General features: G+C 64.0%; 109 protein-coding genes and 1 tRNA gene (2 of these 110 running past the window's edge). 67 read left to right on the forward strand and 43 right to left on the reverse strand.

The features are described from left to right. Positions 1–747: the 5' portion of a valine--tRNA ligase gene (locus A7A77_RS06940; RefSeq protein WP_082835968.1), read on the reverse strand. 1,989 nt of this gene lie to the left of the window's left edge; 747 of the gene's 2,736 nt are visible here — the first part of the coding sequence; it begins with the start codon at positions 745–747; its stop codon lies beyond the left edge, outside the window. 138 nt (positions 748–885) lie between these two features. Between A7A77_RS06940 and A7A77_RS06945 the strand changes: the two genes are divergently transcribed. Genes A7A77_RS06945 through A7A77_RS06960 form a run of 4 tightly spaced genes read left to right on the forward strand, consistent with a single transcriptional unit; the run spans position 886 to position 4,478 of the window. Beyond that, entirely contained in the window at positions 886–1,992 is a 1,107-nt protein-coding gene (locus A7A77_RS06945) for an ABC transporter permease (protein WP_066555679.1), read from the forward strand. Continuing rightward, positions 1,992–2,885: an ABC transporter ATP-binding protein gene (locus tag A7A77_RS06950; protein WP_082835969.1), complete on the forward strand. Its 894-nt coding sequence runs from the start codon at positions 1,992–1,994 to the stop codon at positions 2,883–2,885. Before A7A77_RS06945 ends, A7A77_RS06950 begins: the two co-directional genes overlap by 1 nt. 22 nt (positions 2,886–2,907) lie before the next feature. Then, a complete protein-coding gene (locus A7A77_RS06955; RefSeq protein ID WP_066555681.1) occupies positions 2,908–3,849 on the forward strand; it encodes an MlaD family protein in 942 nt (313 codons plus the stop codon). Then, positions 3,846–4,478 carry an ABC-type transport auxiliary lipoprotein family protein gene (locus tag A7A77_RS06960; RefSeq protein ID WP_245638417.1) on the forward strand — a complete coding sequence of 211 codons (633 nt, stop codon included), beginning with the start codon at positions 3,846–3,848 and terminating at the stop codon, positions 4,476–4,478. The genes A7A77_RS06955 and A7A77_RS06960 overlap by 4 nt, the downstream gene beginning before the upstream one ends. Positions 4,479–4,494: 16 nt before the next feature. Here the strand turns inward: A7A77_RS06960 and A7A77_RS06965 are convergent, their stop codons facing one another. The 5 genes from A7A77_RS06965 to crcB are packed head-to-tail and all read right to left on the reverse strand — an operon-like array spanning position 4,495 to position 7,750. Then, a complete protein-coding gene (locus A7A77_RS06965) occupies positions 4,495–5,190 on the reverse strand; it encodes an ATP12 family chaperone protein (protein WP_066555685.1) in 696 nt (231 codons plus the stop codon). Further along, positions 5,187–5,411 carry a hypothetical protein gene (locus tag A7A77_RS06970; protein ID WP_066555687.1) on the reverse strand — a complete coding sequence of 75 codons (225 nt, stop codon included), beginning with the start codon at positions 5,409–5,411 and terminating at the stop codon, positions 5,187–5,189. Before A7A77_RS06970 ends, A7A77_RS06965 begins: the two co-directional genes overlap by 4 nt. Further along, on the reverse strand, positions 5,408–6,067 hold the full coding sequence (locus A7A77_RS06975) for an HAD-IA family hydrolase (protein ID WP_066555689.1): 660 nt from the start codon (positions 6,065–6,067) through the stop codon (positions 5,408–5,410). Before A7A77_RS06975 ends, A7A77_RS06970 begins: the two co-directional genes overlap by 4 nt. A 19-nt stretch (positions 6,068–6,086) precedes the next feature. Further along, the gene (locus A7A77_RS06980) at positions 6,087–7,337 is read right to left on the reverse strand and encodes an RluA family pseudouridine synthase (RefSeq protein ID WP_066555691.1); all 1,251 of its coding nucleotides are present in this window, start codon (positions 7,335–7,337) and stop codon (positions 6,087–6,089) included. Further along, complete coding sequence (crcB, locus tag A7A77_RS06985) at positions 7,334–7,750, reverse strand: fluoride efflux transporter CrcB (protein WP_066555693.1); 417 nt, start codon at positions 7,748–7,750, stop codon at positions 7,334–7,336. The genes A7A77_RS06980 and crcB overlap by 4 nt, the downstream gene beginning before the upstream one ends. A 253-nt stretch (positions 7,751–8,003) precedes the next feature. Between crcB and rpsU the strand changes: the two genes are divergently transcribed. The 6 genes from rpsU to gatB all read left to right on the forward strand — a co-directional run bounded on the left by rpsU (position 8,004) and on the right by gatB (position 12,488). After that, positions 8,004–8,210: a 30S ribosomal protein S21 gene (gene rpsU, locus A7A77_RS06990; protein ID WP_066555695.1), complete on the forward strand. Its 207-nt coding sequence runs from the start codon at positions 8,004–8,006 to the stop codon at positions 8,208–8,210. A 151-nt stretch (positions 8,211–8,361) separates the two neighbouring features. After that, positions 8,362–8,898, forward strand: coding sequence for an FKBP-type peptidyl-prolyl cis-trans isomerase (locus A7A77_RS06995; RefSeq protein WP_066555697.1), 537 nt, complete (start codon positions 8,362–8,364; stop codon positions 8,896–8,898). Positions 8,899–8,970: 72 nt separating this feature from the next. After that, complete coding sequence (gatC, locus tag A7A77_RS07000; protein ID WP_066555698.1) at positions 8,971–9,273, forward strand: Asp-tRNA(Asn)/Glu-tRNA(Gln) amidotransferase subunit GatC; 303 nt, start codon at positions 8,971–8,973, stop codon at positions 9,271–9,273. Between the two features lies 1 nt (position 9,274). Further along, complete coding sequence (gatA, locus tag A7A77_RS07005) at positions 9,275–10,759, forward strand: Asp-tRNA(Asn)/Glu-tRNA(Gln) amidotransferase subunit GatA (protein WP_066555700.1); 1,485 nt, start codon at positions 9,275–9,277, stop codon at positions 10,757–10,759. Beyond that, positions 10,750–11,001 carry a hypothetical protein gene (locus A7A77_RS07010; protein WP_066555702.1) on the forward strand — a complete coding sequence of 84 codons (252 nt, stop codon included), beginning with the start codon at positions 10,750–10,752 and terminating at the stop codon, positions 10,999–11,001. The genes gatA and A7A77_RS07010 overlap by 10 nt, the downstream gene beginning before the upstream one ends. Continuing rightward, positions 10,998–12,488, forward strand: a complete 1,491-nt coding sequence (gatB, locus tag A7A77_RS07015; protein WP_066555704.1) for an Asp-tRNA(Asn)/Glu-tRNA(Gln) amidotransferase subunit GatB — start codon at positions 10,998–11,000, stop codon at positions 12,486–12,488. Before A7A77_RS07010 ends, gatB begins: the two co-directional genes overlap by 4 nt. Positions 12,489–12,572: 84 nt before the next feature. On the opposite strand, the gene A7A77_RS07020 is transcribed toward gatB, so the two are convergent. Further along, entirely contained in the window at positions 12,573–12,875 is a 303-nt protein-coding gene (locus tag A7A77_RS07020; RefSeq protein ID WP_066556048.1) for a hypothetical protein, read from the reverse strand. Between the two features lie 196 nt (positions 12,876–13,071). On the opposite strand from A7A77_RS07020, the gene clpB reads away from it, so the two are divergent. After that, entirely contained in the window at positions 13,072–15,651 is a 2,580-nt protein-coding gene (gene clpB / locus A7A77_RS07025; RefSeq protein ID WP_066555705.1) for an ATP-dependent chaperone ClpB, read from the forward strand. Positions 15,652–15,727: 76 nt separating this feature from the next. On the opposite strand, the gene A7A77_RS07030 is transcribed toward clpB, so the two are convergent. Beyond that, positions 15,728–18,961 (reverse strand): TonB-dependent receptor, encoded by a 3,234-nt coding sequence (locus A7A77_RS07030; RefSeq protein WP_066555706.1) that lies wholly within the window; start codon positions 18,959–18,961, stop codon positions 15,728–15,730. Positions 18,962–19,434: 473 nt separating this feature from the next. On the opposite strand from A7A77_RS07030, the gene A7A77_RS07035 reads away from it, so the two are divergent. After that, positions 19,435–19,887, forward strand: a complete 453-nt coding sequence (locus tag A7A77_RS07035) for a MarR family winged helix-turn-helix transcriptional regulator (RefSeq protein ID WP_066555708.1) — start codon at positions 19,435–19,437, stop codon at positions 19,885–19,887. 101 nt (positions 19,888–19,988) lie between these two features. On the opposite strand, the gene A7A77_RS07040 is transcribed toward A7A77_RS07035, so the two are convergent. From A7A77_RS07040 to A7A77_RS07070, 7 genes are all read right to left on the reverse strand, one after another. Then, on the reverse strand, positions 19,989–20,990 hold the full coding sequence (locus A7A77_RS07040) for a type II secretion system F family protein (protein WP_066555711.1): 1,002 nt from the start codon (positions 20,988–20,990) through the stop codon (positions 19,989–19,991). Positions 20,991–21,009: 19 nt separating this feature from the next. After that, positions 21,010–21,981 (reverse strand): type II secretion system F family protein, encoded by a 972-nt coding sequence (locus A7A77_RS07045; protein WP_066555713.1) that lies wholly within the window; start codon positions 21,979–21,981, stop codon positions 21,010–21,012. Between the two features lie 65 nt (positions 21,982–22,046). After that, entirely contained in the window at positions 22,047–23,324 is a 1,278-nt protein-coding gene (locus A7A77_RS07050; RefSeq protein WP_066556050.1) for a pilus assembly protein CpaE, read from the reverse strand. 15 nt (positions 23,325–23,339) lie between these two features. Next, positions 23,340–24,002: a CpaD family pilus assembly protein gene (locus A7A77_RS07055; protein WP_066555715.1), complete on the reverse strand. Its 663-nt coding sequence runs from the start codon at positions 24,000–24,002 to the stop codon at positions 23,340–23,342. A 26-nt stretch (positions 24,003–24,028) separates the two neighbouring features. Next, the gene (locus A7A77_RS07060) at positions 24,029–25,573 is read right to left on the reverse strand and encodes a type II and III secretion system protein family protein (protein ID WP_082836000.1); all 1,545 of its coding nucleotides are present in this window, start codon (positions 25,571–25,573) and stop codon (positions 24,029–24,031) included. 62 nt (positions 25,574–25,635) lie between these two features. Further along, positions 25,636–26,637: a Flp pilus assembly protein CpaB gene (gene cpaB / locus A7A77_RS07065; RefSeq protein WP_066555720.1), complete on the reverse strand. Its 1,002-nt coding sequence runs from the start codon at positions 26,635–26,637 to the stop codon at positions 25,636–25,638. 121 nt (positions 26,638–26,758) lie between these two features. Beyond that, positions 26,759–27,274, reverse strand: coding sequence for an A24 family peptidase (locus tag A7A77_RS07070; RefSeq protein ID WP_066555722.1), 516 nt, complete (start codon positions 27,272–27,274; stop codon positions 26,759–26,761). Between the two features lie 85 nt (positions 27,275–27,359). On the opposite strand from A7A77_RS07070, the gene A7A77_RS07075 reads away from it, so the two are divergent. The 3 genes from A7A77_RS07075 (at position 27,360) to A7A77_RS07085 (ending at position 29,702) form a co-directional block, all read left to right on the forward strand. Next, entirely contained in the window at positions 27,360–28,361 is a 1,002-nt protein-coding gene (locus A7A77_RS07075; RefSeq protein WP_066555724.1) for an alpha/beta fold hydrolase, read from the forward strand. Then, positions 28,358–29,449 carry an NAD(P)/FAD-dependent oxidoreductase gene (locus tag A7A77_RS07080; protein WP_066555726.1) on the forward strand — a complete coding sequence of 364 codons (1,092 nt, stop codon included), beginning with the start codon at positions 28,358–28,360 and terminating at the stop codon, positions 29,447–29,449. The genes A7A77_RS07075 and A7A77_RS07080 overlap by 4 nt, the downstream gene beginning before the upstream one ends. Before the next feature lie 70 nt (positions 29,450–29,519). Beyond that, positions 29,520–29,702: a YegP family protein gene (locus tag A7A77_RS07085; protein ID WP_066555728.1), complete on the forward strand. Its 183-nt coding sequence runs from the start codon at positions 29,520–29,522 to the stop codon at positions 29,700–29,702. Positions 29,703–29,708: 6 nt separating this feature from the next. On the opposite strand, the gene rnhA is transcribed toward A7A77_RS07085, so the two are convergent. From rnhA to ispH, 3 genes are read right to left on the reverse strand one after another with little or no spacing between them, the layout of a single operon-like run. Next, positions 29,709–30,149 carry a ribonuclease HI gene (gene rnhA / locus A7A77_RS07090; protein ID WP_066555732.1) on the reverse strand — a complete coding sequence of 147 codons (441 nt, stop codon included), beginning with the start codon at positions 30,147–30,149 and terminating at the stop codon, positions 29,709–29,711. Then, positions 30,146–31,114: a homoserine kinase gene (gene thrB / locus A7A77_RS07095; protein ID WP_066555733.1), complete on the reverse strand. Its 969-nt coding sequence runs from the start codon at positions 31,112–31,114 to the stop codon at positions 30,146–30,148. Before thrB ends, rnhA begins: the two co-directional genes overlap by 4 nt. Positions 31,115–31,121: 7 nt before the next feature. After that, positions 31,122–32,093, reverse strand: a complete 972-nt coding sequence (gene ispH / locus A7A77_RS07100) for a 4-hydroxy-3-methylbut-2-enyl diphosphate reductase (RefSeq protein ID WP_066555735.1) — start codon at positions 32,091–32,093, stop codon at positions 31,122–31,124. A gap of 193 nt (positions 32,094–32,286) precedes the next feature. Between ispH and A7A77_RS07105 the strand changes: the two genes are divergently transcribed. From A7A77_RS07105 to tatC, 9 genes are all read left to right on the forward strand, one after another. Further along, entirely contained in the window at positions 32,287–32,943 is a 657-nt protein-coding gene (locus A7A77_RS07105; protein ID WP_066555737.1) for a hypothetical protein, read from the forward strand. A 199-nt stretch (positions 32,944–33,142) separates the two neighbouring features. Further along, a complete protein-coding gene (gene argS / locus A7A77_RS07110; RefSeq protein WP_066555742.1) occupies positions 33,143–34,888 on the forward strand; it encodes an arginine--tRNA ligase in 1,746 nt (581 codons plus the stop codon). Positions 34,889–34,913: 25 nt separating this feature from the next. Then, positions 34,914–35,576 (forward strand): SPOR domain-containing protein, encoded by a 663-nt coding sequence (locus tag A7A77_RS07115; RefSeq protein WP_082835970.1) that lies wholly within the window; start codon positions 34,914–34,916, stop codon positions 35,574–35,576. A gap of 217 nt (positions 35,577–35,793) precedes the next feature. Further along, positions 35,794–36,822, forward strand: a complete 1,029-nt coding sequence (gene nagZ / locus A7A77_RS07120) for a beta-N-acetylhexosaminidase (RefSeq protein WP_066555744.1) — start codon at positions 35,794–35,796, stop codon at positions 36,820–36,822. Then, a complete protein-coding gene (locus A7A77_RS07125) occupies positions 36,819–37,649 on the forward strand; it encodes a segregation and condensation protein A (RefSeq protein ID WP_066555746.1) in 831 nt (276 codons plus the stop codon). Before nagZ ends, A7A77_RS07125 begins: the two co-directional genes overlap by 4 nt. Continuing rightward, positions 37,646–38,320 carry an SMC-Scp complex subunit ScpB gene (gene scpB, locus A7A77_RS07130; protein ID WP_082835971.1) on the forward strand — a complete coding sequence of 225 codons (675 nt, stop codon included), beginning with the start codon at positions 37,646–37,648 and terminating at the stop codon, positions 38,318–38,320. Before A7A77_RS07125 ends, scpB begins: the two co-directional genes overlap by 4 nt. Before the next feature lie 29 nt (positions 38,321–38,349). Continuing rightward, positions 38,350–38,580, forward strand: coding sequence for a twin-arginine translocase TatA/TatE family subunit (gene tatA / locus A7A77_RS07135; protein WP_066555748.1), 231 nt, complete (start codon positions 38,350–38,352; stop codon positions 38,578–38,580). Positions 38,581–38,638: 58 nt separating this feature from the next. Further along, positions 38,639–39,088, forward strand: coding sequence for a Sec-independent protein translocase protein TatB (tatB, locus tag A7A77_RS07140; protein WP_066555753.1), 450 nt, complete (start codon positions 38,639–38,641; stop codon positions 39,086–39,088). Positions 39,089–39,091: 3 nt separating this feature from the next. Further along, complete coding sequence (tatC, locus tag A7A77_RS07145) at positions 39,092–39,928, forward strand: twin-arginine translocase subunit TatC (RefSeq protein ID WP_066555755.1); 837 nt, start codon at positions 39,092–39,094, stop codon at positions 39,926–39,928. On the opposite strand, the gene A7A77_RS07150 is transcribed toward tatC, so the two are convergent. Next, positions 39,925–41,637, reverse strand: a complete 1,713-nt coding sequence (locus tag A7A77_RS07150) for an amidohydrolase (protein ID WP_082835972.1) — start codon at positions 41,635–41,637, stop codon at positions 39,925–39,927. The two genes, tatC and A7A77_RS07150, sit on opposite strands and share 4 nt — an antisense overlap. 58 nt (positions 41,638–41,695) lie before the next feature. Here A7A77_RS07150 and A7A77_RS07155 point away from each other — a divergent pair, with 58 nt between their 5' ends. The 4 genes from A7A77_RS07155 to A7A77_RS07170 all read left to right on the forward strand — a co-directional run bounded on the left by A7A77_RS07155 (position 41,696) and on the right by A7A77_RS07170 (position 50,463). Further along, on the forward strand, positions 41,696–42,958 hold the full coding sequence (locus A7A77_RS07155) for a threonine ammonia-lyase (RefSeq protein ID WP_066555757.1): 1,263 nt from the start codon (positions 41,696–41,698) through the stop codon (positions 42,956–42,958). Between the two features lie 215 nt (positions 42,959–43,173). Beyond that, positions 43,174–44,079, forward strand: coding sequence for an arginyltransferase (locus A7A77_RS07160; protein ID WP_066555759.1), 906 nt, complete (start codon positions 43,174–43,176; stop codon positions 44,077–44,079). 34 nt (positions 44,080–44,113) lie between these two features. After that, a complete protein-coding gene (locus A7A77_RS07165) occupies positions 44,114–46,276 on the forward strand; it encodes an autotransporter assembly complex protein TamA (protein ID WP_066555762.1) in 2,163 nt (720 codons plus the stop codon). Next, entirely contained in the window at positions 46,276–50,463 is a 4,188-nt protein-coding gene (locus tag A7A77_RS07170) for a translocation/assembly module TamB domain-containing protein (RefSeq protein WP_066555764.1), read from the forward strand. Before A7A77_RS07165 ends, A7A77_RS07170 begins: the two co-directional genes overlap by 1 nt. 64 nt (positions 50,464–50,527) lie before the next feature. On the opposite strand, the gene A7A77_RS07175 is transcribed toward A7A77_RS07170, so the two are convergent. The 7 genes from A7A77_RS07175 to A7A77_RS07205 all read right to left on the reverse strand — a co-directional run bounded on the left by A7A77_RS07175 (position 50,528) and on the right by A7A77_RS07205 (position 56,978). Continuing rightward, positions 50,528–51,082 (reverse strand): fasciclin domain-containing protein, encoded by a 555-nt coding sequence (locus A7A77_RS07175; protein ID WP_172799858.1) that lies wholly within the window; start codon positions 51,080–51,082, stop codon positions 50,528–50,530. 14 nt (positions 51,083–51,096) lie between these two features. After that, a complete protein-coding gene (locus A7A77_RS07180; RefSeq protein ID WP_066556057.1) occupies positions 51,097–52,134 on the reverse strand; it encodes a hypothetical protein in 1,038 nt (345 codons plus the stop codon). 144 nt (positions 52,135–52,278) lie between these two features. Then, positions 52,279–53,406: a patatin-like phospholipase family protein gene (locus A7A77_RS07185; protein WP_066555769.1), complete on the reverse strand. Its 1,128-nt coding sequence runs from the start codon at positions 53,404–53,406 to the stop codon at positions 52,279–52,281. 115 nt (positions 53,407–53,521) lie between these two features. Continuing rightward, complete coding sequence (glnA, locus tag A7A77_RS07190; RefSeq protein WP_066555772.1) at positions 53,522–54,931, reverse strand: type I glutamate--ammonia ligase; 1,410 nt, start codon at positions 54,929–54,931, stop codon at positions 53,522–53,524. A gap of 85 nt (positions 54,932–55,016) precedes the next feature. Then, positions 55,017–55,355, reverse strand: a complete 339-nt coding sequence (locus A7A77_RS07195) for a P-II family nitrogen regulator (protein WP_066555774.1) — start codon at positions 55,353–55,355, stop codon at positions 55,017–55,019. Between the two features lie 352 nt (positions 55,356–55,707). Continuing rightward, the gene (gene argC, locus A7A77_RS07200) at positions 55,708–56,637 is read right to left on the reverse strand and encodes an N-acetyl-gamma-glutamyl-phosphate reductase (RefSeq protein ID WP_066555775.1); all 930 of its coding nucleotides are present in this window, start codon (positions 56,635–56,637) and stop codon (positions 55,708–55,710) included. Then, positions 56,637–56,978 (reverse strand): SH3 domain-containing protein, encoded by a 342-nt coding sequence (locus A7A77_RS07205; protein WP_245638418.1) that lies wholly within the window; start codon positions 56,976–56,978, stop codon positions 56,637–56,639. Before A7A77_RS07205 ends, argC begins: the two co-directional genes overlap by 1 nt. Before the next feature lie 119 nt (positions 56,979–57,097). Here A7A77_RS07205 and A7A77_RS07210 point away from each other — a divergent pair, with 119 nt between their 5' ends. Further along, a complete protein-coding gene (locus A7A77_RS07210; RefSeq protein ID WP_066555777.1) occupies positions 57,098–57,568 on the forward strand; it encodes an MEKHLA domain-containing protein in 471 nt (156 codons plus the stop codon). An 85-nt stretch (positions 57,569–57,653) separates the two neighbouring features. Here A7A77_RS07210 and A7A77_RS07215 read toward each other — a convergent pair whose 3' ends face one another. The 3 genes from A7A77_RS07215 to A7A77_RS07225 form a co-directional block, all read right to left on the reverse strand. Next, a complete protein-coding gene (locus tag A7A77_RS07215) occupies positions 57,654–58,040 on the reverse strand; it encodes a hypothetical protein (RefSeq protein WP_066555783.1) in 387 nt (128 codons plus the stop codon). Between the two features lie 47 nt (positions 58,041–58,087). Further along, positions 58,088–59,437 (reverse strand): hypothetical protein, encoded by a 1,350-nt coding sequence (locus A7A77_RS07220; RefSeq protein WP_066555784.1) that lies wholly within the window; start codon positions 59,435–59,437, stop codon positions 58,088–58,090. A gap of 218 nt (positions 59,438–59,655) precedes the next feature. Continuing rightward, positions 59,656–61,056 carry a leucyl aminopeptidase family protein gene (locus tag A7A77_RS07225; protein ID WP_066555787.1) on the reverse strand — a complete coding sequence of 467 codons (1,401 nt, stop codon included), beginning with the start codon at positions 61,054–61,056 and terminating at the stop codon, positions 59,656–59,658. Positions 61,057–61,087: 31 nt separating this feature from the next. Between A7A77_RS07225 and A7A77_RS07230 the strand changes: the two genes are divergently transcribed. Together A7A77_RS07230 and map are read left to right on the forward strand one after the other, a co-directional pair. Continuing rightward, entirely contained in the window at positions 61,088–61,936 is an 849-nt protein-coding gene (locus A7A77_RS07230; protein ID WP_066555789.1) for a PdaC/SigV domain-containing protein, read from the forward strand. Between the two features lie 52 nt (positions 61,937–61,988). Then, entirely contained in the window at positions 61,989–62,816 is an 828-nt protein-coding gene (gene map, locus A7A77_RS07235) for a type I methionyl aminopeptidase (protein ID WP_066555794.1), read from the forward strand. 136 nt (positions 62,817–62,952) lie between these two features. On the opposite strand, the gene A7A77_RS07240 is transcribed toward map, so the two are convergent. Further along, positions 62,953–63,270 carry a 2Fe-2S iron-sulfur cluster-binding protein gene (locus A7A77_RS07240; RefSeq protein ID WP_066555795.1) on the reverse strand — a complete coding sequence of 106 codons (318 nt, stop codon included), beginning with the start codon at positions 63,268–63,270 and terminating at the stop codon, positions 62,953–62,955. A 125-nt stretch (positions 63,271–63,395) separates the two neighbouring features. Here A7A77_RS07240 and A7A77_RS07245 point away from each other — a divergent pair, with 125 nt between their 5' ends. After that, positions 63,396–64,022 (forward strand): DNA-3-methyladenine glycosylase family protein, encoded by a 627-nt coding sequence (locus A7A77_RS07245; protein WP_425388547.1) that lies wholly within the window; start codon positions 63,396–63,398, stop codon positions 64,020–64,022. 127 nt (positions 64,023–64,149) lie between these two features. On the opposite strand, the gene A7A77_RS07250 is transcribed toward A7A77_RS07245, so the two are convergent. Further along, a complete protein-coding gene (locus A7A77_RS07250) occupies positions 64,150–64,575 on the reverse strand; it encodes a lyase (RefSeq protein WP_245638419.1) in 426 nt (141 codons plus the stop codon). A 139-nt stretch (positions 64,576–64,714) separates the two neighbouring features. Next, the gene (locus tag A7A77_RS07255) at positions 64,715–65,005 is read right to left on the reverse strand and encodes a 4a-hydroxytetrahydrobiopterin dehydratase (protein ID WP_066555797.1); all 291 of its coding nucleotides are present in this window, start codon (positions 65,003–65,005) and stop codon (positions 64,715–64,717) included. Positions 65,006–65,061: 56 nt separating this feature from the next. On the opposite strand from A7A77_RS07255, the gene ccmA reads away from it, so the two are divergent. The 19 genes from ccmA (at position 65,062) to ftsA (ending at position 84,826) form a co-directional block, all read left to right on the forward strand. After that, a complete protein-coding gene (gene ccmA / locus A7A77_RS07260) occupies positions 65,062–65,658 on the forward strand; it encodes a heme ABC exporter ATP-binding protein CcmA (RefSeq protein WP_066555798.1) in 597 nt (198 codons plus the stop codon). A 10-nt stretch (positions 65,659–65,668) separates the two neighbouring features. After that, a complete protein-coding gene (gene ccmB, locus A7A77_RS07265; RefSeq protein ID WP_066555799.1) occupies positions 65,669–66,319 on the forward strand; it encodes a heme exporter protein CcmB in 651 nt (216 codons plus the stop codon). A gap of 83 nt (positions 66,320–66,402) precedes the next feature. Continuing rightward, a complete protein-coding gene (locus A7A77_RS07270; protein WP_066555800.1) occupies positions 66,403–67,410 on the forward strand; it encodes a cysteine synthase A in 1,008 nt (335 codons plus the stop codon). A gap of 2 nt (positions 67,411–67,412) precedes the next feature. After that, positions 67,413–67,757, forward strand: coding sequence for a hypothetical protein (locus A7A77_RS07275; RefSeq protein WP_066555802.1), 345 nt, complete (start codon positions 67,413–67,415; stop codon positions 67,755–67,757). A gap of 8 nt (positions 67,758–67,765) precedes the next feature. Next, entirely contained in the window at positions 67,766–68,521 is a 756-nt protein-coding gene (locus A7A77_RS07280; protein WP_156500465.1) for a Gldg family protein, read from the forward strand. A 369-nt stretch (positions 68,522–68,890) separates the two neighbouring features. After that, positions 68,891–69,394: a division/cell wall cluster transcriptional repressor MraZ gene (locus tag A7A77_RS07285; protein ID WP_066555806.1), complete on the forward strand. Its 504-nt coding sequence runs from the start codon at positions 68,891–68,893 to the stop codon at positions 69,392–69,394. Continuing rightward, a complete protein-coding gene (gene rsmH / locus A7A77_RS07290; protein WP_066555808.1) occupies positions 69,391–70,362 on the forward strand; it encodes a 16S rRNA (cytosine(1402)-N(4))-methyltransferase RsmH in 972 nt (323 codons plus the stop codon). Before A7A77_RS07285 ends, rsmH begins: the two co-directional genes overlap by 4 nt. Next, positions 70,359–70,970: a hypothetical protein gene (locus tag A7A77_RS07295; RefSeq protein ID WP_066555810.1), complete on the forward strand. Its 612-nt coding sequence runs from the start codon at positions 70,359–70,361 to the stop codon at positions 70,968–70,970. Before rsmH ends, A7A77_RS07295 begins: the two co-directional genes overlap by 4 nt. Next, positions 70,970–72,754, forward strand: coding sequence for a peptidoglycan D,D-transpeptidase FtsI family protein (locus A7A77_RS07300; RefSeq protein WP_066555812.1), 1,785 nt, complete (start codon positions 70,970–70,972; stop codon positions 72,752–72,754). The genes A7A77_RS07295 and A7A77_RS07300 overlap by 1 nt, the downstream gene beginning before the upstream one ends. After that, a complete protein-coding gene (locus A7A77_RS07305; RefSeq protein WP_066555815.1) occupies positions 72,754–74,247 on the forward strand; it encodes a UDP-N-acetylmuramoyl-L-alanyl-D-glutamate--2,6-diaminopimelate ligase in 1,494 nt (497 codons plus the stop codon). Before A7A77_RS07300 ends, A7A77_RS07305 begins: the two co-directional genes overlap by 1 nt. Then, on the forward strand, positions 74,244–75,209 hold the full coding sequence (locus tag A7A77_RS07310; protein ID WP_156500466.1) for a hypothetical protein: 966 nt from the start codon (positions 74,244–74,246) through the stop codon (positions 75,207–75,209). The genes A7A77_RS07305 and A7A77_RS07310 overlap by 4 nt, the downstream gene beginning before the upstream one ends. A 175-nt stretch (positions 75,210–75,384) precedes the next feature. Beyond that, a complete protein-coding gene (mraY, locus tag A7A77_RS07315) occupies positions 75,385–76,446 on the forward strand; it encodes a phospho-N-acetylmuramoyl-pentapeptide-transferase (protein WP_066555820.1) in 1,062 nt (353 codons plus the stop codon). A gap of 17 nt (positions 76,447–76,463) precedes the next feature. Beyond that, entirely contained in the window at positions 76,464–77,804 is a 1,341-nt protein-coding gene (murD, locus tag A7A77_RS07320; RefSeq protein WP_066556063.1) for a UDP-N-acetylmuramoyl-L-alanine--D-glutamate ligase, read from the forward strand. After that, positions 77,801–79,027, forward strand: coding sequence for an FtsW/RodA/SpoVE family cell cycle protein (locus tag A7A77_RS07325; protein ID WP_082835975.1), 1,227 nt, complete (start codon positions 77,801–77,803; stop codon positions 79,025–79,027). Before murD ends, A7A77_RS07325 begins: the two co-directional genes overlap by 4 nt. Before the next feature lie 10 nt (positions 79,028–79,037). Further along, positions 79,038–80,210 (forward strand): undecaprenyldiphospho-muramoylpentapeptide beta-N-acetylglucosaminyltransferase, encoded by a 1,173-nt coding sequence (murG, locus tag A7A77_RS07330; protein WP_066555824.1) that lies wholly within the window; start codon positions 79,038–79,040, stop codon positions 80,208–80,210. Next, positions 80,207–81,643: a UDP-N-acetylmuramate--L-alanine ligase gene (gene murC, locus A7A77_RS07335; RefSeq protein ID WP_066555826.1), complete on the forward strand. Its 1,437-nt coding sequence runs from the start codon at positions 80,207–80,209 to the stop codon at positions 81,641–81,643. Before murG ends, murC begins: the two co-directional genes overlap by 4 nt. Before the next feature lie 26 nt (positions 81,644–81,669). Beyond that, complete coding sequence (gene murB / locus A7A77_RS07340) at positions 81,670–82,611, forward strand: UDP-N-acetylmuramate dehydrogenase (RefSeq protein ID WP_172799859.1); 942 nt, start codon at positions 81,670–81,672, stop codon at positions 82,609–82,611. Beyond that, complete coding sequence (locus A7A77_RS07345; RefSeq protein WP_066555827.1) at positions 82,608–83,570, forward strand: cell division protein FtsQ/DivIB; 963 nt, start codon at positions 82,608–82,610, stop codon at positions 83,568–83,570. The genes murB and A7A77_RS07345 overlap by 4 nt, the downstream gene beginning before the upstream one ends. Further along, positions 83,570–84,826, forward strand: coding sequence for a cell division protein FtsA (gene ftsA, locus A7A77_RS07350; RefSeq protein ID WP_066555828.1), 1,257 nt, complete (start codon positions 83,570–83,572; stop codon positions 84,824–84,826). Before A7A77_RS07345 ends, ftsA begins: the two co-directional genes overlap by 1 nt. A gap of 650 nt (positions 84,827–85,476) precedes the next feature. Here the strand turns inward: ftsA and A7A77_RS07360 are convergent. Continuing rightward, positions 85,477–86,142 carry a hypothetical protein gene (locus tag A7A77_RS07360; RefSeq protein WP_066555831.1) on the reverse strand — a complete coding sequence of 222 codons (666 nt, stop codon included), beginning with the start codon at positions 86,140–86,142 and terminating at the stop codon, positions 85,477–85,479. 383 nt (positions 86,143–86,525) lie between these two features. Here A7A77_RS07360 and ftsZ point away from each other — a divergent pair, with 383 nt between their 5' ends. The 14 genes from ftsZ to A7A77_RS07430 all read left to right on the forward strand — a co-directional run bounded on the left by ftsZ (position 86,526) and on the right by A7A77_RS07430 (position 99,338). Continuing rightward, positions 86,526–87,995 (forward strand): cell division protein FtsZ, encoded by a 1,470-nt coding sequence (gene ftsZ / locus A7A77_RS07365; protein ID WP_066555832.1) that lies wholly within the window; start codon positions 86,526–86,528, stop codon positions 87,993–87,995. Between the two features lie 97 nt (positions 87,996–88,092). Next, positions 88,093–88,932 carry a tetratricopeptide repeat protein gene (locus A7A77_RS07370; protein ID WP_066555833.1) on the forward strand — a complete coding sequence of 280 codons (840 nt, stop codon included), beginning with the start codon at positions 88,093–88,095 and terminating at the stop codon, positions 88,930–88,932. Between the two features lie 162 nt (positions 88,933–89,094). Next, the gene (locus tag A7A77_RS07375) at positions 89,095–89,601 is read left to right on the forward strand and encodes a type III secretion system chaperone family protein (protein ID WP_066555835.1); all 507 of its coding nucleotides are present in this window, start codon (positions 89,095–89,097) and stop codon (positions 89,599–89,601) included. Positions 89,602–89,604: 3 nt separating this feature from the next. Further along, positions 89,605–90,414 carry a pyrroline-5-carboxylate reductase family protein gene (locus A7A77_RS07380; protein ID WP_066555837.1) on the forward strand — a complete coding sequence of 270 codons (810 nt, stop codon included), beginning with the start codon at positions 89,605–89,607 and terminating at the stop codon, positions 90,412–90,414. A gap of 159 nt (positions 90,415–90,573) precedes the next feature. Further along, entirely contained in the window at positions 90,574–91,320 is a 747-nt protein-coding gene (locus A7A77_RS07385) for a Bax inhibitor-1/YccA family protein (RefSeq protein WP_066555838.1), read from the forward strand. A gap of 287 nt (positions 91,321–91,607) precedes the next feature. Next, the gene (locus A7A77_RS07390) at positions 91,608–92,393 is read left to right on the forward strand and encodes a hypothetical protein (protein ID WP_156500468.1); all 786 of its coding nucleotides are present in this window, start codon (positions 91,608–91,610) and stop codon (positions 92,391–92,393) included. 95 nt (positions 92,394–92,488) lie between these two features. After that, positions 92,489–92,564, forward strand: a tRNA-Ala gene (locus A7A77_RS07395). Positions 92,565–92,840: 276 nt separating this feature from the next. Further along, a complete protein-coding gene (locus tag A7A77_RS07400; protein WP_172799860.1) occupies positions 92,841–95,153 on the forward strand; it encodes a TonB-dependent receptor in 2,313 nt (770 codons plus the stop codon). A 69-nt stretch (positions 95,154–95,222) separates the two neighbouring features. Continuing rightward, positions 95,223–95,978: an SDR family NAD(P)-dependent oxidoreductase gene (locus A7A77_RS07405; RefSeq protein ID WP_066556069.1), complete on the forward strand. Its 756-nt coding sequence runs from the start codon at positions 95,223–95,225 to the stop codon at positions 95,976–95,978. A 40-nt stretch (positions 95,979–96,018) separates the two neighbouring features. Beyond that, entirely contained in the window at positions 96,019–96,402 is a 384-nt protein-coding gene (locus A7A77_RS07410) for a nuclear transport factor 2 family protein (protein WP_066555845.1), read from the forward strand. A 43-nt stretch (positions 96,403–96,445) separates the two neighbouring features. Beyond that, on the forward strand, positions 96,446–96,814 hold the full coding sequence (locus tag A7A77_RS07415) for a nuclear transport factor 2 family protein (protein ID WP_216635558.1): 369 nt from the start codon (positions 96,446–96,448) through the stop codon (positions 96,812–96,814). Positions 96,815–96,871: 57 nt separating this feature from the next. After that, entirely contained in the window at positions 96,872–97,768 is an 897-nt protein-coding gene (locus tag A7A77_RS07420; protein ID WP_066555849.1) for a phytanoyl-CoA dioxygenase family protein, read from the forward strand. A gap of 40 nt (positions 97,769–97,808) precedes the next feature. Beyond that, positions 97,809–98,192, forward strand: coding sequence for a nuclear transport factor 2 family protein (locus tag A7A77_RS07425; RefSeq protein WP_066555851.1), 384 nt, complete (start codon positions 97,809–97,811; stop codon positions 98,190–98,192). Positions 98,193–98,402: 210 nt separating this feature from the next. After that, a complete protein-coding gene (locus A7A77_RS07430; protein WP_066555853.1) occupies positions 98,403–99,338 on the forward strand; it encodes a LysR family transcriptional regulator in 936 nt (311 codons plus the stop codon). A gap of 15 nt (positions 99,339–99,353) precedes the next feature. On the opposite strand, the gene A7A77_RS07435 is transcribed toward A7A77_RS07430, so the two are convergent. Next, complete coding sequence (locus A7A77_RS07435; RefSeq protein ID WP_066555855.1) at positions 99,354–100,400, reverse strand: aromatic ring-hydroxylating dioxygenase subunit alpha; 1,047 nt, start codon at positions 100,398–100,400, stop codon at positions 99,354–99,356. Positions 100,401–100,466: 66 nt separating this feature from the next. Here A7A77_RS07435 and A7A77_RS07440 point away from each other — a divergent pair, with 66 nt between their 5' ends. Then, positions 100,467–101,033 (forward strand): TetR family transcriptional regulator, encoded by a 567-nt coding sequence (locus A7A77_RS07440; protein ID WP_172799861.1) that lies wholly within the window; start codon positions 100,467–100,469, stop codon positions 101,031–101,033. 49 nt (positions 101,034–101,082) lie between these two features. Here the strand turns inward: A7A77_RS07440 and A7A77_RS07445 are convergent, their stop codons facing one another. The 9 genes from A7A77_RS07445 to A7A77_RS07485 all read right to left on the reverse strand — a co-directional run bounded on the left by A7A77_RS07445 (position 101,083) and on the right by A7A77_RS07485 (position 110,742). Beyond that, positions 101,083–102,096 (reverse strand): fumarylacetoacetate hydrolase family protein, encoded by a 1,014-nt coding sequence (locus A7A77_RS07445; protein ID WP_066555859.1) that lies wholly within the window; start codon positions 102,094–102,096, stop codon positions 101,083–101,085. 209 nt (positions 102,097–102,305) lie between these two features. Beyond that, the gene (locus A7A77_RS07450) at positions 102,306–103,376 is read right to left on the reverse strand and encodes an aromatic ring-hydroxylating oxygenase subunit alpha (protein WP_066555862.1); all 1,071 of its coding nucleotides are present in this window, start codon (positions 103,374–103,376) and stop codon (positions 102,306–102,308) included. Further along, the gene (locus tag A7A77_RS07455; RefSeq protein WP_245638421.1) at positions 103,373–104,614 is read right to left on the reverse strand and encodes a cytochrome P450; all 1,242 of its coding nucleotides are present in this window, start codon (positions 104,612–104,614) and stop codon (positions 103,373–103,375) included. Before A7A77_RS07455 ends, A7A77_RS07450 begins: the two co-directional genes overlap by 4 nt. 3 nt (positions 104,615–104,617) lie before the next feature. Continuing rightward, on the reverse strand, positions 104,618–105,469 hold the full coding sequence (gene purU, locus A7A77_RS07460; protein ID WP_066555863.1) for a formyltetrahydrofolate deformylase: 852 nt from the start codon (positions 105,467–105,469) through the stop codon (positions 104,618–104,620). Further along, the gene (locus A7A77_RS07465) at positions 105,466–106,839 is read right to left on the reverse strand and encodes an aminomethyltransferase family protein (RefSeq protein ID WP_066555865.1); all 1,374 of its coding nucleotides are present in this window, start codon (positions 106,837–106,839) and stop codon (positions 105,466–105,468) included. Before A7A77_RS07465 ends, purU begins: the two co-directional genes overlap by 4 nt. 20 nt (positions 106,840–106,859) lie before the next feature. Next, on the reverse strand, positions 106,860–107,996 hold the full coding sequence (locus tag A7A77_RS07470; protein WP_066555867.1) for an aromatic ring-hydroxylating oxygenase subunit alpha: 1,137 nt from the start codon (positions 107,994–107,996) through the stop codon (positions 106,860–106,862). 47 nt (positions 107,997–108,043) lie between these two features. Then, a complete protein-coding gene (locus A7A77_RS07475) occupies positions 108,044–109,330 on the reverse strand; it encodes an NADH:flavin oxidoreductase (RefSeq protein WP_066555869.1) in 1,287 nt (428 codons plus the stop codon). Between the two features lie 90 nt (positions 109,331–109,420). Then, positions 109,421–110,221, reverse strand: coding sequence for an SDR family NAD(P)-dependent oxidoreductase (locus A7A77_RS07480; protein WP_066555870.1), 801 nt, complete (start codon positions 110,219–110,221; stop codon positions 109,421–109,423). 35 nt (positions 110,222–110,256) lie between these two features. Then, on the reverse strand, positions 110,257–110,742 hold the full coding sequence (locus A7A77_RS07485; RefSeq protein WP_066555871.1) for a hypothetical protein: 486 nt from the start codon (positions 110,740–110,742) through the stop codon (positions 110,257–110,259). Between the two features lie 356 nt (positions 110,743–111,098). Between A7A77_RS07485 and A7A77_RS07495 the strand changes: the two genes are divergently transcribed. Then, positions 111,099–113,173, forward strand: partial view of a TonB-dependent receptor gene (locus A7A77_RS07495; protein ID WP_082835979.1) — the 5' portion only. 319 nt of this gene lie beyond the right edge of the window; 2,075 of the gene's 2,394 nt are visible here — the first part of the coding sequence; it begins with the start codon at positions 111,099–111,101; its stop codon lies beyond the right edge, outside the window.

Consider the following 113,173-nt stretch of genomic DNA (forward strand, 5'->3'; position numbering starts at 1 on the left):
GACGGCCACGGCCATGTCGGCCAGCATCGTTTCGGGGCGCGTGGTGGCGACCTCGATGTAGTCCTGACCGTTATCCAGCTTAACGCCGTCCGCCAGCGGATAGCGGAAGTGCCAGAAGCCGCCCTGAACCTCGCGGGTCTCGACCTCAAGGTCGGAAATCGCGGTCTTCAAGGCAGGGTCCCAGTTCACCAGTCGCTTGTCGCGGTAGATCAGGCCCTTGTTGTATAGGTCGACGAAGACCTTGAGCACGGCCTTCGTGAAGTGCGGGTCCATCGTGAACTGCTCGCGGCTCCAGTCCATCGAACAGCCAAGGCGCCGCAGCTGGCGCGTGATCGTGCCGCCCGACTGGCCCTTCCATTCCCAGACATGGTCGAGAAACTGCTCGCGCGTCATGTCGGTGCGCTTGATCCCTTGCGAGTTCAGGTTGCGCTCCACCACCATCTGCGTCGCGATGCCCGCATGGTCGGTGCCCACGACCCACAGCGCGTCCTTGCCGCGCATGCGTTCATAGCGGATCACGATGTCTTGAAGCGTGTTGTCGAGCGCGTGGCCGATGTGCAGGCTGCCGGTGACGTTCGGCGGCGGGTTCACGATCGTGAAGGGGGCCGCGTCGGGGCGTTCGGGGCGGAACAGCCCTTCGCTTTCCCAGTGGGCAAACCACTTCGCCTCGATCCCGGCCGGGTCGAAGGTCTTGGCCATCTGCGTTTCGGTGCCCTGATCGGCGCTCGTATTGCTGGTCTCGCTCATGGCTCGGCCTTTGCCAGTGCCACAGGGGATGGGCAAGAGGGCGCGGGGCCGCATTTGCGCACGCCGATTGGCCAAGGGCGGGACAGGCGTGATTACAGGCGCTTGTCGCCACGCATATTTTCGCCCATGAGGCCTGTCATGCGCGAATGGGCGGATTTTGAAACGGTTGAGGGGGAAGGCGGCCCGGTCCTGCGGGTCAGCGGGCCTCTCACCGTTGCGGGTATCGCCCCGCTTGACCGGCGCTTGCGCGAAATCGACGCGCTGGCCGCGATCGACATTTCCGCCGTGACGCAGATCGATACCGTGGGTGCATGGACGGTCTGGCGCGCTTCGGGCGAACTGGATGCCCGCATCGACGGCGCGAGCGAGAAAGCGACGCGCCTGATCCAGGCGGTGCAGAAGGCGGAGAATACCGCCGCCATCACGCCCCACCGCGCAAGGCTGTTGGAACGCGTGCCCGAAGCGGTGGGCGAAAGGGTCGCCGAAATGGGCACCGGCGTGAAGGACATGGTCGGCTTCCTCGGCACGACGATCGCCGCCTTCGGTTCGCTGATCCGCCATCCCCGCCGTTTTCCGCACCTTGCCCTTGTCCACCAGATCGAACTGGTCGGCGTGTCGTCGCTGGGCATCATCGGGTTGATGAGCTTCCTGATCGGCATCGTGGTGGCACAGCAGGGCGCTGTGCAGCTGCAGCAGTTCGGCGCGGAAATCTACACGATCAACCTTACCGGTCGCCTCACCTTGCGCGAACTGGGCGTGTTGATGACGGCGATCATGGTCGCGGGCCGTTCGGGCAGTGCCTTTGCCGCGCAGATCGGCACGATGAAGCTGACCGAGGAAGTCGACGCGATGCGCACGATCGGCGTTTCGCCGATGGAGCGGCTGGTCGTGCCGCGCATTCTTGCCGCCGTGCTGATGATGCCGGTCCTCGGCTTCTATTCCTCCGTCATCGCGATCATCGGCGGTGCGTTCATCGCCAATTTCGCGCTCGATATCCCGTTCTGGACTTTCCTTTCGCGCATTCGCGAAGTTGTGCCGATGACGGACCTTTGGGTCGGGCTGGTCAAGGCGCCGGTCTTCGGCCTGATCGTGGCGATGAGCGGGTGCTATCAGGGCATGCAGGTTTCCGGCAATGCCGAGGAAGTGGGCCTGCGCACGACGCTGGCCGTGGTGCAGGCGATCTTCATGGTCATCGTGCTCGATGCCTTCTTCGCCGTCTTCTTCACCGAAATCGGGTGGGACTGATGGGCAGCGAGAGAGCAGGCGAACTGATCCGCGAAGCGCAGGGGGAGGCGCACAAGGGCGCGCCCGAATTCCACGGCGAATATCCCATCGTGGTCGAACACATCACCAACCGCTTTGGCCAGCAGGTCGTGCACGAGGACTTGTCGCTGAAAGTAAAGCGGGGCGAGATTCTCGGCGTCGTCGGCGGATCGGGTACGGGCAAGTCGGTGCTGATGCGTTCGATCATCGGCCTGCAGATCCCGGCAGAGGGCGAGATCGAGGTGTTGGGCCAGTCGATCACCGATGCCGAGGAAGACGAGGATATCGACATCCGCAGCCGCTGGGGCGTGCTGTTTCAGGGCGGCGCGCTGTTCTCCACGCTGACGGTCGCCGAAAACGTCGAGGTTCCGCTGAAGCAGTTCTATCCCGAACTGTCGGATGAACTGCGCCACGAAATCGCCCGCTACAAGGTGCGCCTGTCGGGTCTGCCCGAAGAAGCGACGAGCAAGTACCCGTCGGAGCTTTCGGGCGGTATGAAGAAGCGCGCCGGCCTTGCCCGTGCGCTGGCGCTCGATCCCGAACTCCTGTTCCTTGACGAGCCGACGGCGGGCCTCGACCCGATCGGCGCGGCGGGATTTGACAGCCTGACGCGGGAACTTGCGGACACTTTGGGACTTACCGTTTTTCTGATCACCCACGATCTCGATACGCTTTACGCGATCTGCGACCGGGTGGCGGTGCTGGCGGACAGGAAGGTCATCGCGGTCGGGACGATCCCCGAACTGCTGGCGACCGATCATCCGTGGATACAGGAATATTTCAACGGCCCGCGCGGACGTGCGGCCGAGGCAAGCTATCACCGGACCGAAAGCGGCACGACGGACAAGGCCGGCCACGATGGACAAAGTGATTAGGGGCGAGGCATAGACGACTGGCATGGAGACACGGGCAAATCATCTGTGGGTCGGGGCGGTCACGCTGGCGTTGTTGGTGGCGCTGGCGGCGTTCATCATCTGGATCGCGCGCCTGAACGAAGGGTCGCAAAACGAATACGACATCTTCTTCAAGCAATCGGTCAGCGGCCTTGCGCGCGGTTCCGAAGTCGCCTTCTCCGGCGTTCCGGTGGGACAGGTGAAGCGGATCGAGCTGTGGCCCAAGGACCCGCAGTTCGTGCGCGTTCGCATCCAGATCGACGAGGAAGTGCCCGTCACCACGCTGACCACCGCCAGCATCCAGGGCAGCTTTACCGGTGTGTCGACCATCCTGCTGGAAGGGGCGACCAAGGAAGCGCCGAAGCTGACCAAGATGGGCCCCGAAGGTGTGCCTGTCATCCCCACCAAGCGCAGCGGGCTTGGTGAATTGCTGGCGAACGCGCCATTGCTGATGGAGCGGCTGGCCACGCTGACCGAACGGCTGACGATGGTGCTGTCCGACAGGAACCAGCAATCGATCGAGGGGATTCTGGCCAATACCAACCGCATGACGCGCGATTTGGCCGATGCCACCCCGCGCATCGATGCGACGATGGCCGAATTGCAGGCGACCTTGCGGCAGGCGAACATGACGCTGGCCGAATTCCAGAAAGTCGCGACGTCGACGGATCAGCTGATCAACGGCGAAGGCGCCTCTCTGGCAGACCAGATGCGCGATACGCTTACCGCCGCGGAACGTGCGGCGAAGGAGATCGAGGCGGTGGCCCGCGACACGCGGCCGGCCGCGCGCCAGATTTCCGAATCCACGCTGCCCGCGGCAGAGGCTGCGATCCGCGATTTGCGAACCACGACGCGGGCCTTGCGCAATCTTACCGAAAAGCTTGACGACGAAGGTGCCGGCGGACTGATCGGCGGCGGCGGCAAGCTGCCGGAATATGAGCCGTGACGGGTTTGGCCCCGATGGAGATGAAATTGATGTTCAAGCGCCTGTCCGCTTTCGCAGCGCTCGCGCTGCTGCCCGCATTGGCCAGCTGTGTGTCGATCGGCGGCAGTGCCGAACCGCCGGAGCAGCTGATCACTTTCACGGCCCGCGAAACCGCCCCTGCCGGAGCATCGAGTACAGGTGAAGTGACCGACGCCATCGTCGTTCTGGAACCGGAGGTGGAGGACAGGCTGGACGTGAACCGCGTGCCGGTGAAGGTGGATGCAACAGGCGTCGCTTACCTTAAGGACGCGGTCTACGTCGACCGTCCGGCGCGCCTGTTCCAGCACCTGCTTGCCGAAACGCTGCGCGCCCGCAAGGGCGGTCTGGTAATCGAGGGCGAGGATCCCGGCGTTCTGGTTTCGACGCGGTTGTTCGGTCGCATCATAGAGGCAGGGTACGACGCGCAACGCTCCAGCGTCAGCGTGATCTACGACGCCGTTGCGATCGCGCCCGATGGCAAGATGCGCCAGCGCCGCTTCGCCTCCACGGTGGAGGGTGTGCCTGCCGATGCCGCATCGGTCGCGCCCGCGCTCAACGACGCGGCGAACGATGTCGTTTCACAGACGGTGACTTGGCTGACGGGTAAGTAACCAACCAAAGCTGGCGTCAGGCCTTCACCAGCTGCGCCAGTTTCGCGGCAAGGGTGAAGCCGGCAAGCCGCCCGTCGCGGCGGGCAAGGGCATCGCCGTTCCAGCCCCACTGGATCGCCTGCCAGTCTTCCTCCAGATTGGCGGCGGCGAACAGGGCGTCGATGTCGGCCCCGTCTTCCAGCGATGCCAGCGCGATGGTGAGCGATGCGGCAATGGATGCCATGTTCTGCACTGCCACCAGCGTGAGGGGATCGAACGCTGCGACTATTGCGCGCAGCCGCGCCATTGTCGCTTCTGCCTGCGGGGCGTGGAGCACGCCCTCGGCCCGGGTGAAGGCAAGCCCTTCGCGCTCCTCTATCGTGCGCAGCACCGGTTCCCACGCCTCTTCCTGCCGCTTGCGCAGGGAATCGCCCGCATCGGCGCGGTAGCACAAGGTGTCGGTATCGCCGTACGGCAGGATCGCCGCGATCGCGATTTCCGGATCGGTGGCCACCCGGTCGATCGCGTAATCCACCATGTCGCGCAGCGGAAACGTGGCCGGGTCGATCTCCTCGCCCTGCGCGTTCCATTCGGCTGCCAGCGCGTCTGCCAGCGCCTGCGTCGGCACGACTTGCGCCTTGCCGCCCTGTGTTTTCAGAGGCCGGGTATCGAGCGCGACCTGCCAGCCGCCCTCCACCCCGAGAACGGTCGCTTCCCTGTAGAAACGCTTCACGACTTGTCAGAACTCCACATGCGGGCCAGCAGGACGGGGACAAGGAAGGCATCGCTCGCCCCGATCAGGGCCAGTGCCCAGGTCCAATCGGTGGGCACTCCTTCGAACCACGGCGCCCGCCCGTTCGCGGCCAGCACCGCGTAGATGAACAGGGCGATGCCGGCGACGCGGATCGACTGGATCGCGGCCCAGCGGGCGAATGCGGGATCGGGCTGGCTCATTGCACGGCCTCCAGCATGGTGCGCAGTTCGTTGATCGTCTGCGCCACGCCGCGCGCGCCGCTGGCGAACAGTTCGTCGTCGTCGTGATAGCCCCAGCCCACGCCCAGCGCCGTCACGCCCGCGCTTTGGGCCATCACCATGTCGAAGCTGGTGTCGCCGATCATCACCGCATCGGCGGCGGTGATCGCCGTTTCGAACAATACCTGCTCGATCATCGCGGGATGCGGCTTCGACGGGTGCCGGTCTGCCGTCTGCAGGCTGGCGAAAAGGCCCGTAATGCCGTGTTCGGCAAGGCAGTGGGCAAGGCCCCTGTCCGATTTGCCGGTGGCGACCGCCAGCGTCCAGCCCGATCCGTGCAGGTGGCGCAGCAGGTCCTCCATCCCTTCGAACAGGGGTTCGTAGACCAGACCCGCATCGCGCTGCCGGCGAAAGGCGAGGCGGTAGCGTTCGGCCAGCATGTCCTGATCCTGTGACGAGCTTTCGGGCAGCAGCATTGCCATCGCCTGCGGCAGCGACAGGCCGACCGCGCGCCGGATGACCGTGCGGGACGGCGCAGTCAGGCCGGTTTCGGCAAAGGCTTCCTCCATCGCGAGGCAGACGTTCGCCTGCCCGTCGACCAGCGTGCCGTCGCAGTCGAAGATCGCCAGCCGCTTCATCGTGACGCCGGTCTGCCCATCATCGTTTCCCGCCCCTGCCACCTGCGGGCTTGGCGCCCGGACGACCGGTGCCGCGCGGCTTCGTGCCGGTTGGCTTTTTCGCGCCCGGCTTGCCGCTCGTGCCCGGCCTGCCGCTCGCTCCGGTCTTGCCCTTTTTCGGCGCGGCCTTGCCGGTGCGAGGGCCGCCATCCTTGCGCGAACGCCGCTCGCCCCGACGTTCCTTGCGATAGGTTTTCGCATGGCGCTTGGCGACCTGCTTCTTGTCTTCGCGCGTGAGCGGGGGCGGGCCGGTTTCCGGTTCGGCATCGCTCATCGCTTCGTCGAAGCCCAATTGCTCCATGCTCGCGGCGAAATGTTCGGGCAGGGCGGCGGTCACGTCCAGCGGCGCGCCGTCGGGATGGTCGATTATCAGGCGGCGGGCGTGGAGGTGCATCTTGCGGCTGATGCTGCCGGTCAGGAACGCGGCCTGCCCGCCGTACTTGCCATCGCCCACGATTGGGTGGCCGATGGCCGCCATGTGCACGCGAAGCTGGTGGGTGCGGCCCGTCAGCGGTTCCAGTTCGACCCACGCGGCGCGATTGCCCGCCCGGTCGACCACGCGGTAGCGGGTCTTTGCCGGTTGCCCCTCTTCATCGGGCATCATCTTTTCGCCGCCGGTACCGGGCTGCTTGGCAAGTGGCAGGTCGATCGTGCCATGCGCGATATCCGGCACGCCGACGACCAGCGCCCAGTAGATCTTCTTCGCCGAACGACCGGAGAACCGCTTTGAGAAAAACGCCGCGCTGCCCGGTGTCGCCGCCGTCAGCAGGACGCCGGAGGTATCCTTGTCCAGCCGGTGGACAAGGCGCGGGCGCGGATCGCGATCCGAACGGGTGAATGCATCGAGCAGCCGGTCGACGTGGATGTTCGTGCCGGTGCCCCCTTGCGTGGCAAGGCCGGGCGGCTTGTTGAGCACGATGGCGGCGCGGTCGCGGTGCAGCAGCATCGCGTCTGCCTGCTCCAGCTCTTCCTCGGTCAGCGGTACCCGCTGGCGGGGCGAACGGTCGGGCGTGGCGCCGCCGGGCGGTACGCGGATCTGCTGGCCCGTCGCCAGCCTGTCTTCGGGCTTGGCCCGCTTGCCGTCGACACGGATCTGGCCGGTGCGCGCCCAGCGGCTGATCGTGGCAAAGCCGATCTGCGGCAGGTGCCGTTTGAACCAGCGGTCCAGCCGCACGCCGTCATCGTCGTGACCGACTGTGAACTGGCGGACTTCGGTATCTGGCTGGTTCATGCCGAAATCCTCATGATCGAAAGGCCCAGAAGCAGGCCCGCGATGCCCGCGGCCAGCGAAACCGCGACATAGACAAGGGCAAGGCCAAGGCTGCCGCGCTGCGACAGGGTCACGATTTCAAGGCTGAACGATGAAAACGTGGTGAAGCCGCCCAGCAGGCCGACCGCGAGAAGCAAGCGCAGCCCTTCCGAACCGATGCCGCGATCGCTGCCGTGGCGGGCCAGCCAGCCGACCAGCAGGCCCATGCACAGGCTGCCGATCACGTTGGCGGCCAGCGTCGCATAGGGAAAGCCCAGCGACGCGCCGGGAAACAGCTTGCCCACCATGCGGCCAAGGTGGAAACGCATCAGCGCGCCGGTTCCGCCGCCAAGGGCGACGAGGAGCGAGGCGGAGAAGGAAGACGGAACGATCATTGCCGCTCCCCTAGCGGTCCGGTGCGATTTGCGAAAGGGTAACGGTCTGTGGTATATAGGCAACATCGAATGGCGCGGCATGTGGCTCTGTCGGGCTTTGGGTGCTTGCTTTTCCCGGCCATCGCTGGTAGCCGCCCCGCCGTTCTGGCCGATTCCGTGCGGGATTCGGCCTCTTTGTATTTTTCATGTCGGCACGCGGCACCTTCATCACGCCAGCCCGCCGTCGAAACGGAAACCGAGGTAGAAGCTTTTTATGCAAATCATGGTTCGCGATAACAATGTCGACCAGGCCCTCCGCGCTCTCAAGAAGAAGCTGCAGCGCGAAGGTGTGTATCGCGAAATGAAGCTGCGCCGCCACTACGAAAAGCCGAGCGAGAAGCGCGCCCGTGAAAAGGCAGCCGCCGTTCGCCGCGCCCGCAAGCTGGAGCGCAAGCGCATGGAACGCGACGGTTCGCGCTAAGGCGCAGCCGAAGGCCGGACGCGCGCAAACACTCTTGCCGCGCCCGCCTGCTTGAGCCAAAGGGGCGCCTGACATTCGTCGGGCGCCCTTTTTGCTGCCCGACTACCGCAGAATTTCCCCGCAAGCGGGCGAATCACGAAAGAGGACGATCATGGCCGAAGTCACCCGCGTTCCCCTGCAGCCGATCGGCAAGGGCATTCTGGGCAAGCTGTGGCTGGGCGTCGCCGTCGCGATCCTGCTGGCCGCCGGTGCGGCGTGGGCCACTGCCTACAAGGGTGTGACGGTCGATACGCTGTCCGCCGGCACCGGTGCCAGCCCGTCGGGCGACGACATGGTCCTCGTCACCTACGAAGGGCGCCTTGCCGACGGCACCGTCTTCGATTCGGGTGAGCGCGTGCCGTTCCCCGTCAACGCGGTCGTGCCCGGCTTTACCCAGGCGCTGCAGAAGATGCAGAAGGGTGGCCGTTACGAAGTCTTCATCCCCTCCGCGCTCGGCTACGGCGGGGAAGCACGCGGCACGATTCCCGCCAACAGCGACCTCTACTTCACCGTCGAACTGGTCGATTTCCGCACGCAGGCCGAGATCGAGGCGATGCAGCGCCAGTTGCAGCAGATGGGCGGAATGCCGGGTATGCCCGGTATGCCGAGCGCTCCCGAAGGTGCCGGTCAGGGCGCGCCGACCGAATAAATTTCATGCGGGCGGGGCCAAGCCCCACTCTCCCGCTTGGCAAGGGCACAGGCGCGCGCTAACCCGCGCGCCATGTCTGTCGATAAAGCAACGGTCGCCAAGATCGCCTCGCTGGCCCGCATCCGCGTAACGGATGCAGAGGTCGAGGCGATGGTCCCTGAACTCAACCAGATCCTGGACTGGGTGGAGCAACTGGGCGAAGTCGACGTCACCGGCGTAGAGCCGATGACGGCGGTGATTCCCAACACGCTCCGCCTGCGGGACGATGTTGTCGATGCCGATCCGCTGACCGGCGGCGGCGTGCGCGACAAGGTTCTCGCCAACGCTCCCGCGCCGGAACACGGTTTCTTCGGCGTGCCCAAGGTGATCGAATAATATGACCGAACTTACCGAACTCACCGTCGCCGCCATCCGCAAGGGTGTTGCAGGTGGCGATTTCACCGCCGTCGAAGTGGCAGAAGCGTTCAACGCCAATGTCGCCGCGGCCAGCCAGCTCAACGCATTCATCGTCGCGACGCCGGAAAAGGCGATAGAGGCGGCGCAGGCCGTCGATGCCAAGCGCGCGAAGGGCGAAGAGCTTGGCAAGATGGGCGGCGTGCCGATCGGCATGAAGGACCTGTTCGCCACCAACGGCGTGCAGACCACGGCGGCCAGCCACATGCTGGAAGGCTTCGTTCCCCAGTACGAATCGACCGTGTCGCAGAAGCTGTGGGACGCGGGCGCTGGCATGCTGGGCAAGCTGAACCTTGACCAGTTCGCCATGGGTTCGTCGAACGAGACGAGCTATTTCGGCAACGTGATCAGCCCGTGGCGGCGCAAGGACGGCGGTAACGCCGATCTCGCCCCCGGCGGTTCGTCGGGCGGTTCGTCCTCTGCCGTTTCGGCGCGTCTATGCCCGGCGGCGACCGGCACCGATACCGGCGGCTCCATCCGCCAGCCTGCGGCCTTCACCGGCATCACCGGCATCAAGCCGACGTATGGCCGCTGTTCGCGCTGGGGCGTGGTGGCCTTTGCCTCCTCGCTCGATCAGGCAGGCCCGATGGCGCGCGATGTTACCGACTGCGCGATCATGCTGGAGGCGATGGCAGGCTTCGACCCGAAGGATTCGACCTCGCTCGACATGCCGGTTCCCGCATGGGAAGCGGCCCTCAATCCCGATATGAAGGGCAAGAAGGTCGGCATTCCGCGCGAATACCGGATGGACGGGATGGACCCCGAAATCCTCAAGTCGTGGGACGATGGCATCGCGTGGCTGAAGGATGCAGGCGCAGAGGTGGTCGACATCTCTCTGCCGCACACGAAGTTCGCGCTTCCTGCCTACTACATCATCGCGCCGGCAGAGGCTTCGTCGAACCTCGCGCGCTATGACGGTGTGCGTTACGGCCTTCGCGACTTGCCTGAAGGGGCAGGCCTGCAGGACATGTACGCCGCGACCCGCGCCGACGGTTTCGGGCCGGAAGTGAAACGCCGCATCATGATCGGCACTTACGTGCTGTCGGCAGGTTTTTACGACGCCTACTACAACCAGGCCCAGAAGGTCCGCGCGCTTATCGCCCGCGACTTTGAACAGGCTTGGTCGCAGTGCGATGTGATCCTCGCCCCCACGTGCCCCAGCGCGGCCTTCGCGCTTGGCGACAAGACGAGCGATCCGCTGTCGATGTACCTCAACGACGTCTTCGCCGTGCCTGCCTCATTGGCCGGTCTTCCGGCGATGAGCGTGCCTGCGGGCCTCAACAGCGAGGGCCTGCCGCTTGGCCTGCAGATCATCGGCAAGGCCTTTGACGAGCAGGGCGTGCTGAACGCCGGCCTCGCAATCGAACAGCGCGCCGGGTTTACGGCCAAGCCGGAGAAATGGTGGTGAGCATTAAATCTAGCGCCCCTTCCACCGCCTTCACGATGATGAAGCCAGTCCTATTTTTGGCGCGGATGCTGGCGAGGGAAGGGTCGTTCCCTCCTTCATATCTCGGTGGTTTTGAGAGGCTCGTGAATGATGTTCTTGACGAGCTTAGTCAGGCTGAAATGACTGACAAAGAGCGTGATATGGTGAGGAACGAGGTAAAGGAAATCATCGCTTCTAGCCGTAGAGATGCAGGATTAGAATGAGCGAATATCGTATCCAGGGCGCGACGGGCGAATGGGAGGTCGTGATCGGCCTCGAGGTTCACGCGCAGGTCACCTCGAAAGCCAAGCTGTTTTCGGGCGCTGCGACCGCTTTCGGTGCAGAGCCGAACACGCAGGTTTCGCTTGTCGACGCGGCGATGCCGGGCATGCTGCCCGTGCCCAACCGCGAGTGCATCCGTCAGGCCGTCCGCACCGGCATGGCCATCGATGCGCAGATCAACAAGTGGAGCCGGTTCGACCGCAAGAACTACTTCTACGCCGATCTTCCGCAGGGATACCAGATCAGCCAGCTCTATCACCCGCTGGTGGGTGAGGGGTATCTGGACATTGCGCTGGACGACAAGGATCCGGAAAACACCAAGCGCATCGGTGTCGAACGCATCCACGTCGAGCAGGACGCGGGCAAGCTGATGCACGATCAGCACCCGACGATGAGCTACGTCGATCTCAACCGTTCGGGCGTCGCGCTGATGGAAATCGTGTCGAAGCCCGACATGCGCTCGCCCGCAGAGGCGGGTGCTTACGTGCGCAAGCTGCGTTCGATCCTGCGCTATGTCGGCTCGTGCGACGGCAACATGGAGGAAGGCTCCATGCGCGCGGACGTGAACGTGTCGGTCCGCAAGCCGGGTGACGAGTTCGGCACGCGCACCGAGACGAAGAACGTGAACTCGGTCCGCTTCGTCATGCAGGTTATCGAGTACGAGGCGAACCGGCAGGTCGACGTGATCGAGAATGGCGGCAAGGTCGATCAGGAAACCCGCCTGTTCGACCCCGACACCGGCACGACACGCACGATGCGTTCGAAGGAAGACGCGCACGACTATCGCTACTTCCCCGATCCGGACCTGCTGCCGCTGGAACTGGACGATGCCTTCATCGCCGAATGCCGCGACAGCCTGCCCGAACTGCCCGATGCCAAGCGGCACCGGTACGAGAACGAGCTGGGTCTCACCGCCTATAACGCCGGACAGCTTACCGCCGATGTCGATGTGTACCAGCGTTACGAGGCGATCCTCGACGCGACATCGGACAAGACCGGCAAGAGCGAGAAGGATGTCGCCACGCAGGTTGCGAACTGGGTGCTTTCGGTCGCACCGGGCGTGAAGAACGCCACGGAAGGCGCGATCGATGCGCATGACACGACCGCTGCCAATGCCGCAATCATCGCGCTGTCGGCTGCGGGCACCGTTTCGGGCGGTCAGGCGAAGGAGATCTACGAGATCGTCCTCAAGACGGGCCGCGAACCCGACGAGATTGCCGAGACCGAGGGCCTGAAGCAGAACAGCGACACCGGCGCGATCGAAGCGGTGGTGGACGAGGTTCTCGCGAATAATGCCGACAAGGTCGAGGAATACCGCGGCGGCAAGGACAAGCTCTTCGGCTTCTTCGTCGGCCAGACGATGAAGGCCATGAAGGGGCAGGGTAATCCCGCCGTCGTAAACGAGATCCTGAAGGCGAAGCTGGGCTGATCTGGCCGCTTCGCCGGAGGCCATGAAAAAGGGGCCGCAGGCATTGCACCTGCGGCCCTTTTTTTCGCGTGCGGTCAGCGCGGGTCAGCCGGCGCGCTTGCCGGTCATCGCCATCGCGCCGAAGGGCGTGGTCATCGTGCCGGTGATCGCTTCGCCATCGACTGTCGCCTTGCCGTCGATCGTCATCGGCATGGGCGCGGTCATCGTGACCTTGAAGGTGAGGTCGTTGCCGTCGATCAGCCCGTCTTCGATATCGATGGAGCCGAGAGGGCCGGTGAACGCGCCGGTAAAGGTCTTCCCGTCATCGGCGGGCACGACGCTGAACGTGCCATTCTGGTCGCCCATCGGGGTTTTCGTGGTGACTTCGTAGGTTCCGCCTACCGACATTGCTGGTTCCTCCTGATCGTTTGCAGACGATCTACCGCGCGGTTTGTCCTGCATCAATTGCATTGCGTCTGCACGAACCTATGTTTCGTTGACGGGTGAGGCGACGCACGATCGCAACGTCGAAAATTCGTGCGCCAGTCCTTGTGTTGTAAAATTACAACACTATCTGAAGTCGGTACTCAGCGAAGGACCTTGCATGAATCTGGAAAAGTTCACCGACCGCGCGAAAGGTTTCCTGCAGGCTGCGCAGACCGCGGCTATCCGCATGAACCACCAGCGCATTTCGCCCGATCATATCCTGAAGGCCCTGTTGGAAGACGGCGAGGGCATGGCATCGGGCCTGATCCAGCGCGCCGGCGGCAACCCCGCACTTGCACAAACTGAAGTCGACAAGGCTCTGGCCAAAGTGCCTGCCGTTTCCGGCGGCGGTGCCCAGCAGACGCCGGGGCTCGACAACGATGCCGTGCGCGTGCTGGATCAGGCCGAACAGCTGGCCACCAAGTCGAACGACGCTTACGTCACGGTCGAACGCCTGCTGCTTGCCCTGACGCTGGCGACGACCACGTCTGCCGGACAGGCATTGAAGGCCGCCAACCTCACGCCGCAGGCGCTGGAGGCTGCGATCACCGAATTGCGTGGCGGTCGCCGTGCCGATACGGCGAGCGCGGAGGAAAGCTACGACGCGATGCAGAAGTATGCGCGCGACCTGACCGCCGCCGCGCGCGAGGGCAAGCTGGACCCCGTGATCGGGCGCGACGAGGAGATCCGCCGCACCGTGCAGATCCTTGCCCGCCGTACCAAGAACAACCCCGTCCTGATCGGCGAACCCGGCACCGGCAAGACCGCCATTGCCGAGGGGCTTGCCCTGCGCATCGCCAACGGCGACGTGCCCGACAGCCTCAAGGACCGGCAGCTCATGGCGCTCGACATGGGCAGCCTGATCGCCGGTGCGAAGTATCGCGGCGAGTTCGAGGAACGGCTGAAGGCCGTGCTGGACGAGGTGAAGGGCGCCGAGGGGCATATCATCTTGTTCATCGACGAGATGCACACCCTGATCGGGGCGGGCGCGTCCGAAGGCAGCATGGATGCCGGCAACCTGCTGAAGCCCGCGCTGGCCCGCGGCGAACTGCACTGCATCGGGGCCACCACGCTGGACGAATACCAGAAGTACGTGGAGAAGGACGCGGCCCTGCAACGCCGCTTCCAGCCCGTCTTCGTGGACGAACCGACGGTGGAGGACACGATCTCGATCCTGCGCGGCCTGAAGGAAAAGTACGAGCTGCACCACGGCGTGCGCATCACCGACAGCGCGATCGTTGCCGCCGCCCAGCTTTCGAACCGCTACATCTCCAACCGCTTCCTGCCCGACAAGGCCATCGACCTGATGGACGAGGCGGCGAGCCGCATCCGCATGGAAGTGGAATCGAAGCCCGAGGAGATCGAGACGCTCGACCGGCGGATCATCCAGTTGAAGATCGAAGAACAGGCGCTTCAGAAAGAGACCGATCAGGCCTCTCAGGATCGCCTTGCGACCTTGCGCGACGAGCTGGCGAACCTGGAGCAGCAGTCCAGCGAACTGACCACCCGCTGGCAGAACGAGCGCGACAAGATCGCGGCCGAGGGCAAGATCAAGGAAGCGCTGGATGCCGCGCGCATCGAACTGGAACAGGCGCAGCGCAGTGGCGATCTCGCCAAGGCCGGCGAGCTTTCCTACGGCAAGATCCCCCAGCTGGAAAAGCAGCTTGAGGAAGCGCAGGGGCAGGCCGACAACGCTCTCTTGCGCGAGGAAGTGACCGAGGACGACATCGCCGGCGTCGTGTCGAAATGGACCGGCATCCCCGTCGACAAGATGATGGAGGGCGAGCGCGAGAAGCTCCTCAAGATGGAGGAGGTGATCGGCAAGCGTGTCATCGGGCAGGAACAGGCCGTGGTCGCCGTATCAAAGGCGGTGCGCCGTGCGCGGGCGGGGCTTCAGGACCCGAACCGTCCGCTGGGCAGCTTCCTGTTCCTCGGCCCCACGGGTGTCGGCAAGACCGAGCTGACCAAGGCGCTGGCCGAGTTCCTGTTCGACGACGACAGCGCGATGGTGCGCATCGACATGAGCGAGTTCATGGAGAAGCACGCCGTCGCCCGACTGATCGGTGCGCCTCCGGGCTATGTCGGGTACGAGGAAGGCGGCGTGCTGACCGAGGCTGTGCGGCGCAGACCCTATCAGGTCGTGCTGTTCGACGAGGTGGAAAAGGCGCATCAGGACGTGTTCAACGTACTGCTGCAGGTGCTGGACGACGGCCGGTTGACCGACGGGCAGGGCCGCGTGGTCGATTTCTCGAACACGCTGATCATCCTCACCTCGAACCTTGGCAGCCAGTACCTTGCCAATCTGGACGAAGGGCAAAAGGTCGAGGATGTCGAGCCGCAGGTGATGGAAGTCGTGCGCGCCCATTTCCGCCCGGAATTCCTGAACCGTCTGGACGAGATCATCCTGTTCCACCGCCTTGCGGCAGAGCACATGGCCCCGATCGTGGAAATACAGGTGGGCCGCGTTCAGAAGCTGCTGAAGGACCGCAAGATCGTGCTGGACCTGACAGACGGCGCGAAGAAGTGGCTGGGCCGTGTCGGTTACGATCCCGTCTATGGTGCAAGACCGCTGAAGCGTGCGGTGCAGCGCTACCTGCAGGACCCGCTGGCCGAAAAGCTGCTGGCCGGCGAGATCCCCGACGGCAGCACGGTGAAGATCGACGAGGGAGACGGCGCGCTGGAGATGCGGGTGGAGTAACTATCCGGCCGACCCGCAAAAGAAGAGGCCCGGGAACCGAAGTTCCCGGGCCTCTGTGTTTGCCCGTGGCAATCGATCAGAAATCGACACCGAACTGAAAGCGGATCGAACGCGGCGTCTGGTAACCGAGCGGGTAGCCGTAGTCACCACGCGGACGGCCCGAATCCTGAGTGCCCAGTTCGCGAATATCGGTGACCGCCTGCGAGTTGAAAAGGTTGAACACGTCGATACGGAACGTCGCGTTGATGTCGTCGCTCGGGACCTTGAAGATGCCCGACAGGTTCACGAATGTCGTCCAGTCGCTTTCCAGCCTCGAACCACGCGGCGTGACCGACAGCGAAGTCGGGTCCACATAGTTATTAGAGAAGCCGGAATAGTTCGGATCGGTGATCACGTTTCCGCTCTCATCGAGGTTACAGTAGAAGCCTGCCGCACCATAGGCCCCAGCATAGGGGTCGACCTGTCGCGGAACGCGACCGATACAGCCAAATTTACGCGGCGAACGCACCTGCGCCTGAAGACCCAGCGTGAACCATTCCGTTGGCGCATAGGAGCCGTAGAACTTGAACTGGTGACGTGAGTGACCCGGCAGGTAGCCATAGGCCCCGTTGGTCAGACCCGGCTGGTCGAACGCGGTGGTCAGGCCGGAGTCGGTCTGGCCGTTATCCGAGCGGATGCCGCCTTCGATATTACCCTTGAGCACCGAGTAGGTGTAGTTCGCACCTGCGCCCCACTTGCCGTCGAACGAACGATCGAACGTAGCAGTGATCGCCTTGTAGGTGCGCTTCGCCTTCGGATAGCCCAGATCTTCGGCGCTGAAGTCGACTGTGCGCAGGCCGTCCTCGCCATCGATCGGGTCGCTCAGCGTGATGGTCGCGCCCGCACCCGGGTTTACCAGCACATACTGATGGAAACCGGTCCAGACCGAATCGCAGCCTTCGATGTTTTCGGCTTCGCAATAGGCATTGACGGCAGCATCGACCGCGATGTCTTCGAGCGATTCATTCAGCTTGCGATAGATGCCGAACAGGCCGACCCGGATGCGGTTGCTGAGCGAGTGCTCAAGACCCAGCACGAACTCATCGGTCGATTGGGGCTTAAGGTTCTTGGCAACGGTTGCTTCGGTTGGCGTTGCTACACCGTCAGAGATCAACTCGCAGTTTTCAACGCCGGAGTCGGGGCAAGCCTGCGCGTTTTCGAAGCCGAGAAGCGGATCGCCGTAAATCGGCGTGCCGTCCGGATTGACACCGGCCACGGCGAAGTAACGCGTGTAGTCGAGTTCTGCACCGGCAAGGCGGATGTTGGTGTTCGCCGCGATCGGCAGGTAGTACCGGCTGAACGAACCGTAGACCTTGGTGCGACCGTCGCCGAACGGGTCGGCGGTGAACGCAAGGCGTGGTGCCCATGCGTCGCCCGATTCGTAGTAGGTTTCGCCGTTGACGTTATCGTTGGAGAAACGGTCGTTACGAATGCCCAGGTTCAGCGTCAGACGATCGTTGAGAAGCGACCAACTATCCTGAATGTAGAACGCTTCGTTATCGGACTTGAACGTTCCACCATTCTCGAACGTACGAGCCGACACGTAGGTCAGATCGGGAATGGAGGTGTATGTGTCACCTGAGCCCGAGTTGAAGTATTCGTAGGCAACACCTCCGGTGTAGCTGGTGAGCGAGAATGTCGTCAGCTTTTCCCGGTCATAGCCAAACTTGAAGTGGTGCTTACCCACGAAGTCGACGTACACGTCGGCGTCCGCGCGATAGAATTCACGTGTGTCATTGTTGGTTTCGATGATGTTGACGGGATTACCAGACAGAGTCGGCGTGAAATCGCCGCTGCTGTCCAGAATGAAGGCATAATCCGGCTGTGTTGACGACACGTTGTCGCGGCGCTTGTTCTTTCCGTATGCGGCCGAAAGCGTCAGCCAGTCGGTGAACTGGCCCGTGTAACGACCGACGTAGTTCTCACCACCCGATTCGTAGATTGAAGTCGATGTGTAGGGCCCATAGTAAGCTGCATCATCAAGACGGCTGTCGTAAGCACCGCCGTCTGCATCGACGACGTCGTATGCCTTGTCCTTCCGACTTTGACTGGAATTGAAATAGGTCAGTTCGAAGCGGTGACCGTCGAACGGCAGGAAATCAATCTTGCCGCCATAATAGGGCTTGTTGAACGTGCGGCGCAGCGCGTTCGAGCCGGTAGCGTAGGGAGCCACCGTGGTCGGCACCAGAACCGGCTGTCCGGTCACCGGATCGATGTCCGCCGGGATCGTGTTGCCTTCGTCATCCATGCTTTCAGGCTGAAGCACAGTGTTCGGGTTGCTGGTGGTCAGGATGTCGTCATTGCGGTTGTAGTTAACCGAATAGAACGCATAGGCGAAAAGGCGATCCTTGATGATCGGGCCCGACAGGTAGAAAGTCGATTCGATTTCTTCGTTATAGTCTGCGGCGTTGTAATCGATCAGCGTATTCGGAGCCTGTTCGTAGCCCCATGACGGCGCGTACGAAATGAGGGCGCCGCCGTGCAGCTCGTTCGAACCCGACTTGGAAATCGCGTTGACGAAGCCGCCGGTGAAGCGGCCGAATTCTGCCGGAACGCCGCCGTTCTTCACTTCGACGGTGTCGTAGAATGAGAACGGCACTTCGACCGAGCCGAGACCCTGGCGGAAGTCGGTGATGTTCAGGCCGTTGAAGAAATAGGTATTTTCGGAAACCGAACCGCCGGCAAGGGCGGGAAGGTTGCCAAATGCGGTATCGCCAGAGGTCGTGCCGGGAGCCAGCAGAACGACCGATGTAAGATCGCGCGCAATCGGAACACGGTCGCTGAGTTCCTGAACGTCAACGACGGCACCGACGGTCGTGCGGTCGAAGTCCGAAACGCGGATGCGTGCTCCTGTGACGATAATTTCGTTGCCCGAAGCAGTTGCTCCGCTCGCGGGGACCAGCTGGAACGAGTTGCCGCCGGTGTCCTGATTGAGCGTGATGCCCTTTTCGATGTACGTACCGTAGGACGGGGCAGTCACTGTGAAGGTGTACGCGCCCTGGGGCAGGGCAGGAATACGGTACGAACCCGAGGAGTCGGTCGTCGAAGTGCGTGAGAAGCCCTGCGAGTCGGAAGTGATGGTGACGGTCGCACCGGCGATCGGCGCGCCAGCGTCATCGATCACGCGACCAGTGGCGGTGACGTTGGTGTAATCTTGCGCAGAGGCGACAGTCGGCAGGGCGACTGCCGTCGCGCCAATGCCGACCAGAGCGAGCGCATTGAGGGCCGAGCCCGCCTGCAGCGCACGCTTGCGAATGGTGGTGATTTTCATGTGATGCAGTCCCTTTGCATTTTATGATCCCGGCCGTTTCCCAATGGCCGGGATATCTCCCCGCATGTGCATTTTCAGCGCTTCGGGAATTGAAGAGGCATCCAACATCGCCCCCCACATTGCAAAACCAGATAGTCTCAATTGAGAATATTTCAGGCAAACTGTTGCGTAATGAACACAGGCTGTTTCGATGGGCCGATCGGAGACGGGCGTTGGGGGAAGTTGCCAAGCGCGACCTTTTCGAAAGTTCCCGTTGTTCCACCCATTTTCCCGAAAAAACCGTCTGTTGCACATGCGAACGGTTGTTGCTTCGGTTGCCAGTGTAACCGTCTCGGTTGCGAACGTTACGAGTGGCGCAGCGCAATGCCGCGGAGATAGACTCTCTCGTAACTAAATGTGTCTTTTTCACAACACGACATTCGGGATGTTACTATTTCTTTGCGTTTGGGGAACATTTGCGTATCACGTGCCTCATGACCAAGGTTCAGCCCCGTCTTGCCGAATTCATGCCGTACCGCCTGTCGGTCGCATCCAATGCGGTCAGCAACCGGATCGCGGCTGACTACAAGGCCCGGTTCGGCGTCAACGTGCCGGAATGGCGCGTGATGGCGGTGCTTGGCGATGTCGGCGCGCTGACTCAGCGCCAGCTGGTGGGTGCCACTTTCATGGACAAGGTTGCCGTGAACCGTGCCTGCAAGGTTCTGGCCGATCGTGGACTCGTGGCGCGCAGTCCGAATGACAGCGACGGGCGTTCGCACTTGCTGGAGCTGACCGATTCGGGTCGCGAGATGCATGGCCAGATCATGCCACTGGCGCTGAGGCTGGAAGCGCAGCTTCTCGAATGCCTGACTGCGGCGGAGCAGCGGTCCCTGCGCAAGATCCTCGACAAGCTGTTCGCGCAAGTTCGCGATTCAGACCGGGACTGAACGGGCGCCGGATATTCCGGCGCTGCATTTCCGAAATCGAAAAGGGCGGGGGAACCGATTGGGTTCTCCCGCCCTTTCGTTTGGCCGTTTCCCTCTCGCGGCTACTTGCTGCGGTTGAGGAACGTGTCGGAGATCGCACAGGCCGCCGGGCCGAGGATCACGATGAACAGAACCGGCAGGATGAACATGATCAACGGCACGGTCATGATCGCGGGAAGACGGGCGGCCTTTTCCTCTGCACGCATCATGCGTTCGTTGCGGAATTCGGCCGAGAGCACGCGCAGTGCGCTGGCAAGCGGGGTACCGTAACGCTCTGTCTGGATCATGGTGGTGGTCACGCCCTTCACCGCTTCCAGGTTTACGCGATAGGCGAGGTTGTCGAACGCCTGCTTGCGTTCGGACAGGAACGACAGCTCGATCGAAGTCAGTGCGAATTCGTCGGCAAGCTCGGGATAGGCGCGGCCCAGTTCCTTCGACACGCGGCCGAAGGCGGCGTCGACGGTCAGGCCGGCCTCTGCGCAGATGACCAGCAGGTCGAGCGCATCGGGAAGACCCTTGCGGATGAGGTTGGTGCGCTTGTCGATCAGGTTCTTCAGCCAGATGTCCGGGCCCTTGTAGCCAAACACCAGGATCGCGGCGAACGTGTTGAAGCGGCGTATACTGCCCCAGCTGGGGTACATGTCGGTCCAGTAGATCACCGTGGCTGCCAGCAGGCCGAGCACGATCATCAGGATCGGCCGCGCGGCAACCACGACATAAGCCAGTTCCTTGCGACGGATGCCGGCCTGCATCAGCTTCTGTTCGATCGTCGCGATCTGCGAATCCTGCAGCATCTTGAGCGAGCCGAGAACGTCGCGAATCTTGTTGGTGACGTCGGTCCTGCGCCGGATCGAGCGGCGGACGTTGACGGTACCCATCAGCCCGGCCTTCAGATCGTCGCGCCGGGCGTTCAGCGATTTGACGCGCTTTGCCATCGGATCGCGGACGGTAACCGCGGCATAGACCGCCATCATCGCGGCAAGGGCGGCGACACCGGCCAGCAAGGTTCCGACGAGGATGACGTCGAAGCCGAGAAGCGTGGGACCTGCGGGATTGTTGACCATTGTTTCTTACCTTTCCCGCTCAGATCTCGAAGCTGACCATCTTGTACATCACGAACCCGCCGATGCTCATCCAGACGAGCCCGCCCAGACCCGCGATGATCAGGCGATCGTCGGTGAAGAAGCCGCCGAGGTATTTCGGGTTCAGCATGTAGACCATCGTGAAGACGACGAAGGGCAGGGCACCGACGATATAGGCGGATGCCTTGGCTTCCGAGCTCATCGCGCGGATCTTCAGCTTCATCTGCATGCGGTCGCGCAGCACCTTGGCAAGGTTCGACAGCGTTTCGGCCAGGTTGCCGCCCGTCTCACGCTGGATGGCAAGGCTGATGCAGAAGAACTTGAATTCGGGCAGGTCCAGCTTGTCGGCGGTTTCCTGCAGCGAATCGTCCAGCGACTTGCCGACCTTCACCCGGTCGACCACGGCCCGGAATTCCTCACCCACCGGGCCGGGAACTTCACCGGCGACGACGGCCATCGTCTCCGTCACCGGCAGGCCTGCGCGCAGGCCGCGCACCAGCAGTTCGATGCCGTCGGGGAACTTGGAATTGAACGCCTTGGTCCGCTTGGCGATGAGGTACTTGACGGCGAGGTGCGGCACGCCTGCGCCCGCCATCGCTCCCACCGCAAGGCCGAGCAGCGGTGCGCCGAAGATCAACATGATCGGAAGCGCGACGAGAATGCCGATACCGGCCGATCCATAAAGGTACTGGTTGACAGTGATGTCCTTGCCCGTCCGGTCAAGCCGCAACGCAAGCGCCGCGATCTTGGAATCCGATCCTGCGGCATGGTGCGGTTTCACCCGGCGCGCGGCCACGGCCTTCTTGAACTGGGCCTCGACCTTCGCTTCGCCGTTTTCCGAGTGACGGAAGCGGATCTGCTGGAGGCGCTTGGTCTGCTGACGTGTGGCGGCAGAACCGTAAAGCACGATGTAGGCGATGAACATGATCGCGAACATGCCGAGGGCGATAATGCCGATTTGCGCGATATCCATCGTGAGCGTCCTTCAGTAATCCGTTCGTCAGCAGTTCGTCATGCCTGCGCAGGGCGAGTGGGGCTTCAAGCCTTCTGTTTGGACCCCAGCATCGAGCGCAGGTCGAACTTGTTCATCAGCGAAGCCTTGCCATCGCCGCCGCTCTGGGCTTCCTGCCCGCCGGCCGAAACGATCGCACGGCCAAGATCGCGCAGCGCGACCGAAGCCTTGCTGGAGCGGTTGGCGTCCACGAAGACCTGGCCGAGCTTGGCCGCCTGCGTCGCGGCCTTGATGTCGGCCGGGATGACGTAGTCGATCTTGCGTTCGATCGAGGCTTCGAAGTCGGCGCGGCTGATTTCGCCGGCACCCTGCGCGACGCGATTGGCGACGACGATGGGCTTCATGTGCTCGGCATGGCTCGACACCCACGAAAGGATGCGGATCGCATCGCGGGCCGACGCCAGCGTCAGTTCCGTCGCGAGGACGAAGACATCCGCCCCGTTCAGGATGTGCGGGAAGTTGATGAGCATGTTGCGCGGCAGGTCGACGACAGTCATGTCGAAAGCTTGGCGGAACTCGTCTTCCAGCTGCACGAAGGCCGAACCGTCCGTCATCAGCGGCGTATGGATCGGGGCTTCTGCCGACAGGACCGAGAGATGGTCGTTCGCGCGCACCATCGCACGTTCGATGAACAGTCCGTCGATGCGGCTGGGGTTGTCGATGGCGTCGGTCAGGCCGCGGCCCGGTTCCAGATCCATCGTCAGCGCGCCGGTGCCGAAGTGGACGTCGAGGTCCAGCAGGGCGGTCGGCAGCTTGTGTTCGGTGCTGAACAGCCATGCGAGCGATGTCGCGATGGTCGATGCACCGACACCACCGCGGGTGCCAACAACCGCCGTCATCACATGATCGCGCGCGGCGCTGCTATCGCCGGACGAGCGGGGGGCGTTGAAGACCGCCTGGCCCTGGATCAGCGCATCGCGCACGGCTTCCTCGGTCAGCGGTTTCAGGAGGTAGTCCTGGATGCCGCTGGCGGTAAGGTCGCGGTAGAGGCGAACGTCGTTCACCTGTCCGATCGCGATCACCACCGTGCCGGGTTCGCAAACCTCGGCAAGGGCGTTGATGTCGCTGAGCGGATCGCCGCATTCGGACAGGTCGACGACCAGGATCGAGGGGCTGGCAGAAACCGACAGCGTCTGGACCGCGTTACGAAGGCCGCCCTTGTTGCACTTCTCGTGGCTCATGCCGAGTTCGGACGCGGCATTGCGCACGACATCCATCGTCGCTTCGTCACACACGAAGGCAGCAAAGGTATCGCGATCGCCGTTGCCAGCCATACCCATTCCGGGATTCCAGGGAGCATTCATCGGTTTCATCCTCGCTTACTTGGAGTCGGACTTGACTTCGGACACCTTGTTGCCGTTGCCCGTGGGCGCGGCTTCGCGGTACGCATCGATCGCCTTGGTCGAGCTCATCACGACAGTTTCACCCGAACCGCGCTGGCCGCGCAGCAGGTCCTCGGGGTCCGCGATCATCGCGGCGAGGTTGCTGTTGACCGAACAGCCGTAGCCGGGGTTCGTGGCGTTGTTCGGATTGGCGTCGGACTGGGCTTCCCAGTTCGGGCAATTCGGAACCGAAGCGACCGAACGGGTGACGACCACGCGGGCCACGCCGGGGCCGACTGCGCCTTCCGTCACCGGGGCGTTCATGTTGAGGATGAAGCCTTCGCGGTCGGCGATTTCGACCAGATCGTCACGCGCCGCGATCGAGACGTTGCCGGCGTCGACCGAAACCTTGTCGCCATAGCCGAGTTCAAGCGCGTCGAACCAGTCGGTCAGGCGGCGTTCCTCGCTTGCCGGAACGCCCGAGGCGCTGGTCTGCACGTCGAACACGTAGTTCGTGCGGCTGACGACCGGCTGGTTGTCGGAATAGAGCGTGCGGTTCGTAGCCACGCCGCCGATGCATCCCGACAGTCCCACGGTTGCCAGAAGCGCGAACGCCACAGGGCGCAGGGTGCGGGTGAATTTGGGCTCGATATTTTTCATCGTCGTCACCTTTGTCCTGGGGGCGATCAGAAGGAGAAACCGGGAGCGGTGTTGCCCGCATCGGCGCTGCGCACCGGCTGCTTGCCTGCGTTCGGGCCTGCATTCGGCGACACGGCGCTGATGCCCGGCGACACGGTATCCTGTGCCGCGCTGGGCATCGGACGGGTCGTGCCGGTCTTGCCGTCGGTGATTTTGTTGGTGAGAATACGCTCGATCTCGCCCGGCGTGCGCAGGCCGTCGGTCGGCAGGACGATGTCCTTGTCGTCCACCGGCTTCACCAGGTACGGCGTCACCACGATGACCAGTTCGGTCTCGCCCTTGCGGAAGTTGCTCGAACGGAACAGCTGGCCAAGGATCGGGATGTCGCCCACGCCGGGGGTCTTTTCCAGCGCGTTATTATACTGGTTCTGCAGCAGGCCGGCGATCATGAAGCTTTGGCCCGAGCCGAGCTCGATCGTCGTTTCCGCGCGGCGTACGGTGAGCGAGGGGATCTGGAAGCCGCCGATGGTGACGGCGCCCTGGCTCGACAGTTCCGACACTTCCGGACGGACGCGCAGCGAAATGCGGCCGTTGGACAGAACCGTCGGGGTGTAGGACAGGCTGACGCCGAACTTCTTGTACTCGATCGAGGTCGAGCCGAGACCTTCGCTGACGGGGATCGGATATTCGCCACCTGCCAGGAAGTCCGCCGTTTCGCCCGAAAGTGCGGTCAGGTTCGGTTCGGTGATCGTGGTCACGAGGCCGGAGGTCTCGCCGACATCGAGTGCTGCCGCGATGTCCAGGCCGAGGAACTTGCCGATGGCGCCGATGGTGGAACCGGGCGTATTCTGTGTGATTAGTGCTGCGGTCGGCTGTCCATCGGCGCCGGCAGTCGTGCTGCCTCCGGTAAAGAGGCCGCTGCCGACGGCCCATTCGGGCAGGAAGCCGTCACGGCCCTGCGCGACACCGAAGCGCAGGCCGCTGGTCGAGTCGTCATAGGTATTGATGCTGGAACCCAGCACGCGAACCAGCGAACGACTGACTTCTGCGAAGCGGACGCGCAGGTTGACCTGCAGCGGGGTGGCAAGGCGCAGGCGGCTGATGACTTGCGTGCCGCTGCCGACGAAGGCAGCGACGAGGCGTTCGGCTTCGGCCGCGTCTTCCGGCGCAGCCACGGTGCCGGTCAGCAGCACGGTGTTGTTCATGGTTGCCGTCTGGATGCGGGCTTCGGGCATGGCGAGGCCAAGCATCTGGTCGATGCTGGACAGGTTGTTGCCGACCCGGATGACCGAGGACCACACGATATTGCCGGCATTGTCGCTGGCATAGAGCGTGGTTTCGCCCGGTTTCTTGCCAAGGATGAAGACCTGGTTGGTCGACTTCACCTGAACATCGGCGATCTGGTCGTCGGCGATGAAGATGTCGGCCATGCGGCCCCCGACGTTCACCAGCTGTCCGGTGCCGACCGACAGGACGACCTCGTTGCTGGGCTTGGGCAGCGACTGGGCTGCCGCGGTGCCGGTGAGGCCGGCGGTGCCGATCGGCGCCAGTGCGGTGGCGGCGAAGGCGATGCTCGCGAGCATGCGTTTCATCTTGGTTCCCCCCTGGGAATGAATGATCTTGTTCATCTCGTCCGGTCCTTGGCTAAGTGCGTTCAGCGGCTGACCGGAACGGCCTGGGTGTTGGTGCCGCGGGTCACGCGGACCACGGGGCCGGAAGGCATCGCGTTGACCGGGCCCGAAGCGGCAGGGCGCGGGGCGCTGAAACCGGCGGGGCTGGCCTTGGGCGCGCCGCCGAAGCGCGACTGGAAGCGAGAGACGTCGCCACCGGTCTGGAAGGTCGAACGCCCTTCCTGCGGCTTGTTCATGGCGAGGCGCAGGATTTCCTCTTCCTCTTCCGGCGATGCGCCGTTCGGGACGACGACTTCGCCGCGGGCGATGGCGCGATCCAGCTCGGCCCGGGTATCGGCAAGCGGACGCAGGGCGAGGCTGAGCGCACCCAGATTCTGGGCGACCGCGATCTTTTCGGCGATACGCGGGGTGGCTTCGATCGTGACGAGGCTGGTCTTCGACACGACGGTCTTGCCGTCCACTTCCTTGGGTTCGGTGCGCTGGTCGGTGGCAAGGATGCGCAAGTTGCGTAGCACGGTTTCGGTCGCGCTGAACGCTTCGCCTTCGCCGCTCACCTTCTGGGTCAGCAGCAGGTCGACACGGTCGCCCGGGAAGATGAAGCCGGCAACGCCGGTCTTGGCCGAAACCGGAATGGTGACAGCGCGCATGCCGGGGCCAAGCGCCGCGGCAAGGAACCCGCGGTCACCCGGCTTTACCAGCGCGCCTTGTGTCACCGGCTGGCCGGCGGTGATGGGGAAGCGTGCGACAGTGCCGAGCAGCTGGTTCATGTCGGCCTGTCCTTCGACGAAGTAGGCGTCCTGCACCATTTCCTCGGGCCAGAGCTTGAACTGCAGCGCATCGGCCGTGATGATCGTGCCGATCGGCAGCTTGCGCGTGGCGATGAGCACGCGCGGGCCTTCCGGCTCTTTCGTGGCGGCCTCAACAGTCGGAGTTGCGTTGCCGGCAAACATCGAGCGGGCCATCAGCGCGGTTCCCACCGCGACGACCAGCGCTACCACCAGCAGTATCAGCTTCTTCTTGTCCATGGCTCTAGTCGCCCCTTGTCATGTCGTTGCGAGATGCCGTTTTCCGATTCGCCGGGCACTCGCCCGATTCTCTTGGCACTCGCTATGTCCGGCAGGTTGGCCGGCAATGGTTAAAATCAGGTCAAGACAACATTGAATTCGCTGTAAGGGCCGTGTGCAGGTCCGGTCCGTAGAGCGCCGCGAACAGCGCGAGCATGCAGACGGCCACCGAAACGCCGTAGGGAATCTGCAATTTCTTCGCTTCCAGACCCGCACGCTGGATGCGGCGGTAACGGGTAACCATCACCACCGTCAGAACGCCGTTGGCGAGGCAGATCATCAGCATCAGCGTCAGGAACACGGCCGGTGGCAGCCACAGCGCGATCGCGGTCAACAGCTTGACGTCGCCGCCGCCCATCTGCCGCAACTTGAACATCAGCGCGCCGAAGAAGAACATCGCGGTGGCAAGCCCGAGCTGGGTGGCGACACCGGGCCAGACCGAAAGGCCCGATGCCCACCAGAACCCCGGAGAGCATACCGCGACCGCAAGCGTCAGCCGGTTGGTGATCTTGCGCGAACGGATGTCGGTGAAGGCGGCGTAAAGCACCGCGATTGCCAATCCGGCGAGCAAAACGTAAGTGACCAGTCCTGCGTTCATCTGGGGCCCTCGTTCGGTTTTTTGCAGGCGGGCTCTCTGGCTCCGGCCTGTGGAAATTTACCTTGATGGGCCGGGTCTAGGCGTGATGGCTTACCAAACAGTAACCAACGCAGCAGAGGAAGCCGTTAGCCAAGTGAGCCAGTCCGCGTCCGAAGTTCGCCGCTCGATTCCCGAGGTCGCGACAGAGAGTGCGTGGACGGCATCCGATGGTCATCGCCTGCGCCGGATCGACTGGCCCGGTGCCGATTCGCGGGCGCGCGGTTCGCTGCTGTTCCTGCCGGGGCGCGGCGATAACTACGAAAAGTATCTTGAGACGCTGCACGGCTTCCATCTGGAAGGCTGGCGCGTGACGGGTCTCGACTGGCGCGGGCAGGCCGGGTCGGGGCGGCTGGGGATCGACGCGACGACCGGCCATGTGGAGGATTTCGCCCACTGGGTCGACGACCTTGCTGCGTTCTGGCGAGACTGGGCGGCAGGCGCACAAGGCCCGCGCGTCATCGTCGGCCATTCGATGGGCGGGCACCTTGTCCTGCGGACGATGGAGGAAGGGCGGATCGATCCCGTCGCGGCCGTGCTGGTTGCGCCGATGCTCGGCTTTGCGGGCGTGCCACTGCCGTACCGGTTGATGCGCGCCTTTGCCCGCCTGCGCGGACGGATGGGCGATCATCGCCGGCCGGCCTGGAAATGGAGCGAGAAGCCCGGCCAGTTCCCTGCGGGGCGTAGCGCGCTGCTGACCCATGACGACGGCCGCTATTCCGACGAACAGTACTGGCGCGATGTCCGGCCCGAACTGGTGATGGGGCCGGCCAGCTGGGGCTGGCTGGAGGCGGCGGCAGTTTCCATGCACAAGGTCATGTCGGCACCGGCTCTGCAGCGCGTGCAAACGCCGGTCCTGATCCTGTCCACGCGGGCCGACCGGCTGGTATCGCCCGGCGCGATTCGCAAGGCGGCGCGGTTGTTGCCCGATGCCGCGTTGCTGGAATTCGGACGGGAATCGGCGCACGAAATCCTGCGAGAGGCCGATCCGGTGCGCGATCGCGCGTTGACGGCGATCCGCACCTTCCTCGATGAAAAGGCTCCCGCATGAGCCGCGCGCAGATCGTCATCGTCGGTGCAGGGATGGCGGGAGCCAGCCTTGCCGCCAGAATCGCGCCGCACGCCTCCGTCGTCCTGCTGGAGGCGGAGGATCAGCCCGGATACCACGCGACAGGGCGTTCGGCGGCGTTCTGGGAAGAAACTTACGGCGGGCCGGGCGTTTTCCCGCTGACCGAAAAGTCCGGCCCCTATCTTCGCGACAACGGTTTCCTTGCCCCGCGCGGCGCGTTGAACATCGGGCGGGAAAGCGACAGGGCCAAGGTGGAAGCCTTCGTCCGCCGGTTCGAAGGGCTGGGCGCAGGGATTGAACTGGTCGAGCGCGACGTGATGGAAGCCCGCGTTCCCGGCCTGCGCGACGAATGGACCTGTGCATCGTGGGGTCCATCCTGTGCCGATATCGATGTGGGCGGGCTGCATTCCCATTTCCTCGCCCTGACCAAACGGCACGGCGGCGAAGTGCGCGTCCGTTCGCGGCTAGTGGCAGCCGGACGCCGTGCTGGCGGCTGGACACTCGGTTTGGAGGGCGGATCGCGGCTGGACTGCGAAGTGCTGGTCAATGCCGCCGGCGCATGGGCCGATCCGGTCGCGCGGATCGCGGGGGCGGCCCCGCGCGGCATCACGCCGCTGCGCCGCACGGTTGCGCAATTACGCACTGTGCCTGTTGCGCCGGGCACCCTGCCGCTGACGCTGGACATAAACGAGGGGTTCTATTTCAAGCCGGAGAGCGGCCGCATCTGGCTAAGCCCGCATGACGAGACGCCGACCGCCCCTTGCGATGCCGCGCCAGAGGAAATGGATGTCGCCGTCGCGATCGACAGGCTGCAAGGCGTGGTCGACTGGAAGGTGGAGGCGGTGGAACGCAAGTGGGCGGGCCTGCGCAGCTTCGCGCCGGACAGGCTGCCGGTTTACGGGTTCGACACAAAGGTGCCCGGTTTCTTCTGGTGCGCAGGGCAGGGCGGATTCGGCATCCAGACCGCGCCTGCCGGTGCGGCGCTGGCCGCGGGGCTGCTGCTGGGCACAGGGCCGGGGATGGCAGACGGGATCGATCCGGCCACTTACGCGCCGACGCGGTTCGAATAGGTTAGCGGGGTTGCGCCCCCGCCCCGGTTCGCTAACCTGCCCCGGCAACGACCAAAGGGGAGTGTCGCAAGTGGCTCATCGTTTCGAGATTCGTAAGAACAAGAAGGGCGAGTTCGTCGCCTATTTCTGCTACAACGCCGAAACCATGTTCTGGACCGAAGGCTATTCGTCCAAGGCCAGTGCGAAGAACGCCATCGAATCGATTATCAAGAACGGCCCTGCTGCCGAAGTCGTCGATACGACGACGGAATAAGCCTGCTCAGATCGCGGCGGCGATCAGCGCCTGATCGCTGGCGAGCGCGTCCACGCGCTCGTTTTCGGGATGGCCCGCGTGGCCCTTTACCCAGTGCCACGTGACCTTGTGGTGGCGGCTTGCATCCAGCAACGCGCGCCACAGGTCCTCGTTCAGCACCGGCTTTTTCGCGGCCGTCTTCCAGCCGCGCTTCTGCCAGTTGAAGACCCAGCTGGTGATGCCATCGATCACGTACTTGCTGTCGGTATAGAGGTCGACTTCGCAAGGGCGCTTCAATGCGCCCAGCGCTTCGATCACCGCGGTCAGTTCCATGCGGTTGTTGGTCGTATCCCGCTCCCGCCCCGATAGTTCCTTCTCGATATCACCCTTGCGCAACAGCGCACCCCAGCCGCCGGGGCCGGGATTGCCCTTGCACGCGCCGTCGGTGAAGATCTCTACCTTGTTCACCCGAACGCCTTTGCGCCCTGCATACGATAGAACTCGTACCGTTCGAAAAAGGCCATCGGGTCCTTGCGGGTGACCAGCGCATCGGCAGGGGTGTTGAGCCAGTCGTAGGCCCGCGTCAGCAGGAAGCGTAGCGAAGCCGCTTCGGCCAGCAGCGGCAGGGCTTCCCGCTCTGCATCCGACAGCGGGCGAACCGCTTCGTATCCGCGCAGGATCGCCTGCCCGATGGCGGGATCCTGAGACTTTCCGTCCGGCGTGAAGCTCCACGCCGCGTGGGTCACCGCGATGTCGTAGGCCATTGGCCCGGTGCAGGCGAAATAGAAGTCGATCAGGCCCGAAACCTCGTCACCGACAAGCAGGACGTTGTCGGGAAACAGGTCTGCATGAATGACCGATCCGGGCAGGTCTTCGGGCAGGCCCGCGATCACCGTTTCCACCGCATCGGGCACCACGGCCAGCCGCGCGTCGATTTCCTGCCAGCGCCCGGCGCAACCTTTCACGAAGCCGCGCCATGCATCCGGCCCCATCGAATTGGCGCGGCTGCGCGGATAGTCCATCGCGGCAAGGTGGATCTGCGCCAGCGCGTGTCCCACCGCCTCTGCCTGCGCGGGCGTGGGATTGTCGGCCGACACGCCGGGCAGGAACTCGATCAGCGCAAGCGTCTTCGTCTCGCCCGTGTCGGCCGCGAACTCGCGAAACGCGGCGCCGCTGCGGTCGTGCATCGTTTTCGGCACCGGGCATCCGGCGGCGGCCAGATGGTCGAGCAGGCCGAGGAAGAAGGGCAGTTCCTCCACCTCGGTCCGTTCTTCATAGACCGTCAGGATGAACCGCGCCTGCGTGGTTTCGATGATCCAGTTGCTGTTCGATACGCCCTCGGCAATGCCCTTGGCGCTCGTCAGCTCGCCAACGTCGAACTGCGCGATCAGCGTGGCCATCGCCTCGGCCCCGATGCGGGTATAAACGGCCATGACCGGATCAGTCCTGCAACTGGCGCGGCAGTTTGAAAGTGATGCGTTCGTGCGCGGTGCGGACGACTTCCTCGGTCAGCGGCCGAATCGCGGACAGCGCATCGACCACTTCGCGCACCAGCAGTTCGGGGGCCGACGCACCGGCGGTAAGGCCCACGGTATCGACACCGTCCAGCCAAGCCGGATCGATCTCGCTGCCGCGCTGCACCAGCTTGGCGACAGAGCCCATCCGTTCGGCGACTTCCACCAGCCGCAGCGAGTTCGACGAATTGGGCGCGCCGATCACCAGCACCAGCTGGCAATCTTCGGCAATCGCCTTCACCGCCGCTTGCCGGTTGGAGGTGGCATAGCAGATGTCCTCCGCTTTCGGCCCGATGACATGCGGATAGCGTTCTTCCAGCGCGGCGATGATCTGGGCGGTATCGTCGACCGAAAGCGTGGTCTGCGACAGGTAGGACAGCTTGTCATCCGGCCCGAACGGCAGTGCGGCGACATCCTCCACCGTTTCGACCAGCGTCATCGAGCCTTCGGGAACCTGCCCGAATGTGCCGATGACTTCGGGGTGCCCCTTGTGCCCGATAAACACGATGTGGCGGCCATGTTCGACCTGCCGTTCGGCCTGCCGGTGGACCTTGCTGACCAACGGGCAGGTAGCGTCGAGATAGTCGAGGCCGCGATCCTCGGCATCGGCGGGCACGGATTTGGGCACGCCGTGCGCGGAAAAGACGACCGGCACGCCATCGGGCACCTCGTCCAGTTCTTCTACGAACACGGCGCCCTTTGCCTTCAGCGAATCGACCACGAAGCGGTTGTGCACGATTTCGTGCCGCACGTAGACCGGCGCGCCGTAACGCGCGAGCGCACGCTCCACGATCTCGATCGCGCGGTCCACTCCGGCGCAGAAGCCGCGCGGGGCCGCGATCAGCAGGCGCAGGGGGCGGGCCGCGGTGTCGGCATGGGCAAGTTGGGCGCTGGTCATCGCGTGCCCTTTAACCGCGTGGAGGCCGGACAGTAAAGCGCAGGCCAAAGGTAAAGCGCTGGGGTGCCGTAAACGCTGGAGACAGGTTTCCCGCGCCAACAGGGGAACATGTGTCATCCGCGCATTGCCGTTCGGGCACTGGGCGGCTAGGGCATGCGCGCAAAGGTTTCCGATCCAAAGGTTACGCCAGACGATGACATTCCGTTTCCGCCCCGCCGCCGCAATGACGCTGGTTGCCGCCCTTTCGCTGGCCGGCTGCAAGTCCGAAGGCGAACTGGTGATCGACCAGGGCGTCGGCGTATCCGCCGTGCGTTCGCTGTGCCCGGCGGTCGGCGTGCCCGACTACACCGGCGATGTCACGCTGTTCAACCAGCCCGGAACGAAGACGCAATCCGCTCTCGACGTGACGGCGGTGATCACCAACGTACGCCCGTCTTGCGACGATAGCGGCTCGCAGGTCTATTCGCAGGCGAGCTTCGACGTGATCGGCATGCGCCGCGACACGTCTGCCGCGCGCAGCGTCGATCTGCCCTATTTCGTAACCGTGCTTCAGGGCGGTTCCGCCGTCGTTTCGAAGCAGGTCGGCACCGTGCGGCTCGATTTCGCCGCAGGACAGGATCGTGCCACGACGACCGCGCAGGCCGGTGCCTATGTCGATGCCGCCGCGGCAACCCTGCCTGCCGAGATTCGCGACCGCATCACCAAGCGCCGCAAATCGGGCGATGCCGATGCCGCGCTCGACCCGCTGGCCGATCCGGAAGTGAAAGCCGCGATTGCCCGCGCCACGTTCGAGGTGCTGATCGGCTTCCAGCTGACGCAGGAGCAGCTGGCGTATAACGCTACGCGGTGATCGCACCGCCTTCCGGCTCAGGGAGGGCTGCAAACGGCGTTCTCCTGCGCTTCCGGTGCTCACGTACTGAAGTACGCTGCGCGCCGGTTCTCGGATTCCACCGTTTTCGCACCACCCTGAACCGGAATCCGGTACGATCATTCTTGTATCGGACGCAGCGCGCTTTTCCTTCGCGCGATACTCGGCTAGGCGCGCGGCCATGACTGAGAATGCACTTCACGAAACGATGTCGCGCGCGGTCGATGCCGCGCTTGATGCGCTTGTCGCTGCCGGAACGCTGCCTGCAGGCATCAGCCGCGCCAACGTCGCGGTAGAGCCGCCGCGCGATCCTTCGCATGGCGATCTGGCCACGAACGCCGCGATGGTGCTGGCCAAGCCCGCCAAGGCGAATCCGCGCACTCTGGCAGAGGCGCTGGTCGAACAGCTTTCCGCGCATCCCGCCGTGACAGAGGCGAGCATCGCAGGACCGGGCTTCATCAACATGCGCCTGTCCCCCGCCGCATGGCTGGGGGAACTTGGCGCGATTGCGAGCCGTGGCAATGCCTATGGCCGCAGTGCGATGGGCGCGGGGCAGACGGTGAACATCGAATATGTCTCGGCCAATCCCACCGGCCCGATGCACATGGGCCACTGCCGCGGCGCGGTTGTCGGCGATGCGCTGGCGGGCTTGCTGGAGTATGCCGGCTTTGCCGTCATCAAGGAATACTACGTCAACGACGCGGGTGCGCAGGTGCAGACGCTCGCCCGTTCGGTCCACCTCCGCTACCGCGAAGCGCTGGGCGAGGATATCGGCGAGATCCCGCCGGGATTTTATCCCGGCGATTACTTGGTCCCCATCGGCAACGCGCTGGCCGAAGAATTCGGCGACAAGTACGCCGCCGCGCCCGAAAGCGAATGGCTGACCCTGTTCCGCACCCGTGCGGTCGCCGCGATGATGGACATGATCCGCGCCGACCTTGCGCTGCTGGGCATCCACCACGACCTGTTCTCTTCGGAAGCGGAGCTGCAGGCCGCGGGCAAGCCGGAAGCGGCGGAAGTGTTCCTGCGCGAAAAGGGCCTTGTCTATGACGGCTTGCTCGAAGCGCCCAAGGGCAAGACGCCCGATGACTGGGAGCCGGTCGAGCTGCCGCTGTTCCGTTCCACGCAGTTCGGCGACGATCAGGACCGCCCGATCAAGAAGTCGGACGGCAGCTGGACCTATTTCGGCGCCGACCTCGCCTATCACTACCAGAAGGCGCAAGGCGCGGATGCGCTGATCGACATCTGGGGCGCGGACCATGCCGGTACGGTGAAGCGCATCAAGGCCGCAGTCGCCGCGCTTACGGAGGGCGATGCGGACGGTGCCAAGCCTTTCGACGTGAAGCTGGTGCAGATGGTGCAGCTGCTGCGCGACGGCGAACCGGCCAAGATGTCCAAGCGTTCGGGCAATTTCATCACCATCGCCGACATGGTCGAGGAAGTGGGCAAGGACGTCGTGCGTTTCACGATGCTGACCCGCAAGCCCGAAGCGCAGATGGACTTCGACTTCGTGAAAGTCGTCGAGGCGTCGAAAGACAATCCGGTCTTTTACGTCCAGTACGCCCACGCACGCATCTGCTCGACCCTGCAAAAGGGTGCCGAGGCGGGTTTCTCTCCGTCAGACGCAAACCTTGCCCTGCTGGGAGAGGAAGAGCTGGAATTGATCAAGGTTGCTGCGCAGTTCCCCCGCATGGTGGAGGCTGCAGCACGGGCGCGCGAGCCGCATCGCATTGCCTTTTTCCTTGGCGATCTGGCCGCTGCCTTCCATTCGTATTGGAACATCGGCAACGACCGGCTCGACAAGCGGTTCGTGGTCGCCGACAATGCGGACCTGTCGGCAGCGCGGCTCCATCTCGCCTCGCAAGTCGGGCAGGTGATCCGCAACGGCCTTGCCATCCTTGGCGTGGAAGCGGCGGAGCAGCTTTGAGGCCATAAATGGTGGGTTGCAGGCAGTGAACACGCAAACGGGCGACAGTGAAGGGCAACTCGCTCTGGGCGAGCCCGAACTGCGCCTGCCGTGGCTGGAATCGGCGGACGAGGACGCGGACGAGGGGCTGGACTGGAGCCGCGTTGGCAAGTTTGCCGCCGCGCTCGTCATTGTCCTGCTGATCGTCGCGATGTCGGTGTTCATGCTGCGCGAATACATGTCGGCCCCGCCCGAAGGGGACGGTTCGTTGATCGAAGCACCCGATACACCATACAAGGTGCGGCCGAAGGATCCGGGCGGGATGACCGTCGCGGGCACGGGCGACACGTCGTACGAAGTGGGCGAAGGCGTCGATAACGAGGCGACGCTGGCGCAAAGCGATCCGGTGCCGGTGCCCACGCCCAGCGCTTCGGCCAGTGCAAAGCCGTCGTCCGCGCCGGAGCCACCGCTTTCGGGCGTTGCCGTGCAGATCGGTGCCTATTCGACAGAGGCCGATGCGCGAAAGGGCTGGGATACGATCCGCTCGCGCTACGAACCGCTGGGCGGATATGACCGGCGCATCGTGCAGGGGCGGGCCGATATCGGCGTCGTCTATCGCCTGCAGGCGGTGGCCGGTTCGACTTCGGCGGCCTTTGCGCTATGTGACGACATGCGCCGCAACGGCATCGAGTGCCAAGTGAAACGCTGAATGCACCGCTGATCGGCCCATGGCGGCCTGCGGGCACCATCGCCGCACACTTCCGGTGCTCACGTACTGAAGTACGCTGCGCTCCGGCTTGCGCGGCGACGGCACCCTCGGCTCACCCTGAACCAATCATCGGTACATTCAGATCTAGCGTGAATCGGGGCATGATGGCGCTCTGCCTCTTGCGCTTGGCGGCGGCTTGGCCAAACCTTGCGAATCTATGACGCCAGCGATTTTCGGCCTGTCGGGCCTCGTGCTCACCGATGCGGAGCGAGCCTTCTTCGGCTCCTGCGATCCGGCGGGCTACATCCTGTTTGGACGAAACTGCGAAAGCCCCGCACAGATGCGGGCGCTGACCGACGATTTGCGCGCACTGCACGGGCGGGACGACCTGTTGATCCTGATCGATCAGGAAGGGGGCCGCGTCACCCGCATGAAGCCGCCCGTCTGGCCGGCCTATCCGCCGCAGGGTGTGTTCGACCGGCTTTACGACATCGCACCCGCCAGCGCGATAGAGGCGGCGCGCTGCAATGCCCGCGCCATCGCGCTCGACCTTGCCGAGGCGGGGGTGAGTGCCGATGCGCTGCCCCTGCTCGACGTGCGGCAGAAGGGCGCGCACGACGTCATCGGGGATCGCGCCTTCGGCTATGATCCGATGCGCGTCGCGGCACTGGGCCGCGCGGTGCTGGACGGGATGGCGCAGGCCGGCGTTGCCGGCATCGTCAAGCATATCCCCGGCCACGGCCGCGCCCTGTGCGACAGTCACAAGAACCTGCCAACCGTCTGTGCCAGCGATGCCGAACTGGCTGTCGACCTTGCCCCGTTCAAAGCGCTGCGCAGCGCGCCGATGGCGATGAGCGCGCATATCGTGTTCGAGGTGTGGGACGCCAAGCGACCCGCCACGCAGTCGCCCTTCGTGATCGACCGGATCATCCGCCAGCGCATCGGCTTCGACGGCCTGTTGATGAGCGATGACATCGATATGGAGGCGCTGACGGGCACGATCCCCGAACGCTCGCTCGCCGCGGTGGAGGCGGGTTGCGATGTCGTGCTGAACTGCTGGGCGAAGATGGACGATATGGAAGGCATCTGCGCCGCGCTGCCCGCCATGGGCGCGGATGCACGGCGGCGGCTCGATGCGGCGATGGCGGGTGCGAACGTCGCTTGCCCGTTCACGCGCGGCGAAGAGCGGGCCGAAGCCATCGCCAAGCGCGATGCTTTGCTGGCTGCAGCAGGCGTTTCGGCATGAGCGCAGGGGGCGAGCCGCAGGAACTGCCGCTCGGCCCTGCCGCGCCCTCCGATATCGACTGGGATGCACCAGCACCCGAAATCGATCGCGACGATCCGGCGCGGCTTTATATCGACATAGACGGCTTTGAAGGCCCGCTCGACATCCTGCTCGATCTGGCGCGGCGGCAGAAGGTCGACTTGCGCCGGATCTCGATCCTCGAACTGGTGGACCAGTATCTCGAATTCATCGACCGCGCGGGCGAGATGAAGCTGGAACTGGCCGCCGATTACCTCGTGATGGCGGCGTGGCTCGCCTATCTCAAATCCGCGCTGCTGTTGCCCAAGGAAGAGCAGGAAGATCCCAGCCCGGAGGAACTCGCGCTGCGCCTGCAACTGCGACTGCAGCGGCTGGCCGCGATGCGCGAGGCTGCGGCAAGGCTGATGACGCGTGACCGGCTGGGCCGCGATGTCTTCATGCGCGGCGCGCCCGAAGGGCTGCGGGTGATGAAGAAACGCGCGTGGCAGTGCGAATGGTTCGATCTCGTGCAGGCCTACGGACAGGTCAAGGCCCGCACTGCGCCTGTCGTCCACATGGTGCGCGAACGATTGGTGATGACGCTGGAAAGCGCGCTCAGCCGCGTATCCTCGATGCTGGGCGTTGCGCTGGACTGGATGGAGCTGAAGCAGTTCCTGCCGCCCCATGCTGATCCGCAACTGAAGAAGTCGGCGCTCGCCTCCAGCTTCGTTGCCGCGCTGGAACTGGCCAAGCAGGGCAAGGCCGAACTGGCGCAGGAAGAGACGTTCGGGCCATTGCGGCTGCGTTCGATGAAGCGGGGCGGGAATTGAGCAGCGCCAGTTCCGATCCTGACGACCTGGTCCGTGCGGTAGAGGCCATCCTGTTCGCCGCCGAACAACCGCTGACGCGCGAGGACATTGCCGAGTACCTGAACGGTGCGGACGTGCGCGATGCACTGGCGGAGCTGGAGGAAACATACCGCACGCGCGGTGTGAACCTCGTGAAGCGCGGCAAGCTCTGGCATTTCCAGACCGCGCCCGACATGGCCAATTTCCTGCGGCGGGAGCGGGAGGAAGTGCGCCGCCTGTCGCGCGCCGCGACCGAATGCCTTGCCATCATCGCCTATCACGAACCGGTCAGCCGTGCGGAAATCGAATCGATTCGCGGTGTGCAGACGGCGAAAGGCACGCTGGACGTGCTGATGGAGGCAGGCTGGGTACGCGCCGCCGGCCGCCGCGAAGTGCCGGGGCGGCCCGTGATCTATGCCACGACGCCCGAATTCCTGACCCATTTCGGCCTTGCCAGCCGCCGCGACCTGCCCGGCCTTGCCGAACTGCGCGCAGCCGGCCTGCTGGACCCGGTGGAAGAGGCCATGGAGCGCGAGATGGAGGCGCGGCCGGACGAAGAAAATCCGGCTGAAGCGGACAGCGATCCGGATATCGTGCCGGAGACTGTAACAGACCCTACGCGATCACTGGATATGGGCGACCAAAGCGCCTAGACAGGGCGCGACTCTTCAGGAGAATTAAAGTGAACGTCGGCCCCTGGCAGCTTATCATTATCGCGCTCGTGATCCTCGTCCTGTTCGGGCGTGGCCGCATTTCCGAAATGATGGGCGACTTCGGCAAGGGCATCAAGAGCTTCAAGCAGGGCATGAACGACGAGAGCGGCAAGGAAATGATGCGCCTCGATCCGCCCAAGGAAGCGGACCCCTCTGCCACCGAAAGCACCACAACGAAGGACGGCGAAAAGAACGCCTGACTGTCCGCGCCAAACGGCCTGCGTTGCCAGCCGGCGCGATACGGATAACTGCTGAACCATGTTCGACATCGGCGCTACCGAGCTGCTCCTGATCATCGTTGTCGCGGTGATTGTGATCGGACCGAAGGATTTGCCCATGGCCTTGCGCACCGCAGGCCGGTGGATCGGGAAGATGCGCCGCCTGTCGGGCCATTTCCGCTCCGGCCTGGATGCCATGGTGCGAGAGGCGGAGCTGGCGGACATGCAGAAGGAGTGGGACAAGCGTAACGCCGATATCATGGCGAAGCATCCCGCGACCGATCCTGAAACCGGCAAGCTGGCCGATGCGAGCGCGGAAGTCGCCGCCCCTGCGGCTCAGGTGACTGAAACGACGCCGGTTGCGCCTGCAGCCTCATCCGAACCCGTCGCTACCGAACCTGCCGCAAAGCCGGCTGCGAAACCGGTGTCCGATGCGCAGACGCTGCCGCTGTTCGATGACGGCGCCACCGGCGACACGTCGAAGGGCTGATCCGTGGTCTTCAAGGTTTCCGATCTCGACGATACCGAATCGCCGCTGCTCGATCACCTGATCGAACTGCGCCGCCGACTGCTGCGTGCGGTCATCGCGCTGATCGTGGCATTCGCGATCTGCCTGCCGCTTTCGGACAAGATCTTCGGCTTCCTCGTCCGCCCGCTGACACAGGCTTTCCCGGCGGGTGAGGGCAGGCTGGTCTATACCAAGCTTTACGAGGCGTTCTTCGTCGAAGTGAAGGTGGCGATCTTCGCGGCCTTCTTCATCGCGTTTCCGATCATCGCCAACCAGCTCTGGGCCTTCATCGCGCCCGGCCTCTACGCGAAGGAGAAGAAGGCGTTCCTGCCCTTCCTCATCGCTTCGCCGGTGCTGTTCATCATGGGGGCTTCACTCGCCTATTTCGTGGTGATGCCCACGGCCTTCAAGTGGTTCATCGGGTTTGAAGGAACGGCAGGCGGGCTGAAGCAGGAAGCGCTGCCAGCGATGGGCGAATACCTCAGCCTCGTCATGCAGTTCATCCTTGCCTTCGGGGCCAGTTTCCAGCTGCCGGTGCTGATGCTGCTGTTGAACCGCGCGGGGCTTGTCACGCGGGCGCAGATGGTGAAGGCGCGGCGTTATGTCATTGTCGGCATCGTTGCCGTGGCCGCGGTGATCACGCCGCCCGACGTCGTTTCCCAGCTGATGCTGGCCTTGCCGCTGCTGGTGCTGTTCGAAGGATCGTTGCTGCTGATGTGGTTCACTGACCGCAAGCGCCCCCCTGAGGACGAGGCAGAAGGTGCCGAGGCAAAGGGCGCAGAAGTAAAGGCCGGGGCCGAAACCGGGGCGATGGAAAGCTAACGCCCGCCGTCGGCGACGGGTTTGCCCATCTCCACCGACACGGCAGCCGTCGCAGACCACGCCTTGCGCCCCGCGATCCACGTTTCCAGCACGCGCCCCTGCCGCAATGTCGCCGGCTCTGCCAGTAGCGGGTCGACCGTGACCAGCACGAAATCGGCCCACTCACCCTTGGCCAAAGTGCCGAAGCGGCCGTCGGCACCCATCGCGTAGGCACCGCCAGCCGTATAGGCGGCAAGCGCCTGTTCGCGCGTGATCGCTTCTTGCGGTTGCCACCCGCCGAACGGTTCGCCGCCCGCATCCTGACGGGTGATGGCATCGGCCAACCCTTCGAACACGTTCGGCACTTCGACCGGTGCGTCCGATCCGAAGGCGAGGTGCGTGCGGTTCGCCAGCATGGAGCGCCACGCATAGGCACCGGCCAGCATGTCGGGGGCTAGGCGCGCTTCGGCCATCGTGCGGTCCGACAACATGTGGTGGGGCTGCATCGATGCGATCACGCCCAATTGCGCGAAGCGGGGGATGTCGGCAGGCGCGACGACTTGCGCATGTTCGATCCGCCACCGCCGGTCGCCGGGATAGCTGTCCTTCATGTCCGCCACGGCATCCAGCGCTTCGGCATTGGCGGCATCGCCAATGGCGTGGATGGCGATCTGGAAATTGTCCATCGCCGCGCGGCTCATCAGGTTGCGCAGCTGCGTGCCGGTGATCAGTTGCAGGCCGGTGGTGTCCGGCGCGTCGGCATAGGGGCGGCCCAGCCACGCCCCGCGTGAACCCAGTGCGCCGTCCAGATAGAGCTTCACGCCCGCCAGTTTCAGCCTGTCGCCATAGAGCCACGGGCTCGGCCCCGGACCGGCGATCGTTACCATATCGTCGATGCCGTGGGCATAGGACACGATGCGCAGGGACAGCCGGCCGACATCGCCTTCGCGCCGGATCGATTGCCAGTCCAGCAAGGTCGTGCCCATGTCGGAAACGCCGGTTATGCCGCGCGCCAGCAGCAGGTCCTGCGCTTTGCGAAAGGCGATGTCGCGTTCCTCCGGCAGGGGCGGGGGAAGCTTGCTTTCGACAAGGGCGGTCGCGGCATCGATCAGCACGCCGCCGGGTTTGCCGCCCGCCTGCACGATGCGTCCGCCAGCCAGTGCTTTTGTCGCAGCGGTGATGCCGGCGCGCTTCAGTGCCTCGCTATTGGCCCAGCCCGCGTGCCCGTCGGCGCGGACCAGCCAGACCGGGCGATCGCCGACGGCGGCATCCAGTTCGGCGGCAGTGGGCAGGCGGTCCATGCCCCACGTCACCTCGTTCCAGCCGCGCCCCACGATCCACGGCTTGTTCCCGTTGCGCCGCGCATAATCGGCCACGCGGGTCAGTGCCTCTGCCAGCGAAGTGGTCCCCGACAGGTCCAGCCCGATGGCGTTGAACCCGATGTCGGACAAGTGGACATGCGAATCGATGAAGCCGGGCAGCAGCGTGCGGCCCTGTCCGTCGATGCGGTATTGCACGTCCTTCGGCTTCTTCGCGCCCTGCCGGTAGGTTTCCTTCACGCGCCCGTCGTCATCGATCAGCAGCGCTGCAAACCGCTCGACATTGCCGTCCGCATCGACGCGGATGCCGTTCACATCGTCGACCAGCGTGTCGGCCAGTGCCGCCCCGGGAATTGCGAATGCAAGGATGGATCCGGCAAGAAGCCGGCAAATCGTGGTGCGACCGTTCATGGCCCACCGTCTAAACGCCATTTCCTTCGCGCGCCATATCCGATAGGGCGCGCGGTCTATGGCAGAGAACAGCACAGCGACGAAGAATACGGCAGCAGCGGACAACGCTCTGCCGTTCGGTGCAGACGACGTTCGGGCCGCGGCAAACAATATTGCCGGGCAGGTCGTGCGCACGCCCATTCTCCATTCCAAGACGCTGTCCAAGATTACCGGCGCCGACATCTGGCTGAAGTTCGAGAACCAGCAGTTCACCGCCGCTTACAAGGAACGCGGCGCACTGAACGCGCTGCTGCACCTGACCGATGAACAGAAGGCACGCGGCGTGATCGCGGCATCGGCGGGCAACCATTCGCAGGGGCTCAGCTATCACGGCACCCGCCTTGGTGTGCCGGTTACGATCGTCATGCCGCGCACGACGCCGACAGTGAAGATCATGCAGACCGAAAGCGTGGGCGGCAAGGTCGTGCTGGAGGGTGAGACGTTCGACGACGCGTCGGCCCATGCGCACAAGCTTTCGAAGGAGCTTGGCCTGACTTACGTGCACCCGTTCGACGACCCGACGGTCGCGGCAGGGCAGGGCACCGTCGGGCTGGAAATGCTGGACGATGTGCCCGAACTCGACACGCTGGTCGTGCCGATCGGCGGCGGCGGGCTGATTTCCGGCATCGCCACGATTGCCAAGGCGATCAATCCCGACATCCGGATCATCGGCGTGCAGGCGCGGCTCTATCCTTCGATGTTCGCGCGGATAAAGCACGAGGAACTGCCCTGCGGCGGCGACACGCTGGCCGAAGGTATCGCGGTGAAGGAACCGGGCGAGCTTACCTCGCAGGTCATCCGCGCGCTGGTCGACGATATCGTGCTGGTGGATGAAAGCGCGCTGGAAAACGCGGTCTCGCTGCTGCTGCAGATCGAAAAGACCGTGGTTGAAGGTGCTGGCGCGGCAGGGCTTGCCGCCGTGCTCAGCCACCGCGAACGGTTTGCCGGACGCAAGATCGGACTGGTCCTGTGCGGCGGCAATATCGACACGCGCCTGCTGGCCAACGTGCTGCTGCGCGATCTGGCCCGTTCCGGCCGCCTCGCGCGGTTGCGGCTGACGCTGCAGGATCGCCCCGGCGCGCTGTTCAAGGTGATGCACGCGTTCAACGAACACAACGTCAACATCCTTGAAATCTACCACCAGCGCATTTTCACGACGCTGCCGGCAAAGGGCCTGATCACCGATATCGAGTGCGAGGCAAGAGACCGTGCACAAATCGATGCCCTGATTGCCGACCTGACGGGGCAGGGTTACAACGTGTCCGAAGCGGAGCTCGCCTGATCCCGTTCCAATCTGGTGCAGTACGGGAAAGGCGGCTGGGCACCGGAACTAACGTGGTTAAGGGTCTTTAACACTTTGTCCTTGTGGGGCATAAGGGATGCAGCGCAGCGATGCAGCTTTCCTGGTTGCCGCACGATGCGCCGGATGGACGGTCGGCCCGATGCCCGGGCCGGCCATCCCACCCCGGACCAGATAAAAGAGGTACAGACAGTTTCGTGACCGCTCCGGTTCGATTTCCCCGCTTCTACGTGACCGCGCCCGCGCCGTGTCCGTACCTGCCGGGACGACAGGAGCGGAAGGTTTTCACCGAACTGTCCGGCCCCGATTCCGACGCCCTTAACGACGCTCTCAGCCGCATCGGTTTCCGCCGCAGCCAGACGGTCGCCTATCGCCCGTCGTGCGCGGGGTGCAATGCCTGTGTCTCGGTGCGTGTCGTCGCATCCGAATTCAAACCGTCGAAGTCGCAGTCGCGCACTCTTTCGCGCAACAGCGACCTCGTCGCCACGGCCTGCCGCCCGTGGTCCACGGTGGAACAGTTCGAACTGCTGCAGAGCTACCTCGCCTCCCGCCATCCCGGCGGCGGCATGTCCGCGATGGACGAGATGGACTATGCCGACATGATCGAGCAGACGCCCGTCACCAGCTACGTCATCGAATATCGGGAGCCTTCGGACGGAGAAACACCGGGCCGGTTGGTCGGTGCATGCTTGACGGACCGGCAAAACGATGGTCTTTCAATGATCTATTCGTTTTACGATCCGAACCATGGTGAGCGGTCCGGGCTTGGCAACTATATCATCCTCGACCACATCCAGAGGGCGTCCGGCGCTGGGCTGCCCTATGTCTATCTCGGCTACTGGATCGAGGGTTCGTCGCGCATGCAGTACAAGATCCGTTACCGCCCCCTGGAAAAGCTGGGCGCCGACGGGTGGGAGCGTTTCGATGCCGGTCGCCAGAACGCTCTTATCGCAGGCGTTGCCGCCAGTCCCGGAAGGGGCAGCGAAGGCGACGGCCTGTCCAAGGACGGTCTTTCCAAGGACGGTATGTCAAAAGACGGCATCGCCGATCATCGGAACCTGCAGCCTTCGCAGCCGCATTCCGATCCCGTTTCCCAAGGCTGATTTCCCGCGCCGTGCCGCCCTGCTTTGCGGGGCGATGGCACTTGCCCTGTCGGCGCTTGCGCCATCGCTGGCCAGTGCCCAGTCGCTGGACGCCGATGCGGAGCTGGAGGACCTGATTCCCGATTCGGCCATCGCCGATCCGGAAAGCTGGGCCGTGGATACCGAAGCGGCGCGCACGCCCGAGGATGGCGGCCCCGATCCCGAAACACCACTGGCCGACAATGGCGCCTTCACGCTCGACTGGCCGGACGAGGAAATCGACGTCGCCTTCGAACCGCTGGAGGAAGACCCCGCACTGGCCGAAGCGCTGTCGCGGGAGGCCGGTCGCCCGGCACAGGACATCGCCCTGCCCGAAATGGCGCGTGAGGAACGTGGCGGAAACGGGCAGGAAAGCGTCGACATCACCAAGCGGATCGAGTTGCGCTTCCCGCCCGAATTTGCCGAGTTCGAACAGATCGGCGAATTCCGGCAGCGGTTCCGCGACTTGTCCGACCTCGTCAACCTTGCCGATAGCGACGACAACCTAGCCCAGCTGGGCAATCGCGCGCGGGCGGATCAGGAGCTGCTGGAAACGCTGCTGTCGGTCTATGGCTACTACGATGCGGACGTAACGCAGCGTGTGCGCACGCCTGCCGCAGGGCGCGGTTCGGGCGAGGACGGAGAGGTGAAGCCCGGCGACGCGCGCTTCGTCTTCTCCATCGATCCCGGCCCGCGCTATGCCTTTGGCGCGATCGATCTTGCCACGCTGGAGACGACGGGGGCGGACTATCCGCTGCTGCGCGAGGCGTTCGGCATCAAGAGCGGCGACCCGGTGAACGAGGATGCGATCGTTTTCGAGCGGCTCGATCTGGACGTTGCACTCGGTGAAAACGGCTATGCCTTTGCCGAAGTCGGCGCGCCCGATCTGCTGGTCGATCACGCGCGGGACGAGGCGGACCTGACCATCCCTGTCGCGCCGGGCGGCAAGTACCGTTTCGGGCAAGTGGTCAGTTCCAAGCCGAAGTTCCTGTCGGGCAAGCACCTTGGCGAAATCGCGCGCTTCGACGCGGGCGATATCTACAAGGAAAGCGATGTGGAGGATCTGCGCCGCGCAATCCTTGCCACCGGCCTCATCTCCACCCTGTCGATCCAGCCGCGCGAAGTGGAGGCACCAACAGAAGGCCAGCCCGGCACGGTGGCGCTGGATGTCGACCTGACCGAAGCGCCGCTGCGCACGATCGCCGGATCATTGGGTTATTCGACGACGGACGGATACCGCACCGAAGTCAGCTGGGAACATCGCAACTTCTTCCCGCCCGAAGGGATGCTGCGCGTGCGCGGTATCGTGGGAACGCAGGAACAGCTGGTCGGCGCGACCTTGCGCCGCAACAACTGGCACGGGCGCGACAAGGCCATCTCGCTGGACGTGTTCGCCAATACGATCGACCGCGATGCCTATGAAGCGCGCACGCTGTCGGCGATCGCCAAATATGAACGGCTTTCAACGCTGATCTTCCAGAAAGAGATTGCGTGGTCGGTCGGCCTAGAACTCGTTGCCACGCAGGAACGCGAAGGCACGCTGGATGGAGAGACCGGCCCGCGCGAGACGTTCCTTGTCGCCGCCGTGCCCGCGTCGGTCACTCTGGACCAGAGCGACAGCCTGCTCGACCCGACGGAAGGCTGGCGGCTGGAGGCGTGGGTGTCGCCGGAAATCTCCACGAACAACGGCACGCAATCGACTTATGGTCGCGCGACACTGGAAGGGCGTTATTACAAGCCGTTCGGCGAAAGCGTGGTGATCGCCGCGCGTGCCAAGATCGGCACGATCCAGGGCACCGCCCTCGACCATATCGCGCCTTCGCGGCGTTTGTTCGCGGGCGGCGGCGGTTCGGTACGCGGCTACGGCTATCAGGATATCGGGCCGAAGGACGATCTGGGCGATCCGACCGGCGGGCGCTCGCTGTCCGAATTCTCGCTTGAAGCGCGGGTCAGGACCGGCATGTTCGACGGCGCCTTGTCCTTCGTGCCGTTCATCGATGCGGGCGCGGTCGATACGACGACAACGCCGCGCCTGCGCGATCTGCAGTTCGGTGCGGGCGTCGGCATCCGGTATCACACCAATTTCGGCCCGCTGCGCGTCGATCTGGCCACGCCGATCAACCGCCGCCCGGGTGACAACCGCATCGCCGTCTACGTCGCGCTGGGTCAGGCGTTCTGATGGCGGAAGAGGACATCATCGAACCTGCCGGTGAAGACGCGCCCGCGCCAGCGAAGCGCGACTGGGGCAAGTACTGGCGCCGCCGCTTCGCCGCTTTCGTTCTGGGCATCATCCTGCTGGCAGGCGCTGGCGCGCTGCTGATCGATAGTCCGATCGGCCACCGCTTCATCGTGAACAGCCTTGCTTCCTATGCACCGGCATCGGGCCTGCGCATCAAGGTCGGGCGGATAGAGGGTTCGGTCCTGTCGCGCGCTACGCTGCGCGATGTCGAATTCTATGACCCACAGGGAAAGTTCCTCACCGTGCCGGAGGCGGAGCTGGACTGGCGCCCGCTGCACTGGTTCACCAGCGGCCTTGACGTGCGTAAACTGGTCGCGCGGCGCGGGACATTGCTGCGCTTGCCGGAACTTGAGCCCGGCGATCCCGATGCGCCGCTGCTGCCCGATTTTCCCATTCGGGTGGACCGGTTCGAGCTTGACCGGCTGTACGTGGACGAGGCCGTGGCCGGTATCGGCCGCACGGTGAACCTGAAGGCGAGCGTCGATATCGCGAAGGGGCGGGCCAAGCTCAACCTCGTCAGCGAACTGGGCGGCAAGGACGAGCTGTTCGTCAATCTCGACGCATCGGAAAGGAAGGACATCCTTGACCTGACATTCCGTTACAGCGCGCCGGCGGGCGGGCTGCTGGCGGGCATGGTCGGGGCAGAAGATGACATTTCCGCCCTGATCAGGGGTGACGGGACATGGCGTGACTGGAAAGGTGGCCTGCTTGTCACCAAGGGCGGCGAGAATTTTGCCGCGATGCGCCTGTCCAAACAGGGCGATGTCTATGGCGCGCTGGGGCAGGTGTTTCCCGGCGACGTGCTGACCGGCATTCCCGCGCAGGCGGTGGGCGATGCGCTGTCGGTGAAGCTGACCACCACGTTCGACAGCAGCGTTTTCGACGGCAAGGCGATCCTTGTCGGGCGCGGTGCGTGGCTGGCGGCGGACGGGATCGTCGATCTGGCGGGCAACGAAGTGGACGGGCTGTCCCTGCGCACGCGGGTCACCGATCCGGGGCTGCTTGGTGTGGAAACCGACGGGCTGGTCGCGGATCTCGATCTGGACGGGCCGCTGGGCGAACTGGACATCAGCTACCATGTCAGGGCCGCGCGGATCGCTGCGGGAAGCGCCGCGATCGACGGTCTCGACGCGAAAGGAGAGGCAAGCTGGGACGGTGCGAAGCTCGTCCTGCCGCTTGGCGTGAAGGCGCAGCGGATCGATACCGGCGTGGCGTTGCTGGACCCGCGGCTTGCCGGAGCGGCACTGACCGGAACCGTCGTTTACGGCGCTGGCCGCGTACAGTCGCAGGATCTTGTCCTTGCCGCACCGGGGATCGATGCGCGAATGACGCTGGATGGCGACGTTTCGGCAGGGCGCTATGCGCTGAACGGGCCGGTTGCGATGCAGAACCTGCCGCTCGAAGGGCTGGGCAGTGCGAACGCCCGCGCCGATGTCAGCGCCGTGATCGGCGGGCCGCAGGGGTGGAGTGTGGATGCCCGCGTCGACGGAAAGATTGCGCGCGTGACGAATGCGACGCTCGCCAATATTGCCGGCCCCGCCATTGCGGTCACGGCGGATGTCCAAACGGCGGGCAATGCCCCCGTGCTCGTGCGCAGTGCGCGCGTTACTTCGCGCAACCTGCGGATGAACGTATCGGGCAGCCGCGCGCTTGACGGCACGGTAAAGCTGACCGGGCGGGGCGAGCAGGCGGACTATGGCCCCTTCACCGTCGACAGCACGATCGATGGCGCGGGGCCGCACGCGGTGCTCGTCTTTGCCAATCCCTATCCCGCCGCGGGCCTTGCCGACGTGCGCGTCGCCGTGGACCCGACGGGCGACGGTTTCGCCATCGTGACGGAGGGTGACAGCACGCTTGGCCCCTTCGATGGCGAACTGTTCCTCGTCATGCCTGCAGATGGCCCGACCCGCATCGATATAGAGCGGCTGACGATATCCGACACGCAGCTTGCGGGCACTCTCGAACTGCAGGACGGCGGCGCGGCCGGTTCGCTGGCGCTGACAGGCGGGGGCGTCGAAGGTAACATCGACCTGACGCCGACACCGGCGGGGCAGGGGATCGCGGCCGACGTCATCTTGCGCAACGCCCGTTTCGACGGGCCGACACCGATCACCGTGCGCATCGGCCACCTCGTTGCCAACGGCACCCTTGGCGAAGGCGGCACGATAGAGGCTGCGGTCAATGCGCAGGGCATTTCACGTGGCAACCTTTTCATCGGGCGGCTTGCCGCCGAAGGGCAGATGAAGGACGGGGCGGGCAGCTTCAGCGCGCAGATTGCCGGCCGGCGCACGGCGCGCTTCAACCTTCGGCTGGTCGGCGATATCGCGCCCGATCGCATCTCCGTCGGCGCGCGCGGCCGCTATGCCGGTGAACGCATCGCCATGCCGCGCCGCGCGGTGCTGACGAAGGATGGCGACGACTGGGTGCTGCAACGCAGCCAGATCGGGTTTGCAGGCGGCGCGATACAGGCGGAGGGCCGCTATGGCGACGCCACGGCGATGACGGTGAAAGTGGCGAAGATGCCGCTGGAGGTTGCCGATCTCTTCATGCCGGATCTGGGGTTGGGCGGCACGGTTTCAGGCATTGTCGAATATGCCGATACGCCCGGCACGCTGGCGACGGGCAAGGCGACGCTGAAGTTCGACGATCTGACCCGTTCGGGCCTTGTCCTGACTTCGCGTCCGGTCGACATCGCGCTTGTGGCCGAACTGGGGGCGAGCGATCTGCAGGCCCGCGCCGTGTTCAAGGACGATGGCAAGAGCAACGGGCGGATGCAGGCGCGCATTTCCGGTCTGCCCGCGCGCGGCGCGCTGATCGACAGGCTGCGTGTCGGCGATCTTGATGGCCAGATGCGCTATGCCGGCCCTGCCGATGCGCTGTGGCGGCTTGCCGCGATAGAGGTGTTCGACCTGACCGGCCCGATCGAGATCGCGGGCGACGTGCGCGGTACGCTGGACAACCCCGTCGTGCGCGGCACGATGAAGGCCAGCGACTTGCGCCTGCAATCGACGCTGACCGGCACCGACATTACCGGTCTGGATGCGCGGGGCAGTTTCGACGGATCGGTCCTGCGCATATCGCGCTTTGCCGGCACGGCGAAGAACGGCGGAACCGTATCGGGCAGTGGGTCGATCGACCTGTCCGACATCGTCACCAGCGGTGTCGGCATGGATATCCGCATCGCCGCGCGCAATGCGCGATTGCTGGACCGCGACGACATGGCCGCGACGGTGACCGGCCCGCTGCGGGTGGTGGCGAAGAACAACGAAGGCACGCTGGCCGGGCGGCTCGATGTCGTCAGTGGACGGTGGAAGCTGGGCAATGCCGACGCGGTGGCGATGCTGCCCAATATCGCCAAGCGCGAGATCAATACCCCTGCCGACCGGGAGGAGCGTGCCGTCGCCAGCAAGCCGTGGCGCTATCTGATCGACGTGCAGGCGAACAACCGCTTCACCGTCACCGGTATGGGCCTCGACAGCGAATGGAGCGCCGATGTCCAGCTGCGCGGCAATACCGATGCGCCGCGCATCATCGGGGAAGCGAACCTCGTGCGCGGTGGTTACGAATTTGCGGGCAAGCGTTTCGAACTGACGCGCGGGCGTATCCGCTTTTCGGGCGAGAACCCGCCCGCGCCGCGTCTGGATGTGGTGGCAGAGGCCGACATCAGCGACATCAACGCGCGCATTTCCATCACCGGCACGGCCCTTGCGCCGCAGATCGCGTTCAGCTCGATCCCTGCCCTGCCCGAAGAGGAAGTGCTGTCGCGCCTGCTGTTCGGGGATTCCATCGCCAATATCTCCGCGCCCGAAGCATTGCAGCTTGGCGCGGCGCTTGCCTCCATGCGAGGCGGCGGGGGCGGCGGGCTGGACCCGATCAACAAGCTGCGCGGTGCCATCGGGCTGGACCGGCTGCGCGTTGTCGGCGCGGACGAGGCACTGGGCCGTGGAACCAGTGTCGCGGTGGGCGAATACCTTGGCCGCGACCTCTATGTCGAACTCGTCACCGACGGGCAGGGCTATAGCGCGACCGAGCTGGAATACCGCGTGACTGCGTGGCTCTCGTTGCTGGCGACGGTTTCCTCGCTGGGCAACAACGCGTTGGAGGCGGAGATCAGCAAGGATTACTGATGCGAAAACGCCGGCCAATTGCTGGCCGGCGTTTCGTGTTGCGTTGCGCTGGAATGCGCGGGTGTCAGGGTTTGCGCAAGACCGCGTCGATCGGCATGGCCGCGCCGTTCGTGGCCAGCACCGGCTGAGCCGAAACGTGCGCGCTGTTACCGTCCTCTCCGGTTACGGTAAGCGTTTCGCCTTCCATGCTGAACGTGACGGTCGTGTCGCCCATCGTCGTCATTTCGACAGGGCCGCCGCTTGCCTCGATCGCCTTGGCGATGTCGCTTTCGCTGAAGGCGCCGGGCAGGACATGATCGCGCAGCACTTCGGCCAGCAGCGCCCGGTTCTCCGGATCGGCCAGCTTCTGATCCGCAATGGCGGCAAAGGCATCGTCGGTCGGCGCCAGCAGGGTATAGCTGGCGCTGCCGTCAAAGACTTGCGCAAGGCCGGTATCGTTCAGTGCGGAACTGACGGTGGAAAGCGATCCGGCATCGGCCAGTTCGCTGGCCAGCGTGTCGTTGCTGACCGTTTCGCCGGTCGCGGCCTCTTCGCTGCCGGAGCAGGCCGCCAGCGGCAGTGCGAAGGCGAGCGAGGCGGCCAGCATCAGCGAGCCGCGTTTGTTCGCGAGGTTCGTCATTATCGTCCCTTTCATCACAGCAGCAGTTCGATCGCGGCAGCAACCAGCTGCGTCGTCGGGTCGACCTGATAGACGTAGCCGTCGCTGTAGCGGTAATAGGCGTCCGGCCCGTCGACGTAGCGGTCGCGATAGCCGTAAGGCACGTTATAGACGCTGTAGCCCATCGGCATCGGCTGGCCGACCGTGATCGTGTCGCCGGTCAGCAGCGCGGCGATAGACGTGATCGCCGCAGTGTCGGGATCGACGCGGTAAAGCACGTTGTCGGCATAGCGGTAGCTGCCCGCCGGGCCGAGGCCGTAGTAGCTCTCGTAATAGCCGGGCACCGGCTCGTAATCGTACCACGACGGCCAGACGTTGCCGGCCGAAAGCGCACCGCCCAGCAGTGGATAGTAGCCGAGAATGGCCCCCGCCGGAGACAGGCGGACGAGATTGTTGTCGTAATAGCGATAGCGCCCGTCGATCAGGCCGGGCAGGCCCCACCAGCTGCTGCGGTCATAACCGTAGTAGTCCCGCTTCACGAGGCCGGGCGGGTTGCAGCCGTTCTGCTTCTTGGCAAGGCCCGGAGGGCAGCCATCGATCAGCCCGTAATCGCGAGCGCGCGAATCGCGGCTGTCATAACGGAACAGGTTCACGACATCGCGGCCATCGCGCATGTTGCCGTTCGCCTTGCCCGAATTGCCGGGGCTCATGTCGCGCACTTTCACGACATCGGCCCTGTTGCCGTTGCCGTTTCCATTGCCGGTCGCTTTCATCGGCTTGGCATTGCCATTGCCGCGATTGTCGGACCCGCGATTATCGGACTTGGCGTTGCCGTTGTTCTGGGCAACCTTGGCATTGCCGTTTCCGTTACCATTGCCGCGCATGGCATTGCCGTTGCCGCCGCCGTTACCGCGATCGGCATTCTTGGCTCCATTGCCGCCGCCCTGGCTGGAAGAGGCAGCGGCATTGCCGTTACCCTTTCCGTTGCCGTTCCCATTGCCATTTCCGGGTTGGGCGTAGGCACCGCCCGCGGCCAGCGCAATGGCCGCAACGCCCATAACAATATTGCGCATCTCGATTCTCCTTTTGCGCTCAACGGCAAAGGCGGCGCTACGTTCCGTAATGGCGACAGATCGGATCAGGCGCAGCGACAGGCGGAGCAATCGGCAAGACTGTCCGGTCTCGCTGAACGGGCGGTTTAGGTCGGGTTCAGGCGATCAGGAAATGGTGCCGGTCAGGTCGAACGTCACGATGCCTCGCGCCTTGCGATTGCGGCGCTTCCATCGGTCATGCGCCAGCGAATGGTGCGCATCGCGGTGCCCGTCGGCCCAGTGTTCGTTGATGGTATAGCGGGAGAATTCGTAGTCTTTCGAATGGCTCTCGTTCAGCTCGCCGCGATTGATGAGATGCATGATCGAAACGCCACCGTGCGAAGGCAGGTCGGCCAGCATCCGGACGTCGGGATCGTCCTTCATTTCGTCCGGTAGTTTTTCGCAGATCCGCTTCGCCGCATCGCGCAGCTTCTCCATCTGCTTGTTGAGATCGGTGTTGAGGCGCGTGCGGCTGGAATAGCGGATGTCCTTTTCCCGTTGCAGCGCATCAGGAAGGGTCAGCGGCATGCGTCCGCGCGCGCTGAACAGGTCGACCTGGAATATGGTCAACCCGCCATCGGGGCTGGTGTCGAGCACGTATTGCAGCGGCGTGTTGGAAACGAGCCCGCCGTCCCAATATGGCTCCCCGTCGATGAACACGGGCGGAAAGCCGGGCGGCAGCGCGCCGCTGGCCATGATATGCTCCGGCCCGATCGTGCGTTCGCGGCTGTCGAAATAGACGAAGTTGCCGGACAGGACGTTTACCGCGCCGACACTCAGCCGCACGCCGCGCCTGTCGTTGATCAGGTCGAAATCGACGAGGTCGAGCAGCGTCTGGCGTAAAGGCGCCGTGTCGTAGAAGCTGATCGCGGCGGGATCGTCGGGCCAGAAGATCCCCGGCGGGATCAGGCGCGGTTCGAAGAAACCCGGAATGCCGACCGCCGCGACAAGCGCCGCCGACATCTCGTTGAACCAGCGCCTCGGCTCGCCCTCCCGCGTGGGGGACGGGATGGTCAGGCGCGATGAAGCCAGATCCCAGAAGGCGCGCAGGCGTTCGATGCGGCGTTCGGGCGGGTTGCCGGCGATGATCGCGGCGTTGATCGCGCCGATCGATATACCCGCCACCCAGCCGGGGGCTGTGCCTTCTTCCGCCAGCGCCTCGTAAACACCGGCCTGATAGGAACCGAGCGCGCCACCGCCCTGCAGGACAAGGACGGTGCTTTCATCCGCGGGCAGGGGCTTGCCGGTCGCCATCACCGCAATATGGCCCGTTTATGTTGCAATGCAACAACGTCATGATCGTAAGGGCCATGAAAAAGGGCGCCCGGTTTCCCGGACGCCCCTTTCGTATCTGGACTGACCCGGGGGATCAGGACGAGTAGTACATGTCGTACTCGACCGGGCTCGGCGTCTGTTCGAAGCGATAGACTTCTTCCCACTTCAGTTCGATGTAGGCGTCGATCTGGTCCTTGGTGAACACGCCGCCTTCCAGCAGGTAGTCGTGGTCCGCGGTCAGTGATTCCAGAGCCTCACGCAGCGAGCCGCAGACGGTGGGAACTTCGGCGAGCTCTTCCGGCGGAAGGTCGTAGAGGTTCTTGTCCATCGCGTCGCCGGGGTGGATCTTGTTCTTGATCCCGTCGATACCGGCCATCAGCAGCGCTGCCGCGGCGAGGTACGGGTTTGCCAGCGGATCGGGGAAGCGGAATTCGACGCGCTTCGCCTTTTCGCCGGCACCGTACGGAATGCGGCACGATGCCGAACGGTTGCGGGCCGAGTAGGCCAGCAGGACCGGCGCTTCGAAGCCGGGGACGAGGCGCTTGTAGCTGTTCGTCGTCGGGTTCGAGAAAGCGTTGATCGACTTGGCGTGCTTGATGACACCGCCGATGTAGTAAAGGCAGGTGTCCGACAGGCCGGCATAGCCGTTGCCCGCGAACGTGTTCTTGCCCTTGTTCCAGATCGACATGTGCGTGTGCATGCCCGAACCGTTGTCCATGCGGATCGGCTTCGGCATGAAGGTCGCGGTCTTGCCATAGGCCTGGGCGACCATCTGCACGACGTACTTGTAGATCTGCACGCGGTCGGCCGTGGTGGTCAGCGTGCCGAAGGTGATGCCAAGTTCGTGCTGGGCAGCGGCCACTTCGTGGTGGTGCTTGTCCATCGGCAGGCCCATTTCGACCAGCGTCGAGACCATTTCGCCGCGGATGTCCATGCAGCTGTCGACCGGCGGAACGGGGAAGTAGCCGCCCTTGGCGCGCGGACGGTGACCGAGGTTGCCGCCTTCGTATTCCTTGTTCGTGTTGCCGGGCAGTTCGATGTCGTCGATGCGGAAGCCCGAACCGTCGTAGCCGTCGTAGAACTTCACGTCGTCGAACATGAAGAATTCCGGTTCCGGGCCGACATAGACGGTGTCGCCAAGGCCGGTCGTCTTCAGGTATTCCTCTGCGCGCTTCGCGGTCGAACGCGGATCGCGCGAGTAGAGTTCCCCGGTCGACGGTTCGACGATGTCGCAGAACAGGACCATCATCGGCGTTGCCGAGAACGGATCGATGTAGGCCGCGTCAAGGTCGGGCTTCAGGATCATGTCCGATTCGTTGATGGCCTTCCAGCCTTCGATCGACGAACCGTCGAACATCAGGCCCTGCTCCAGCTCGTCCTCGCCAAGCGGGGCGGCGAGCATCTGGAGGTGCTGCCACTTGCCCTTGGGGTCCGTGAAGCGGAGATCGACCCATTCGATCTCTTCGTCCTTGATCCTTTTGAGGATGTCCTTTGCAGAGGCCATTTTCATCCCTTTCGACTTGATGTTCCCGGCCCGTGCCGGGGGATGGCAATGTGAATGGGGGCGGGAACCCGTCCCCGAAGATGGTTCAGACCGCGTCGGCGTCGCGTTCGCCGGTGCGGATGCGGACTGCCGTCTCGATCGGGGAGACGAAGATCTTGCCGTCACCGATGCGGCCCGTCTGCGCGGCGCCGGCGATCGCCTCGATCACGCGTTCGGCCATGTCGGCGGTGACGATCACTTCCAGCTTCACCTTGGGCAGGAAGTCCACGACGTATTCGGCGCCGCGATAGAGTTCGGTGTGGCCCTTTTGTCGGCCGAAGCCCTTCGCCTCTGTTACGGTGATGCCGGTCACGCCCACTTCGTGCAGCGCTTCCTTCACCTCGTCGAGCTTGAAGGGCTTGATGATCGCTTCGATCTTCTTCACGTCAGTACTTCTTGTGCCCCCGTGTTACGTTCGGCCAGTTACGTTCCGGCATTGTCATCATGCCGGGACCCTGTCCTTCCCGGCATGAGCGGCGGCACCCTTTCGCAGGTGGATGCAACCGCGCATCCATGCCCGAAACAAGAATCGTGCCATCTCTTGCGTGCGATGCAACCTAGGACATGGAACCGGCCCGCGAAAGGGGTTTGCGGGCCGGGGGAGACGTTTTTGCTGCGCGATTTGCCGCAATTGCGAAACGATTGGACCGTACTGGAATCCGATCGGGCAACTTTTGCCTAAAATAGAGGCGGTGCCTAATTTTCAGGCAGTAAATCGGCCCGGCGAAACTGGACAGTCAGAGCCGCAGTCCGGTTTCCCCCGGAAGGCCCGCCATCACGTTCAGATTCTGCAGTGCCGCGCCGCTCGCTCCCTTGCCCAGGTTGTCCAGCACCGCGATCAGGCGCGCCTGTTCGCCGCGCTTGCCGGCAAAGACGTGAAGGTCGATGCCGTCCCACGGCTCCATCGTTTCGGGAAGCAGCAACTGGTTCATGTCCGGATCGGCCGGTTTTACCGTGACGATCGGACTGCCGGCGTAGAACTGCGCCAGCGTGTCGCGCAGGGCATCGGCATCGCTGCCGAGATAGGCGGACGCGGGCAGGGCCACTTCGACCACCATGCCGCGAAACGCGGGCACGACGGCGGGCGAGAACAGCGGTTCGCGCAGCAATCCGGCATGGGCCTTCATTTCCGGTAGGTGCTTGTGCCCGCCATGCAGGCCATAGGCGCGGAAAGCGGGCGCCGGCTCGCCATTTTCGTACTGCGCGATCATCGCCTTGCCCCCGCCGGAATAGCCGGACACGGCATGGCAGCCATAGGGCCAGTCGGTCGGGATCAACCCGGCGCGCACCAGCGGTGCGACGAGCGCAAGAAAGCCGGTGGGATAGCAGCCGGGATTGGCAACGAACCGCGCGGCAGCAACCGTGTCGGTGCCGACGAGTTCGGGAAAGCCGTATGTCCAGCTATCAGCCACGCGGTGCGCGGTCGACGCATCGATAACGCGGGTGCGATCGTTGCGGATCATGCCGACCGCCGCGATCGCCGCATCGTCCGGAAGGCACAGGATCGCGAAATCGGCATCGTTCAGCGCTTCTGCCCGCGCGGCATCGTCCTTGCGCCGGTCATCGGTCAGCGCGATCACGGTGAATTCGCTGCGGCTTGCCAGCCGCTCGGCAATCTCGATTCCGGTGGTGCCTGCCGCACCGTCGATAAATACACTTGCCGCCATCAGATCGTCTCCAGCAAGCCCAGCGGCAGGTAGCCGACAATGCCGTCGCCGCCCACGATGCCCCAGGCCCATTCGCCCGCGATGTCGAGCACGTCGAAACCCGTGCCCGCAGCCACCTGATCAAGCACGGCGGCATCCGCGCGCGCCGCGCCCAGCAGCGTGGCATCGCCGGTCAGCCTGTGCGGCATCGGCACGGCGTAGTGCGGCACGAAAACCGATCCGGCCAGCCGAATATGCGCAAGATCGCCACGCACGGGCAGATAGGCATCGCGCGCATGGCGCGACGGCCCGGACAGGGCGAAGCTTGCGGTTTCCGAAGGTGTCTGGTCTGGGCTGGTCAAGGCTGTCCGGGCATTCTTGTCTGTTAGGGAGCCGCGCGCTTAAACCGCGCGGAAGCGGTAGGCAAGGCGGAGATGGTCGCACACTGTCGTGCAGAAATGGTGAAGGAGTGCGCGGGAAGATGGATCGCGATGCCGACAGGCAATTGATCGAACATCATGCAGGCGCGCGGCGCATCGCCCTTGTCGCGGAAAGCTTTGCGCGGCTGACGGGGAGGGAACTCGTGCCGTTTCAGGGGGATATGGCGCATGCGTTGTGGAACCTGCCCGCCGTGGTCCTTGCCCACGGGACGGAGGACGATCCGGTGTTCTTCTATGCCAACCGCATGGCGCTGGACCGTTTTGTGCTGACGGGAAAGGCGATCGTCGCGATGCCGTCGCGCCTTTCGGCCGAAATGCCGGAACGGAGCGAGCGCGAGGCATTGTTCAGGCGGGTGGATGCGGACGGATACATCGACGATTACGCCGGAGTGCGCATCGCCGCGACCGGCCAGCGCTTTCGCATAGAGCAGGCGACGGTGTGGAACATGATCGACGAACATGGCGAACGGCACGGACAGGCAGCGGTGTTCTCGCGCTGGACCGACCTCTAGGCGTTCGGCAGGCGCGGTAACGGAGCGACCCGGTATCCTCGCGTGGGACGATGCCGGCGGTCGCTCCGCGGCATGAGCGCAGTGATCAGATCGAAAGCGCCTGTTCCACGTCGCGCAGCTTGATGCGGGCCAGCGCCAGGTTCGCCTTCTTGCGGTCGAGCGCCATGTAGACGAACAGCCCTTCGCCGGTCTTGTCGGTCATCGGGCGGATCAGTTCGTACCAGTCGCCGAGCGAGATCAGCATGTCCTCCACCCCGTCGTCGAGCTTGAGCAGCTTGAGCAGCTTCAGTTCGGCGCGCATCACCTCGTTGTTGCCGGCAGCGGCAAGGTCGATGTCGCACTTGCCCAGATCGCCGACGGTCGCGACGGCCATGCCGCTGGCACCATCGACGATGGCGGCGGCCATGGCTCCGTTGATCTCAAGGCATTCCTCCAGCTTTTCCTGGAAAGGGACTTGACGATTGGCGAGCATTTTCCGGATTCCTTGTATTGGTGTGGGTATCGAAAGGGGGTTGGCGATCAGGCCAGTGCCGCGTTCTGCGACTGGATGTCGTGCAGGCGCTGTTCCAGCCCGTCGGCATCGAAGGCGACGACACTGGAATTGAAGCGACCGGCGCTTTCATGCAGGCCCGCCAGATTGGCCGAGAGCTTGGCCAGCGCATCGTCCAGCATGGGCAGGGCATCGGCCATCTGTTCGGCCAGCCCGTACTTCTCGATCAGGGAACGCCAGCGGCCGAGCAGCAGGCTGGTGACGCGCAAGTCTGCTTCGGCCCGCTCGATCTCCTCGCTCATCGCGCCGACTTTCTCGCGGTCCAGCATCAGGCTGCCGCGCACGGCGCCGATCCCCGCTTCCAGCGAGCGGACGAGCGAATCGTTGGCCGCTGCCGACGTGGCCGCATCTTCCTTGCCGTCGATGGTGGCGGCGGTGAAGCGGCAGACGGTTTCCGCCTGCATTTGGGCCATGCAGACCGAGAAACGCAGCGCATGGCGCAGCGCGCACATCTGGTCGACATGGGCCAGCACGCCGCGCATCGTGTCGGCAACCTTGTGGCACTGCACCTCCAGCGCGGGGGCGGCGTTGGCCACCAGCGGGGCATCGTCTTCGTGCGCGTCGACAACCGCGCGGGCAGAGCGGACCGCCTGTTCCAGCGCGCCAAGGCTGTCCAGTGTCCGGCTCACCCGATCGTCGAGATCGGCGGCAAGGTCGTCGGCAGAGCCGAGATCGCTTGCCAGCTGCGACACGCGCCGGTCCATGTCGGTCGAACTGTCGAGCAGTATGCGCTGGAAGCCGGTTGCCCCATCGCGCACCGGCAGTTTCGCACCGGCACTGGCGCGGGCGGCGGCTTCGGCCGGCATCACGTCCTGCATGAACGCGGCGTAGCTGTCGTAACCCAGCTTGCGCAGTTCTTCCAGGATCGCATCCTGCCCCACGCGCGCTGCACGTGCCGCGCTGCCGCCTTCGGCCATCGTCTTACGTTCGATTTCGCGGACGCGGGCGTAGATCTGCGCCACGACATCCAGTGTCTGGGCATGGCAGGGGCGCGCGCGGACGGAGATATAGCCGCCTTCAAGCGGGGTGATCGTGGCGAATGCCCAGTAGCTCGATCCGTCGCCGGCAAGGTTCAGGACATAGGCGCAGACCGGTTCGCGCGCGCCGATGGTTTCCCACACGATGCGGAATGCGCCGCCCGGCATGTCGGGGTGGCGGATGATGTTGTGGGGTTCGCCCACCAGCCCTTCGCGCGGGGTGCGGGCCATGTCGACGAACACCTGGTTCGCCTGTTCGATCACGCCCTTGGAATCGGTTGTGGAGAAGAAGAGATCGTCGATGCCGACCTCGTGAAACTTGCCGTTGGGAGCAGCCGCCATCTGTACCTCCTGTCGTTGAATGGGACGACGTGGAGATAGGCGAGAGCGGCGCGGACAGACTTTGACCGGCGTCAATTATACTATTATTAACTATATGAAATAGTTGCACTTTTCACTGAAATACGCAGTGCTGTAACAGTCCCTGCACACCCGTTAACCAGGCAATGCCGCAGCGTAGCGCAAATCGTATTGCGCACCGGGCAGGCGATAAGGCGGAATTAACCGCCGTATCTTTTTTTCAGCATGTGCCATGCGGCGCGCAGGCCGAGTGCCGCACCGCCCTTGGGCCGGCCCGGTTTGGCCGCCGGACGCCATGCGAACGTATCGAAATGGGCCCAGTCGATGGGTGTTCCATCGTCCTGCGTCCCCACGAATCGATCGAGGAACAAGGCCGCCGTCGTAGCCCCCGCGAATCCGCCGCTGGGCGCGTTGACCATGTCGGCGACGTCGCTTTTCAGCATCTCGCGATAGCCATCGTGCAGCGGCAGGCGCCAGCAGGGGTCGTCGTTGGCGACGCCCGCTTCCAGCAGATCGGTCGCCGTATCGTCGGTCCGCGTAAACAGGCCGGGAAGATCGGGGCCAAGCGCCACGCGCGCCGCGCCCGTCAGCGTGGCGAAATCGATGATCAGCGCCGCGCCGTCCTCGCTCGCCTTGGTGAGGGCGTCGCCCAGCACCAGCCGCCCTTCGGCGTCGGTATTGGTATTCTCCACCGTCAGGCCCTTACGCGTTGCCAGCACGTCGCCGGGGCGGAAGGAATTGCCCGATACCGCATTCTCCACCGCCGGGATCAGCAGGTGCAGCCGCACCTTCAGCCGCTGCTCCATGATCAGCGATGCCAGCGCCAGCGCATGGGCCGCGCCGCCCATGTCCTTCTTCATCAGGGCCATCGAATTGCCGGGCTTGATGTTCAGCCCGCCCGAATCGAAGCAGACCCCCTTGCCGACAATGGCGACGCGCGGCGCGTCTTCTGCGCCCCATTCGATTTCGATCAGGCGGGGTGCGTGGCTGCGCGCGGCGGCGCGGCCCACGGCGTGGATCATGGGATAGCCCTTTTCCAGAGCGTCCCCGCGCGTCACCATCAGCTTCGCGCCATGCGCCTTGGCAAGGTGCGATGCCTCTATCTCCAGGCTTTCCGGCCCCATGTCCTCTGCCGGCGTGTTGACCAGCGTACGCACGAGGTTCGCCGCGTCCGCCTCCGCCACTATGGGTCTGATTGCGGCTACATCCTTGGTAAGGAGGATGCGCGCGCCTTCGCCGTCCTTTTCCTCGCGGTACCGGTCGAAGCGGTATTGCGCGGTCTGCCAGCCGAACAGGGCGGGGCCCGGCTCCCCCTTGGCCAGCCGGTATGTTCCGGCGGGCAGTACCTCTGCCAGCTTGGCAAGGCACCAGCTGGACAAGTCGGCAGGATCGGCCACGCCGCCGGCGGCAAACCAGCCGTCGCCATCGGGCACGATCGCGGTCTGGTAACCCTTGCCGGTAAACTTCTGGCCCGCCAGCGCGGCACGCTGCGGCGCCGAAAGTCCCTTGGCCCATTTCTCGAACCCCTCACCGTTGACGAGGTGGATGGGGATTGCGTCCTGTCCGCGATCCGGCTGGATCAGCGCATCTTTGTCGTTCATGGTGACGTGGTTAGCCTGCGGGAGATCGGTTTTGCGAGGAAAATCTTGTGCCCTTCTAACGGTCGGGGCCCTTGCCCTGTTCCTCGGCGCCTGCGGAACGGAGGCGGGAACTGCCGGACCAGACGCCACGGCAGCGGCGACGACAGAACCTGCCGCGACCGCCTCTGCATCAAGCGACACCCCGGAAACAGGGGAAGCGAAGGCTTTCGAGCAGAAAGTGACAGAGAGCCGCGCCACCGGCAGCTTCGAATTCACCTATGCATGGCCCGCCAAAGTCACCGCCATCGCGCCGCTTGCGCAGCGTTTTGACGAGGAGCGAAAGGCGCAATACGCGAAGTGGAAGGCGGAGTGGGACGAGGCGCAGAGTAGCGAGCCTGCCGATTGCGTATCCTGCCGCAGCCGCGGTTATGACAAGGAATGGAAAATCGTGGCAGACCTGCCGCGCTGGCTTTCGCTTTCCGCGACGGTCTATTCCTACACCGGCGGCGCGCACGGCGGCACGGTTTTCGACGCGCTGGTCTGGGATCGGGAGAAGGGCGTGGCGGTGAAGCCTATCGACATGTTCCGGTCTGCCGAGGCGATCGACAGCGCGACGCAGGACGCGTTCTGCAACGAACTGGACAAGGCCCGGCAGAGGAAGCGGGGCGGGCCGGTCAAACGTACCGGCGATCCGTTCAACGATTGCATCGCGCCCGTCGCCAATTCGACGATCATCGTCGGTTCCGCCCGAAATCGCGCGTTCGATCGTGTCGGCTTCCTCATCCCCGCCTACAACGCGGGGCCTTATGCCGAAGGATCGTATGAAGTGACCCTGCCGGTCACGCCCGCGCTGCTGGATGCCGTGCGCCCGGAATACCGCCGCGCATTCCATGTGCCCTAGGATCGGTTGCAGCCCCTCGCATTTCGGGGCGTAAATCGCTACATGGTCAGGCATGACCGAATACATGGTAGTCGACGAACACGACATGCTGCCGCGCGACGGCGCGATCAAGCTGCACGGCCCCGCCGCTTTCGAAGGTATGCGCAAGGCCGGGCGCCTTGCCGCAGAAATCCTTGATGCGATGGTGCCGCTGATCCGCCCGGGTGTGACCACAGGGCAGATCGATGACGAAGTGCGCCGCCTCACGCTGCAGGGCGGGGCGGTTCCGGCCACGATGGGTTATCGCGGATATGCCCATTCGTGCTGCATCTCGATCAACCATGTCGTGTGCCACGGCATTCCTGGGCCGAAGGCGCTGAAGGAAGGCGACATCCTCAACATCGACGTGACCCCGCTGCTGGACGGGTGGCACGGCGATTCCAGCCGCATGTTCATCGTCGGCGATGCCCCGTTGAAGGCGAAGCGGTTGGTCGACGTGACTTACGAATGCCTGATGATCGGCATCGAACTGGCGAAACCCGGCAACCGGCTGGGCGATATCGGCGCCGCGATCCAGAAACATGCCGAAGGGCATCGTTACGGCGTGGTGCGCGATTTCTGCGGCCACGGCCTTGGCCGCCTGTTCCACGATGCGCCCGAAGTGATCCATGCCGGACGCCCCGGCACCGGCCCCGAACTGAAGCCCGGCATGTTCTTCACGATCGAGCCGATGATCAACCTCGGCAAGCCGTCGGTGAAGCTGCTGGAAGATGGCTGGACGGCCGTGACGCGCGATCGTTCGCTTTCCGCCCAGTTCGAACATTCGATCGGCATTACCGAGACGGGCTGCGAGATCTTCACGCAAAGTCCGGCAGGGCTGGACTGTCCGCCCTACGCCTGAGGGCGCGGGGGCAGGATTCTGCCGGCCTCGAAAATCGCGGGCCCAAAACGGAAAGTGCCCCGGTGCTGCGCGGCACCGGGGCTACTCCTCTCCAAACGCGAGCGGCGGCCAGTGCCGCCGAATGCGGTAAACGCGCTCAGTCTTCCGGCGCGATAGTAACCTTCAGCCCTTCCAGATCGTCGTTCAGCATGAGCTGGCAGGAAAGGCGCGAATTTTCGTTGCGGTGATCCGAACTGTCGAGCAGGTCGTCCTCGTCCTCGCTCACTTCAGGCAGCTTGTCCTTGAAGGAGGGGTCGACATAAACGTGGCAGGTCGCGCAAGAGCAACAGCCGCCGCACAGGGCCAGCAATTCGTCGAAGCCGTTGTCGCGGATCGCTTCCATGACCGACAGGCCGCTATCGGCATCAACGGTCGTTTCGGCGCCATCACGGTTCACAACGATCAGCTTCGGCATATGCAGCGTAATTCCCTGTCCTGTTTTACCGGATATCGGCAATGCCATTTCCGGTCATCGCGGGGGCTGCTAGTGGTTTGAAGCCCGATTGGCAAGCGAATGCTGCGCGGGCTGCAGCAAAGGAGATGTCCGGCGTGGGAATTTCGCGACACAGGCTGGAGGCGGGGCTGGATGCGATCGCGGCGCAAGAACCTGCGATTGCGCGCGCGCTGGACAAGGTCGGCTATCCCGCCGAACGCATCCGCGACCGTGGCTACCGCACGATGCTGCGCACCATCGTGGGCCAGCAGGTTTCCGTCGCCGCCGCCGATTCGGTCTGGCGCAAGCTGGAGGCATTGCTGGGCGATGCGATCCCGCCGGAGGAACTCCTCGCCGCCGAATTCGATGCCCTTCGCGCCTGCGGCCTGTCGCGGCAAAAGCAGGGCTATGCCCGCTCGCTATGCGAACTGGTTACGGCAGGCGAAGTTGATTTCGCCGCGCTGCCCGCCGATGACGAGGAAGCGATCGAGCAGCTCACCCGCATCAAGGGGATCGGGCGCTGGTCGGCGGAAATCTACCTGCTGTTCGCCGAAGGGCGCGAAGACATCTGGCCCGCCGGAGACCTTGCCGTGCAGGTCGGCATGGGCAAGCTGTTGGGCCTTACTGAAAGACCATCGGAAAAGGAAACCCGCGCCCTTGCCGAAAGCTGGCGCCCGCACCGCGGCGCGGCGGCGGTGTTCATCTGGCACTACTACCAGAACGCGGCGCTGTGACTCCCGATTGAGGTGACATTTCGGGCGTGGGCGTCCGGCCGGTTGGAGATGCGGGAATTTTCTTGTGCGATGGCGGAAAGGGGGGGCTAGCGGACGTTCGCCAATGTTGGTTGCCTGCTGATCAGAACTAAATATTGCCCGTCTGACACGCAGTAAGGGCGTCAAGCGCGCAGCGATCAAGAAATTTGTCGTCTGACGGTTCGACCCACGCTTTCAGAACAGGCGCGAGTGCGGGATCGGCAATTGTTTCGGCTGCTTCGAAAAGCGGCATGCAAGCAATATCTCCCATTAGTTCCGCCCTGACCAACGGTAGTGCGAGTTGCTTATCTCTTTGGGCGAGGCCCAACAAAGCTTCTGCCCTAACGACATTGTTCTCGTCCAATGCCGCCAGAAGCAGTGCGTCCCTCACTTCAGGGGTGTCAATCTCTTGCTGAGCAAGCAACATGGTCGCCCAGTCCCGATTAGATAGTTCATCATCGCGCATCATCTCTATCAGACGTTGAAGATTTGCCCGGGCAAAACTGCTGCCTGTAAGCGGAACCTCTTCGGCCATTACCGATCGTAGGAAGACTGATGTAGGTTCGTATAGTTCACTCATTCCGTGAATTTGCCGATTTGCCGCAAAGTCCGCAATCGGTCGTTAGCCGTCAGTCCGCTTGCGGCATCGAAGCGTCAAAACCAGCCGCGGCTCTTTACCCCACCAATCCCGCAATCGCCTGCGCCATATCGATGTCGCGCTGCGAAACGCCGCCCGCGTCGTGGGTGGTCAGCGTGATCTCCACGCGGTTGTAGACGTTGAACCATTCGGGATGGTGATCCGCTTTTTCCGCCAGAATCGCCACGCGGGTCATGAAGGCGAAGGCTTCGCTGAAATCGCCGAACATGAAGGTACGAACTATCGCCAGCCCGTCCTCGCGCAGTTCCCAGCCGTCGAGATCCGCTAAGCAGCCGTGAAGCACGTCTCCCGTCAGCTGTTGCACCATGCGTATTCTCCTCATCTCTTGGCAGATTCTTCGCGATCCCATAGGGCAGCGAAAGCATGAACGCGAGCCCCCCCTTTCTGCGCGCCGAGAACCTGGCCTGCCGCCGTGGGGACAGGCTGCTGTTCGCCAGGCTGTCGCTGTCGGTCGATGCGGGAGAGGCGCTGCACCTTTCGGGCGCGAACGGGATCGGCAAGTCCAGCCTGATCCGCATCCTTGCCGGATTGCTGCGTCCGTTCGAAGGTTCCGTGCACAAGGCAGGCGCGATGGCGCTGCTTGACGAACGCCCCGCGCTTGACACGCATCTGCCGCTGGGGCGGGCGCTGGCGTTCTGGGGGCGGGTGGACGGCATTGCGCCCGCGCGGCTGGACGAAGTGGCGCAATCCGTCGGTCTGGGCGATCTGCTCGACGTGCCGGTGCGCTTCCTGTCGACGGGGCAGAGGAAGCGCGCCGCGCTCGCCCGCGCCATCGCCCAGGACGCGCCGGTATGGCTGCTGGACGAGCCGCTCAACGGCCTCGACACGGCATCGGTCGCCACGGTTGAGGCTTTGGTTGCAGATCATTGCGCGGGCGGGGGCCTGTGCCTGCTCGCATCGCACCAGCCGGTCGCCGTTCCGAACCTTGCGCGGCTCGAACTTTCGGACTTTGCAGCATGATCGGGGCAGCATGATCGGGGCGATCCTCAAACGCGACATTGCGCTCTTGCTGGGCGGCGGGCGGCGGGGCGGAGCCATGTTGCCCATCCTGTTCTTCCTTGCGGTCGCCATGCTCTATCCCTTTGCCGTGGGGCCGGATGCGAAACTGCTGGCGCGCACCGGCGGCGGCGTCGTGTGGGTCGCGGCGCTGCTGGCGGCGATCCTGCCGCTCGACCGGCTGATAGAGCCGGATCTCGAAGCCGGTGTCTTCGACCAGCTGGCCCTGCGCGGCATGGCAGACGAGGTGACTTGCGCGATCCGCATCCTTGCCCACTGGCTGTCCTTTGCCGTGCCGCTGATGCTGGCAACGCCGATCGCGGCGGTTCTGCTGGGCCTGTCGGGCGCGCAGTTGATGACGCTGGAACTGGGCCTGCTGGCGGGAACGCCGGGGCTGGCGGCACTCGGCGTCGCGGTTGCGGCGGTAACGGCGGGCCTGCGCGGCGGGGCGGCGCTGGCCGGATTGCTGATCCTGCCGCTGGCCGTGCCGCTGCTGATCTTCGGCGCGGGCAGCCTGTCGACCGGTGGCGAAGGCGGCATCGCGCTGACGGGGGCGGCCAGTCTCGTGCTCGTCGCGCTCAGCCCCTTTGCCGCGGGCGCGGCGCTGCGCGCAGCCCGAGAGTAGGCGCGCGGATAGGGGCAGGCATCCCCCGCGCAAACTTTTCTTCATTGCCCTGACAGGTTCGGCGTCTTACCTCTCGCCCCGCAATGATTACCGTATCCGACACCCTTTCGCTTATCGGCAATACGCCGCTCGTCCGCCTTGCCGGCCCCAGTGCGGCTGCCGGCTGCGACATCTTTGGCAAGTGCGAGTTCGCAAACCCCGGCGCTTCGGTGAAAGACCGCGCGGCGCTGTGGATCGTGCGCGACGCGGAAAAGCGCGGCGTGCTGAAGCCCGGCGGCACCATCGTCGAAGGGACGGCTGGAAACACGGGCATCGGCATCGCGCTGGTCGCCAACGCGCTGGGTTACAAGACGGTCATCGTCATGCCGGAAACGCAAAGCCGGGAGAAGATGGACACCCTGCGCGCACTGGGCGCCGAGCTCGTCCTCGTCCCCGCTGCGCCGTTTTCCAACCCCGGCCACTTCGTCCACACCAGCCGCCGCATTGCGGAGGAGACGGAGAACGCGGTCTGGGCCAACCAGTTCGACAATATCGCCAACCGCCGCGCGCACATCGATAGCACCGCGCCTGAAATCTGGGAGCAGATGGAGGGCCGCATCGACGGCTTTACCTGTGCGGTCGGCACCGGCGGCACGCTGGCGGGCGTAGGCATGGGGCTGAAGGAGAAGGACGAGGATGTCACCATCGCCCTGTCCGATCCCTATGGCGCGGCGCTTTACGAATACTACGCCCATGGCGAGCTGAAATCCGAAGGGTCTTCGGTGGCAGAGGGCATCGGCCAGGGCCGCATCACCGCCAATCTGGAAGGTGCGCCGGTCGACACGCAGTACCGCATTTCGGATGAGGAAGGCCTCGAATGGGTGCGCCGCCTGCTGGCAGAGGAAGGCCTGTGTCTTGGCCTGTCCAGCGGCATCAACGTGGCTGGCGCGGTGCTGCTGGGCCGTGAACTGACGCAGCGGCTGGGCCGTCCGGCGCGGGTGGCCACGATCCTGTGCGACACCGGCTTCCGTTACCTGTCCAGCCTCTACAACGCGGAATGGCTGGAGAAGAAGGGCCTGCCGGTCTTTCCCTGGCTGAAGGAAGGCAACTGATCATGGCCACGCCGGAAGCAGCGCCCGCCGATAACGCATCGGGCCTCAAAGCATCCGGCCTGATGGGCACGCGGGCAGAAGCGATGCAGCGGCTGAAGGTCGGCGTCGGCGGCTTGCTGGCGGTGCTGTTCGTCGTGGCGACCGCCAGCTCCGTCATCCAGAGCACGATCGATGCCGACGATACCGGCACCGCGGTGGCAAAGCCCGAGGTGAAGACGGAATCGGCGAACGATCCGCTGGTCGACATCGGCGTCGCGCCGGAACTGCCGGGCGAAACGCAAGTTGTCGTCCCCGATCTTCCCGCCGAACAGATGCCGCCCGAAGCGCAAGAGGCCGCGGGCGAGTGATTTTCACGGTGAGGTCGCTTGCCACCGTTTTCGCCGCACCGGTCATGCTGGCCGCATGCTCGGCTTCTCCGACGGACCCTGCGCCGGTTGCAACCGAAACGGCGCTGGCCGATAGCGGCGAAAAGCCCGACCTGCTGCTGTTCACCAGCCTGCCGATCTACTGGTCCGAAGGCGGGCTTGGCGACATGTTGTCTGCCGATGCGCCGGTCCATTGGGCAAGAACGGCGCTGGAGGCGCGCTACGATCTCGTCCCCGTCGATACGCTGACATCGCTTCCCGCGAACGGCACCCTGCTGATGGCCCAGCCGCGCGCCTTGTCGGCGGAGGAGAACGTAGCGCTGGACGATCATGTGCGCGGTGGGGGAAGGGTGGTCCTGATCGTGGACCCGATGCTGGATGCGCATTCGGCCTACGGCCTTGGCGACAGGCGGCGGCCGGAGGCGATCTCGATGCTGTCCCCGATCCTTGCCCGCTGGGGTCTCCGGCTCGTGCCGGACGGGCGGGAGGCTTACGAGGCGCAGTGGGGTTCCCGCACTTTCGCGGTGGAGGAAGGCGGGCGCTTCGAACTGGCGAGCGGCGGCCACGACAGCGTGTGCCATCTGGTGGACGATGCCCTGATCGCGCGGTGCAACGTGGGCAACGGCAAGGTCATGCTGCTGGGCGACGCGACGTTCCTTGCCCACGGGGAAAATGCGGGAGCGGACGGTGCGGGCCTGTTGGCCGACCTGATCGCAGCCGCCGAAACGCCGCCATCCGCCCCCTGAACCGGGGATTTCACGGGCGGTGAACCCTGATTCGGGGAAACTGCGGGAATTTTGCGGGACAGTCAGGCGATTCTGCCGGGAAAACACGGGAAGCGGCTTGAATCCGGCCCGCATTTGGCCGATTCTGGGCCTCGATTGGGCGAAGGAAGGCTGCCTGGAATGACGGATTTCCACTGGTTACAGGCGCTGAGCCGTAATTTCCCGTAATTTCCCCTTTCATCCCCGATAAACCCGAGGTATTACTTCCAGCATTCATGGAACGCATGATTTGCCGCGCCCCCAGCGGGCGTTTCCGGGCAGTGCCAAGGCACGGCCGGGTACGGGAAAGTCGTGTGTTTCGGGGGTTTTACACTTGGGTTCGGGGTTTTCGTGGCGGGACGGCCATTCAGCTACAGGGGGCAGGGCTTTTCGCTTCGCGGCGAAAAGGGACGCTTCGTGCTGCCTCCCGCGTTCCGCAAGGTCGTCCGCGACAGCAGTCACGACACCAAGGTCCTCTGCGTCGCCAAGCATGATCGCTGGGACTGTCTGACCGGTTTCGGCCTTTCCCGTATGGACGAGCTGGAAGAACAGCTGGACCGTGAGGAAGAGCGTTCGATCCGCCTTGGCACCGATTTCGACCGCGATACCCGCTCGGCCCAGCTTTACGGCTTCATGGAAGTGCCGTTCGACGATTCCGGCCGCTTCATCATGCCCGAATACCTCGTCGAACTCGGCGGGCTGGAAGAACAGGTGTTCTTCCAGGGCGGCGGTGCGTTCTTCACGATCTGGAACCCGGCAAAGCTCATGGAAATGGGCGACGACTGGGCCGCTGCGAAAGCAGCGTGCAAGGCGATGATGGCCGAAGGCGTCAAGCCGAAGCGGGGTGCGAAGTGAGCGCTGCTTCCGGCCATGGTCCCCACATTCCCGTCCTGCTCGACGAAGTGATCGCCGCGCTCGATCCCAAGCCCGGCTCCGTCATCATTGACGCGACGTTCGGCGCCGGCGGCTATTCGCGCGCCCTGCTGGATGCGGGTGCAACCGTCCACGGGTTCGACCGCGATCCCGATGCGATTCGCGCGGCGAAACTGTGGAAAGAAACTGCCGGGGAAAACCCCCGTCTGGTCCTCCACCCCCGTCGCTTTTCCGAAATGCTGGACGCAATGCACGAAGCTGGTGTGGCGGCAGTGGATGGAGTCGTCATGGATATCGGCGTCTCCTCAATGCAGCTTGACCAGCCCGGACGGGGCTTCGCCTTCTCGTCCGACGGCCCTCTCGACATGCGCATGAGCCAGGAGGGTGAGAGCGCCGCCGATTTCCTCAACACCGCGAATGAGGAAACGATCGCCGATGTGCTCTACGAGTATGGCGAGGAACGCCAGTCGCGCCGCGTGGCCCGCGCCATCGTCGCCGCGCGTCCGCTGGAAACGACCGGTCAGCTGGCCAGCGTCGTCCGCAAGGCGCTGGGCTATCATGCCGGTGCGCCCAAGGATCCGGCGACCCGCAGCTTTCAGGCAATCCGCATTCACGTGAACGGCGAGCTGGACGAACTGGCCGCAGCCTTGAATGCGGCAGAGGCTCTTCTGAAGGAAGGCGGCCGCCTTGCCGTCGTCAGCTTCCACAGCCTTGAAGACCGGATCGTGAAGCACTTCCTGCGCGATGCGTCGAATTCCGGGGCGGCGCCTTCGCGCCACATGCCCGACGTCGGCCCGTCGCACCAGCCCGTCTTCCGCAAGCCTGCCAAGGCGGTCCGCGCCGGCAAGGCCGAGCTGGACCGTAATCCGCGTGCACGTTCCGCCGTGCTGCGCGCCGCCACCCGCACCGCCGCACCCGCCCGTCCCGAAGCCGAGAGGATCTCCGCATGACCAGCCGCACACGCATATCGTCGCTGCTCTGGACAGGGGCCGTCGTGCTGGCGACCGCGCTCAGTCTCGTGCTCATGCTGCAGGTGAAGGCCGTGAACAGCGAGATCGCCGAGACCGAGAAGGCGATCGTTTCCACCCAGCAGCAGATCGCGGTGCTGGAAACCGAATTCCAGACCCGCGCACGCCAGCAGCAGCTGGTCCGCTGGAACGAGGTGGATTTCGGCTATGTCGCGCCGCGCGCCGACCAGTTCCTCGATGGCCGCGCCCAGCTTGCCGCGCTTGGCAAGCAGGTGGAGATCATCGAGGACGAACCGATCCGCATGGCCGAAGGCGCGGCCGCGACGATGCCGGTGGTAGAAGAGGCCGCGCCCGTCCGCACGGCCAGCGCTGCCGACAGCAAGCCTGCGCTGAAGGGTGAGCCGGAGAAGGCCGCCAATACGGCGAAGCTGGATGCGCCCGTCCGGCTGGCGCAGGCACCTGCCATGATGCGCCAGCTTGTCGCGGTAGACACCGTGAAGCCGAAACCGGCGCCCAAGGCGCAGGAACGCACCCGCTCCTTCGCAGAGCGGTTCGACATCGACACCGTCATCGCGGAAGGCAGGAACTGATGGCATCGATCCCGCTCGGAACGGCCCAGGGCCTTTCCGGGCCCGGCGGCGCGCACCGCGTTGCACGGCATCTTTCCCCGCCCCCGTCCCGCTCCACGCCTTCGCGTCGGGCGGATCTTCGCGTTTCCACGCTGACGCTTGCGCGCAAGCGCGTGGCGCTGGTTGCCTTCGCTTTCGCCCTTGCAACCGCCGTGCTGGTCCTTCGCGTCGGCATGATCGGCATTTTCGGCGGTGCCGGTTCGTTCACGCCCACCGGCAATGCCCTGCTGCCCGATCGCGGCACCATCGTCGATCGCAACGGCGTGCCGCTGGCCCGCGATTTCAAATCCTATGCCCTGTGGTTCAATCCCAAGGCGATGGAGGGCGGCGACCCGCTGACCCGTTCCCCGCGCGAAGTGGCGCAGAAGCTGGTCGCGATCTTCCCCGACATGGACGAGGCGGACCTCGAGAAGAAGCTCGCCAGCGGCAAGGGTCAGTACTTGCGCCGCCGCATCCTGCCCGAAGAGGCGAACAAGGTGTTCCAGATCGGCGAACCGGCCCTGTCGCCGCCTGCCGAACCCAGCCGTTACTATCCCGAAGGCAACCTTGCCGCCCACGTGCTGGGCTATGTCGGCGCGGACGGGAAGGGCCGGGTCGGCATGGAGGAAGTCTACAACGGACTGCTGACCGATCCGGACACGCGCGGAGCCGAACAGGTCCTGTCGATCGACGCGCGGGTGCAGGCCGCGCTGGAAGATGAATTGCTGCGCGGCATGGGTCTGGCGCAGGCAGAGGGCGCGGGCGGCATCGTGCTGGATGTCGATACCGGCGAAGTCGTGGCCATGGCATCGCTGCCCAGCTTTGACCCCAACCACATCGACGAAGCCGGCATGAAGCTGATGTTCAACCGCGTGACCAACCAGGTCTACGAGCTTGGCTCCACCTTCAAGCCGCTGACCGTGGCCGCGGCGATCGATGCGGGCGTCATCACCAACCTTGCGCGCACTTATCCCGCCGGCGCGCCGCTGCGTGTGGGCCGGTTCTCGATCCGCGACAGCCACACCATCGGCGCCCACCTCAACGTGCCGGAAATCCTGATCCATTCGTCCAACATCGGCACCGCGCAGATCGCGGACGAGCTGGGCAGCAAGCGGATGAAACACAAGATGGAGATGCTCGGCTTTAACGAGCGTCCCTATATCGAGCTTCCCGCCCGCGGCTTCCCGATCTGGCGCAGCGGTGAATGGCCGCGCCTGACGACGATGACCGTGTCATACGGCCACGGTATCGCGGTGACCCCGCTGCACCTTGCCACCGCCTATGCCGCGATGGTGAACGGCGGCATCTGGCGTCCGGCCACGCTGCACAAGATCGAGCCGGGCCAAGCGCCGAAGGGTCGCCGCGTCTTCAAGGAAGCGACAAGCGCGCGCATGCGCCAGTTGCTGCGCATGATCGTGACCGACGGTACGGGCCGCAAGGCCGATGCCCCCGGTTTCCGCCTTGGCGGCAAGACGGGTTCCGCCGAGAAGCCGGTTGACGGCGGGTACAAGCGGACCGCGCTTGTCACCACGTTTGCCTCCGCCTTTCCGATGGACAATCCCCGGTACGTCGTGATCACGATGTATGACGAGCCGAAGGGTACCGCGGCCACCAGCTACCAGCGCACCGCGGCATGGAACGCGGCCGCCGCCGTGGGCCGGATCGTCCCGCGCATCGGCCCGATGCTGGGCGTCTATCCGGACGAGAACCGCGACATCGACCTGACCGACGTGCGCCCCCTGATCGACAAGGGAGGGGCGCACTGATGCAACTCTCCGTGCTCCTCGAAAAGGCAGGCCTGGTGCAGAAGACCGGTAACGGGATTGCCGGAGAAGCGGACGTAACCGGTTTTGCCATCGACAACCGCAAGGTCGCGCCCGGCACCGTGTTCGGCGCGTTTCAGGGCGGCACCGTCAATGGCGAGGATTTCATTCCCGCGGCTGTCGCTGCCGGCGCCGTTGCCATCGTCGCCCGCCCCGAAGTTACCGTTACCGGCGCGATCCACATCGCTAGCGAGGAACCGCGCAAGGCGTTTGCCCTGCTGGCCGCAGGGTTCTTCACTCCGGTTCCGGCCACGATCGTTGCCGTCACCGGCACTAACGGCAAGACCAGCACGGTCGAAATGACCCGCCAGATCTGGCGCATGTGCGGCTTTTCCGCCGCCTCCATCGGCACGCTGGGCGTCACTACGCCGGACGAGAGCGTTTCGACCGGCCTCACCACGCCCGACATCGTCACGTTCCTGTCGAACATGACCGGTCTTGCCCGCGAAGGCGTGACGCACGTCGCCTACGAAGCGTCGAGCCACGGGCTGTCCCAATATCGCAACGAAGGGCTCGATGTCGCAGCGTGCGCCTTCACCAACCTTTCCCGCGACCATCTGGATTACCACGCCGACATGGAGGCCTACTTCGCCGCCAAGATGCGCCTTTTTGACGAGGTTGTGTCCGACGGCGGTTCGGCAGTGGTCTGGATGGACGATCCGCGCTCGGGCGCGGTCTGCGAACATGTGCGTCGGCGGGGTCTGCGCCTGTTTGCAGTGGGCGAGCAGGCGGATGTGGCGCACGACGGCATCCGCCTGCTCGATCGCACGCCCACCGAACTGGGGCAGGACCTGAAGCTTGCCTGCAGGGGCGAGGAATTCACGGTGAAGCTGCCGCTGATCGGGGCCTATCAGGCGGCCAATGCGCTGGTCGCCGCAGGGCTGGTGCTGGCGACAGCGAACGACGACGGGCCGGCACCGAAGCAGGTTTTCGACTGCCTGTCGCGTCTGCAACCGGTGCGTGGGCGGCTGGAACGCGCCGCGATCAACCGCGCGGGCGCGCCGGTCTATGTCGACTATGCCCATACGCCAGATGCGCTGGAAGCCGCGATCTTCGCGCTGCGCCCGCATGTCACGAACCGCCTGATCACCGTGTTCGGCGCGGGCGGTGACCGCGACACCGGCAAGCGCGGACCGATGGGCGAGATTGCCGCCGCCCATTCCGACATCGCCATCGTGACGGACGACAATCCGCGCGGCGAAGACCCCGCCGCCATCCGTGCCGCGATCATGGAAGGCGCGGGCGATGCCGACAACATTACCGAGATCGGCGGGCGCCGCGACGCCATCGCCGCCGCGATTTCACAGGCCGGGAAGGGCGACATCGTCCTGATCGCCGGCAAGGGCCATGAACAGGGCCAGATTTATGGACGCGCAGAGGCCATGCGCGTCCACCCATTCGACGATGTCACCGTAGCCAGGGAGTGCGCAGCATGAGTGCCCAACCAGCCTCTAACGACATGCCAGTTCCAAACGATACCCGCCGCGCGATTATCGAGGAAGCGGAGGGGACAGCCTATCGAACGCTTTGGCGGGCCCATACCGTGGCCCTGTCCGTGGGCGGCATCGCCCATGGCGATTTCGCCGCCCATTCCATCGCGATGAGCCCCGCGAAAGTCGTGCCCGGCGCGCTTTATTTCGCGCGCGGCGAAGTCGATGCGGTCGCGGCACTGGCGCGCGGCGCGGTGGGCGTCGTCTCCACACGTCCGGTGCGCGGGCCCCACGTACTGGTCGACGATATCGACGATGCGCTGGCCCGCCTTGCCCGTGCGGGCCGCAACCGTGCACGCGCCACGATCATCGCCCATGCGGGTTTTACCCTTAGCACGGTGCCCGATGCCCTGTTCGCGTCGCTGGACAAGGCAAGCCGCGGCCTGGCCTTTGCGCCTTGCCCCGAAGATTGTGTCGATGCGGGTCTTGCCGGGCTTGCCGCCGATCGCAGCCACGCGATCTTCGCCATCGACCATGCCCCGCAGATCGACCGGCTGCGCCCGCATATCTTCATCGGCGGACGCGATCTTGACCGGAACGAAGGCCTGCGCGCCGGAGGTGCCCTGCAATCCGGCGGTGCGGCGGTGCTTTCCGCCGATCATCCGGACTTCGCCTGCTGGCGCGCCGCCGCGCTGGATGCGGGCGCACAGGTCTATGGCTATGGCCGCAAGGCCAGCGCCGACATCTGCCTGCTCGATTCCGTTCGCTGCGGCAGCACCGGCTGGCTGGTCACGGCAGAGATGATGGGCCAGCGCATGTGCTTTGCGCTGGACGACGGCTTCGGCGAAGCCTGCGCCAGCCTTGCCGTGCTGGGTGCCATGCGCGCGGCGGGCGCCTCGCTCGGCTGCGCGGCACTGGTGATGCAGCCGCGTCCGGCACAGGACGAGGCCCGCGCCATCGCGGTGTAACCTGCCGGTGGTGAACGGCAGGGGAAATATGTTCCAGCGGGCTTCGGCCCATTGGGGACAGGACGGGCGGCCCGCTTCACAAGGCGGGCCGCTTGGCGCATTGCTGACATACGGGACATCTTGGTCTATCCGCGCCCGCTTCCGTTCTAGCACCCCGTACGCCTGAGGAGCGCCGATGCTTTACCTGATTGCCCAGTTTTTCGAATTCGAAGGGCTGGCCAACCTGATCCGTTACCAGAGCGCTCGCGCAGGCGCCTGCCTGCTGACGGCGCTGGTCATCGGGATGGTCATCGGCCCGCGTTTCATCGGTTACTTGCGCGTCAGCCAGGGCAAGGGCCAGCCGATCCGGCTGGACGGCCCGCAGACCCACCTTGCCAAGCGCGGCACGCCCACGATGGGCGGCTTGCTGATCCTGACTTCGGTGCTGATTTCCATGCTGCTGTGGATGGATCTGACGAGCTGGATGGTCTGGGCCTGCATCGCGGTCACGCTGGGTTTCGGCGCAATTGGCTTCTTCGACGATTACGACAAGGTGACGAAGCGCAGCCACAAGGGCGTATCCGGCAAAGTGCGCCTGACGTTCGAGTTCGCGATCGCGGGGCTTGCCGCGTGGCTGGTGGTGGATGACACCAACCTCTACCTGCCGTTCATGACTTTCGGCATTCCGCTGGGTCCGGTCTATTACCTCTTCGCCGCCTTCGTGATCGTGGGGGCGGGCAACGCGGTGAACCTGACCGACGGGCTGGACGGGCTGGCCATCATGCCGGTCATCATCGCCAGCGGCACTTTCGCGATCATCGCCTATCTCGTCGGGCGGACCGACTTTGCCACCTATCTCGGCATTCCCTATGTCGAGGGCGCGGGCGAGCTTGCGATCCTGTGTGCCGCGATCATCGGGGCGGGGCTGGCATTCCTGTGGTTCAATGCGCCGCCCGCCGCCGTGTTCATGGGCGATACCGGATCGCTGGCCCTTGGCGGGGCGCTGGGCGTGATCGCCGTCGCCGCGCACCACGAAGTCGTGCTCGGCATCGTGGGTGGTCTCTTCGTGCTAGAGGCGGTTTCGGTCATCGTGCAGGTCTTCTGGTTCAAGCGGACGGGCAAGCGTATTTTCCGCATGGCACCGATCCACCACCACTTCGAACAGAAGGGCTGGGCTGAAAGCACCGTCGTCATCCGGTTCTGGATCGTGTCCATCGTGCTGGCCGTGATCGGTCTTGCCACCCTGAAACTGCGTTGAGCGAAGAGGCTGCCTCGATCCTCCCGCAAGAGGTTTTTGCGGGAACGCGCTATGCCGTGCTGGGCCTTGCGCGTTCCGGCCTTGCCACGGTTCGCGCGCTTTGTGCTGCCGGCGCGAGTGTCATCGCGTGGGATCGCAGCGATGCCGCGCGCGATATGGCAAAGGCGGCACTGGCCGGTTCCGATTGCTTCGTGATGGAAGAACTGACGCGGCAAAGCGTGGCCGGCTGCAAGGGTATCGTCGTGTCCCCCGGCGTGCCGATCAACCGGCATCCCATCGCCGATGTCGCCCGCGCGGCGAACGTGCCGCTGATCGGTGACATCGAACTGTTTGCGCTGGCGCGAAAGGCGCTGCCCCCGCACCGCGTGGTGGGCATTACCGGCACGAACGGAAAATCGACGACGACCGCGCTGATCCACCACTTGCTGGAAAGCGCGGGGCACATCGCGCGGCTTGGCGGCAATATCGGTATCCCGATCCTTGGCACAGAGCCCCTTCCGGCGGGCGGCACATACGTGCTGGAACTGTCGAGCTACCAGATCGACCTGACGCGCAGCCTTGAATGCGATGTCGCGATCCTGCTCAACCTGTCGCCCGACCATCTCGACCGGTATGACGAGGGGTTTGCCGGTTATGCCGCGTCCAAGGCGCGATTGTTCGAAATGCAGCACGGGCATGGCCTTGCCATTGTGGACCGGCATTCGCTGCACGAAATCCGGCCCGTGGCCCGCGCGCTGGATGGCCGCGCGCCCGTTCTGATCGAAGACGTGACCGTGCCCGGAAACCAGGCCGACTGGCCCGCGCTGCAGGGCCCGCACAACATGGGCAATGCCGCCGCCGCCGTCGCCGCCGCGCGCAAGCTGGGGCTGACCGATGCGGAGATCGAGGCCGGGCTGAAAAGCTTTCCCGGACTGCCGCACCGCATGGAACGGGTGGCGGTTATCGGCGGCGTGCTGTTCGTCAACGATTCCAAGGCGACCAACCCCGCGTCGACCGCGCCCGCGCTGGCCGCATTCGCGCCGGAAGAAGGCAGGGCGCGCATCCACTGGATCGTGGGCGGATTGCCCAAGGGCGACACGCTGGGCGAGATCGAGCCGTATCTCGGCAATGTCGCGGCTGCCTATACCATCGGCGAATCGGGCGAGATGTTCGCCTCCCTGCTGGAAGGTCGGGTGTCGCAGATCACCCGCAGCGAGCTGATGGCAGAAGCCGTGCGCGCCGCCGCCGCCATTGCGCGGCCGGGCGATGTGGTGCTGCTAAGCCCCGCCTGCGCCAGTTTCGACCAGTTCCGCGATTACGAAAAGCGGGGCGAGGCATTCGTCAGCATGGTCCATTCGCTTGGGGGAGACGCGCAATGAGCGTGACGCCGCAGTTCGAAAGCGGGTCGTTCCAGGGCGGCGCGGGGGGTGTCCATATCGCCCGCCGCCAGTCGCCCCGACGCAACGGTCGCTGGCACGAACTGGCCGTTTGGTGGCGGGAAATCGACAAGGTCCTGCTGTCCATCGTGGCCGCCCTGATGATGGCCGGCGTTATCGGCGTCGCCGCGGGCAGCGCGGCAAGCGCCCAGCGCCTGTCGACGGCGGAAACGACCCTGTCGGACCTGCACTTCTTCTGGATGCATCTGGCGTTCCTGTCCGTCGGCATTGCGGTGATGCTGGCCGTCAGTCTGCTGCCCCGCGAATCCGCGCGGCGCTTTGCGATCCTGCTGGCGGCGGGGATGTTCGTGCTGCTTGTCGCCGTGCCTTTCGTCGGCGCGGAAGTGAACGGCGCGCGGCGCTGGATCAGGCTTGGCTTCGGGTTCCAGCCATCCGAATTCTATAAACCCGCTTTCACGATCCTGTGCGCATGGATCATTTCGTGGCGGGTGCGCGATCCGCAATTGCCGGTGATGATCCTGTCAGGCGCTGTCCTTGGGCTGTCCTGCCTGTTCCTCATGCTTCAGCCAGATTTCGGCACCGCGATGCTGCTGTGCGGGGTCTGGTTCGTGCTGATGGTGACGGTGGGCCTGCCGTTGCAGCGGGTCGGCTGGGGCGCGGGCGGGATCGTCGCGCTCGTCGTCGGGGCCTACTTCTTCTATGACAACGCCCGCCACCGTATCGATGCGTTTCTGGGCGGAAGCGAGGCCTATAGCCAGGTCGACCTTGCCAACAAGACGCTGACCAACGGTGGCTGGTTCGGACGCGGGCTGTGGATGGGAGAGCGCAAGAACATCCTGCCAGAGGCGCATACCGACTATATCCTGTCCGTCATCGGGGAGGAGTTCGGCCTTGTCGCGGTGGCGGGGATCGCGATGCTGTTCTGCGCATTGGTAGTGCGCGTGCTGTGGCGGCTTTCGCGCGAGGACGACCTGTTCACGCTGTTGTCCGGCACCGGCCTTGCCGCGCTGCTGGGCGGGCAGGCGTTCATCAACATGGCGGTGAACCTGCAACTGTTCCCGTCCAAGGGCATGACCCTGCCGCTGATATCCTATGGCGGTTCTTCGATGATCGCGCTGTGCCTTACCGTGGGCCTGCTGCTGGCAGTCACGCGGCGAAACCCCTACCTTACGCGCGACGGATTGCCGATCGGGCACAGGAGATAAGAAGAAGGCGATGAGCATCTCGCGCCATTACGTACTGGCAGCCGGGGGAACCGGCGGACACATGATTCCGGCATTCGCGCTGGCAAGCGAACTGCTTGCGCGCGGGCACAAGGTCGCGCTCGTCACGGACGAGCGGGGCGAGGCGATCCCTGGCGTTCCCGATGGCCTTGACGTGCATGTCCTGCCCGCCGGGCGGATGCAGGGCGGGGTGCTGGCGCGGCTGAAGGCATTGCTCGCGATCTGGAAGGGGCGCGGCATGGCCCTGCGCCTGCTGCGATCGTTCGAGCCGAGCGCCGTCGTCGGCTTCGGCGGCTATCCCGCGCTGCCTTCGCTGCTGGCCGCGCGCGCGGCTGGTGTGCATGCGGTGATCCACGAACAGAACGCGGTGCTGGGACGGGTCAACCGCTTCCTTGCCAAGCGGGCGGCGGCCATCGTCACCGCTTACGAAACGGTGGAGCGGATGCCTGCCGGAACGCAGGGCCGCGTGCACGTCCTTGGCAATCCGGTTCGCGCTGCGGTGCTTGCCTTGCGTGAACGGCCCTATCCCCCGTTCACGGCGAACGGCCTGCTGCGCGTGCTGGTAACCGGCGGTAGCCAGGGGGCATCGATCCTGTCGAAAGTCGTGCCCGACGGGCTGGCCCGTTTGCCGGAATCGATCCGCCACCGCCTGCAGGTTACGCAGCAGTGCCGCGCCGCCGATATCGATGCCGTGCGCGAAGCATACAAGGCACACGAAATCCCCGCCGAACTCGGCACCTATTTCGAGGATATGGCCGAGCGGCTGGCCGACGCGCACCTGTTCATCGGCCGTGCGGGCGCGTCGACCATTGCGGAACTGACCGCCGTAGGTCGCCCCGCGATCCTGATCCCGCTGCCCGGCGCGATGGACGATCACCAGTCCGCAAACGCCCGCGACATGGCGGGTGCGGGCGGCGCGCGCGCCATCCGGCAGGACAAGTTCACGCCCGACGAACTGGCCCGTCAGATCGAGGCGATGGCCGCCGATCCCGAAGCGCTGGCCAATGCGGCGCACATGGCATGGAACTGCGGCCGCCCCGATGCGGCGAAAGACCTTGCCGATCTGGTCGAAGGTTTCGGCGGCGCGCCGCTGATGGATGTGATCCGTGTCGGCAAGTCTTCGGCGACCGAGGCTTCCGGCCAGACCGTGGGAGCAGGTGCGTGAGGGGCGTTTCGACCGATATCGGCACGATCCATTTCGCCGGCATCGGAGGCATCGGCATGTCCGGCATTGCGGAAGTGATGCACAACCTCGGCTATTCGGTGCAGGGGTCCGACATCAACGACAGCTATGTCGTCGAAGGGCTTCGCAAGAAGGGCATCCCCGTGATGATCGGGCAGAAGGGCGAGAATCTCGAAGGGGTCGCCGTGCTCGTCACCTCTACCGCCGTGAAGCGCGACAATCCCGAAGTGATCTATGCGCTGGAACACCGCATTCCGGTGGTGCGCCGCGCGGAAATGCTGGCCGAACTGATGCGGCTGAAGCGTACGGTTGCCGTCGCCGGAACGCATGGCAAGACGACGACGACATCGATGGTTGCCGCGCTGCTTGATGCGGGCGGGGTCGATCCCACGGTCATCAATGGCGGCATTATCAACTCCTATGGCTCGAACGCCCGTGTGGGCGAGAGCGAGTGGATGGTGGTGGAAGCGGACGAGAGCGACGGATCTTTCCTGCGCCTCGACGGGCAGATCGCGGTCGTCACCAATATCGATCCCGAACACCTGGACCATTACGGCAGTTTCGATGCGGTGAAGGACGCCTTCGTCGAATTTATCGAGAACGTGCCGTTCTACGGCGCGGCGGTGCTGTGCATCGACCATCCCGAAGTGCAGGCGATCCTGCCCAAGATCCGCGACCGCCGCGTCGTGACTTATGGTTTTTCCGCACAGGCCGACGTGCGCGGAGAGAATGTTCAGCCCTATCCCGGCGGCAACCGCTTCGACGTCACGATCCAGCACCGCGACGGTCATGCCGACCGGATCGAGGGCGTGGACCTGCCCATGGCGGGCCGTCACAACGTGCAGAACGCATTGGCCGCGATTGCCGTGGCGCTGGAAATGCAGTGCCCGCATGCCACGATCCAGGACGGCTTTTCGCGCTTTTCGGGCGTCAAGCGCCGCTTCACGAAAGTGGGCGAGATCGCGACCGGCGCCGATCCCGCGCTGGTTATCGACGATTATGGCCATCACCCCGTCGAAATCCGCGCCGTGCTGGCAGCTGCCCGCGAAGGGGCGCCGAAAATCAACGGCGGGGGCCGCGTTATCGCGGTTGCCCAGCCGCACCGCTTTACCCGCCTGCGCGATCACATGGCCGATTTCCAGCAGGCCTTCAACGACGCCGATGTCGTCTATGTCACGCCCGTCTATCCCGCAGGTGAGCAGCCGATCGAGGGCGTGGATGCCGAAGCGCTGGTCGCAGGGCTGAAGGATCGCGGCCACCGCACCGTCAGCGTGGTGGAAAACGCCGACGCGCTGGCCGATGTGCTGGCCGGAACGGTGCAGCCGGGCGATCAGGTCGTGTGCCTTGGCGCAGGCGACATCACGAAATGGGCGGCAGGGCTGGCCGATGCGGTGAACGGGCGGACGGCTGGCTGATGGCAACGATTGCCCGTCATGGCTCAATGCTTGAGGTAACGCTGGAAAGCGGTGGCTTCACCCTGCCCGCCCCGCGCGGCAGCCTGAAGGCCGATGCCCCGCTTGCCAAGCTGACGTGGTTCAAGTCCGGCGGGCCTGCCGAATTGCTGTTCGAGCCGGAGGACACGGAAGACCTCTGCACTTTCCTTGCCGCGCTTCCGACCGATGTTCCGGTGATGGGCCTTGGCCTCGGCTCCAACATGATCGTGCGCGATGGCGGCGTTCCGGGCGTCGTGGTGCGGCTGGGCAAGGCCTTTGCGGGCGCGGATAACGTTGGCGATTGCACGCTGAAGTTCGGCGGCGGCACGTCCGGCGTGCTGGCCAGCTCCACCGCGCGCGATGCCGGCGTGGCGGGCATGGAATTCCTGAAGTCGATCCCCGGCACTGTCGGCGGCTTCGTGCGGATGAACGGCGGCGCATACGGGCGGGAGGTGAAGGACATCCTGACCGAATGCGACGTGGTACTGCGCGATGGCACGCTGACCACGATGTCGCTGGCGGACATGGGCTATACCTATCGTCATTCCGACTTGCCCGAAGGCGCGATCGTCGTATCGGCCACGATGCGCGGGGAAGCGGGCGATCCGCAAGCGATACAGGCGGAGATGGACCGGATCAGCGAAGCGCGCGAAGCCTCGCAGCCGCTGCGCACCAAGACCGGCGGCTCCACTTTCAAGAACCCCGAAGGCACATCGGCGTGGAAGCTGGTGGACGAAGCGGGTTGCCGCGGCCTTGTCATCGGGGACGCGCAAGTCAGTGAAAAGCACACCAACTTCCTCATCAACCGTGGCGAGGCGACCAGCGCGGATATAGAGATGCTGGGTGAGGAAGTGCGCCGCCGCGTCCATGACAAGTGCGGCGTGACGCTGGAATGGGAAATCCGCCGCGTCGGCAAGTTCGGCGCGACGCAAGTGGTGCCGGCCTTATGAGCACGACGATAAAGCGCGGCGGCAAGGGCGTCAGGCGCGCGGCATCGGCGCGCGGCAAGAAGCGCGCGGTTGCGGGTGCAAGGGCGAAAACCGGCGGGTTCGTATCGGGCCTCTTCGCTTCGCTCGGCCTGTCCGAAACCGCACTGCAGCGCACGTTTACCGGCGTGATCGCCCTTGTCGGCATCGCCGCCGCATGGGGCATCGCGGTCGTCGCCGGCTTGCCGTCTTTTGCGGACGAGAAGATCGGCAATCTTGCCGCAGACACCGGCTTTGCCGTGCGCCGCGTCGAAGTTCACGGCGTGGAGCGGATGGACGAGCAGGAAATCTACCGCCGTGCCATCGCCGCGCAGGCGCAGCCGATGACGCGGCTGGACGTTACGGCCCTGCGTGACGAGCTGATCACCCTGCCATGGGTGCGCGATGCGCGTGTTTCGCGCCAGCTGCCCGACACGCTGGTGATCGACGTGATCGAACGCACGCCCCACGCCGTGCTGCAGCAGGGCGAGCAATTCGTGCTGATCGACCCGACCGGCCACCGGCTGGAACCTGTCGCCCCCGCCAAGGCGCAGAACATGCTGGTGCTGAAGGGCGAGGGCGCGGCCGACCGTGCCGCCGATCTGGCAATACTGCTCGATTCTGCGCCCGCGCTGGAAAAGCAGGTGCGCGGGGCCGAATGGATCGGCAACCGGCGCTGGAACCTCACCTTCTCCACCGGACAGGTCGTCGCCCTTCCCGAAGGGGACGAGGAATCGAGCGAGGCGCTGATCGCCTTTGCCCAGATGGACGGGATGAACCGCCTGCTTGGCGGCAAGGTCGCGGTGTTCGACATGCGCGATCCCAGCAAGATCTACATGCGCGTGCCGGGCCGCGCGGCGGACGAGGCCGAGGCGCGGGCAGAAGCAAAGCGGCTGGCCGCGCAGGAAGCGGCGAATACGGGACCACAGGCGGGGACGGAATGATGGCGAACCTACGGATCGAAAAGGTTTTCGGCGCGATCAACATCGGTTCTTTCCGCATCTCGGCGATGATCGCCGGGCTGACGGGCGATGGCGAGATGATCGTGCTGGGTTCCGGCCACCGCGCGGCGGACGGCATCCGGCGCGGCTACGTGACCGACATGGATGCGGCCAGCCACGCCATTCGCGATGCCATCGAACGCGCCGAACGCGCCGCCGATACGCAAGTCTCCTCCGTCTGGATCGGCTGCGCCAATGCGGGGTTGATGAGCGAGATCCGCGAAGTCGATATCGAGATCGGCGGCCGCCGGATCGATCAGGACGATGTCGAATACCTCTTGGCAGAAGCGCGCGACCGTATCGTGCCGCAGATCGGCGAGCCGAAGGTCGTCCTCCACGCCCAGCCCGCGCATTACGTGCTGGACGGGGCGCAGGGCGTGTCGAACCCGCGCGGGCTACATGCCCAGCGCCTTGCCGTTGCCGTTCACGTGATGGAGGCGGAGGCTGGCCCTCTTCGCAACCTCATGGAAGCGGTGCAGAACGCGCATCTGGAGGTAGAGGGCGTCGTCGGCGCCGCGGTTGCCAGCGGCCATGCCTGCCTGACAGAGGAAGAGCGCGAGCTTGGCGTCGCGGTCGTCGATTTCGGGGCCGAGGTTACGCATGTCTCGGTCCATGTCGGCGGGATGCTCGTTGGCGTATCGGTCCTGCCCTACGGTTCCAACGAACTGACCGACGCCATTGCCGGCGCATTCGGCGTTCGCCGCACGCAGGCGGAGCGGTTGAAGTGCGTCTTCGGCTCTGCCATCGCCAGCCCGACCGACCACCGCGAGAAAATCCCCGTCACCGATGGCGGAGAGGAAGTGCCGCGCGCGGACCTTATCTCCACCATCAACGGCCAGCTTTCGCGCTGGACCGACGACGTGGCCCGCGCGCTGAAGGGCATGGGTTTCGTAACGGGGCGCGGCGGCAACGGGCGGCAGATCGTGATCACCGGCGGCGGCGCGGAACTGGCAGGCCTTGCCGACTATGTGCAGCAGGCGCTGGCCAAACCCGTGCGCACCGGTCGCCCCCCTGCGATGAAGGGCCTTCCCGAAGCCCACGCGACACCGGGCTTTGCCGCGCTTGCGGGCCTCGTGCTTTACGCGGCGGCGGACCCGATCGACATCCGCACCCACGGTTCGGCATGGCAGACGACGAGCCGCTTCGGGCGGATGAACCTCGCCGGACGGGTCATGCGGGCTATTCGGGAATATTTCTAGAGCGCTCAAGCCAAAGTGGTACTTTGGCTTGGTTGGTGAGAGCGCTGCCGTCTCCGCCATGGGGTGGGTAGCAGTCATCAGACCCCGAGCTTATAAGCATCGAATGTGTAAGCTGCGACTGTCCCTAGAAACCACGGCACCGCGTACGCTATTATGATCGGCCAAGAAATGCCCGATACCACCACGACAACAATGGCGGCGAAAAAAGGGACTGCACTTAATACCCTAGCGAGCGTTGATGTCGGTGTCGGCGTCACGAAGATGCGGTCCGTTTGAATAAGACCTTCAAGCACTCCGGCGATAGCGCCCCCGACAACCGCAATTATGAGATAGCCTGTGCGCTCTGCTAGCAGAAACGAGCCGGTGTATACCAACAGCAGCACAGTGAGACGTGCGAGGTAAATCAATGCAGGCCTGCACTGAACATCACTTCATGGGACATCGATCTTTGTTAGTGTCTACCCGGTATGTCCGCAACCGGGTCGTTAGTTGACATCCCAAGATCGTCATCCCCGCGAAGGCGGGGATCCAGACGGGAACGTTGCAGCCTCACGCTGGATTGTCCCTCGGGACATTGCGTTCCCCGCCTTCGCGGGAATGACAAAAAGCGAGCATGGCGCGAGTTTACAGTTGGCCTACCGGGCGACCCCCTACCGCCGCCACTTCCGCCCCGGCCAGTGTTCCGGGCTGAACCAGTCACACGCAATATCGGGGCGCGCGTCGGCCAGCGCCATGAAACCTTCGAAGGTCGAGACCGACTTTGCGCAGCGCAGCTTTGTGAGGTTGCGGCAGGTGATCAGCGGGGACAGGTCCTTGTCCGCGACGGTGGTGTTCACCAGCCACAGTTCCTCGAACGTGAAGCCGTCCAGCGGGTCGAGGCTTTCCAGTCTCTGCGCCGTGTTGATCGACCCGTCGAGGTTCAGCTTCACCAGCCGGTCCTTCAACGGGCGGATCCAGCGCAAGTCCGACAGGTGTTTCGCATTCTCGATATCGAGATGGGTGAGCTGCGGCAGGCGGGTCAGCGGAGTGAAATCCGTGATGTTGCGCGGGGAATCGAGCCGCAGCTTTTTCAGCTTCTTGAGCCGCGCCAGCCCCTCGATCGTGTTCGCCGTTACCGGCCATTCCAGCTTCAGTTCGGTCAGGTTCTCCAACTCGCAGATCTCGTCGAGGAAATCCTGATTGACCGCGCTGGCGACAAGGAACTTCAGGTTCCGGCGGGTCGAGATGCCGCGAAACGAATTCTTCTCGCGGTGGTGGACCCCCATGTCGGAATCCGGCCCGATGCCAAGCGCGTCGCTAAATTCGTCCTTCTCCATGGGGAGGGGAGCCTAATGCCGGTTTTTCCCGCCAGCCAGTCCCATGTGGCCGGGCGAAGCGGATATTTTCCTACAGCTTCCACGCGGCATAGAATCCGCGCCATGAACGCCGCCGCCGCAACCTGTCACCTTGACGCCATGTGCCGAAACCCGCGCAAACCCGTCAGTCCGCGCCGGTTTTGGCGGGTGACAGGGTGTCACCTTTGTCACCCTGTTCGCGCCGATGATTCGCCGATCGCGGCCAGTTGCCGCCGTGGTGCGCCGAAATCCCGACGACAGGTGTGGAAATCCCCGCAAATCCTTTGCCCCGCCGATTCGTTCTGTGGCACAAAGAGGGTCAATTTCGGGGGCACGCTGGACGCAGCGATTTTGCGGAGACGTTCATGAGCATCAATATCGGACCACCGGCAGTCGAGGAACTGCGGCCACGCATCACCGTCATCGGTGTGGGCGGGGCAGGTGGCAACGCCATCGCCAACATGATCCGCGCCGAGATAGAGGGCGTGGATTTCGTCGTGTCGAACACCGACGCGCAGGCACTCAACAATTCCATCGCGGAAGACCGCATCCAGCTTGGGCCTGAAATCACGCAGGGCCTTGGCGCCGGATCGCGGCCCGAAGTGGGGCGCGCTGCGGCAGAGGAAACGCTGCACGAGATCGACCGGATGCTCGACGGTGTGCACATGTGCTTCATTGCGGCCGGCATGGGCGGCGGCACCGGCACGGGCGCGGCCCCCGTCATCGCCAAGGCGGCGCGTGAAAAGGGCGTGCTGACTGTCGGCGTGGTGACCAAGCCCTTCATGTTCGAAGGCTCGCGCCGCATGCGCTCGGCAGAGGCGGGGATCGAGGAGCTGCAGAAGCACGTCGACACCCTGATCGTCATTCCGAACCAGAACCTGTTCCTGGTCGCCAGCCCCGACACCACTTTCAAGGAAGCCTTCGCGCTGGCCGACGAAGTGCTGCAGCAGGGCGTGCGTTCGATCACCGACCTGATGGTGATGCCCGGCCTCATCAACCTCGACTTTGCCGACGTGCGTTCGGTGATGGGAGAGATGGGCAAGGCGATGATGGGCACCGGAGAGGCGGAGGGCGACAACCGCGCACTCGAAGCCGCCGAAAAGGCGATCGCCAACCCGCTGCTCGACGGCGTGTCGATGGCGGGCGCGAAGGGCGTCATCGTTTCGATCATCGGGGGCGAGGATATGCGCCTGATGGAAGTGGACGAAGCCGCGAACCACATCCGCGAACTGGTCGATCCCGACGCGAACATCATCTGGGGTTCGGCCTTCAATCCCGACCTTGCCGGCAAGATCCGCGTTTCGGTCGTCGCCACCGGCATCGACCAGTCGGCAGAGGGCGCACAGCCAGCCGCCGCGCCGCAGGGCTTTTCGCTGGGATCGGGCCGCGCGCCGATGCGTCCCGGCATGGCTCCGGCACCGCAGGCGGCACAGCCCGCACCTGCACCCGAACAGCCTGCCGCCGTGCCGCAGGGTTACGGCAACGAACCTGCAGCGCCTGCAGTCGAAGACGAGCCTTTCGACCTGCCGCTCGAACTGGCAGAGGAAGCCGAGCCGGAACCCGCACCCCAGTCGCGGACCGACGAATTGCTGCTGGGCGGCGATTTTGAAGATGCCTCGCAGCGTCCGGCAGTCACCGGCGGCTGGCACCCGACCACCGCCAACGACGAACAGCCGGCGCGCGCCACCGGAGTGACCAGCGGCGGCAGCACCCTGTTCGAACGGATGGCCAGCATCTCGCGCCCGCAGTCTTCCGAACCACCGGCGCGGGACGATGACGATGACGACAGCGCGACGCTCAACATCCCGCGTTTCCTGGGCCGGCATAACCGCTGATCGCGCCATAGGGTACAGCAGCCGCCGCCGTGGGCCGAAATGGCTCGCGGCGGCGGTTCTGCTTGCGTGCCTTGCGAATCCGGCGGCAGCGCAGGCCGTGCGGACGGTTGCGGATTCGAACGAACGCGCGCTGGAAGATGCCCGCGAACGGCTGGGCCGCAACGCCGGCGACGTTGCCGCACTGCGCGATGCGATCCAGGCGGCAATGCGGCTGGGCAAGCTGGACATGGCAGGTCTCTACGCCCTGCGCGCCCAGCAGCTTGCGCCAAAAGATCCGGTGATCATGGCCGCGCGCGGCGCGATCCAGATCCACGAGGGGCGACCGAAGGAAGGGCTGGCCCTGTTCGCGCAGGCCGACAAGGCGGGCGTGGCGCCGGATGCCTTCGTCGCCGATCGCGCGCTGGGTTACGACCTGATCGGTGACCAGCCATCGGCCCAATACTACTACGCCGTGGCGCGGCGGCAGTCTCCGGATGACGAGGTGCTGCGCCGCTATGCGCTCAGCCTTGCGATCATCGGCGATTTTGACACCGGCGATGCCATGCTGCGCCCCTTGCTCAACGTGCAGGACCGGCCGGCATGGCGCATCCACGCCTTCATGCTGGCGATTAACGGCCGCGCGGCGGAGGCGAAGGACGTGCTGGCCACGATCCTGCCTGCCGAACTTGCAACGCAACTTGGCCCCTACATGGACGCGATGCCGCGCCTGTCGCGCGCGCAGCAGGCAGCGGCAGCGAATCTCGGCCTGTTTCCGGCGCTTGCCGGTTTGCCGCAAGGGGTTGCCGGTCAGCCCGCCATGGCAAGCCGCGCTCCGCGCCGCCGGCCCGATGCTGCACCGGTGTTCGGCACCAGCGCGAGAGAAGGGCGAAAGTCCGGAATCGACAGCAACTTTCTCGACGATGCTGCACGCTCCGAAGCGGACGATCACGAGGAATAGCGGGCGGCTTTCCACGGCCCATACCGGCCTTGTCCACAAGCTACGCACATGTCTGTCGACTTATGCCCGACCAGTTGCGAAGCCTGCATTGTGCAACATGGGCGTAACGATTCATGAAGGCCATCGGATCGTTAACCAACCCCAATTCACGGACGGACGCATATGAGAACAGACCGGCACGAGGACGAACGCGACGATGATGCCGCGCCGGTCGACATGCTGGTCTCGCTGTTCGAAGCGCGCGGCTGGCCATACGAACTGATCGGCGAGGACGAGGTTTCCGGCGAAGTCGAAGGCGCTTGGGCGAAGTACCAGCTGCGCGCGATCTGGCGACGGGAGGACAATGTCCTGCAACTGTTGTGCCTGCCCGAAGTGCGCGTTTCGGACGACAAGCGAACGCAGATGTTCGAGCTGCTCAGCCTCGTCAACGAACAGATCTGGCTCGGCCATTTCGATCTTTGGTCGGCGGGTTCGGTCCTGCTTTATCGCCACGGCCTGATGCTGGGCGACGATGGCCTGCTGTCGATCAGCCAGGCGCAGATGGCGGTGGAACACGCGGTTGAGGAATGCGACCGGTTCTATCCTGCGTTCCAGTTCGTGCTGTGGGGCGGGCGCACTCCTGCCGACGCCTTGGCCGGCGCTCTGATCGACGCAGCGGGAGAGGCCTGAGCGATGGGCACTTTTCATGGCCGGATGCTGCTGATCGGTTGCGGCAACATGGGTGGCGCGATGCTGGCCGGATGGCTGCGTGGCGGTATTGCGGCGGATGTCTTCACCGTCGTCGACCCCTATGTCGAAAGTGTGCCGGATGGCGTGCGGCTCCTGCGCACGATGCCGCAGGAAACCTTCGATGTCGTGCAACTGGCGATCAAGCCGCAGGGTTTGGTGTCCGCCGTGCCCGACATCGAGCCGGTGCTGGGCCCCGATACGCTGGTACTTTCGCTGCTGGCAGGCGTTGAATTGAGCACGCTGGCCGAATGCTTCCCGCGCGCCGAGGGCATCGTACGATTGATGCCCAACCTCTCGGCCGCACTCGGTAAGTCGCCCGTGGCGCTCGCGGGCAATGGCCTTGCCGCTGATCGCACGGCCATGGTCGATGCGCTGATCGCGCCGTTGGGTCAGGGCGAGTGGATCGAGGAGGAAAGCTTCGACCTCGTTACCGCGCTGGCGGGATCGGGTCCGGCCTTCGTCTACCGTTTCATCGATGCGCTGGGTACGGCTGCCGCAGAGCTTGGTCTACCTGAAGAGCAGGCCCACCGGCTGGCGCTTGCCACTGTCGATGGCGCGGCAGCGCTTGCCGCCATCAGCGAACATTCCCCCGGCGAACTGGCCCGAAGGGTGGCTTCGCCCGGCGGCGTGACGGAAGCGGGACTGCGCACACTTGACCTGCATGGGAGCCTTGTCGGCCTTGTGACAGACACCTTGCGCGATGCGGCCCGGCGCAGCGCCGAAATGGCGGCACAAGCGCGAAAGCAGAGCTGAAACATTCTGTTACAATACTTAACGCATTGTTTTCGTTTGCCCTGAACGATTTGGCGGCCGCGGTGCAATGACCGGTTTTCCTTGAATTTACCTCCCACAATCGCGATATTGTCGGAGACGGCCCCGTTTGTGAGGGCTGAAAAGGAGTTTTAGGAACACATGGCAAACTGGAACGACCCCCAGCCCACACGACAGGGCTTCGGCGCAGCTCCGGGCCTTAATCCGAGTGTGCCGAGCACGCGCGCCGGCTTCGATGCCGGCCTGCGCAAGTACATGCTGTCGATCTACAACTACATGGCATCGGGCGTGCTGCTTTCGGGCATCGTCGCCATCGTCATGGCGAACACCGCGTTCGGGGTTGGCATCATCACGTCGCCGCTGATGTGGCTGATCGTGCTCTCTCCGCTTGCGATTGTCTTCGCCATGAGCTTCGGCGCAAACCGCTTTTCGCAAGGTACGCTGCAGATCCTGTTCTGGGCGTTCGCGACGCTGATGGGCATGAGCATGTCGACGATCTTCCTCGTCTACACCGGCGAATCGATCGCGGCGACGTTCTTCGCCACTGCTGGTGCATTCGCCGGCCTGTCGCTGTTCGGCTACACCACGAAAAAGGACCTGTCGGGCTTCGGCAGCTTCCTGATCATGGGCGTCATCGGCCTTATCATCGCGTCGGTGATCAACCTCTTCCTGCAGAGCAGCGCACTGTATTGGGCAATCAGCTTCCTTGGTGTCCTGATCTTCGCAGGCCTCACCGCCTATGACACGCAGCGGCTGAAGGCCCAGTACTATCACCTCGCCGGAACCGACTTCATCGGCAAGGCCGTGATCCTGGGCGCACTGTCGCTGTATCTGGACTTCATCAACATGTTCCAGTTCCTGCTTGCTTTCATGGGCCAGCGCGACTGAGCATGACCGGCCCGGCGGAAAATTCCCGCCGGATCGTGACCGAGAAAAGATGACGCCCGGCCGGTTCATCCACGCCGGGCGTTTTCGTTTGCCCGTCTCTCACAGCCCGTCGGTAATTCGCGTCGGCTCGTCTTTTTTGCCTGTGGATCATCAGGGCAGGGATGATGCACCGTGGTTCGCGGCGATGCATGATCGGGGCAGCGCCAGCTTGCGTCTTAATCCTGCCGCAAGCCGGGTTCATGCACACTGGCAAGACATTCAATTTTGCGGGAAAGAGGGCCGATCAGGTGGCGTCCAAAATAGTAAAGATCGTGCAGACCTGTGCCGTGGCCGGGATCGCCACGCTGTCGGGTTGTACTCCGCCGCCGCCGCCCGCACCTCCGCCGCCCCCGCCGCCCGTGGTGCAGGCGTTTCCCGCCCGTCCGCTTGCGCCCGGCTATGCGCAGGACAATCTCGCAGTTCCGCCAACCGATGCGATGGGCATTCGCCAGACGGTGAATACCGGGCTGACTTCGGCGCAGACGACGTGGAATCTGCGGTCCGCCTACAACGTCGCGGCGCTGAACTGTCAGGGGCCGGAAAACGCGGCCATGGCCGAACGCTATGGTGCTTTCCTGAAAGAGCATACGCGTGAGCTTTCGGCGACGAACCGTGCGCTCGACAGTGAATTCCGCCAGAAATACGGCCCCGGCTACAAGGACGTGCGGGACCGTTACATGACGCAGGTCTACAACTATTTCGCCCTTCCGCCCGCGCTGGAACGGTTCTGCGCGGCTGCGCTGAATGTCAGTTCCGAACTGGCGACGGTGGAGAAGGGCAACCTTGACGTGGCGGCAGCCAACCTGCTGCCGCAGCTGGAATCGGTGTTCCTGAATTTCTTCAGCGAATATGAAGCCTATCGCGTCGCTGCGACGGCTTGGGATGCCAGCTACCTTGCCACTTATGGCGTTCCTTATCGCCGGCCCGGCATGAACCCGCTCTCACCGGCGGCAAACGTCCCCTATGGCCCGGATGCAAGCACGGCTACTCCCGTCCCGGTGGCCGGTCAGGGTAGCGGCACGACGGGCTCCTGAGCCTGATTGCCGGGGAAGCTCGATTTCCCCCTTTGTTTCGAGAGCCGCGTTTGCTAACAGCGCGCCTCGCCCGCATGGCGGGCCAAGGATGGAACGGGGCCGTAGCTCAGTTGGGAGAGCGCGTCGTTCGCAATGACGAGGTCAGGGGTTCGATTCCCCTCGGCTCCACCATCCGGTCATTACCCTCCATATGTTGTCCTCTGAACGCTTCTTTTGCGAAGCTTGGGCCATGCTTCTCCGGCGCAACAGACGCTGGCTCAATGCGAGTTCACATCTGTCACACATCACACGAGTTTTGATACGACAGACTGGTCATTACAAATTGTGATGACATCTGCTTGAATCGGTAATTCCTCATCATGACCGGGCGCGATAGCCATGTCGTCGGACCTCAAAGAAGGTCTGGAACGGGAAACGGTCCGTTCTCAAAACGTCATGGAGAGGCCTATGAAAACGCATTTCCTGCGCGGTGTTTGCTGCGCGACCTTCCTGCAGATCATGTCGGCTCAGGCCTATGCGCAAACCAGCGATCAAGGTTCCGAGCAGGATGCGAGGCCTGCCGATGGCGGTATCGCGGAAATCGTGGTCACTGCTTCCCGCCGTGCGGAATCGGCGCAGCGCGCGGCGGTTTCGATTCAGGCGATCGATGCGAACACACTGGCCACCAAGGGCGTTTTCGGACCAGAGGGCCTGAACGCAATCGCACCCGGCGTGACGCTTGGCACCGCCGGCAACTATCCGCAGACTTATGTGCGCGGCGTCGGCAACTTTGCGGCCAATTCCTTCGCCGAAGGCGCGGTCGCGACGAACATCGACGGTGTATATGTATCGCGCCCGTGGGGCGTTCGTGGCGCCTTTTTCGATCTTGAGCGTATCGAGGTGCTCAAAGGCCCGCAAGGCACGCTCTACGGTCGGAATGCCAGTGGCGGCGCACTCAATATCATCACCGTTCGCCCCAAGCTGGGCGAAGTGTCCGGCTTTGGCGAAGTAGAAGTCGGCAACTACGAGATGCGCCGCGCATCGGCTGCACTCAATGTGCCGCTGGGGCAGACAGTTGCGGCCCGTGTCAGCGGTCAGATCATCGATCGTGACGGATACCTGTCCGACGGAGCGGACGACGAGGAAAGCCAGGCTGCCCGCCTCCAGATCCTGTTCGATTCCGGCTCTGACGTGCGCCTGTTGTTGCGGGGGGTATATCAACATGTCGGCGGTGTCGGCGCGGGCGGTGTGGTGGTCGATCCCGACCTGTCGGGCGATGGCTGGACGCAGAACAGCGATCCTTCGGTAGCGGAAGTCTACGCGGCTGAACCGGAGATCGGGCCCTTGCTCGTTACGCCCGGCACCGATTCCTTCCTTGACCTCACGAGTGTCGAGATCGGCGCGGAGCTGGAATGGGATCTTGGCCCTGCCACGCTGACAATTATTCCGTCGCATCGCGACAGCAAGTATTCCGATCTCAGCTACGTGCCCGGTTACCGGGTACGCGATACCGAACATGCGAAGCAGACCAGCGTTGAGGCACGCTTTTCGAATGAGAGTGATCGCCTGAAATGGGTCCTCGGCGCATTCTGGTTCGACGAGCGACAGACGCCGAAGGGCGATGCTGCCAACCTTACCGTCAACTTCGGACCTGGTTCGATCGCTATCGGCCCGCCCTTCCGGCTTGCCACCGAAAGCATCGCTGCCTTTGGACAGGCAACGTTCAGCGTGACGGACGTTTTTCGCCTGACAGGCGGTCTGCGCTACACGCATGAGACAAAGGATTTCTACCAACAGAGCTTCCGCTATGGCTTCTCGCCGGACGGGACCTGTTCAGAACCTGACGTGGCCATAGAGAACCCTCCGTTCCCGGGTCAGTTCTGCCAGTTCTCGTTCACGCAGGATGACAGCGCGAAATTCAACAACGTCAGTTGGAAAGTCGGCGCGGAATACGATGTCGGCCCCGCGTCGCTGGCCTATGGCTCGATCAGCACCGGGTTCAAGTCGGGCGGGTTCTTCCCATCGAACATTCCCGGTGTGGGCCGGTTCGACCCCGAGAAGCTGACTGCGTTTGAAATCGGGCTGAAGAACCGCTTCCTCGACAACCGGCTGCAGTTCAACGTCGAGGCGTTCCACTGGATCTACAAGGACCAGCAGACCAGCGCCCTGCTGCCATTGGCCAGCGGTTATGTGACCCAGGCGACGTTCAACGCCGGTCGCGCCAAGATCACCGGTGGCGACGTCGACATCGTTGCCAAGTTGAGCGACGCGGACACGATCAACGCCAAGGTGGAATACATCCACACCAAGTACGACGAGTTCCAGTTCACCCAGTACGCTCCGGCGACTTATGGTTGCTCAACCACGACCGAAAGCCTGCCGCGCGTCGTCGATTGTTCGGGCAATCCACTGATCCGTACGCCAAAGTGGAGCGGGACGGCCGGCTATTCCCACGTCTTCGACCTTGGCGGATCGGGCACTCTGGACGCCAGTGTCGACACGCAGTTCGCGTCGAAGGCCTACATGGGCTTCGACTATGCGGTCGGCCAGATTCAGGATGCCTATGCGATCGTGAATGCATCGCTGACTTATCGCGATGCGGGCGATGCCATCTCGGTCACTGCCTATGTCCGCAACATCGGTAACGAGGCGGTGATGTCGCAGGCATTCCGTCACGCATTCATCTCCGGCAACAACCCTCTGACCGGACCTGACGGGCTGATCACGGCCACGATGCGGCCGCCGCGCACTTATGGCGTCATCGTCCGCGCCGGCTTCTGACCAGCGCTGCGAGCCACGGGGAATTCGGTTGCAAGGATCGGGTTCCCCTAAACTCACGGAGAGATGAAAATGAACGCATCGCTATCGGGACGAACAGTCATCGTCACCGGTGCCGCATCCGGAATGGGGCTTTCCCATGCGCGGGCATTCGCGCACGCCGGAGCCAGCGTCGTCATGACCGATGTCGCGGATGCGGAGGGCGAGGATCTGGCCCGCACCATTCGCAATGCGGGAGGCAAGGCGCGCTTCCTGCGGCTCGACGTCACGGATGAAGGCGGCTGGCAGGATGCGATCCGGTCGATCGCCGACACCGAAGGCTCGCTCGATATCCTCGTCCACAATGCAGGCGGCGGCATTCCGGCGGGTTTCGAACAGACGACGCTTGAGGACTTCGAGGCGTGCCTGCGTCTGAACACGTCGAGCAGCTTCATGGCGGCAAAGGCAATGGTTCCGCTGCTTCGGCGGGGCACCAACCCCAACATGGTGTTCGTATCATCGACCGGAGGCTTGATGGCGACGCCTGACCTGTTCGCCTATGGCCCATCGAAATCGGCGGTGTGCCATCTGGTGCGGACGCTGGCCGTATCGCTCGCGCCCGAAGGGATCAGGGTCAACGGGATTGCGCCCGGCCTGATCGACACCCCGATGTCGCGCAAGGCGAAGGCCATCCCCGAAGTCTACGACCGCATCCTGTCGCGCGTGCCGATGGGCCGTGCAGGCGCGGTCGAGGAGGCGAGCGCCGCCGTGCTGTTCCTAGCGTCCGATGCCGCATCCTACGTCAACGGCGTGATGCTGCCGGTCGACGGCGGTGCGTTGGCGCTCTGATCGCAACAACAATGCAAGAACCAAACCCAGGAGAAGATCGATGACCGACACCAAGGAAGCCCGCAACAAGGAGGTGGTGCGCCGCTTTTTTGCCGAGATCCCCTATGGCCCCGGCGACAACCTGCACGTGATCGACGAGATCGTGGCCGAAGACTACGTCCAGCACAATCCGGACGCCGGACAGGGGCGCGAGGGCCTGAAGCACTTTTTCACCAACGTCATTCCCCTGCCGATCCCGGCGTGGCTGGATGCGTCGGGCACCGTTTCGGTGAACCTCATCGCGGACGGCGACTTCGTCGTGCGGCAGGAGGTCAGGACCCACGGCATGCTGATCGACATCTTCCGCGTCGATAACGGCCTGCTGAAGGAACACTGGGACGCATTCCGCCCCAACCCCGGCACCGAACGTCCGCCCAGCTTCTGAGCGGAGCCACGATCAGCAACCCGGTACGATGGGAAAAGCGGAAATGGACCTTGAACGTAACAAGGCGCTGGTCGCGCGCCTGTTCGACGACGTGCTCTATGGCGACGGCAGCAGTATCGACGATCTCGATGCGATCGTTGCCGAGGACTACATCCAGCACAACCCCAAGGCGGGGCAGGGACTGGCCGGAGTGAAGGCGTGGTTTCACGAAATCGTGCCCCGCCCGCCGGGCTTCGGGAAAGAGCGGATCCTTGCGACCAACTACTTTGCAGAGGGCGATCTCGTCGTGCGGCAGGAGATCAGCAAGATCGGTCTCCTGATCGACGTGTTCCGCGTCGAGGGCGGCATGCTGGTCGAGCACTGGGATGCCTTCCGCCCCGTTCCCGGCGGTGTCCGGCTTCCCGGTTTTTGACACAGGGCGCGCCGCCACGGTTCGGCGGCGTGGTTCCATATGGAGAGTGAAATGCACATGATCGACGACGCAGCCATCGCAAAGGCGCGCGAAGAATACGAACGCGATGGCGCGACGGTAATGCGGCAGGTGCTGTCGCCGGAGCAGGTGGAAGTGCTTGGCCGGGCGGTAGATCACATCATGCAGCCCGGATCCGCCGAGCCCGATTTCGTTAACGGCGAGAACCTGTCAAACGAGGGCGGGCGCTTCTTCAACAGCAACTTCGCCTATCGCCGCAATGCCGATCTGCAGGATCTTGTCTTCCGCAGCGATCTAGGCCGCATCGCGGGCGAGATGATGCAGTCATCGCAAGTCCGGTTCTTCTACGACCAGATCCTGGTGAAGGAACCGGGGACCGCGGATCGCACCCCGTGGCATCAGGACCTGCCCTATTACCCGATTGACGGAGAGCATGTGATCTCGTTCTGGGTCGCGCTCGACAGGGCGACGCCGGAAAATGGCGTCGTCACTTACGTCAAGGGATCGCACCGCTGGAACCGCTTCTTCTCGATGCAGGCGTTTTCCGACAAGTACCGGGAATCGTCGGAACGGGAACGCAGCCTTCCTGTCTATGACGATGCCGAGGCGCGCGGGCAGCCCAGGAACCTTGCCGACATCCGCGACCACCCGGAAAACTACGAATTCCTGTCATGGTCGGTCGAACCGGGCGATATCCTTGTTCACCACCCCCTGACCATTCACGGATCGAGCGGCAACAGTTCGACGGGCATGCGCAGACGCGCGATAGCCACGCGGTGGCTGGGCGACGATGCGCGTTGGAACGACACGCGGCCCAATTTCATGCGCGCGCTGAAGGGGCGCAAGGGCTTCGAAATGCCGCCACTTGAACTGGGCGACAAGCTGGACGTGCCGCTGTTCCCGCTGGTTTGGAGCCGAGAGGGGGCATCGGCCTGAACCACGCCGGTCCCAAGAAAATATTCAAGGAGAGTGACTTATGGCCGATGAAGCCGAACTGATGCGCAATAAGGAACTGGTAGCCAGGTTCTTCCGACTGATCCCGTTCGGGCCGGGCAACAATCTCGACGTTCTCGACGAGATCGTGGCCGAGGATTACATCCAGCATAACCCCTTTGCCGGGCAGGGCCGCGAAGGGCTGCGCGAATTCTTCACCTCGTTCATGCCGCTGCCGATCAAGCGGATGAACGGCGGGGAATCAATCTACATCAACATCATGGCCGAAGGCGATCTGGTGGTGCGGCAGGATGTACGAGCGCGCGGCATGCTGATCGATATCTTCCGGATCGAGGACGGCATGCTGAAGGAGCACTGGGACGCATTCCGTCCGGCCACCGAAGCGGACCGGCCGAAAGGGTTCTGACAGCACACGATGATATCCATCGGGCCGAAGACGAAGCGGCCTGGTGGTAGCAACCGGCCATGGCTGGCAGCTGCACCGGAAAACATGAGGGATATGTCGTTGCCAACCGGGCCGGTTGTGACAGATACAATGCAAGGGAGATGCAGGACCTGACGCGGTGATCGCGCGTGCGCGGCCACCAGCCAACGGCGGCCGACGGGAAGGACCGGTATGCAGAAGCTGAGCCTGAAGGAATTGCAGGTTTTCATGGCCGTCGTCGATTGCGGCAGCATCGGGGCCGCATCCGACGTTGTCCATCTGACACAGCCTGCCATCAGCCGTATCCTCGCCCGGATGGAAGGCCGGCTCAACGTCAAGGTTTTCGAACGCAACAGCCGTGGCACTTACCCGACCCCCGCCGGCGAGGCGCTGATACCCTATGCCAGGGGCCTGCTGTTCGACGCAGAACAGGCCAGTCAGGCGATCGACGAAGTTCGGGGCCTGAAGCGCGGCATCGTGCGGATCGGCGCCACGGGAGCGTTCGCACGAAAGGTGTTGGCCGGCGTGGCATCGCAGCTGCTGGAAATCGGGCCGAACATCCGGATCGAGATCATGGAAGGCAGCGACGATATGTTGAATTCAGCGCTGCTCCATCGCGAAATCGACGTGGCGGTTGGCAGCATCTGGCCCCGCAATTGCGAATTGCGGATGATCGGGGAGTGCGAATTCGTCGACGCTTTCCGCCCGTTCTGTCGCGCTGGTCACCGTCTGGACGCACGTAACGAGGTGACTCTAGACGAGCTTTCGCGTGAGCGTTGGGCACTGGCACCGGAAAAGAGTTCGCCGCGTCACTTGTTCAATTCCGCATTCCATCAGGCGATGTTGCCGCAACCGGTGGTGTCGGTAGAGACCATGTCGCCGGAATTGTGCATATCGAGTGTTCTCGACTCCGATCTTATAGGATGGCTGCCGTGTTCGCTTATCGAGCTTCCGCTACGCTACAATCTGATCGCGACACTGCCCAACGCCGCCCTGACCAGCCAGCGCAAGTTCTTCATCTATTCCCGTAACAGCGGGGTAATGCCCTATGCGGCAAGCAAGCTGATCGAGCTTATCCCGCACCGGCGATGCGAGCCGCAGCACGGCATTCCCCAGCTGTATAACTGAACACTTGCCAGCCGTTCAGGCCACGGCCTGACGCTCGGTCTCCTCGCGGATCATCTTGTCCAGCATGCGGTTGTAGATCGTGATGCTGCGGTCGTGGGACGTGGGGATCATCCGCGGTTCGGGCGTTTCGTCGATCACCTTCTGCTGCGCCTCGATCATGACCTTGTCTTCGGCGAAGGCCTTTTGCACCAGCTGCATCATCGGTTCGATCATCTCTTCGTTGCCATGGGCGCGATGCATGCCATAGCAGAAGAAATAGCGGGTAGTGCGCTCGTCGATCGGGGTTACCGCCTGTCCGGTGAATGTCAGATCGCGAACCGCGTCGGAAAGGTCCGGCTCACCGAATTCCAGCTTCTTCGCCGTACCCAGCGGGAACCCGGCGATGTGCATCATCAGGATGCCGGGCACCACGTAGTCGTATTCCATGTAGTGGTCGAGCGGCGCGGCCGGGAAACCCGCGGCATCGGACGCCAGATTCTCCACCCACCGCCGATAGCGGATGCCACGGTCGATCGGCCGGATGTCGGCATGGGTCTTGGCCATCTGGTCCCCTTGCGGGAAGCTGTCGGCGTGGACATAGCCGATATGGCTGAAATCGAGCAGGTTTTCGCTGATCAGCTGGGCAGCACAATCGTAATCGAGGAAACCGTGACCCATTAGATAGTCGGGATGATCGGTGCCGATCGTGGCGGGGATTGCCGAATCGTCGGCCAGTTCCGGATCGCCCATCCACACCCAGGCCCAGCCGTGGCGGTCGACCACCGGATAGGCGCGCACTTTCGCATCGCGCGGTACGATATCCTGCCCCGGAATTTCCGTGACGGCGCCGTCACTATCGAACAGGATGCCATGATACATGCAGCGCAGCCGCTCGCCTTCGCAGCGGCCCAGCGACAGGGGGGCCAAGCGATGCACACAACGATCCTCAAGGGCGACAAGCTTGCCGCTTTCCGTACGGAACAGGACGATCCGTTCACCAAGTATTCGCAGGCCGGTGGGCTTCGCCCCGTCAAGATCCGCGGTCCATGCCGCAACGTACCACGCGTTTCGCACATAATGCATTGTAGCTCTCCCAAATTCTTGTCGCTAACTTAACGGTGTTAAATAGGTGTGTCAAAGGTGATGTCGATGCAAACGGCAAAAGGCCGTCCGAAGCTTGAAAGAGCCAAAATCGTCGAAAATGCGATCACGCTGATGGACGAGCTTGGATACGAGGCCCTGACCTTGCGCAAACTGGCGGCGAGGCTGGGCGTGCAGGCGCCGGCCCTGTACTGGCACTTCGCCGATCGCGCAGCGCTGCTGGAAGCGATGGTGGCGGAATTGCAGGATCGGGTGCCCGTTACGCCGGTTCCGATGACACGGGGCGAGACGGGGGACTGGATTCTGGCGCGCGGCATCGCGTTCCGCCAGATGCTGCACGCGATCCGCGATTCGGTCCGGCTGTTCGCCGAGGCGACGATCAACCCGACGATGGACGCGCAGTTTGCCGAGATGCTGAATCGGATCGAAGGGCTGGACCGCCGGCAGGTGACCTACCTTGCCGCGGTGCTGAATTCCTATGTGCTGGGCTGGGTCCACTACGAACAGCAGCCGGAGATGGCGCGGTTCATGGGTCAGAACCTGGACGTTGAAGCCGATTTCGAATCAGGGCTTCGCGCCATCGCCATCGGTATGACGGCGCAATTGGGATTATAGTCAAAAAGGGGCTGCGCCGCCCTGGAAAGGGCGGCGCAGCGATATTCGATCAGGACGTCGGAACCAGCTTGCCGGGCTGGGCGGTCGGCCACCACATGCCCTGTTCCGGCTCGCCCAGCACGTTGCGCAGGATGCCGATGTTCTTGGCTTCCAGTTCGACGACGTCGCCGGGCTGCAGCTTGATGCCGTGTTCGAGGGCTGAACCCTTTTCCAGCGTACCCGAACCGATCACTTCGCCGGGCTGCAGGTATTCGCCCTGCGACACGAACGAAAGCACTTCCTCGACCCGCCAGAGGACGTCCGAGCTCACGCCCTTGCCCTTGGTTTCGCCATTCAGGCGGACTTCCATCTCGATCGAGTAGGGGTCCTTGAACTCGTCCATCGTCGTGATCCACGGGCCGATGCCGTGGGCGAAGTTCTTCGCCTTGGTTCCGCCCATGCCGATGGCAACTTCATCCTGCTGCAGGTCGCGGCCGCTGAAGTCGTTGTACATGGTGACGCCGAACACTGCATCGAGAGCGTTTTCAGGGGTCAGGTTCTTGACCTTGCGGCCGATGACCCAGCCAAGTTCCAGCTCGTAGTCCATGTGGTTGATATAGCCGGGCCAGGGAACCGTGGCGTTGTTGCCGATCACCATTGCAGGCGAGTTCTGGCAGTAGGGAACCACGCGTTCCATCGCATCGGGAACGGTGCGGCCCATCTTGGCGCTCCAGCCCGTGATATGGCCCATGAAGTTCAGGCCGTCGCGCAGGACCGGCGGATCGGATGCCGGCAGCCATTCGACCTCGTTCATGTCGAGCGAGGCATCGTCACCGGTGGAGGCGACGATGGCGGGTGCATGGTCGGTGAGGTAATTGCCCATCGACAGTGCCAGCGCCATGCTGCCGGGATAGGCGGCATTGGCGAAAGTGCGAGCCGCGTCGGTCGTCGCATTGCGCGTCGCGACGTAGTGCAGCGCAGCCGCGCGGGCGAGGTCGATCACCCGGCCCTTTTCCGGCTCGACGACGACAAGCCGTGCGATTTTGCCATCCGGACCGTCACGCAAAATGCGTCCAAATTTCATGAGGAGTTCCTTTCCCAGCGTTAATAGAGATACGCAGCGTTTCGTTACTAGGATGCAAGGGGATTTGCAACCGCAACGTTCAATAATATTGCCATGATCTGCTGCGTGAAACTGCAGCGTGAACGAACCATCTCTGGCATGGACGGAAGGCAGTGCTCAGGTTTTGACAGGATTGCGTCATATTTCTGAACGCAGTGCCCGCAAAGTCTTCAACCGGTTGGTGACAGGCTGTCGCTTTCGGCCAAGGCCAGCTTCTTCATCCGGCGACGCATCAGGATGCCGCCCTTGTCCGACGACAAATGTACTTCGCCAAATTCCAGACCTTCGTCGCGTTGACGTTGTTCGATCCAGTCCAGCGCCTCGCGGTCTTCTTCGAAGGCGACCTTGAACGAGGCATGTGTGTGGGCCGGAATTGCGGGATCGCCAAGTCGGAAATCGCGCGCCACTGCCCAGAAATTATGTGTGGTGTATTGTGTTTCGGGTGTGATGAAATGGATGACCTTGAAGGCATAAACCCCAGGATGGTCTGCCGCCGGTGCATTGTCGTGGACATTGGAATGGGTCAGGTTCAAGGCCGGAGACATCCACCAGGTGTCCGTCTCGCGCGTGACGCGCTTGCTGCCCAGTGCGGTCGGGACCGACAGCAGCGATGGCAGGGGGCTGTCCTCCAGCACACGGCGCAGGTTGATGCGCTCGCCCTCGACCCGCACGCGGAACGGCGCTTCGGCATATTCCGGCGTGCCGATGTTGCCTGCATGGAGGAACGCGAAATGCGAAAGGTCCATCAGGTTTTCATGCAGTGCCACATAGTTGGCCGGAAAATTGAGATAGCCGCTGACGTGGTCCCAGCCCGGTTGGTCCAGCCACGGCAGGTCCGGGATTTCGGCTTCGTCGGCAAGCGCTGGATCGCCGGGCCAGATCCAGATCACGCCCTGCCGTTCCACGACGGGAAACCTGCCGGCGCGAATTTCGGCAGCATTGTCGGGGTTGGTGGGTTTGGCCACGCACAGGCCATCGGGATCGAACGTCAGTCCGTGATAGAGGCAGGTCAGCCGGTCACCGTCCAGCACACCTTTGCTCAAGGGAAACGATCGGTGAGGGCACCGGTCGCGCAGGACGGCGATCGAACCGTCCAGGCGGCGAAAGTAGACGACCGCGATTCCGGCGATCTTGCGTGAACGCAACTGGCGATCCGCCTCTGCGGCAAAACTCATGACATACCAGCAGTTGCGGATCAGGGGCGTGTCCCGGTCCGCCAGTATCGATGCAGCCTCGTTCAACTCGCCACGATCCGCATTGGCATCGCGGCATATCCTCGCAAGGTATTGTTGTAGCGCAGCGTCGGCGCTGCGGTCAGTTCCATCGCCTTCACCCTGCGTGCCAGGGCCGCCAGCACCAGTTCCCCCTCAAGCCGGGCAAGGTTCTGGCCGACGCACATGTGGATGCCGGAGCCGAACCCGAGATGCCCGACGCTGTCGCGGCGGATGTCGTAGCGGTCGGGATCGTCCCAGCGGCGCGGGTCGCGGTTGGCCGACGCCATCAGTGTGAACAGCTTGGTCCCCTCGGCAACCGGAACCCCGGCAATTTCCGTATCGGCGGAAGCCGTGCGGAAGAAGGACTGAGCCGGTGACATCCAGCGCACCGTCTCTTCGAACGCGCCACGCGCAAGTGCGGGGTCGGCGTGGAGCAGGGCGTATTGGTCGGGATTGCTGCACAATGCATAGATCGCCCCGCCGATACCGTTCACCGTTGTATCGACGCCCGCCATCAGCATCGCGCGAACCATGACTTCGCCCTCGCGCTCCTCCAGATGGCCCTGGTCGACAAGGTCGAACATCGCCTTGCCGAACCCGTCGTCCGACAGGTTCTCGCGCTTGCACTGCATCTCAAGCCACGCGAACCCTTTTTCCGCGAGCGGCTTGGAGGCGAGGAAGATCTCGTTCTCGGGGCCGTAGGAGTTGAACACCAGCGCGCCCACCGGCAGCAGGTTGTCGCGCCCCTCGCGCTTCATGCCCAGTGCATCTGGAAACACGGTAAGCGGGAACTGCTCTGCAAGGTCGGTAACGCCATCGAAGCTGCCCATTTCGAGCAGGCGATCGACCAACAGCTCCGCCTGCACCGCGAAGTTTTCGCGCAACTGGCGCATAACGCGCGGTGAGAGCACCTTCATCATGGCCGAACGTGTGCGGGTATGGATCGGCGGATCGATTTCGAGGATCAGGCTCTTGGGCCGGAAACGCGCATCCTTGGCATAGTCGACAAGGCCGACGCCGCGTGCGGAGGTGAACCGTTCCCAGTCGCGCAGGACTTCGTATACCTCGGCATGACGGGCCAGCGCCATGCAGCCATAGCGCGACAGCCAGACTACGGGGCCGGCATCGCGCATCTCCTCCATCCGGGGGTAAGGATCGTCGAAGAATGGATAGTCGAACGGGTCGATATCCAGAACCGGTATACCGGGCGGGGGCGGGGGCGGGGGCGGGGGCGGGGTCGTGGTCGGGGCAATGGATTGGGTCACCGGTCAGTCTCCGAAAACGACTGTCGTCGCTCCATTGAGCAGCACGCGTTGCTGAAGGTGGCTGCTGACAGCCTTGGCAAGGACGCGCCGTTCGATGTCGCGGCCCTTGCGAACGAGATCTTCGGGCGTGTCGGCATGGCTGACGTGCTCCACATTCTGGGCGATGATCGGCCCTTCATCCAGATCGGCGGTCACGTAGTGCGCCGTTGCCCCGATCACCTTCACGCCGCGGGCATGGGCCTGATGATAAGGGCGTGCACCCTTGAAGCTTGGCAGGAAACTGTGGTGGATGTTGATGCACCGGCCCGACAGCCACTGTGCAAGATCGTCGGAAAGGATCTGCATGTAACGGGCGAGAATGACCAGTTCCGCGCCGGTCTCGTCCACGATCGCCTTGATGCGCGCTTCCTGATGCGCTTTCGTTTCTTTCGTGACCGGCAGGTGATGGAAGGGAATGGCGCCGAAATCCCTGATCTGCAGGGCTTCGAGCGGATGGTTGCAGACGATGCCGACAATATCCATCGCCAGTTCGCCGATCCGCGTGCGATAGAGCAGGTCGCCAAGGCAGTGATCGAACTTCGATACGAGGATGAGCACCTTGCGCCGCTCGTCCCGCGCGCGCAGTTCCCATTCCCAGCCATCCCGCGCCGCCAGCGATTTCAGAACTTCTTCCAGTTCGTCTCGCGCAACTTCGGCCTCGAACGCGATCCGCATGAAGAACCGGCCGGTTGACGCATCGTCGAACTGCTGCGCCTCGAGAATGTTGCATCCAGCCTCGAACAGACCGGTCGAGACCCCGGCTACAAGGCCGGGACGGTCGTCGCACGATAGCGAGAGGACATAGACGGTTTTCATAGCGCTTTGACATCCGTGCGGCGATTGTCAGGCTTGAACGGCAGGTCGATGATGCTCGCGCGCACGATCCGCTGGTTTTCGGGCGAAGTGCCCCACAGGACTTCGACATCCGCCCCGGGCGCTGCCACCTCGCGATCGATCGCGGCGAGCGAAATCATCCGGCGCAATTTCGGACTATAGACCCGCGACGTTGCGCAACCGGCCAGAGCGCCATCGGCATGAACGGCCAGATATTCGGCCGCATAGCGCCGCGGCATGTCCATTTGCGGTGCGATCTCGCCGTCTTCGAACAGGGAGGCATATACGTCCATGACATCGCGGGTATCCCAGACCAGCCCGACCAGCCGCCGCGCCGGGCCGCCAGCGTCGAGTTCGGCCCGCAGCGCTTCTGCCCCGATGAAGTCGCAGCGTGCGACGACCTTGGGCGAACACCAGTTGAGTTCGAACGGAGAGCGGAACAGGTCCTCCACCCCGTTGAAGCGATAAGTGCCCAGAATTCGCTGCCCGCCGCCGGAAACCGAGATGTTCGAGCCGCCCGGTCCGCCGATCGATGCCGGCATATAGTCGAAACCCGCCGTCGCGATGCCCGCCTCGATATGCGAAAGGACCTGGCAGCGCATGCCCAGCGGCTCCATACCGGCGGGCAGTCCGGCTTCGAGTATCGTTTCCCACACGTCCGCCCCGTTAAGGGTGGAGCCATGGATTTCGTAGCCCAGTTCGCCGCTGATCCCGGTGCGCAGGATGCGGACGTCCGCGCCTGCGATCCGCCCGGCGCACCAGTGGTTGAATTCCAGCTCGCGCAGGCGGGTGCCCATCGCGCGTTCCAGGATGTCGAGCGATCCCGGACCCTGCAGTTCGTAGATGAACCAGTCGGGCGTGACGAGCTGCGCGCTGACGTCCCAGTCGCCCTGCGTTGCCTGATAGACGATCCATTCACCGCCGCCGGCGGTATAGTAGTATTCGTCCTCCGCGATGCGGCCCAGCACGCCTTCGGTTGCGACTTTGCCGTTTGCGTCGGTCATCACGAAATGGCGCAATCGGCCAACGGGAAAGCGGGTGAGATCGGCCACGCCGATGTGCATCAGGAAGCGGGTCGCATCCTTGCCGCGCACGATCACTTTGGAAATCGCGCTCCAGTCGCCGAGGAACGCGGTGCGATGCACGGCGGAGGCTTCGTCCACCCACTCGCCATATTGCCATGCGATGAAGGTATCGCCCCAGCGCCGCCAGATACGGCTGGCGTTCACCTTGTCCTGCGCGGCGGCGGCAGAAGTGAATACTGGCGGACGTTCCTGCCCGAACGGCAGATCCGGCTGGTCGTGCTGCGTCAGGAAGTCGCGGCGGAAGCTGTCAATGTCGAACTTGTACATGTGGATTTCGGCCTTCTGCTTCAGGCGTGAGAAGAAGCGGCGTAGTCGATTTCGCGCGCTTTCATGTCGGCAAGGATGCGCCTCATGCGCAGGCCGAACCGGTCGTAAGGCATGTTCACTTCGGTGCGGCCCTGTCTGCGGTCTGCATCGACATTGGCCTGAACCTCGGCGACGACTTCGACATCCTGCTCGAAGACGATTTCCTGCAACACGTGCAGCATCTGAGCGGGTTCGACGACGAGCGGGTCGCTGATCACCGTCATGAAGAACTGGTGGGTCTGCCGCTCGTCCAGCGGGGTTACGGCGTGGGCAATCTGGATGAGCGCGGGCACGACCGGCGTGTCGTCATCCGGCAAAGGGTCCCGGCGCTGATAGCCGAAGCAGAGGGAAGGTCCGAACTGTGTTGTGCCGTCTTCCTGCCGTACGCGGCGTTTCGGGTCGCCTCCTGCGAAATGCGCGGCAAGCAGCACCTCGGCTTCTTCAACGACCTTGCGCCATGCCACGCCATCCGGTGGCGCAGGCGCATCTTCCGGGACGACGGATACGCTGTCGCGGTCCGCAGCATCGTGGACGAAATGCAGATGGCTGAGATCGAGCAGGTTCTCGATCAGCATCAGGTAGTTGCAGGGATTGAGTTTATAGCCGCAGACCGTGTCATCCGGGCGGTCGAGCATGTCCGGCATCGGAATCTGTTGCGGGTCGGCCTGTTCCGGTGGCCCCATCCACACCCAGAGCCATGGCCCCCGTTCCGCGCAGGGATAGGCCCGGACGCCGAAATTCAGGTTTGCATCGGCACGGGCACCCGGTGCCCAGATGCACTTGCCGCTGCTTTCATAGGTAAAGCCGTGATAGCCGCATTCGATGGTATCGCCGACACGCTTGCCGCGCGACAGCGGATACCGGCGGTGGGCGCAGCGATCGTCGAGGACGACAGGCGTGCCGTCGGCCTTGCGGAAATGAACCAGCGGTTCACCCAGAACCCGAATGGGGGTCAAGGTATCGCCTACGTCGGTGCTTTTCGCGATGACGTACCATGCCGAGAATATCATCGGCCCCATCGCCGCGTCTGCCTTGGCGTCTGATGTGGCCGGTCCGATCGGCAGGCGTGGCTTTGCGAACCCGGCATCGGCCTTCGCAAGTTCCTTTGCCTCGTTCATCCTCCGCTCCTCTTGGTCGTAATGCTCCCGATGGGAAAAGCGATGGCTCAGTCGGACTTGGGCATCACCTTGCCGACGAGACCCATGAAGCCCGGCGATCCGGTAAGCCCGAGAACGGCCTTTTCGATCGGCGCCTTGAGCATCCGGTTCACCGGCGGCAGCCCCTTGCGGCTTTCACGCCCCATTTCGGGGTTTACTTCGCAGCGGACCGGCATGCCGAACACCATGCGTCGCATGCACAGGTTGTCGCGGACGCACCTGGTTATGTCCTGCGGCCGGTTTTCACTGACCTTGCGGGCATAGTCCGGGTCGGCCAGCATCGGGCGGGCCAGCATGACGAGATCACCATGCCCTTCGGCAACTGCTTTTCCGGCACGTTCGGGATCGTGGATGCCCTGGATCAGTACGGGCACCGAAAGCAGGTCCTTGAAAATACGCGCGTCGCCGCTGTCGACCAGATCGCCGTCGACGGAAGGCGCACTGGCTTTCATCGTTTCGTAGCAGCCGCAGGAAAGCGCGACGTAATCGAGGCCCGCCGCCTCGACCAGCTTGGCGATTTCGGCGAAGCCACGAGCGCCCTGCCCGTCAGGCATGTAGTCGTTGGCCGTGATGCGCAGGCCGACGATGTAATCGGAAGGAACGCGGGCACGGATGCCCGACACGATATTGACCAGCATGCGCGCACGGTTTTCGGCGCTGCCGCCATATTCGTCCGTGCGCCAGTTGGTGCGGGGGGACAGGAACGACGAAAGGAAATAGCTCATGTGTGCGGCAACTTCGACCCCGTCGAAGCCGGATTCGACCGTCAGGACCGCCGTTTCGATCAGTTCGTTTTCGTAAGCCTTGATCTGTTCGATCGAGGCTTCGACTGCCATCGGGGTCGTGCGCCCGCCGGGAACGATGAAGCCGCGCGGGAATTCCTTTTCCGGAATCGTGACACTGCGCGCACTGGCGGAGATGTTCGGGCGATCAGCGGCAGGTACGCCCATCACGCCGAACCCCGGCATGATCTCTGCCACGATCGGCACATCGTAGCGGTGCACCGCATCGGTCATGCGGCGGAAATCGGCAACGTGCTTGGGATCCTGCATTTGCAGGACGCTTGCAACCGGGCATTCGGCCGCGCCGCGATCCGTTCCGACCATGCCGCCGACGATGATCATGCCGATCCCGCCCTTCGCCCGCGCCTCGAAAAAGGCGGTAGTCTGCTCGCTGGGTCCGCCGTCTTCACGCGGGGAGTTGGCGGCCATCGGCCCCATGACCATCCTGTTGGCCAGCGTCCGTCCGTTCAGGACGAAAGGCGTGCTCAGGATGTTGTGTTGTTGGTCTGCCATGACGGTTCCTCTCCGGCGCATCTGGTGGCGCGGGCCGTAATTAGTGAACTAGTCGTATCGAAAGTCAAGCTGGTTTGCCGATCGAACGGCTTAATCCCAGGCCGCCTTGGCATATGCCGAGAATCCGGGGACGTGGATCGAGACACCACCGTCGGATGCCAGCGTCTGGCCGGTGATATTGCGTGCTGCGTCCGACGCCAGAAAGGCGACCGGTTCGGCGATATCCTCGGGCGCGCCGACGATGCCTCGCGGCGTTTCTGCCTCGACATTGCGCCGCCAGTGGTCGGGGAAATCCTTGGCCGTGGTGGGCGTCAGGATCAGGCCGGGTGCGACCGCATTGCAGCGCACGCCCTTGGGGCCATAGGCCGTCGCGGTCGATCGCGTCATCTGCATGATGGCCGCCTTCGTCGCGCTGTATGCAGCCTGCCTTACGTGTCCCTGCAGGCCCAGTCCCGAAACGGTATTCACGATCGAACCCTGCGTCTCGATCAAATGCGGCAGGCATTCGCGGGTCATCAACATGGTGCCGCGGCAATTGACGGCGAAGATCTGATCCCAGACTTCGGTCGGCATGTCGCCGATGCTGCCGTCGAGCGCGAGCGTCGGACCGGCCAGCGCTGCATTGTTGTGCAGGATGTTGATCTTGCCGAAGGCTTCGACGACTTTGGCCACGGCCGCGCGGATGGAGGCTTCGCTCCCCAGGTCCAGTTCGACCGCGATGGCCTGTTCGCCGATATCCGCCGCGACTTCCTGCGCCCCGGCGAGGTTGATGTCGGCTACGGCCACCTTGGCACCCCGGCGCGCCATCAGTCGCGCGGTCTCGCTGCCGATTCCACCGGCACCACCTGTGATGATGGCCACCTTGTCTACCAGGCTAGTTGCATCGGTCATATGAATTTGTCCCTATTGGATAAATTGGCTTGGCGTCAGTCGACGGACTGCACAGCGGATTCGCGAAGTGTGTCGCGCAGCGCAAGCGGTGTGACGATCATGGCAACGGCCGCGCCGAACACGATCTTGCCTGTCACGGCGAGCGACCAGTCAATCATGCTCATGCCCGATGCCAGGATCAGGGCTATGACCGGTAACGATCCCAGCACCAGCGCGGCGAGGCCGTAGACTATGCCCCGGCCCCAGATGGACGATATGCGCGGCGGAGGTCCGGCAACCGGCGCGATGGCGCCCTTGCGAATGCGTGCCCTTGTCATGCCGCCGCCGGCCACAGCGCAGATAAGCGCGGTCATGAATCCCTGGGGCAGGAAATCGAACGCATAGGCGCCAACGCCGCGTGTCGGCACGGGTTCGAACAGGCCGAAAACGAACATGAAAACCACCGTTCCCACAACTGTCGAGCCGATCGTGCTGAATGCCGTCTCGGTCCAGATGTATCGACGCGCTTCCTGAGATTGCATACTCTTTTTCCCCTTTCCCGCCTCTCCTGCAGGTGGCCGTGCCGGTTCAAACGGAACCGCACCGACTCTGTTTGGCGTGCAGGAAGTGTCATTAATGTACGCGAAGGATCGAAAATCGCAAGATAGGTTTGCCATTATCGTTCGAAAGCCGCTGTTTCATGGAAGGTAGTTTTTACGCATCTGCACAAAAACACTATATAAATGACGTATAATCAGTGATTTATATTTTCGTCCTCCAACTCGTATCGTTATGCGAATTGACAGCGAAACGTGACGTGTCGTATATTTGCTGAAAATAAAAAGTGCCCGTTGAGACGCATGGTGTCGATCGGGTGCGCAGCAAGAGGAGGATAGGCATGAACTCGCTATTCAACGATCGATTTGTCTTGAAGTGCTCCACGGCTTTGGCTTCGGTGGCGATGGTCGCCGCCATGCCAGCCCAGGCTCAATCCGCTGACGATGAGGGGCAATTCAATGCCGGCGGCCTGACCGAAATCATCGTTACCGCCCAGAAACGTGCCGAAAGTTCCCAGAAGGCGGCTGTCGCGATCACCGCCGTATCAAGCGATGACCTTGCCCGCGCGGGCGTGACCGACGCGCAGCAACTGACCAATCTTGCGCCGGCCCTGCACATCGATTCCGTCTATGGCCCTGCTGCCAACTTCTACGTTCGCGGCGTGGGGAACCTCGTGCTCAATGCATCGAGCGACCCTGCCGTCGTCGTGAATATCGACGGTGTGCCGCTCGCTCGCCCCACGGGCGTGCAGGGGATGTTCTTCGATCTGGAACGCGTCGAAGTGCTGAAGGGGCCGCAGGGCACCCTGTACGGGCGTAACGCGACCGGCGGCGCGGTGAACGTGATCACTGCACAGCCGAAGATCGGCCAGACATCGGGTTCGATCACTGCCTCGTATGGCAATTACAATGCGGTGAAGCTCGACGGCGCGCTCAACCTGCCTGTATCTGAGAATACCGCCGTCCGCATTGCGGGTCTCTACTCCAACCGTGATGGATATTACTCCGACGGTACCGGCGATGAGGATCTGGGCGCGTTCCGCGTTTCGGTGGCAAGTGACGTGTCTGATACTTTCACGGTGTCGGCCAGTTTCGACTACGCTCATCAGGGTGGCAAGGGTCCGGGTTCGACTGCCGAAGGGCTGGATTACAACGATCGCATCGGCGTTCTGGACGATCGTGCCGGAGCAGACGTTTACGAACGGGTCATCAGCCCTGCGCCTTATCCGTTCAATGCTGCGGGCTTCGCGGCGCTTCCCGGCGCAATCCTGCAGCCCTTCAACGAGATCGAAGGGGTCGATTCCTATCAGGATAACGAGTTCTGGGGTGTCCGCCTTCAGGCAGACCTTGAAACTTCGCTCGGCACGGTCTCGTTCATACCTTCATACCGCGAGGCGACCCTCGATTACCTGTCGCCGATCAGTCCGATCATCCTGTCGAACGAGAAGGACAAGCAGACTTCGGCTGAATTGCGCCTAGTTTCGCCCAGCGAGAACCAGCTGCAATACATCTTCGGTCTGTTCTACTTCAACGAACGGGTGAATTCGCTGAATAACTTCAATTTCGAATATACCTCGTTCCATGCGGTTATCGCGCCCAAGGTGGACAGCTATGCCGCCTATTCGCGCCTGACCTATAGCATCACGCCCGAACTGCGGATCAGCGGCGGATTGCGGTACACGATCGACAAGAAATCGACGAACGACCTCAACGTCGTCGAGAACGTCTATTGCCCCGGTTTCTTCGACAATTACGAGGGCGGCCCGGCCACGACCTGCGTGGGAACGCCGACTTTGCCCGTGTCCTTCGAAGTCAGCGATCCGCTGGCGTACGAGGGGGTTAACGGTTCTTTCCTGGACATCACGACCAATCCGAACAGGGGCAAGGAAACGTTCAAGAAGCTGACGTGGCGGGCCGCGGTCGAATACGACGTCGCGCCGCGCTCGCTGCTCTATGCCTCGGTGGAAACCGGATACAAGGCGGGCGGGTTCTTCAATACGCCGGATCAGGCCAACAACTCGTTCCAGCCGGAAACGATCATTGCCTATACTCTGGGTTCGAAGAACCGCTTCCTTGACAATCGCCTGCAGCTGAACCTCGAGGCGTTCTGGTGGGAGTACAAGGACCAGCAGGTCAGTCACTTCATCACCGTGTTCGGGGCCCCGGTGTTCGCGACCGAGAATATCGGCAAATCGCGCTTCCGCGGCGTGGAACTCGAAATGCGGGCGCAGGTGATGTCGAACACCGAAGTGAACGGCACGGTCCAGTATCTCGATGCGCGCAACACCGATTTCCTGTACGGCAGCGCGACGCCGCCGAACACGGGCTGTCCGAGCGGCTTCGGCGGCCCGGGAGGCGCGCCGTTCTATGTCGATTGCACCGGCAGCCGCCCGGCCAAGGCGCCGGAGTGGACGCT

The sequence above is a fragment of the Croceicoccus bisphenolivorans genome (assembly GCF_001634625.1).
GTDB lineage: Bacteria > Pseudomonadota > Alphaproteobacteria > Sphingomonadales > Sphingomonadaceae > Croceicoccus > Croceicoccus bisphenolivorans.

Bases quoted from the DNA above. Each gene is read 5' to 3' on its own strand.
- A7A77_RS06945 (WP_066555679.1), top strand. From the start codon at position 886: ATGCGCGAATGGGCGGATTTTGAAACGGTTGAGGGGGAAGGCGGCCCG.
- A7A77_RS06950 (WP_082835969.1), top strand. From the start codon at position 1,992: ATGGGCAGCGAGAGAGCAGGCGAACTGATCCGCGAAGCGCAGGGGGAG.
- A7A77_RS06955 (WP_066555681.1), top strand. From the start codon at position 2,908: ATGGAGACACGGGCAAATCATCTGTGGGTCGGGGCGGTCACGCTGGCG.
- A7A77_RS06970 (WP_066555687.1), bottom strand. From the start codon at position 5,411: ATGAGCCAGCCCGATCCCGCATTCGCCCGCTGGGCCGCGATCCAGTCG.
- A7A77_RS06975 (WP_066555689.1), bottom strand. From the start codon at position 6,067: ATGAAGCGGCTGGCGATCTTCGACTGCGACGGCACGCTGGTCGACGGG.
- A7A77_RS06980 (WP_066555691.1), bottom strand. From the start codon at position 7,337: ATGAACCAGCCAGATACCGAAGTCCGCCAGTTCACAGTCGGTCACGAC.
- crcB (WP_066555693.1), bottom strand. From the start codon at position 7,750: ATGATCGTTCCGTCTTCCTTCTCCGCCTCGCTCCTCGTCGCCCTTGGC.
- rpsU (WP_066555695.1), top strand. From the start codon at position 8,004: ATGCAAATCATGGTTCGCGATAACAATGTCGACCAGGCCCTCCGCGCT.
- A7A77_RS06995 (WP_066555697.1), top strand. From the start codon at position 8,362: ATGGCCGAAGTCACCCGCGTTCCCCTGCAGCCGATCGGCAAGGGCATT.
- gatC (WP_066555698.1), top strand. From the start codon at position 8,971: ATGTCTGTCGATAAAGCAACGGTCGCCAAGATCGCCTCGCTGGCCCGC.
- gatA (WP_066555700.1), top strand. From the start codon at position 9,275: ATGACCGAACTTACCGAACTCACCGTCGCCGCCATCCGCAAGGGTGTT.
- A7A77_RS07010 (WP_066555702.1), top strand. From the start codon at position 10,750: ATGGTGGTGAGCATTAAATCTAGCGCCCCTTCCACCGCCTTCACGATG.
- gatB (WP_066555704.1), top strand. From the start codon at position 10,998: ATGAGCGAATATCGTATCCAGGGCGCGACGGGCGAATGGGAGGTCGTG.
- A7A77_RS07020 (WP_066556048.1), bottom strand. From the start codon at position 12,875: ATGTCGGTAGGCGGAACCTACGAAGTCACCACGAAAACCCCGATGGGC.
- clpB (WP_066555705.1), top strand. From the start codon at position 13,072: ATGAATCTGGAAAAGTTCACCGACCGCGCGAAAGGTTTCCTGCAGGCT.
- A7A77_RS07030 (WP_066555706.1), bottom strand. From the start codon at position 18,961: ATGAAAATCACCACCATTCGCAAGCGTGCGCTGCAGGCGGGCTCGGCC.
- A7A77_RS07035 (WP_066555708.1), top strand. From the start codon at position 19,435: ATGACCAAGGTTCAGCCCCGTCTTGCCGAATTCATGCCGTACCGCCTG.
- A7A77_RS07040 (WP_066555711.1), bottom strand. From the start codon at position 20,990: ATGGTCAACAATCCCGCAGGTCCCACGCTTCTCGGCTTCGACGTCATC.
- A7A77_RS07045 (WP_066555713.1), bottom strand. From the start codon at position 21,981: ATGGATATCGCGCAAATCGGCATTATCGCCCTCGGCATGTTCGCGATC.
- A7A77_RS07050 (WP_066556050.1), bottom strand. From the start codon at position 23,324: ATGAATGCTCCCTGGAATCCCGGAATGGGTATGGCTGGCAACGGCGAT.
- A7A77_RS07055 (WP_066555715.1), bottom strand. From the start codon at position 24,002: ATGAAAAATATCGAGCCCAAATTCACCCGCACCCTGCGCCCTGTGGCG.
- A7A77_RS07060 (WP_082836000.1), bottom strand. From the start codon at position 25,573: ATGAAACGCATGCTCGCGAGCATCGCCTTCGCCGCCACCGCACTGGCG.
- cpaB (WP_066555720.1), bottom strand. From the start codon at position 26,637: ATGGACAAGAAGAAGCTGATACTGCTGGTGGTAGCGCTGGTCGTCGCG.
- A7A77_RS07070 (WP_066555722.1), bottom strand. From the start codon at position 27,274: ATGAACGCAGGACTGGTCACTTACGTTTTGCTCGCCGGATTGGCAATC.
- A7A77_RS07075 (WP_066555724.1), top strand. From the start codon at position 27,360: ATGGCTTACCAAACAGTAACCAACGCAGCAGAGGAAGCCGTTAGCCAA.
- A7A77_RS07080 (WP_066555726.1), top strand. From the start codon at position 28,358: ATGAGCCGCGCGCAGATCGTCATCGTCGGTGCAGGGATGGCGGGAGCC.
- thrB (WP_066555733.1), bottom strand. From the start codon at position 31,114: ATGGCCGTTTATACCCGCATCGGGGCCGAGGCGATGGCCACGCTGATC.
- ispH (WP_066555735.1), bottom strand. From the start codon at position 32,093: ATGACCAGCGCCCAACTTGCCCATGCCGACACCGCGGCCCGCCCCCTG.
- A7A77_RS07105 (WP_066555737.1), top strand. From the start codon at position 32,287: ATGACATTCCGTTTCCGCCCCGCCGCCGCAATGACGCTGGTTGCCGCC.
- argS (WP_066555742.1), top strand. From the start codon at position 33,143: ATGACTGAGAATGCACTTCACGAAACGATGTCGCGCGCGGTCGATGCC.
- nagZ (WP_066555744.1), top strand. From the start codon at position 35,794: ATGACGCCAGCGATTTTCGGCCTGTCGGGCCTCGTGCTCACCGATGCG.
- A7A77_RS07125 (WP_066555746.1), top strand. From the start codon at position 36,819: ATGAGCGCAGGGGGCGAGCCGCAGGAACTGCCGCTCGGCCCTGCCGCG.
- tatB (WP_066555753.1), top strand. From the start codon at position 38,639: ATGTTCGACATCGGCGCTACCGAGCTGCTCCTGATCATCGTTGTCGCG.
- A7A77_RS07150 (WP_082835972.1), bottom strand. From the start codon at position 41,637: ATGAACGGTCGCACCACGATTTGCCGGCTTCTTGCCGGATCCATCCTT.
- A7A77_RS07155 (WP_066555757.1), top strand. From the start codon at position 41,696: ATGGCAGAGAACAGCACAGCGACGAAGAATACGGCAGCAGCGGACAAC.
- A7A77_RS07165 (WP_066555762.1), top strand. From the start codon at position 44,114: ATGGCACTTGCCCTGTCGGCGCTTGCGCCATCGCTGGCCAGTGCCCAG.
- A7A77_RS07170 (WP_066555764.1), top strand. From the start codon at position 46,276: ATGGCGGAAGAGGACATCATCGAACCTGCCGGTGAAGACGCGCCCGCG.
- A7A77_RS07175 (WP_172799858.1), bottom strand. From the start codon at position 51,082: ATGACGAACCTCGCGAACAAACGCGGCTCGCTGATGCTGGCCGCCTCG.
- A7A77_RS07180 (WP_066556057.1), bottom strand. From the start codon at position 52,134: ATGCGCAATATTGTTATGGGCGTTGCGGCCATTGCGCTGGCCGCGGGC.
- A7A77_RS07185 (WP_066555769.1), bottom strand. From the start codon at position 53,406: ATGGCGACCGGCAAGCCCCTGCCCGCGGATGAAAGCACCGTCCTTGTC.
- glnA (WP_066555772.1), bottom strand. From the start codon at position 54,931: ATGGCCTCTGCAAAGGACATCCTCAAAAGGATCAAGGACGAAGAGATC.
- argC (WP_066555775.1), bottom strand. From the start codon at position 56,637: ATGGCGGCAAGTGTATTTATCGACGGTGCGGCAGGCACCACCGGAATC.
- A7A77_RS07210 (WP_066555777.1), top strand. From the start codon at position 57,098: ATGGATCGCGATGCCGACAGGCAATTGATCGAACATCATGCAGGCGCG.
- A7A77_RS07215 (WP_066555783.1), bottom strand. From the start codon at position 58,040: ATGCTCGCCAATCGTCAAGTCCCTTTCCAGGAAAAGCTGGAGGAATGC.
- A7A77_RS07220 (WP_066555784.1), bottom strand. From the start codon at position 59,437: ATGGCGGCTGCTCCCAACGGCAAGTTTCACGAGGTCGGCATCGACGAT.
- A7A77_RS07225 (WP_066555787.1), bottom strand. From the start codon at position 61,056: ATGAACGACAAAGATGCGCTGATCCAGCCGGATCGCGGACAGGACGCA.
- map (WP_066555794.1), top strand. From the start codon at position 61,989: ATGACCGAATACATGGTAGTCGACGAACACGACATGCTGCCGCGCGAC.
- A7A77_RS07240 (WP_066555795.1), bottom strand. From the start codon at position 63,270: ATGCCGAAGCTGATCGTTGTGAACCGTGATGGCGCCGAAACGACCGTT.
- A7A77_RS07245 (WP_425388547.1), top strand. From the start codon at position 63,396: ATGTCCGGCGTGGGAATTTCGCGACACAGGCTGGAGGCGGGGCTGGAT.
- A7A77_RS07250 (WP_245638419.1), bottom strand. From the start codon at position 64,575: ATGGCCGAAGAGGTTCCGCTTACAGGCAGCAGTTTTGCCCGGGCAAAT.
- A7A77_RS07255 (WP_066555797.1), bottom strand. From the start codon at position 65,005: ATGGTGCAACAGCTGACGGGAGACGTGCTTCACGGCTGCTTAGCGGAT.
- ccmA (WP_066555798.1), top strand. From the start codon at position 65,062: ATGAACGCGAGCCCCCCCTTTCTGCGCGCCGAGAACCTGGCCTGCCGC.
- ccmB (WP_066555799.1), top strand. From the start codon at position 65,669: ATGATCGGGGCGATCCTCAAACGCGACATTGCGCTCTTGCTGGGCGGC.
- A7A77_RS07270 (WP_066555800.1), top strand. From the start codon at position 66,403: ATGATTACCGTATCCGACACCCTTTCGCTTATCGGCAATACGCCGCTC.
- A7A77_RS07275 (WP_066555802.1), top strand. From the start codon at position 67,413: ATGGCCACGCCGGAAGCAGCGCCCGCCGATAACGCATCGGGCCTCAAA.
- A7A77_RS07295 (WP_066555810.1), top strand. From the start codon at position 70,359: ATGACCAGCCGCACACGCATATCGTCGCTGCTCTGGACAGGGGCCGTC.
- A7A77_RS07300 (WP_066555812.1), top strand. From the start codon at position 70,970: ATGGCATCGATCCCGCTCGGAACGGCCCAGGGCCTTTCCGGGCCCGGC.
- A7A77_RS07305 (WP_066555815.1), top strand. From the start codon at position 72,754: ATGCAACTCTCCGTGCTCCTCGAAAAGGCAGGCCTGGTGCAGAAGACC.
- A7A77_RS07310 (WP_156500466.1), top strand. From the start codon at position 74,244: ATGAGTGCCCAACCAGCCTCTAACGACATGCCAGTTCCAAACGATACC.
- mraY (WP_066555820.1), top strand. From the start codon at position 75,385: ATGCTTTACCTGATTGCCCAGTTTTTCGAATTCGAAGGGCTGGCCAAC.
- A7A77_RS07325 (WP_082835975.1), top strand. From the start codon at position 77,801: ATGAGCGTGACGCCGCAGTTCGAAAGCGGGTCGTTCCAGGGCGGCGCG.
- murG (WP_066555824.1), top strand. From the start codon at position 79,038: ATGAGCATCTCGCGCCATTACGTACTGGCAGCCGGGGGAACCGGCGGA.
- murB (WP_172799859.1), top strand. From the start codon at position 81,670: ATGCTTGAGGTAACGCTGGAAAGCGGTGGCTTCACCCTGCCCGCCCCG.
- A7A77_RS07345 (WP_066555827.1), top strand. From the start codon at position 82,608: ATGAGCACGACGATAAAGCGCGGCGGCAAGGGCGTCAGGCGCGCGGCA.
- ftsA (WP_066555828.1), top strand. From the start codon at position 83,570: ATGGCGAACCTACGGATCGAAAAGGTTTTCGGCGCGATCAACATCGGT.
- A7A77_RS07360 (WP_066555831.1), bottom strand. From the start codon at position 86,142: ATGGAGAAGGACGAATTTAGCGACGCGCTTGGCATCGGGCCGGATTCC.
- ftsZ (WP_066555832.1), top strand. From the start codon at position 86,526: ATGAGCATCAATATCGGACCACCGGCAGTCGAGGAACTGCGGCCACGC.
- A7A77_RS07375 (WP_066555835.1), top strand. From the start codon at position 89,095: ATGAGAACAGACCGGCACGAGGACGAACGCGACGATGATGCCGCGCCG.
- A7A77_RS07380 (WP_066555837.1), top strand. From the start codon at position 89,605: ATGGGCACTTTTCATGGCCGGATGCTGCTGATCGGTTGCGGCAACATG.
- A7A77_RS07385 (WP_066555838.1), top strand. From the start codon at position 90,574: ATGGCAAACTGGAACGACCCCCAGCCCACACGACAGGGCTTCGGCGCA.
- A7A77_RS07400 (WP_172799860.1), top strand. From the start codon at position 92,841: ATGAAAACGCATTTCCTGCGCGGTGTTTGCTGCGCGACCTTCCTGCAG.
- A7A77_RS07405 (WP_066556069.1), top strand. From the start codon at position 95,223: ATGAACGCATCGCTATCGGGACGAACAGTCATCGTCACCGGTGCCGCA.
- A7A77_RS07410 (WP_066555845.1), top strand. From the start codon at position 96,019: ATGACCGACACCAAGGAAGCCCGCAACAAGGAGGTGGTGCGCCGCTTT.
- A7A77_RS07415 (WP_216635558.1), top strand. From the start codon at position 96,446: ATGGACCTTGAACGTAACAAGGCGCTGGTCGCGCGCCTGTTCGACGAC.
- A7A77_RS07420 (WP_066555849.1), top strand. From the start codon at position 96,872: ATGATCGACGACGCAGCCATCGCAAAGGCGCGCGAAGAATACGAACGC.
- A7A77_RS07425 (WP_066555851.1), top strand. From the start codon at position 97,809: ATGGCCGATGAAGCCGAACTGATGCGCAATAAGGAACTGGTAGCCAGG.
- A7A77_RS07430 (WP_066555853.1), top strand. From the start codon at position 98,403: ATGCAGAAGCTGAGCCTGAAGGAATTGCAGGTTTTCATGGCCGTCGTC.
- A7A77_RS07435 (WP_066555855.1), bottom strand. From the start codon at position 100,400: ATGCATTATGTGCGAAACGCGTGGTACGTTGCGGCATGGACCGCGGAT.
- A7A77_RS07440 (WP_172799861.1), top strand. From the start codon at position 100,467: ATGCAAACGGCAAAAGGCCGTCCGAAGCTTGAAAGAGCCAAAATCGTC.
- A7A77_RS07445 (WP_066555859.1), bottom strand. From the start codon at position 102,096: ATGAAATTTGGACGCATTTTGCGTGACGGTCCGGATGGCAAAATCGCA.
- purU (WP_066555863.1), bottom strand. From the start codon at position 105,469: ATGAAAACCGTCTATGTCCTCTCGCTATCGTGCGACGACCGTCCCGGC.
- A7A77_RS07465 (WP_066555865.1), bottom strand. From the start codon at position 106,839: ATGTACAAGTTCGACATTGACAGCTTCCGCCGCGACTTCCTGACGCAG.
- A7A77_RS07470 (WP_066555867.1), bottom strand. From the start codon at position 107,996: ATGAACGAGGCAAAGGAACTTGCGAAGGCCGATGCCGGGTTCGCAAAG.
- A7A77_RS07475 (WP_066555869.1), bottom strand. From the start codon at position 109,330: ATGGCAGACCAACAACACAACATCCTGAGCACGCCTTTCGTCCTGAAC.
- A7A77_RS07480 (WP_066555870.1), bottom strand. From the start codon at position 110,221: ATGACCGATGCAACTAGCCTGGTAGACAAGGTGGCCATCATCACAGGT.
- A7A77_RS07485 (WP_066555871.1), bottom strand. From the start codon at position 110,742: ATGCAATCTCAGGAAGCGCGTCGATACATCTGGACCGAGACGGCATTC.